This is a genomic window from Colwellia aquaemaris (assembly GCF_057548755.1).
On sequence record NZ_BAAJLV010000002.1, the window covers coordinates 346,028 to 461,370 of the forward strand.

Genomic DNA, 115,343 nt, shown 5'->3' on the forward strand with positions numbered 1-115,343 from the left:
TGCCAAAAATCAAGGTTATATATTGGACGCTGAAAAAGTTTCTTCGACTAAGCAAGCACTTGCGTATTATCAAATGCTGTTTGAAAAAGCATTAACGCATAAAGACGCAATTTGGCTGCCGCTTGATCGAGTGACATCTCAAGATAAAGTAACTTTACCTTTCATACTGGAAAAAGCTTGGGCACACGACATAGTGGTATTTTCTAGCAAGCCTTCGCATGCAAAGCGTGGCGCGTTATTTTCTATTTATCCTGATAATTTCGGTCTTGGCGGACAGTTATATGAGATGATTAAAAGTGCCGACGGTAAATCAAGTGCTAGGTCATTTTCTACGCTAATATCCATGCTGCTAGCGGTTAATTTACGGACTGCGGCTCATTTAGGGTTTAAATACTCTCAAGAGCAACAAGAAAATTTTCAGTTAACGTTTCCTGAGTAATAATTGATGAAATTTTTTCGCCGCATGCTTAATTCTAATACCAGTTTTAAACAACAGCTATTATTATTATTTTTTGCCAGTGTTGCCGGGTTAACTATGGTGACATCTGCCATAACGGCTTGGCAAACCAGTATTGAACTGAGGGAATCAACGTTAAAAGCAGGCTTACAAATTTCGGAAAATTTGGCTGACAGGGCCGTTTTAGCTTTGCTAACTGCCAGTGAAGAAAATGCCCGAGACGCCGTAGAAAATGCTCTTGGTTTTGAGTCTGTCGATAGTATTTCTGTATTTAAAGAAGACGGTACTATTTTGATACACAACTCAAAAGTTCAACAAAATGTGCCGCAACTAAATTTGACACCAGAGCTAACGTCATTGCAACTCTATCAAGAATCTGAATCAAGCTGGACATTTTTTGCTCCCGTAACTTATCTTGAGGAAGTTGATGATGCTGTAATAATAGAACCCGAACCGATGGAAAATGAAGCGTTAACCGTTGGTTATGTGCTAGTAGAATACAATAAAAAGGCGCTTCACACTATTCAACGCAATATTATTGTTAATAACTTGCTCATTGCTTTTGTTTTTGTATTACTACTTTCATTACTCATTTTGTGGATTGTGAACCGTTTAACAACTCCTTTGTTAAGGTTGTCGCAAACCATGGCACAAGCTAGGGATTCCGGGCATTATACTAATGCTAGTGTTTTTGGGCCGATAGAAGTTAGGCAAATGGCGAGTGTGTACAACGAAATGATGACAAAGTTAGGTGAGCAAAATTTAGCATTGGAAAAAAACCGTGATAATTTAGAAACTGAAGTTTCATTTCGTACTCAAGAGTTAGTTGTAGCGCGTGATGCTGCCTTAACTGCCAGCCGCCTAAAGTCAGAATTTTTAGCCAATATAAGTCACGAGCTGCGCACACCACTGCAAGCTATTATTGGCTACACCGATTTAGTTCGAGAGGATTTAGAGCTTGAATGCATGGATGCTCAAGCTGAAGACTTAAGTAAAAGCATTCGAAGTGCGCATGCTTTATTGGAATTGATAAACAATATTTTAGATTTGGCGAAAATTGAGTCTGGCAAAATGGATTTAAATTTAAAATCTGTTGATGTCAAACATTTAGTCGATGAGGCTATTGAAACTATTCAACCTATGGCAGATGCCAATGAAAATAAATTGCAAATTCGAAACCGTGTTACTCAAGCTACTATTAATTTAGATAGACAAAAAGTCATGCAAATCATGCTGAATCTCTTGAGTAATGCTTGTAAATTTACAGCAAAAGGGCTCATAACATTTAGTATTTATAATGATGATAGTAACCTTTATTTATGCATTGCTGACTCCGGTGTAGGAATTCCAAAAGACAAATTGCAGTTTATTTTTGATAAGTTTACTCAAATTGACGGTAGCCAAACACGTAAGTTTGAAGGTACCGGGTTGGGAATGGCGATAACTCAAAAGTTTTGCCAACTTATGCAGGGGGAGATGACAATTGACAGTGAGTTAAATGTTGGTACGACCGTTAAGGTGATAATTCCAATTACCCTGTAGCGGCTAATATTAGCTCGATATTTTTATTGAAAAAAACTAATGATTCACTACACTTAACAAAAATTATTTCAATTTTTTCGCAGTTAATAATAAACAAAGGTGGTTTACATGCAATTTGCCCGAAAGGTTCTCAATTCTTTAATTGTGTTAGCTTTGTCGAGCACCACCTATCAAACTTTCGCTTTTAATTATGAATATGATGAACTTGAAGAGTCATTAGCCGACTTTTACGGTGACGAAGAATTTATTTCATTAGCCACAGGTAGTAAAAAACTCATCAAAACAGCGCCTTCTGTTGCAACCGTTATTACTGCTGAAGATATTAGCAACATGGGGGCAAGAAACCTTTCCGAAGTTCTTGATACAGTACCAGGTTTGCACGTATCAAAAAGTGGTCAAAATATGGCGCCTGAGTTTTGGTTTCGAGGTATTTCAACCACATTTACTCCCCAAACTTTATTTATGGTAAATGGTACTTCAACAAAAAGTGTGGTTCGAGGTGACAATCATACCGTGTGGGGGGAATATCCAATCCATGCTATTGAACGTATTGAAGTCATTCGCGGCCCAGGCTCTGCCTTGTATGGCGCCGATGCTTTTTCTGGCGTTATTAACATAATTACTAAAAAGTTTGATAAAAACCGCAAAAATGAATTCGGCGCGAAAAGTGGTAGCTTTGATACCATGAACGCTTGGTTTAATGGTCAAGTAGAAATAGCCGATTGGAAAATTGCCGCTAATTTTGAGTTTTTAAGCAGCGACGGTTATCGTGGAAAAATAACCGCTGACGCACAAAGTGCGATTGATCAATTTACTGAAGAAGCAATCTCTCAAGCCCCTGGATATCTAAGTGTTGGATTTGATGCTCTAGATATTTGGCTAACGGCAGAAAATGAATTATTTAACATTGATTTAGGTTTTCAAGAACGAGGGGATGTTGGCTCTGGTCAGGGGCCCACGGAAGTCTTAGATTCCAATGGAAAGTTTGGTGGTTATAAGAAAATTGTTAACTTTATTGTCAAAGAATTTTCAATAGGTAAAGGGCTCTTTTTGGGGGGGAATTTAAGTTACTATGGTTCGAATCAAAAAATTGAGAATGATCTAATTCTCTTTCCAAAAGGTGCGTTTAATGGCGCTTTTCCGGATGGCTTAATTGGCAATCCCGGTTGGGAAGAGGAAACCACTCATGTTGAACTTAATGCTAAATATGTTGGCTTTGATAATACAGAACTTAGCGTGGGAACAGGTTATGAGCGGCAAAATCTATATCAAGTTACAGAGAGCAAGAATTTTTTTGCTGACTTTAGCCCTAGACCAAACGGCGTTGTAGATGTTTCTGATACAGATGAAGTGTTTATGCCGGAAGCGGATAGAGAAAGTTACTTCGTGTATATGCAAGGAGTAATGCAATTAGCACCCGATTGGGAATTAACTGCGGGGGCGCGCTTTGATGATTACACCGATATTGGCTCGACAACGAATCCAAGGTTTGCTCTAGTTTGGTCTACAAGCTTGAATTTAACGACTAAGTTTCTTTATGGGCGAGCATTTCGCGCACCATCGTTTGCCGAGCTATTAACCTTAAACAATCCTGTTGCGTTAGGAAACGCTGATTTATCGCCAGAGATTATTGATACCGTCGAGTTGGCATTTAACTACCGTTATTCACCTGAATTATCATTTGATTTCAATATTTATAAATATGAAATAGAAGACTTAATCACTTTTGTGCAAAATGGCAATACAGGTACGGCAACCGCGCAAAACCAAGGGCAAAGAACTGGACAAGGTTTTGAGGCAAGCACTGTGTATCATTACAGTGAGGATTTAACATTACACGGTAATATTGCATACGTGAAAGCCGAGGATGATATTGTGAATAGCAATGTTGGTGAACACCCTAGTTTGCAAGCGTACGTTCGCAGTGAATGGAATGTTACGGAGCGCTTTCAAATAACGAGTCAACTCAGTTATATTGCAAATCGGTCACGCGTACCTGGCGACCTGCGCGCAGAGTTGGATGACTATTTATTGTTTAATGTTATGGGTAAATATCAATTTCCAGTTAATGGTGTGGCATTAGCGCTTACTATTACCAATTTATTTAATGAAGATATTCGAGAACCTAGCTCGGCTAATGTAACTGCCGGTCAAATAAACATACCTTATGATTTACCCCAAGCTGAGCGTAGTGCTTACTTATCGATTAGCAAATCATTCTAGTATAAATTAAAAACTTCGAATAATTAAAAATATAGCTTCAAGACAAATAATATAAAGTGACTTGAAGCTATGATTTATGATTGCGCTTAAATTCGTTTATCTTGGATAACTAAATTTACGCTCAAGTTTATTCCCACTTCCTTTTTTTAACACCATGATATGAAATTCTATTGCAGCGAATGGGCAAGAAACTTCCTTCAGGGTTTTCTTTAGCCTCAATAAAGCAAGGAGGCATGCCAGCAATAAATGCAGGAGTCATTAAGAGATGGAATTCTTCAGATGTAAAACCTAAATCAGCACAAAGTGCGCAGTAAACGGCAGCAACATTCATGCTTAACCCTTTTGATTTTTCCATATATTTAGCAAGCTTTAGTGCTATCATTAAATGCTTACCTTCAGCAAGCCCTAGTTCTTGAGCAAAATTTAATACATGAGGAATACGCTCATCCGAGCTAGCTAAAGGTCTACCATAACCATAAATAACCTTATGCTCTTTGAGCTCATGTTCAACAAAGCTAGTAAAGGGGATTTTCTGCTCTAAAGCCTTTTTAGCTCGTTGAAAAAAATCGATACCAACTTTAAATGGCCTACCACCATAGATTTTTGCCTCGCATACTGTCATGCCAATACTCAAGGCAAGTGAAGCGGTACTTCTAGATGAGGCTGCTAACGCCGTGATATGGTTGGGCCAAATAGCTTTGTCGGGATAGCTGGTGCTTACCCAAATAAAGTTTAATAACTTTAATTCATTTTCAGTAAATTCTCGGCCAGTAATACCAAAAGCAAAAAGTTCTAGCCACTGGCTATCTTTAAGTTGGTGATGTAGGTCTTTGCCTCGATAGACAACCCGCTCTCCTAAAAAGCCTTTGCCCATTCGGGTGACTATAGTGTCTTCGTGTTTTAACTTGTTATTAATGCTCATAAATCAACTCCCTCAATTGTTGGCGTGCCTAAAGGACCCGGATCGTCCGTTAAAGTAGTGTTTTGGCCAAAAAATGGAAACTTCTTCCAACCTAAGCTTTCTTGCTCTAAAGCGTGAATCGCTGCTCCAGGTAAACGTAAAATGAGGTACAGCATTTCAGCTTTTTTGGCTGATAAACCTAGATCAAAGATGGCACTTGCAATTACTCCAGTCATAGCCAGTGGGTAATTAAACATTGCTTCAAATTCGGTCCTATTTTTCTGTAACCAATGTATGGCACCATTGGGGTGAAGTTCCGCGAGATAGTTTAGCGACTGCACTATGGTGGTAGGGCAGGTGTTGCCATTGGGATCAAAACCAGGGGCATGTTCATATTCAGGCCAGATATCGATGCGCTTATCTGCTTGATTTGGAGCGCTTAGAAAAGCTTTCCAAGCGTTCAGATCTAAGCCTAATTTGTGCCACTGATCAACGAGTGTAAAAACCTCTCTTGCACCGCCATATTGGCCCGCACCGACTCCTAATGCGGCAATAAGTGACGCCGCTGCTGTTGACCCTCCGACACCAGCGTTCATGGCAGCACGAATACTTTCATCACGCATGCCTGGGTTAGCAATAGTGATGGCAATTTTTTCTAATAACCTTGCTTGAGAACTGGTTGGGCGCTCGCCAGTAAAGAGTAAAAACCAGTATTCACTTAGGCTTGCTCTGGGTAAAACTTCGTTATAGATATTATAGCCATAGCAATAGCTATTTTTTGCTGCGAATGGGTTGTTTTGCTCAGGTTCTTCAAACCAAATACTGGATTGATAATTAGGCTTATTGACTTTGTTTGCTGAAGACATGGCTTATCCTCCTGGAGTTGCTGATTGATTTGCTAAACCTTTTACACGTTGCCCCATTGGTGGGATTTCACTTGCATCAATGTGTAAATCGATCATGGTAGGGGCCTGTTTATTGCCAAGGCGCTGCCAATTAATATTCATAAGCTCATCAATGGTTTTTATTTGAATTCCTTCAATTCCCATAGCTTCTGCCATTTTTGCGTAATTAATGGTTGGTAAGGCAAAACCGACTTGTTCCGCGCCTCCTAGCTTTTGGCCATGTTTGACCATGCCAAGTGCACTGTCATTGAATATTACGTAAATTACGGGTAGTTGATGCTGTAAAGCAACGGTAATTTCTTGTCCTGCCATTAAGTAACTACCGTCACCTGTAATGCACACACTCGGTTTACGGCTACCAATACAGTTACCAACCGCTGCACCTATTGCCCAGCCCATTGAGCCAAACCCCATTGCAATATGGTAATGACCTAATGTATTACTACTTTGATGGTAGTGAGTGAACCAAGCCCAAACATTACCGGCATCAAAATGTAAGCGGTAGTCTTGTGGAATATGCTTAGTGAACTCAGCAACAATCCGTTGAGGTTTTAGTGGCTCCGCATCGGAATAACAGCTTTGTGGTGAGTTCAAGGTAACTTGCGGGCCACAAATAGCTCTTTTATCTAAAAAGTGTTGCTTTGATGTTAGTGGTGAACCCCAGGTTTTTCCCCACTTAACTCCTTGTTTTATATTATCATTTAACTGTTTAAAGATGCCATTTAGATCACCGCAAACATGATGTCTCGCCATCGAGGTTCTGGAAAAATGTTCATGGTTCTCATCGATATGTACTAGTTTCTCGCTCAATAGTGTTTCATTCCAGCCATTCGTTCCTAATTCTGAAATTTGTGCACCTATTGCGATAATAGTATCGACAGAGCTATCTTGTAACGCTTTTTCTGCACTTTCGTGGCCAGCAAAACCGAACACACCATAATATTGAGGATGAAAACAATCAATCCAACGCTTTGCTGCTGGCCCTGTCGTAATAGCTGCATTGGTTAGCTCGGCAAATTCTACTATGGCATCAATAGCTTTACCGCAATCACGTCCTAAAAATAAGCTAATACGCTTGGCGTTACTGAGGATGTTAACTAGTTTTTCAATGGCAATATCGTCAATAAGGCTAACTTCGTTGACTAACTTATTGGGGTTTAAAGTTGGTAATTTAGCCGCTTGTTCCCTGAGGATGTCTGATGGGATGCTAATGTGTGCCGGACCACTAGGTACTCTAAACGCGGCCATAATGGCAGCGACAAGTTTAGTGTTAATTTGCTCGCCATGGGAAATTAAGGTGTTATAGCTGCAGCAATAGCGAAAAATACCTACAGTATCTATTGCTGTACAAGATGATTCTTGTAAGGCATTTTTACCAAATTTAGGTAAGGGGGTTTGCGCGGTAATTACCAATATTGGAATATTATCAGAGTAGGCAGAAGCAACACCAGTTAACAAGTTTGTGCTACCTGGCCCTGTTGTTGCACAACATACTCCAAGCTTTCCTGTTTCTCTGGCATACCCTTCTGCCATAAATGCGGCACCGGATTCATGCCTTGCTACAACAATTTTGGGGCCACCACTGGATTGGTTTCTAGCAATGGCGTTATATAGTGGTTCTATTGCGCCGCCCGGTACTCCAAAAATATAGTCAACCTTAAGTATTTTTAGATAGGCGATGATTACATCAGCGTTGTCCCAGCTGACATGGGTGGGTGTGCTATCAAGCAAATTGCTGTCAAGCGAAAATGACTGAGTCATAGTTTTTCCTCTCTTTTCACTAAGTTGGATAATCCAACGGGAGCTAGAGTTTAGGGAGAAAGTCAGTCAAATTGTATGATTTAAATTAACTCTTTGAATGGTGTTTTTGATTCATTTACAATTGCACAGTGCTCAATAGGAGTTGGCTTGCCTAAGTGATAACCTTGGGCATAATTTACGCCTATTTCTTGTAAAATTAATAAGGTTTCCTCGTTTTCTACAAATTCTGCGACTGTCTTTTTACCTAAAGCTGAGGCTACTTCGTAAATTGCTTTAACAAGCGCGAGATCTACAGTATTTGATGCTAAATCAACAACAAAAGAACCATCAATTTTTACCGATTGGGCGGGGATTTGTTTTAAATAGTCAAAGGTACTAAAACCAGTACCGAAGTCGTCAATTGAGAATTCGCAACCCAATTCACCGATTTGCGAGATTATTTTTTTAGTTTCACCTATGTTACTTAAACTGGCACTTTCAGTTAATTCAAAAATAATACGGTCAGCAGCAACATTATTGCTAGATAGCGCCTCTTGAATAATAGGTACAAGGCGTTCATCACTGAAACCTTGAGCAGATAAGTTAATCGCAATTTTATGAAGCTCTGGATGTGCGGCTAGGTACTTAATAGCCTTTGCAATAACTTGCCTATCAAGCAGTTTCATACCTCCTTCACGTTCTAAAGCTGGAATAAATTCACCTGGCGGTACTATTTTTCCATCTAACTCTAACCTAACCAGTGCCTCGTAGTAGGCTGTTTCTCGAGATGATATTTCAACAACAGGTTGAAAATACAAAACAAGGTTATCATCAGCAACTGCCTGATGTAATTTTCTAACCCACTCCAAACTCATTTGTAGTTCTTTGCTATGAATATCGTCTTGGTCGTAAATATGGGCCATATTTCGGCCTTGTTTCTTAGCGGCATATAAGGCTATATCTGCTTGCTTCATGTATTCTTCGGCATTTTCTTCAACACCGTTAATTTCTGATATACCTATAGAGCAATTGACTTTGAAGGTTTCACCTTCAATTTTACAATAATACTCATCTAGTAGTTTACAAATATTGTCGGCAAGTTTTAGCGCAATTGTTTGATTGGTGTTTGGCAGGAGAATGGCAAATTCGTCGCCGCCAATACGAGCAAAAAAGTCTGCTTTGCGCAGCCTATTACTAATAAGTTTAGCAATGTTTCTTAATACGCTATCGCCATGGTGGTGGCCAGCAGTATCGTTAATAACCTTAAAATGATCTAAGTCTAAATAAAGTAGTGCGTGCGGGCCAGTGCCTCGCATTGCTGTGGCTGAATATTGCCCCAATTCTACTTCAAAGTAATGACGATTATATAAACCTGTTAAGCCATCGTGCATCGCCAAATACTCTAAATCGCTCTGTGCTTTTTTACGTGAGGTTATATCGTCAATAGTGCCAGATATGCTATAGCTTTTTTGGTCGTTACATAAAGTTAACTCTAAGCGAGCTTCTACCCACAAATCTTCATTAACACTATTTTTCAATTTAAATTCACAATGTAGAGAATTGACTTGTCCGGTTAAAATAGGTTGTAACTGTTCTGCGCTATTAAAATTCGAAAACTCCGAAGGTTCGATGTAATCAGTTAAAGCCATTTGAATTGACTCATCGATAGCAAACCCTGTTAATTTTTCCCAAGCCTTGTTTAAAAAAGTTATTTTACCTAAAGTGTCGAGCTCGATTACGACGCTACCTAATTGATCAAGCAACAATTGGTGAGCATCAAGAATTTGTTTATATTCCGATTGACTTTGACGTAAAGACTCAACTTTATTAGCAAACTGTTGATTACTGATCATAAAGTCTTCACGGCGAGTTGCGGTTTCACAAACTCGGCGTAATTGCTCTGCGCGAAATGGTTTTGTTACAAAATCTGCAGCGCCGTTTAGCATAAGTTCTTCTGCTAACTCCATGGTATGGTTAGCGGTCATAATAACCACTGACTGGTCGGGTTTCTCCTGCATAATTTGTTCTAGCACTTGGTTGCCTGACAGCCCAGGTAACATAACGTCTAACAATACTAAGGAATAATTATTTTCTCGCCATAGCCTCAACCCTGCTTCGCCATCAGCGGCACTATCAATAGTGAAACGGCTTGACAGAATTCGGTTTACTAAATGTCGGGTGTCGGGGTTGTCTTCCACGACTAAAATGGAGCTTTTAGCCATATCTTCTAATGAGCTCATTTTGTTTTCATTAACGATATTAAGGAGTTTTTCGTGCTCTTTATATTGCACTAGTTTATTAATGCCAAATTCTCTGGCAGTGGTGCTGGCTATATGCTCACACCAAGTATTAGCGACAATGACAAAAGGTGTTTCTGCAGAGCATTTTAGAACGCCTGAACGGATCATACGTGCCAATCGCCAGCCGTCGAAGTCGTCTAAATGAATGTTACTAATGACAAAATCTATGGGTTCATGCTTTAGCACTTTAATGGCGTCTTTGACTTTTGAAGCGGCTACGATTTTATATGGTGTACCATCGGTTAACAGCTGCTTTAAAACCTGCAATTGTTCTAAGTCAGTGTTTAACAGTAATAATTGCTTCGATATTACGGGAGAAGTCATAGAGCCTCATCCATGAATGGCGGTAAAATAAATATCTTAAAAAATAATTATATATCATTATAGCAGGTATAAAAGCTAGTAAATGTCATTGATTGTAATCGAGAAATTTACAGGCTAATAATTCAGTGAATATTTATTGAACAGCTATTAAGGCTTAGTGTGATTCAAATTGACTAAAATGTAGGAAACATGTCGACATATTTTTTGCGAGTTGGTGCCATTTATTGTTAGTTGATATATTTAATTCAGCACGATGTGTATGATTTACAGTGAAAGTGAACTAGTAAAATAACAGGATGCTCTATGCAAAACGTAATAAAAATAAAAGTGGCGGTACAAAGGTAATAACATTAGCTGAAAGTTCTGAAATTACAGCGGAGGGCCTTTTTCTCTCCGGTACAAAGAGAGAAAAGTATTGAAAAATATCAGCAGTTTCTAGCGAGCGAACTCACTATGATTATTATTGTTGAACAAGATATTAGGATTTGTATAAGTGGCAAAGCGTTATTCGATAAAGTATAACATCCACATAGCAAGTTGTTGGCCTATACAGGCGATGAACATGGTTATCCTTTATTAGATAAAGATCCAAGTTTAGCAGAAAATATTGTTGATTGGTTTGCATTACAATTACAACAATAACCTTTCAATAGTATGAAATGTAAGCTTTTATTGGAAATGGCAGCTTATATTAAACACTAAATTAAGCTTAAACTTTCATTCTTTCCTTCCTCTATTCATAAATTATCGACATATTCGACTATAATTAAGCGAATAAAAATTGGTTGTAATTGCAGCATATTCGCATCTGAGTATAGGTTGAATACAGCAATATTTCTTCAATGAAAAGTTAATCAATATGCGTTAAGAATAGGGTCTACTTATGATGAAGTTAGGTGTGTTATGAGTGAAGTCAGGCAAAGTAATTCTGAACTGCGAGCAGAAATAATCCGATTACAAAGTGAGTTAGCAAATGAGAGGTCTCATAGCAGTAAACTTGCTGAATTAGTAAAAAATGATGAGAGGTTTGCGTTTTCAAGTGCCGAAGGCATTGGTGGGCTTTGGGATTGGGACTTAACAACAAATGAAGTTTACTATTCGCCCCGTTGGCAAAGCATGCTTGGCTATAGTGATAATGAGTTGGCTGGTACTTTAGATACTTGGAAAGCCCTAGTTCATCCTGAAGATAAAGATGTGACCTTAGCCGCAGTAAAACACTTTTTAGCAGGAGATAGTGAGTATTTCGAAATAGACTTACGAATGCAGCATAAAAATGGTGAATATATTTATGTAAGATCACGAGGGCTTTATGTAAAAAGTGATATCGACAACAAGCCAATACGCTTGATAGGTACTCACGTAGATATTTCTGAGCAGAAGAAAAATGAATTATTTGAAAAAAGGCATACAGCAATTTTAAAGATGATAGCTAAAGGTGAGCTAGCTGAGAATATTTACAATGAAATTGCGTTAATGTACGAAGAAAAATACCCAGGTATGCGTTGTTCACTGTTAGAACTTGATAACAATATACTATTACATGGCGGTGCCCCTAGTTTACCTCAAGCGTATTGCGATGCTGTTAACGGTCTTGTTAATGGCCCTAATGTTGGCTCTTGCGGTACATCAACGTACACAGGCAAAAGAGTTATCGTTGAAGATATAGCAACCGATAGTAAATGGAAAGACATCAAACAATTTGCCTTACCACATGGAATGCGAAGTTGTTGGTCTGAGCCAATTAAAAACTCGCAAGGTAAAGTATTAGGCGCTTTAGGTATGTATTATGATTTTCCTGCCCGACCAAATGCTCAACAATCAAGAGATTTACTGTCGGCGGCACAACTTGCTGGCATTATTATGGAACGAGAGCAAAATCAAAAACGCATTTTAGACTTAGCCTATGTTGATGAATTAACAGGGTTATCAAGCCGTATGTATTTCTTTTTAAGTTTACAGGAGTTGATTAAAACGTCGCGCCGTTATCAGCGTAGATTTAGTTTACTTTATTTAGATCTCGATAACTTTAAAACGATTAATGACTCATTTGGTCATGCTGCCGGCGATGCACTACTAAAAGAAGTGGCAGCAAGGTTAAACAGTACTCGCAGAGATGTTGGCTTTATAGCTCGCCTTAGTGGTGATGAGTTTTGTATTATTGTTAATAATTTAGGAGATGATTGTGATGGCGCCAATGTTGCCCAGCGTTGCTTAGCTGCAGTTTCGGCACCGCTACATTTATTTGGACGAAAATATACCCCGTCATGCAGTATTGGTATCGCCCATTATCCTGAAAATGGTGAAAATCATCAGGAGCTGGTGAAAGCAGCTGATACCGCGCTTTATGCTGCGAAGGAGTTAGGAAGAAATCGCTATGCTTTCTATAGTCAGCGCTTAACCGAGCTTGCCGAGTACCGATTGAAAGTTGAACAGTATTTAAGAGAAGCCATTGAAAATGAAGAGTTGTCGCTAGTTTACCAACCACAAGTTGATATCGTTTCAGGAAAAGTGACTGGCGTAGAGGCATTATGTCGTTGGTATCATCATGAGTTAGGGCAGGTATCGCCTGCAGAGTTTATCGCCACAGCTGAACGTATTGGAATGATAAAACCTTTAACAGAGTGGGTTTTGAAAACGGCTTGTCGACAAGCTGTAAATTGGATGACACTCGGTTATCCCGCTATTCGAATGGCTATCAACGTTTCACCAACACATTTTTTAGATGGTGATTTAGTGCCGCTCGTTGAAAAAACTATTGCTGAAACGTCAATCGCTCCTAATTCTTTGAAATTAGAAGTAACAGAGGGGGTAGTGCAAACTCATAGCGATAATGTATCGGTATTTAACAACTTAAATGCACTAGGCATAAAACTAGCAATTGATGACTTTGGTAAAGGCTATTCGTCTTTTTCATCTTTAAAACACATTAAAATTGATTGTATGAAAATAGATAAGTATTTTGTTGACGATATTTCATCTAATGATAAAACCTATCTTTTAATTCGTTCTATGGTTGAAATGGGCCACAGCTTAGGATTTGAAGTTATAGCCGAAGGTATAGAAACCTCAGAGCAATTTAGTATTGTAAAAGCGTTAGGCTGTGATGGCGCGCAAGGATATTTATTTAGCAAGCCTGTAGCGGCAAAAGGTATAGCTCAGTTGCTAAGTAAACAGCAATACCATTAAAACAATTTATTAAAAAATGAAGAGGTTTAGTTGTGCCTAAGCTGAACTCGGTTTAAGAGATAGCTAACAACATGAAGTATCGAAGAGGCTCCTATAGCTTGAGAGTATTTCTCAAATCATGGCAAATTTCGCGTCAATAGCAGGTCTTGACTCTGATTCCAACTTCGCCCTACCTTCTCCATCCATAGGGTCGTGTTGCAAGTAAAATCAACGCTGAATTAAATGAAAATAGCAGCTAGAGAAGTATTTATTAAGCCGAATTCAGATTAGCAATATAATTAGTGGTAAATAGATAAACCTAGCTCTTGGGCAAGGTTAGCTACTAGATTGGTGCCAACAACTGAATTACCGAATTTGTTTAATGGTGGGCTCCAGCTACAAATAACACCATAGTTTGGTACAACCGCTATAACACCGCCACCAACGCCACTTTTTGCAGGTAAACCAACAGAAAAGGCAAACTCACCTGACTGATCATACATACCGCTTGTTGATAATATAGCGTTAACTCTGTGAGCATCGCGAGGTGAACAAATCGCTTTGTTTGTTTTAGGATCAATTCCCTTGTTTGCCAAAAATAATAGGCTATTTGCTAATTGTTCACAGCTCATGGCAACAGAGCACTGAGTAAAATAATGACTCAATACATCCGATATTTCCGCTTCAATGTTGCCAAAGCTTTTCATTAAGTAGGCGAGAGCAGCATTGCGATTGCCATGGTTAAGTTCTGACTCATAAACATGCTTGTCAATGTATACACTCTCATCGTTAGCTAAAGTGCGCATAAAGCTCAGAAATGCCAATTTACTCGCCGAATAGTGGCTTGCTAACACGTCTGCAATCAAAAGAGCGCCAGCGTTAATCACCGGATTACGTGGAATACCTTTTTCCCATTCTAGCTGAATAATTGAATTAAAAGGCTGGCCAGAAGGCTCCATATTAACCCGTTGCCATAAATCATCACCCATACGATTCATAGCCATGACTAAACCAAATATTTTAGAAATGCTTTGAATAGAAAATGGTTGCTGGTAATCGCCAGCACCAGCAGTGCAACCTTCAATGGTTGCAACACAAACGCCCATCTGGTTGGGGCAAACGTCTGCTAGGGCAGGAATATAATCTGCTACTTCGCCTTGATTATTCAAACCTTGGTGTATTTTGATAATCTCTTCTAATTTAGTTTCTAAGTTAGCTATATTTCTAATCATGAGTTTTCGCAACTAGTACCGATTAAGCTTGCGCTGAACAGGCGTACATTATGCATAATAGTTACCTCATTGCTAGTCAGAAACGTATTCGATGTAAACTGCGAGCAAAAGAAAAATAATATTCAAGTATCTGATAATTGTAGTGGTGATAGTTATTTTGGGTTATTGAAGCGCTGGTGATAATTATTTGGCACTCACATTTTATAAAGTAAATCACTACCCTTGGTGACCATGGCAGTTAACTTGTAAGCAGTGATCATCAAGAACTTTAATTGTGGCAAATTTAATCGTGAATATAAGCGGAGTTTTTTTATTATTAAGGTTAATTTGTAGATGTTAGTTTCTTTTATTCAGTTAAAGTAAAGCTTGTGATATGAAGAGTGGTTGAAAATTACATTCATACTGATGAGTTCTATTATTTTGAAGTACTTAACATTTGAAAAATAATATCATTGCCATTGTAGTAATAAATCATCAGGTGGGTATGAACCTGATTTTGATCATGGACCAGCATTCTAAAAAATTGAAAGGGGCGGTCTAGCGTTGGCTAATAAAAATAGATAAGGCAAGAGAAAAGGAAACTCTTGAGAAAGTATTGAAGTTTAATTACTGGGCCTTCAGCGAGAATGAGATGGGTATAGACAGTAATGGTGGTGTTCATTTCTTACTGATTTTTTTACCTGTCCTTACAAAAACAGAAGTTGAAATTATTGAGTTTTGTTATAATGGCGATTTAGTACTTTTTTAATTAGCAGATTCGAAAAGTACACTTGATTAATTGAGATGATTTTGATGCCCAATATTTATATAACACACCGAAAAATGTTTAATGAAGAAGGTGTTATGCTTGGTTTTGGTGGTATAGAAAAATATATTGTAGATTTAGCTGCGTGTTTATCAAATGTTGGTTATCAGGTAGTTATTGTTCAACCCGATAAATGTGACTATCGGATAAGTTTGCAAAATTACAGCGTATTAGGTGTTAAAAATAGGCTACTTCGGGGTAATTTAAAGAAATATGCACTTTTTAATAAAGTAAAAAAAATTAGTAATCCGGAAGATATTGTGATCTTTGCATCAGATTCATATTCAGTCCCTTCAACTAATATCAGAACAATAAGTATTCAGCATGGTGTATCGTGGGATAAGCCACGCAAAAGTAAGTCAAGATTTATTCAGTTTTTTGATTCTGTTTTTCGTAGCATGAAGTACATTTCTTCAGCAGATAACTCTAAATCATTGATATGTGTAGATCACAATTTTGTAAATTGGTATCGAACCTGGTTTGATTTAAAGCAACGCAATATTCGTGTAATTTATAATTATTACGATACAAAAATAAATGCCACTGATTTTCATGATAAATGGCAAGAAACGAATGAAATTAAGATTATAATTGCACGACGGTTTGTATCGTATAGAGGGGTTGCTTCTGTAGTACCTGTGATTAAAAACTTGCTTATAGAATTTCCTAATTTAAGAGTTACATTTGCAGGGGATGGCGCTGATAAAGGATTAATTGATGAAGCCTTTAAATGTGACTGTAGAGTAAATATAATCCAATACCTACCTGTTGATAGCTATAAAGTCCATAAAAGTCATCATATTGCGATTGTGCCAACTTTAGGATCAGAAGGAACTTCTCTTGCCATGATAGAAGCAATGGCTGCAGGGTGTTGCATTATAACTACCAATGTCGGAGGCTTATCCAATGTGGTCATTGACAACCATAATGGACTTATTTTTATGCCAGGCGTTGAAGCGATGCAAAGGGCAATAGCTAAAGTACTAACTGACGTAGACTTAGCGAAAAAATTGGCTGCTAATGGTCTAGCAACAGTTTCAGATGCCTGTTCAAAGGATAGATGGCAGAAAGATTGGTTGTCGTTTATCGATGATATAAAACAGTAATTATGTGCGATTACGCTGTTAGGATGACTCTTCTATATGTGCTAATGCGGTGCATTTTATTTAAAATAAAAATGCACCGGTTAGGGTTATCAATCAGAATCTAAATGAAAAGTCATTTAATGCTGAGGCGGATTGCCATAGCTGTTTAACTTCTTATTGAACCTGCTAACCTCCAACCTATTTTGTGTGCTATACAGTAACCTAAATACTCTAAGCAACGGATCAAATCCTTTTTTACTCACCTAATTTGTTAAAAAAAACGAATGAAATGTAGATTAAGAAGTAAATGAATCAATTAAAACTAACTTACCCTAGGTGAAATTAGTGCCCTAGTTAGGGTTATTTAAAATGGTGTGTATTTCGTGCCTATTAACTTCTTGGTATCACAGGATTAAATCACGTATAGGGGGCAGAATAGGTGGGGTAGAGGGTTTTATTGGTGCTAGTGAAATCTACTACAGAATTCGACCAAACGACAAATACAAAAAAGCCCAGCTAATGCTGGGCCTATCTGATAAATGGTGCCGACTGCCGGAGTCGAACTGGCGACCTACTGATTACAAGTCAGTTGCTCTACCAACTGAGCTAAGTCGGCACACAAAACTGTGTGCGATAAATTTTACTATATAAAGTAAGTTTATCTTGGCACCGAATTACAAACGGTAATTGTAACTCTAAAATGGTGCCTCGACCCGGAATCGAACCAGGGACACGAGGATTTTCAATCCTCTGCTCTACCGACTGAGCTATCGAGGCACAATAACAATCTAATTGATTGTCCTGTACATTGTCTTCTTGGCTGTGCCCTGAAGACGGGGCGTATTAAACTGTTTTTCGTTTACCCCGTCAACCCTTTTTTTTAAATAAATGTTTGTTTGCCGTTTTTTTCTACGTATTGTTCTTTTATGGACCAATTATCGTGTTTTTTTCATTTTTTAATTGCGATCTAATATGCATTAAGCAGTATAAAGTGTGTAAGCGCCTATGATAATAAAACCTGTGCCGGCGATATAAGAAAGTATTTTTTCATCAATATAAGCAGATAAAAAGCTACCAACAAGCACACCAACCGCCGTTGCAACAATTAAAGCAGCTGATGCGGCGGTAAATACCAGCCATTTACTAACGTCTTTATCAGCAGCAAATAGCATGGTCGCTAACTGAGTTTTGTCACCAAGCTCAGCAATAAACACCGAAACAAAAATAGTAGCGAATATTTTCCAATTAATGGCCAATTCCACCTACTTATTCTCCGGCGTATATCCTTCAATTTCAGGTTCTTTACCTTCAAAAAGGTATGCAACCATGGCTGCTTCTAAAAAGGCGCGGTCATCTGGGTTCATCATATTCATTTTGTTTTCATTAATAAGCATGGTTTGCTTTTTCTGCCAATTACCAAATGCTTCTTTTGATATGTTATCAAATATTCGTTTACCCACTTCACCAGGGTAAAGTGGGAAGCCTAAGCCTTCGGCTTCTTTTTGTAAGTATTGACAAAAAACAGTACGACTCATAATTAATTCTCTTTATGCTGTTAAAAATTAAACGTTTAGCTTTTCTAAACGGGTAATTGTTGTAATTGTTTGATTAGTTTTTGCGTTGAGGCAGCAAGCCCAACTGACGCTTTCGTGGTTAAATTATACCACTGCAATGTATTATTTTCGCTGATTTCTTTTGCTGGCAAAATTTCACAATCAACCACTATAGGTTCAATATCTAGGTGAAAGTGACTAAAAGTATGGCGAAACTTGTCTAAATTAGTTGAGTTAATTTTTTTGAGATTAAGTTTTGTTAATAGATTGGTGAGCTGACTCGTTTCAGATATTTCGAGAAAACACCAAAGACCGCCCCAAATACCTGAAGGTGGGCGTTTTTCCATTAGCACTTGCTGGTTAACTCTGGGGATCACCATAATAGTGTGCTTTTCAGGGATCACTTTTTTCGGCTTTTTTTGTGGGTAGTTTGCTTGTTCCTCACCTAGATAAGCTAAACAGCCGGCATTAACTGGGCAAATTTCACAATTAGGCTTCGATCGCGTACAAACCATAGCGCCTAAGTCCATCATAGCTTGGTTGAAGCTAGCAACGCCTTTTTTAGGGGTTAAGGCTTCTGTAATTGGCCATAAGGTTTTTTCATAAATCGCTTGGCCAGCGTGTCCTTGCACCATGTAGCAGCGGGCGAGTACGCGTTTAACATTACCATCAAGAATTGCATGATGTTTATTCAATGACAAGCTTAACACTGCGCCGGCTGTTGAGCGGCCAATACCAGGTAAGGCGATAACTTGTTCAATGTCACCTGGGAAACGGCCTTGGTATTGGTCGCGTATTATTTTTGCCGATTTATGTAAGTTCCTCGCACGGGCGTAATACCCTAGGCCAGTCCAATGGTGCAGCACAGTATCTTCGTCTGCGTTGGCGAGGTCAGTAACCGTTGGGAAGCTTTCCATGAACCTTTGATAATAAGGAATAACCGTGGCAACTTGGGTTTGTTGCAACATTATTTCTGATATCCAAACACGGTATGGGGTTTTGTCTTGCTGCCAAGGCAAGTGTTTTCTACCTTGTAATTCAAACCAGTTTAAAACTTGGCGAGAAAATACTTGGGCCGATTTGGCTGATATTGTTGTTTTATTTGTCATAGCGGCGACAGTGTAGCGAATAAAACATATTTTTTCATTGCAAAAATTTCTATTGCCACTATGCTCTCGCCCAGAGTAAATATTCGTTATTAATAAAGCGCTAAACTTAAACTAGCCTTAAGGAATTAAACATGAAAGTAAATGCAAAGAATCGTAGTAACCGTTTACGTAAGAAGTTACGCGTTGATGAATACCAAGAATTAGGTTTTGATATTGCATGGCAACTAGCAGACGGTACCGATAGCGATGCAATTGACGCTTTTTTAACTAAGTTTTTTGACGAAGCTATTGAGCCAAATGGCTTAGGTTTTGGTGGTGAAGGTGACACTTTATGGCATGGTTTAGTATGCACACAAAAAATTGGCAAGTGTACTGAAGAACATCGCCAGTTAGTTGAAAAATGGTTAACTGATAACGGTGCTAAATCGGTAACTGTAAGCGCATTGTACGATGTTTGGTGGGCTGAGTAGTCTTACCAACAGGCTCAAGCTAGAGAGAAATGAACTAGCTTGAGTATCGTTTTTTGTTTTAGAAATGATATTTTATCAGTAAATTCAAATTTTTCTCGTCCACGCCCTCAATACCGAACTTATTCAGCCAATAAGCATATTCAAAACCAAGATATAATGAAGTTTTTAAATTAAGATGTTTTGCTACATCATATTTTAGTTGTGAGGTAAAATTCATACTGGAGTTAGTGCTACCGCTTGACGGCACATAATCAATAAAACCATCGTAGCTGAGTGCGCCAATTGGCACAGCCCAGTTAAGGGTAACTTGCTGACTATTTTTTACAGAGTCATTATTGCGATAGTAAATATTGACATTAAAAAAAGTAAAATGCGGGATGTTTAATTTAGTACCTAAACCAATTAAATAATGGGTGAAATTTTCACCGACCTCTGCGGTAGTCGCTATGTAAATGTTTTCAAAAGCAGCGTTTTTATATGAAGAGATCTGAAATCTTGGTGATATTTCTGCATAGGTTTCTTTGTCGCCATTGTCTGATTGTAAGCGGTCAATAAATAAAAAACTATCTCCCCAATTATAAGCAGCCGCATATTCAAAGGTAAAAACTGTGCGATTACTATCGCCTACTTGATAATTGTTACCGCGCAATAACGTGACACTTGCATCGGACCACAGTGTTTCTGCACGGCTTGTAAAGTTTGCAATAGTGGCCAATGATAATATAGCTATTGCTGATAGCTTCATACATTTTCCTTATTCTGTTTTAAATTGTGAGACGAGGCTTCTTAATTGCTGCTTTTGTAAATCAAGATCATTCATTACCAATGAAGTATTTTCAGACAAAGTTGATATTTCGCTCGCCATATCAGCAATTTTCGTGACATTTTGATTTAGCTCATTGATAACGCTTGATTGCTCTTGAGTTGCACTGGCTACTTGTACGTTCATAGAGGTGATTTCTTTTATTTCCGACACTACTTGTCCAAGTACCGTTTTTGCTTCATTGGTTTTACTTAAGCCTTCTGTTGCCAACTCGGTGTTTGCTTTCATTGCCGTTACTGTTTCATTTGCTTGCTCTTGCAGGCGTTGTATCACGTCATTAATTTCTTGTGTTGAACTTTGTGTACGCCCAGCTAACGTACGAACTTCATCGGCAACAACTGCAAAACCGCGGCCTTGTTCACCTGCGCGAGCCGCTTCAATAGCAGCATTTAATGCTAATAAGTTTGTTTGCTCCGAAATGCTACTGATTGTGTCGACAACAGAGCTAATGGTTTGAGTTTGCTCCGCTAACTTAGTAATTTTATCCTGCGTGATGCGGTTACTTTCTTGTAGTTTTGACATCACTGTACTTGAGTCATCAACTCTTTGATTTGAAATACTAACCTGCTCTTCAGAAAACTCAGTTTTTGTTGCCGTGTTGCCCGCTAATTCACTTACTTCTTGAATGCTATGGCTCATTTCGTTAGTCGCAGTTGCCACTGAGTCTGATTCAATTTGTTGGCTGTCGACTAAATGGTTAACGGTTAAGGCCATTTCTCTTAATTGCTCAAAAGAGGTTGTCATGATTTTTTCGGCGTATTTTATTTCCACCATTATGTCTCGGACTTTGCCGATAATTGCGTTAAAGCCTTTTGCTAATAGTCCAAGTTCATTGGTTCTAGTGTCATCTAGTCGTTGTGTGAGGTCTCCGCCTTGCCCTGCCATATCAAGTAGTCTGTCACCAATAAGCACGATAGGTTTGGTAATACGATTTGCTATTAATACCATTAAAAATATGAAGCCGACTACGATGACTAAATTTAGCAATGCTGTTTGGCTTAAGGCCTCGTGAATCTTAGATAAAGGCTCTGCTTTAGGTAGCATGGCAATAACTTTCCAATTTAGTTCAGGTAGGCCAACACTGGCAACATAATAATCATCATTATGGTAATTAACGACGTCAAAAATGTAGTTGGCACTGTTAGTGAGCAATTTATTTGCCGCTTGGCTAAAACCATCAAATTGCTGTAATTGTTTAGCACCAAGGCTTTTTAATTGTGGATGTATGATGACCTTGCCATGATAGTCGGTGACAAACACATAGCCATTTTCGCCAACTTTATTAGCTAAAATATCGGTGCTAATGTCATCAACGCTATAACCTAAACCCGCGATGGCTAAGTTTTGCCCTTGATATTGTACTTTGTAATTTATAAATGCGGTTAATTTGTTCGTGCCTTCTTCAAAATCAAATGCAATTTCAAATGGTTTTTCTTGTAGAAGAAACTGGAAAAACCACACGTCGTCTTGTTGATTAATGGTTTTTAATAAGCCTGATTGATTTAAGTAATTATTTGAAACATTAGAAACCCAAAAAACTGTTAAGGCATTATTTTGTTCTTGCATATGCTTTAGAAAGTTAATTGTTTGCTGCTGGCCACTTGCTGGCTCTCCAGTTAGTGCCCAATCAATTAAGTATTTGTTTTGTGTTATCGACTTTGATAATTCTAGAGGAGTACTTAGCTGCGATCTAATACGTGCTGCTATTTTGGAAAGCTGGTTTGGCAATAAATCTTGTTCAATATTTCTTTCAAATACACGACTGAATATATGGTTGTTTAAGACAATACTGACAATAGACAAGGTGATTAGTGAAGCGGTTATTACCATAATAAGTGCTTTTCTAATAGAAATATTACTTAGCCAGTTGTTCACAAGCACCTCTATTTAAACATATATATTTCTTATAGTTTTAGACTACAATCGAGAAATAGACAATTATCATCACTAACTTCTTTGTATTTGAGTTTATTCATTGAAACATGGATAATATGCGCCTTGATTTTTCTTGAAGAACGACTATGACTGAAAGACCCCACAAAACCATTGAACAAGCAGAGCAAGAAGGCAAGTACATTAGAAAAGTACGTAGCTTTGTTAAACGTGAAGGCCGTCTAACTAATGGACAAGCGAAAGCGCTTGAACAGTTTTGGGATACCATGGGTTTGAACCATGAAGATGGTATGATTAACCCTGCTACTTTGTTTGGTAATAGCAACCCGCTAGTACTAGAGATTGGTTTTGGTATGGGGAAGTCATTAGTTGAAATGGCGAAGAATGCACCTGAGCTAAACTTTATTGGTGTTGAAGTGCATCGACCAGGTGTTGGTGCTTGTATTGCGTTAGCGCAAGAGCAAGGTGTTACTAATTTAAAAGTTTATGAACACGATGCGATTGAAATATTAGCAGACTGTATTCCTGCGGAATGTTTAACAAGGGTTCAGTTATTCTTTCCTGATCCGTGGCATAAAAAGAAACATCATAAGCGTAGAATTGTTCAAGCAAGTTTTGTTGAAGCTATTCGTCAAAAGCTTAAAGTTGGCGGTGTTTTCCATATGGCGACCGACTGGGAAAATTACGCAGAATGTATGCTTGAAGATATGACCTCGGCACCTGGTTATAAAAATTTATCAGAAAATAACGATTACGTACCACGCCCAGAATCACGTCCATTAACTAAGTTTGAAAATCGTGGCCAAAACTTAGGCCATGGTGTTTGGGACTTGCAGTTTGAAAAATTAGCTTAAACTGTAGCTCGTAAATTTGTAAAAAAGAGAGCTTTAAGCTCTCTTTTTTTCACCGGCTGTTATTCTGTGGCTTGCATTTGAGCTAAGTGAATTATACTCATAGCTTCAGCCATATAGTTACAAAGCTTATCTATGTAACTTATCACGCTCAATGTGAAACAAATGCTGGCTGTTACGCAAATTTCCCGTTTCTTTTAACCATTGTTCTGTGATTATTTCTCGCATTAATGCTGCTTGTAAAATACGGCCTGTGGAAGCTGTCCAGTAGACAATAGTCGCTGCTTCGTGAGCTGAATTATTGGGCAGTTGTTCTGAGCGAGTTTCGGCCATCTCTTCAACAATGCTGTTAATAACCTTAGGCTTTAGCTCTTGCATTATTTGTTGTCTAAATTTGGTAAAATGTTTGGCTCGCATTAGTTGCCAAATTAGCCAAATCAAAAAGAGAGCTGCGATAATTACAATAAATTCCAAAATAATACTCTAACAAGTGCTACGTAATATTGCGCGTCATCATAGCAGCAATTATATTTTGACCAAATTATTTTTCGTCTTGGTAAGTTGTTATTTTTTACAGCTTCAATCCCTGAAATTCGTCATTTGTTGTTGCTAGTATCAAGGAAATGAGTGATGTTCGTTAAGTCAAAGTAAGTACTGACTATTATTTATTGTTGTCGCATTTTACGAGTGACAATGTTGCCTTGATACGCAACATTGTCACTTTTTTTATTTCACGTCTGAATAAGTCGTATTAACAAGCTTTTACTCAGTTATCTGCTCAATTAAACATTAAACTGAGCACCTTCGTGCATAAGTAATTTTGCTTTTAATGCTAAGCCGCCAGCATAACCGGTGAGTTTCCCATTGCTGCCAATAACGCGATGACAAGGCACAATTAAGGCGATTGGGTTTGCGCCATTGGCCGTGCCAACTGCGCGAACGGCTTTTTCATTGTGGATGCTTTTTGCTATCCAGCCGTAACTTTTAGTTTCACCGCAGGGAATTTCAGTGAGGGCTTGCCAAACTTGTTTTTGAAACTTAGTGCCATTTGGCGCTAGTGGTAAGTCAAAGGTTTTTCGTTCACCGTTAAAGTACTCAGACAATTGTTGGATAACGTTATTAAATTTTTTGCGATTTTCAACTAAGCCATCAATATTAATTGGCGACTTGCCAGCTTGAAATGCTAAAGCAGTTAATCCTTGCTCATTTGCTGTTAAAGCAATATCACCTAATGGTGATGGGTAAATACAGTAATACATTAACGATTTCTCCTTTATGCTGGCTTGCTACTTTCATTTGTTAGTTGTAACGAGTGCCATAAATAAATAGCGGCGTAGGCGCGCCAAGGTCGCCAACTTTGAGCCAATGTGAGTATGTCTTTATTTTTTGGTTTTATGTTATTAACAGTTAAGGCCTTGATGATCCCCAAGTCAGCACTTGGAAATGCGTCCGGATCGCTTAAACCGCGCATACCTATGTAGTTAACGGTCCATGGGCCAATACCTTTTAGTTGAGTTAACGCTTGTTCTAACTCTTCAATGGTTAATCCTTTGGCAAATATATCTTCATGAGCTTGAAAAAAGTTTACCCAAGTATGCAAAGTGGCAATACGGGAGCGGGTTAGGCCTATGTCTTGGTAGTCGACATCTTTTAAGGCGGTTATTTTGGGAAAGTATTTTCTCGTGTTTATATTTTGTGGTAATTCTATTTCACTAACCTCTTCACCATATTTTTCTGCAATTCGTTGGGCAAGCGTTGTTGCACCTTTTACTGAAATTTGTTGCCCTAAAATTGCTCTGATGGAAAACTCAAAAATATCCCAGCACCCTGGCAAGCGTAAGCCAGGGAAATGTTTTATTACCTGTGCTAATTTTGCATGACTTTTCAAATGTTGATGTATAAGTTGCATATCGGCGTCTAAATCAAACATGCGACGAACACGGGCAATAATTTGGTGTAAATAACTATAGTCGGTAAGTTTTACCGTTAAATTTAATGCATCTTTGCTGTTATGGTGCGTGACTTTTACCCAGCCACGGCAATCATCAAGTTCAATTGTACGAAAGTAATGCCCCTCGCCAATATCTTCAATGTTAGTCATTTTTCTTGAGCGGAAAAAACTTAGCATTAATGGCCAGTCAAATGGTGCTTTATATGGCAGTAAGATTGTTACTTGGCTGTCGGATGCGATAGTTTTATTTCCTCTAATTTCACTGGGTGTGCTTTGGTATGCTTTCTGTATAACTTCATTAAAACGCCGGATGCTGTTAAAGCCTGCTGCAAAGGCGACATTCGTGACCGTCAATGGAGTTGAAATTAATAATTTATGCGCGAGCAAGAGCCGTTGTTGATGAAAGAATTCGCTCGGGGGTAATCCGTAATATTGTACAAATAGCCGGCGAATTTGGCGCTCGCTGATGCCAAGCTGCTCCGCACATTTTTGTAAACTATAGTTATTTTCATAATATGCGTGCGTTATCTGTTTAATTTTTCTCGGCAATGGCATATTGGGTGCTAATTGCGGAAAGCAACGTTTGCAAGGGCGAAAGCCCGATTGTTGCGCTAATTCTGCACTTTCATAGTAAGTTACATTTTCGGGCTTTGGTGGCCGTGCTGGGCAAATAGGGCGGCAGAAAATTCCAGTGGTTATTACCGCAGTAAAAAATTTTCCATCAAAGCGAATATCACGGCTTAGTCGTGCATTCTCACAAATTTCAACACTGAGCATATTTGTTTATCACCTTGATAACTTAATTTTAGTCGATCATACGTTAGGCAATGTAAATGACTGGCGACAATCGGACAAGGCCAAAAATATAATTTCTGTGTGTTTAAGTTTGAGAACTACATTTACATATGTATACAGTATGCAATAATGTCGGTGATAATTGATTCCTATATATTATGAGAACACCATGCTAACGATAAATGCTGAAACTGTTAACCAAGCTCTTGTTTTTCCAACACTTGTTGACGCGCTTAAATCTTCTTTTGCTAGTGATATTTATGTCCCGCCTCGTTTGCATTTCGATATGGCAAACCCAAAGGCTAGTCGGGAAACAACCTTGCTTATGATGCCTGCGTGGCAAGCAGGTGAGGTTGCGGGTGTAAAAATTGTTACGGTTGCACCGGAAAATGGCGATAAAGGTTTACCATCAATACAAGGCTGTTATTTACTTATGGATGTTGATACTGGCGCTATGATGGCAATGATGGATGCACCAGCATTAACTGCGCGAAGAACAGCTGCTGCATCTGCACTCGCCTCTCGGTTTTTATCAAGAGAGAATAGTGAAACTTTGCTAATGGTTGGAACAGGAGCTTTATCAAGCAAGCTTATTGAAGCCCATGCGAGTGTTAGACCGATTAAAACGGTTTATGTTTGGGGGCGTAATATGGATAAAGCACGGGCAATTTGCCAGCAAGTTTCACATTTAAAGCTAAATTGCCAAGCAATAGATGATATAGAAACCTACATTGCAAATGCAGATATAGTTTCTTGTGCAACCTTAAGCAAGGAGCCATTAATTTTTGGCAAGTACTTAGTACCAGGGCAGCACTTAGATATGGTGGGTTCATATCGACCAGACATGCGAGAAATGGATGATGAATGTTTGACTAAATCACGACTGTTTGTTGACAACTTTGAAGGAGCACTGCGTGAAACGGGCGATATGGCAATTCCCTTAAAAGAAGGGGTGATCAATAAATCACAAGTGGAAGCGGATTTGTTTGCGCTATGCAAACAAGAGTTTTTAATGCAACGAGCCAATGACGATATCACGGTATTTAAGTCTGTAGGTCACGCCTTAGAAGACTTAACAGCAGCTAAATTGGTTACCGATTTTGTTAAATCTTCTTAAGTTGTCTAAATATATCAGGGGAAGAGAATTATGACGGAGTTTTATGCTCGTAGAGAAAAGTTAATGCAGCAACTCGATGGCGACAGCGTAGTTATTGTTGTTGGGAATTGTGCCAAAACGCGCAGCAAGAATATTAATTACCATTTTCGCCCTGATAATGATTTATATTATTTAACGGGCTTTAATGAGCCTAATGCCGTAGCACTACTTCGACCAAAACATGAAAATGAGTTTGTGCTATTCGTTCGTGAAAACGATGCCGCAGCGGAAACGAGTTTTGGCGCAAGAGCTGGCCTAAGTGGCGCCAAAGAGTATTATCAAGCCAATGAAGCATTTTGCATTAAAGATATTCACACTGAGCTGCCAAACTTATTGGAACAACGGAGTAAAGTTTACCTGCTTGATGAGCAAGAGTTTTATAGTGACTATACAAATGCTTGGCTGCATCATCAGCGCCGAAATACAGGGTTTGATATCCCTAAAGTTTATCGACAGTTATTACCGCTTCAACCTATTATACATAATGCACGTGTTATTAAATCGAATGATGAAATTGCTTTAATTCGACATGCTGTTCAGGCTTCCATTCATGGTCATAAAGCTATGATGCGACTTTGTAAACCTATGATGAATGAATTGCAATTGCAGGCAATTTTTGATCGAGAAATTGCCAATTTTGGTTGTCGAGCGGTAGCATATCCAAGCATTGTTGCCAGTGGTAACAATGGCTGCTGTCTACATTATGAAGAAAATAATAGTCTCTTAAATAATGGTGACTTAGTGCTAATTGATGCCGGGGCTGAGTACCAACAGTATTGCAGTGATATTACGAGAACCTGGCCTATAAATGGCAAATTTACTCAAGCCCAGCAACAAATTTATCAATTGGTGTTAGCGGCAATTGATGCCGCTATTATGAAGATTAAACCGGGTTTGGCTTGGAATGAAATTTATCAAACTTGTATGCAGGTGCTGGCAAAAGGGCTTATTGAACTTGGTATTCTTAGTGGCAGCTTTGAAGAGGTAATGAAAAACGAATGTTATCGACAATTTACCGTGCATAAAACTGGCCATTGGTTGGGTATGGATGTTCATGATGTTGGTAGCTATCACGATGAAAACAATAAATGGCGTTTTCTAGAAGAAAATATGGTGTTCACGATTGAACCTGGCCTTTACTTTCCGCTTGACTGTATGGATGTGGATGAAAAATGGCGTGGCATTGCAGTAAGAATTGAAGACGATATTCTGGTTACTGCTACCGGGTATGAAAATTTGTCCGCTGCCATACCGCGCACAGTGACTGAGATAGAATCCTATATGCAGTCACTTTGAGTGCAAAATAGTTATTTTGTAAATAAAGCTAACTGATATTTGACTTTCTTACTCACTTCGATGTAAATAGTGCTAGGATTAATGTAGTAGCTAAATATTGGTTATTTCGCAATTTGTAAGCGGGTTTCATGGATAAGATAATGTCGAATAAAGGCGCATTTAACAATAAGTTAAGCCGACGTGTGTTTGTTTACATTTTCTTATGTAGTGCATTTCTCTCCGTGTGCTCAACCATGATCCAACTATATGTTGATTTCCAAAGTGGTGTAACAACCTTAGATAAGCGATTTCATAGTATAGAATTAAGTTTCAATCAGTCTATTTCTACTAGTTTGTGGGACTTTAATGAGCCACTTGTTGAACAACAAATTGGTGGCATTCAACGTCTGCCTGATATACGCCATGTTAAAATTACCACCAGTTTTGGTAAAGTTTATGAAGTTGGTGACATTATTGAAAACCCACCCAAAGTTGAAACGTACCCAATAACTTTTGAAAATAATACAATTGGTACTATGGTGATAACCGCCGACTACCAAGATATTTATCAACACCTTTGGCAGCGAGCCGGCTTTATCGTTACTTCAGAGTTTATTAAAATATTCATGGTGGCATTTTGCACTTTGTTTATTGTTCATTGGTTGATCACAAAACACTTATACCGTATCACTGCCTATTCAAAGGCGTTAAGTGGCCAAAACCTAGATGAACCATTAGAGCTGCATAATAGAAATCAAGAAACCGATGAACTTGATGAATTGGTGAGTGCCATCAATGACATGCGCCTAACGTTGAAAAATGACATTATTCAATTAGAAGATGCGGAAAACGCCTTGATTAACTTAAATGGTGATTTAGAGATCAAAGTTTATGAGCGCACCGCAAAGCTAGCTGAAAGTAATCAACAATTGCAGCAATCTTTAAATGAATTAACTTTAGCAAAAGACCAATTAGTGCAATCTGAAAAAATGGCTTCCCTAGGGCAATTAGTTGCTGGTGTTGCGCATGAAGTAAATACCCCGTTAGGGATTTGTGTTACCTCAGTTAGTGCATTAAAAGAGAAAATTGCCGAATTAAACCATGCATTAATTGAAGAAAAACTTACTAAAAAGCAATTAACCTCGATATTAAATATGTTTGTAGAATACGAGCAGATAATAGAACGCAGTTTGAATAAAGCGGTAGAATTAATTCGTGGTTTTAAGTCTGTGGCGGTAGAGCAACATACTGATCCGAAAATTAATATTAATTTGGCACAACATGTTGATGATATTGTGAATACGGTTAAAACATTATTTAAACAAAAAAACTACACGATTACGACCCATGTTGACCCTGACTTTACCTTAGTAACTTACCCTAGTGCATGGAACCAAATTTTAACTAATTTTTTGACTAACTCCCACATTCATGGTTTTGAAGACAGGATTGATGGCGAAATCAGTATTGATTTTCAGGCTAATGAGGAAAACCTTATTCTTATCTATAAAGATAACGGTAAAGGCATAAAAAGTGATGTAAAAGACAAAATATTCGATCCCTTTGTTACGACTAAACGTGGTTTAGGTGGCTCTGGTTTAGGTATGAATATTGTTTATAACTTAGTAAATACAAAGCTTGGAGGGTCAATTACAATTGCAGATAGCGAACATGGCTGTTGCTTTGTGGTTAAAGTACCTTTGCTAGTAGATGAAGAGGTTAGGCCGGTAAAAAAAGGTACGCCTGACTTAAAGATCATACCTTAGTTTACCATTTCAGCAATTTACAACTTACGCTAGATTATTCATCGCCTAATAAGGTTAGTACCATATTGGTGTAATTCACTAAACCTATTACTTGTTGGTTCTCAATGACAGGTGCGGTGTTAATACCAAAGTTCTCAAATAATCTCGCGCAATATCGAACATCCATTTCTGGCGACACTGACAATAACGGTTTTGCCATGATTTCGTATAAATTTACCCGCTCAGGGGAGCGGTCTTTAGCAATAACCTGCTTGGCAATGTCAGACAATAATACTAAACCAAACTCGTCATTTTCATGACGCTTGTTAATAATTAACGCGCTTACATTGTGCTGCTTAGCTAACTTTATGCCTTCGGCAACGGTTACCATACCGTCAGTAAATTGGTAACTGTCGGTGGTCATAGCATCTTTTACTTGCACTAATTTATGACTCATATTTCTTCCTCAATTTTACCTTTTAAACGTTCAACTTGATGGGCAACGCCAACAGCATCTTGTATGTCTATTTGTATTGCTATACCTTTACCTGGCTCTTCATCAAATCCAGCCACAGTTGCAATGCGTTCTAATATTTTTCGGCATAAGTGCTCTTCAACCACAAACATTAATACGTCGCGCTGTGTTTCAAGTTGCATACCAAAAAAAGTACGCTGGCGCTTAATACCTTCGCCGCGAGCATTATTAATAATGGTTGCTCCTGTTGCACCCGCCATACGAGCTTCTTTCATTACCTTCTCGGTAACTGCATCTTCAACAAATGCAATGATCAATTTAAAATGCATTTTTGCTTCTCACTATTAGTTAGTTTCTTGTTCGAATTTGTGTTAATTGTGCATAAGCCATTACCGCAATTATTGGAAAAAGACTGGCAAATGCAATAAGCCCAAAACCATCTATTAACGGACTTCTCCCAGGTATGGTACTGGCAAGTCCTAAACCTAAAGCTGCAACTAGGGGGACCGTTACCGTTGAGGTCGTAACGCCGCCAGAATCATAAGCTAAAGGTACAATCATTTTCGGACAGAAAAATGTTTGTACTACCACCACAATATAGCCACAAATGATGTAGTAATGTATTGGGTGGCCTACGACGATGCGATAACTACCTAAGGCAATACCAATGGCTACACCTATTGCCACCGCTATACGCAAACTATTTGCCCTAATACCGCCACCGGAAACTTCTTCGGCTTTTAATGCAACGGCGATAAGTGAAGGCTCTGCAATTGTGGTACTAAACCCTATCGCAGCGGCAAAAACATATACCCAAGTATAGTTTTTCCAGCTCATGGCATCGCTTGCTAATGATTCTGGATTAATAAAAGCTGGCGCTGTTAACTGCTCTGCCATCATTTTTCCAAGCGGAAATAGTGCTTTTTCGAGCCCCAGCAAAAATAGTGCAAGGCCAAGTAAAACATAGAAAAAACCAAAGCCAACTTGTTTTACATGTGGAATTGGTTTTCGAATCACCAATAACTGAAACACTAAAATTATCGACAATATAGGTAACACATCTACTACGGTTGCTTTTAAGGTGTTAAAAAACTCAAGTAATAAATCCAATTTAGTGAGCTCCATTGCAAATAGTACAAGTTGAATAAATCATTAACTAAGCACCATGCCATACGCCATAACGAATATCATAGGTGTAAGCGAGGCAAACGCGATCAGGCCAAATCCGTCTATCATAGGGTTTCGCCCTTTAATTGATGATGCTAAACCAACACCTAAAGCCGTTACTAGAGGTACAGTAATGGTTGAAGTTGTAACGCCACCTGAATCATAAGCAATACCGATAATCCAAGTTGGCGCAAAGGCAGTCATGATCACGACAACAACATAGCCACCTAAAATAAGGTAGTGAATTGGCCACCCACGAATTATGCGTAAAACGCCAATAACAATGGCTAAACCAACAGCAAAGGCAACCGTGTATCTTAAGCCGTTGGCATATTCATTTTGTGCAATATCTGATGTTGCAATAATACCACCGCTAGCGGCAACTGTGGCTGCTTCTGCAGCTACTGCAATTAAGGAAGGCTCGGCAACCGTAGTACCAAAGCCTAAACAAAAGGCAAAGGTGAGCAACCAAACAATACTGCCTTTTTTGGCAAAGGCTTTGGCCATAGACTCACCAATAGGAAACAGCCCCATTTCTAAACCGTAGATAAAAAAGGTTAACCCTAAAACGACTAACCCTAAGCCAATAAAAATATTGCCGATATTTGGCATAGGTTGTTGCAAAACTGCAAATTGAAAAAATGCGATAACGAGAGCTATAGGCAAAAGGTCTTTACAACTACCCAAAAGCGCCTTGAAGAAAATGGTAAGCTGTTGGTTCATATCGCTAAAATCTACCGTGATAAAATTTTATTATACGAGCCTGATCTCAGTAACTTATTGATCTAAAACAAGCTCAACGTCCATTGTTAATTAATAGTAGCATAGCGTTAATTCCCGGCTAGTGCTTTTAGGTTTTTTCTTGTTAGATGTTGTAATTTCACGGGTATTATTACTTTAGATTCTCACTAAACAAAAAAGTAGGCCGTTGCCGTCCATAAAATGCCAGCAAATGACGCTGCTAATGTGGCTGGCACTAATTGTGATTTTACATGGTCCATTAAATCACAGCCTGTTGTCATAGAACTGAGAATCGTAGTATCTGAAATTGGCGAACATTGATCGCCAAAAACACTACCGTTAAGTACTGTGGCAAAACATAGCATCATAAATAATTCTGGGTTTGCTAGCGCTTGGCTTTGACATATGGCCCATGCGAGTGGCATGGCAAGTGGAAAAGCGATTGCATAAGTTCCCCAACTAGTGCCTGTCGAAAACGCTATGATCATAGTGATCAATTGTAAAATAACTGGAAGGCACCAAAACGGTAGTTGTTCACCAAGCAAAGAAACCAAAAACAAGCCTCCTCCGGTTTCTTTGCTAATGCTACCTATTATTACTGCTAACATTAAGATAACCGAGGCAAATACCACACCTTTTAATCCTTGTGTAAAGCCGTCAATGACATGATGTAATGACATGCCTTTAATGATGGCAATAATCGCTGATAACAATAACGCAGCGCCAAATGCCCAATTGATTTTTGGCGAGCCAAGTAACACAAAGCTGCCAATGGCAATAGCAGTTAAGGTAACTAATGGCAGAATAAACTCAATTACATGTGGAGAGTAGCCTTGTGGCACGTCTGATTTTTGCAACTCTTTAGCACTTAACGGCTTTGCCATTGGTGCATCTAGTTTACCTTCCTCTTCAGCACGCTTTTTTGCTAATCGAATTCGCTTACCGGCAAAGGTAGTAATATTTATACTCAGTAAAAACGTGCCTGTTACAGCAAAAATACTATAAAAACTAAACGGAATACTTTGAAAGAAAAATGCAATTCTATCGGCTTCTGTAGCTAAAAATGAAACGCCTGGAATAAATATTAGTGCTTGAACATATGCCGGCCAAGCGTTGAAGGCAAGAATAGAAGCAATAGGAGAAGCGGTTGAATCAACAATGTAGCTCATTTCTTCATGGCTGACTTTCGCTTTGTCTGCCAGTGGCCTGACGGTTGTGCCCACCAGAACTGTACTCATGGTGCCACCTTGAAAAAATAATACTCCAAGCAGCCAAGAGACTAACTTTGCTGACTTTCTACCTTTAACAAAATGTGTTGTCATAAAGTTGGCAAAAGCTTGGGCGGCACCGGTTTTAGACCAAATGCCAAGCAAGCCACCGAGTAGCCATAAATAAAGTAACAATAATGCTGCGGTACCTTCTTTTGCCAGGTTAGGAATAATGACCTTGTCGGTTAAGTCATAGCGACCTAGCATAATTGCACCAACGACAATGCCGCCTAATAAAGCCGTTAAAGGTTCACGAGTTAATAAACATAAAATAATGGTGATAAATGCAGGCAATAAAGACCAAGCACCAAAATGAAATGCTGGCTTTAATAGTTTTAATTGTTGATCCTCATCGCTGACCCATTGCTGGCTTATCGTAGGTGCACTGGCGATATTATTTAAATTTTGCTGATTTAGGGGTGAATTTTTATATTGGCTAATATTTTCAATGATGACTTTTTGGCCTTTATAAATATAGCTAGCGATGCCTTTATTATCTGTGCTCACGTCATAAACATAACTTTGTTCTATCCATTTAGGTGATACTGAAGATTTAATGTAAATAGCTGAAAATACAGCAAGAATAAAAAAGATAAAAGCTAGTTTATTGTGTTTGGTTGACATAAAAGCTACTTATGATTTTTGTTATTTGTGCGTTTAATAAAATTACGATAACAGAAATTTTGTCACTTACTAGTGTGATTTTATGATTAGGTGAATATTTGTTGTGTGTTTTCTTTTATTGAATTAGAAAAGGTGCTGCAGCCAACGACGGGGATAAGCCGAAAGCCACAGCGAAACTTAGTTTGAAATGTTGTTAGGGGGCTTTGTTTATTAATTCAATTTAAAAATTACCAACCTCTAGTTAAAGCGGCTGATGCAAAATGGAGAAATATCAATATCGGTTTGTTGTGCTGTCATCACCTGGCCAATAAGTTTTCCGGTTATAGCACCTAAGGTTAAGCCTAAATGTTGATGACCCAGGGCGAAATATACCGCGTTATGCTTGGGTGCTTGGCAAATAACTGGTAGTGAGTCAGGTAATGACGGGCGAAAGCCCATCCAACGTTGATTTTCGTCAGCGTTTTCACTTGAAAAAATCGGAATATCATTCAATAAATGTTTCGCATTTTCATACAAGGTATTTGCCCGTTTCATATTGGCAGGTGTGGATAAGCCAGCGAATTCGACTGTGCCAGCCAACCTTAAACCATGCGACATAGGGGTCATGATAAATTTTCGTTCAGCCGATGCTACCGGACGCGTTAAGTTTGTCGAGGTAAGATCTAAACTATAACCACGCTCTGCTTCTATTGGCAATTGATAACCGAGTTGATTTAAAAGCGGCTCTGACCATGCACCAGTGGCAACAACTACTTTATCAAACTTGGCGCTACTACTAACGCCATTAACGCCGTCTGTAACATAGCTTATTTCGACTGCATTATTTGTTGTTGATATAGAACTAACTTCGGCTTGAAGCATTTTACAGCCTAATTGAAATGCTTGCTGTGATAGCACTTGGCATATTTCTAACGGGTTGGCTGTATGTGCAACATCGGTAAAATATAGTGAATAGTGAATGCTAGAGCTTAGGTTAGGCTCCAATAACAAGGTTTGGGCTCTATCAAGTAGTTTAACCGCTATGCCAGCATTCTTATACAGGTTGAAAACTTTAACAACATCCTGTCGGTTACTACTTTCAAAAACTAATAAGCTGCCTTGGCAGGTTAATAAGTGCTCTGCTTTTGCTGCCCTTAATAAAGGCTTGTAGTACTCAATAGCGTGCTTATTAAGGCTTTTTAATGCTTGGTAATTTTTTGTACGTTTACTGGTAAGCATATTCGCCATAAATTTAAAAAACCAGGGCAGGGCTTTTGGAAAATAGCTTGGCGACAAAGCCATTGGCCCTAATGGGTTAAGCAATAGCTTTGGTAATTGCCATAATAAACTTACTTCAGCGAGTGGAAAAACTTGCTCGGTAGCAAAGTGGCCAGCATTGCGTTTTGAACAGCCTTCACCTATGCCAGCCTTATCGATTAAGGTTACTTGAAAGCCTAAAGATTGCAATTCAAGCGCGCAGTTAATACCAATAATGCCAGCGCCTAATACGGCAACTTTTTGCTGATGGTTGTTTTGTGCTGTTTGTTCACTGTTCATTTTTACATCTTCTATTAAAAAATCTTACCGGAGAATTTCAAAAGGAGCTAAGTAAGTGTTGCTACCTTAATATAAAACCTTGTGGAAAAATGTCGTCGTCACTGAGCATAAATTTATGACATCCTGTGATATAAGCGCGCCCAGATACCCTTGGAATAACCGCTTGTTTACCGTGAAAATTGCACTCTTCTTGAATGCTTACCGTCATTTTTCCGCCAACAATACTTTCAATAACAACATCAGTTTTTGCTGATAATCCTTCTTTTTCTTGTAATAGGGCAACACGGCCACTGACCCCAGTTCCTGTTGGCGAACGGTCAACTTCGCCGTCGGCAAATACGCAAACATGCCGTGAATGAGAACTTGGCAGATCTGTTTTATTTGAATAGAAAATTGTGCCGTACAAGAAGCTTAAGTCTTGCTCAGTTGGATGATTGATATTGTAGCTATTCATGACTGCTTGCTTAATGGCGCGGCCGACGTCGATCAATTGTTGTTGGTTTGCTGGCGTACATTCGATGTTTAACGTGTCAGCATTTACATAAGCATAGTATGCACCGCCAAAGGCAATATCGTATATAATCTCACCATAGCCAGCTATCACAACTTTTTGCTCTAAAGCTTCAACAAATGAGGCAACATTATCAAAACTAATGGCAAGCTTGTTATTGTTATCATACTCAGCATAAGCTTTGATCAGGCCTGCAGGCGAGTCGATAGCAATCGCTTGATTTTTGCTCGGCATGGCTAGGTTTTCACTTTCAATGGCAACTGAAACTGCGGCGATAATGCCATGACCACACATGCTGCTATAACCTTCGTTATGCATAAATAAAATGCCGAACTCCGCATCTTTACTGCAAGGCTCTGTAATTAAAGCACCATACATATCTGCATGCCCGCGCGGTTCAAACATCAGTAATTTTCTTAAATTATCTAAGTTTTCACGTAAATATTGGCGCTTTTTTAGTATGGTATTACCTTTAATTTCTGGGTAACCCTGCGTAATTATACGTAGAGGCTCTCCTTCGGTATGAGCATCTATTGTGCTAATTGTTTGATAATTTGAAAAATTATGTTTAGTAAACCGCATGTCATTTAACCTAGAAAATAAATTTTAACGCTTATGCTTGTATGAATGCAAATATTGTATACAATATGCTATGTCATTTCTAGCAATAGTTTTAAAAAGCTAAATACAACTAATGGATCGAAAACGAATAATGAATAATCTAAATTGGCAAAGTGTAAACCCAGCAGTAACAACACTGCACTTTGATGATATGTTAATCAACTTGCAAGCAAGACATGCTATGGTTGATAGCCTAATTAAAGAAAGGGTTGATGGGCGTATTAAATCGTATGATTAAAGGTACTTATTTTTGTCTTGATGCACATACTTGTGGCAATCCGGTACGCTTAGTTACTAGCGGACATCCAAATTTACGCGGCAACACCATGAGTGAAAAGCGCCAAGACTTTTTAGAAAATTATGACTGGATCCGACAAGGATTGATGTTTGAGCCCAGAGGGCATGACATGATGTCAGGGGCTTTTTTGTATCCACCTTGCTCTGACAATGCTGACGGTTCAATTTTGTTTATCGAAACATCTGGCTGCCTACCAATGTGCGGACATGGCACTATAGGTACGGTTACCGCAGCACTTGAAAATGGTTTGTTAACGCCGAAAGAGCAGGGCAAATTAGTGTTAGATGTGCCTGCCGGGCAAATTAATATTGATTATCAAACGCAGGGTGAAAAAGTTAGCGCTGTGCGTTTATATAATGTTGCTTCTTACTTGGCTCATCAAGATGTGGTTTTAGATATTCCTGGGTTAGGAAAATTAACCGTTGATGTTTCCTACGGTGGTAATTTTTATGTCATTGTTGAGCCACAAGAAAACTTTCCGGGTATTGATGAATGGAGTGCTAGTGATATTTTACGCTGGAGCCCAATTATACGTGAAATAGCCAGTAAAACATTAGTTTGTGTTCATCCAGAAGATGAAACCGTTTGTGGGGTTTCACACGTATTGTGGACTGGAAAAACACAAACCTCAGGCTCTGACGCGGCTAATGCTGTGTTCTATGGTGATAAAGCTATTGATAGGTCACCTTGTGGCACGGGAACGAGTGCGCGAATGGCGCAACTTTTTGCTAAAGGTCAGCTGCAGGTTGGAGATAGCTTTGTGCACGAAAGCTATATTGGTAGCCAATTTGTTGGCAAAGTTGAAAGTACTACAGAGTTACAGACCCCAACCGGCACCATTGTGGCAATCAAACCGAGTATTCAAGGTTGGGCACATGTTTTTGGTAAAAACTGCATAACAATAGACGACAGCGACCCTTATGCGATGGGGTTCGTTGTGACATAGCCATAAATGGCAATTTAAGCTCAAAAAGCTTTAAAACATATTAAACAATATTGAAGAGATTATTATGACAATTACAGGTAAAAATTTAATTGCAGGTCAATGGTCTGGTGAAACTGAAAATGGCTTTGTTGCTTTTAACGCCATTGAGAATGTTGCTATGACAACTACATTTGCCGATGCTAGTTCACAAGAAATTGAAGATGCAATTACTGCAGCGCATCAGGCATTTACCAGTTATAGCCAGTTACCAGCAAGCAGACGCGCTGCTTTTCTAAGAAGTATTGGTGAACAAATTGTTGAGTTAGGTGATGTACTTGTAGAAACCGCTTGTGCCGAAACCGGCTTACCGGCAATGCGTATTCAAGGCGAGCGTGGCAGAACCGTGGGGCAATTAAATTTATTTGCTGACTTACTAGATAGTGGTGAATATCAAGCCGTCATTGATTTAGCAGATGCAGAGCGTACGCCATTACCAAAACCTGACACTCGCCTCGGTTATTTACCTTTAGGTGTGGTAGGGGTATTTGCTGCGAGTAATTTTCCATTAGCATTTTCAACTGCTGGTGGTGACACCGCTTCAGCCCTCGCCGCCGGTTGTCCAGTTGTGATGAAAGCGCATGCTGCACACCCTGCAACGGCCGAGCTTATTGCGCAAGCTATTTTAAAAGCCATTGAATTATCTGAAATTGATGCAGGTGTTTTTTCATTAATCCAAGGTAAAAATTATGCAATTTCAAGCCAAATTGTAACTCACCCACTCGTTAAAGCGGTTGGTTTTACTGGTTCTGAGCGTGTTGGCATGATTTTGCAAGAACAAATTAATCAACGAGCTGAGCCTATTCCATTTTATGGCGAACTGGGCAGTATTAACCCACAGTTTATTTTAGCAAATAAATTAAATGATGAAGCACAAGAGATTGCGACCGGATTAGTGGCTTCTTTAATGATGGGGCAAGGCCAATTTTGTACAAGTCCGGGTGTTTGGTTTGTTCTTGAAGGTGAGCAATATAAGGTATTTGCTGATACTGCTGCGGCAGAAATTTCAAAAACACAAGCTGGTGTAATGTTAACGCCAGGCATTGCCAATTCATATAAACAAGCCGTCAACCAATGGCAAGATGTTGCCGGTGTAGAATTGCTAGCACAAGGCCAAGCTGGTGTTGAGCATTTTTGTCAAGCAGCCCTGTTTAGTACTGATTTAGCGACATTTTCTTCTAATGCATTATTACGTGAAGAAGTGTTTGGTTCTTCGGCGCTTATTGTAAAATGTGCTGATTTTAATGAGATGATGCAAGCGATTAGCTTATTAAAAGGAAACTTAACTGCCAGTATTCATGCCCTTGAAAGTGACCTTGAGCAAGCTAAACAAGTAGCTTTGTCGGTAGCTCATAAGGTTGGTCGCTTGATTTATAATCAAATGCCAACCGGCGTGGAAGTATGTGCATCAATGAACCATGGTGGCCCGTTCCCGGCATCAACAGAAATTAGAACAACCTCTGTTGGCAGTGAAGCAATAAAACGTTTTCAGCGTCCAATTTGTTATCAAAACATGCCGAATGCGTTATTGCCATCGTTATTGCAGAGTAAATAAAGTCTAAGTTTTTCAATACTTTTAGATGTGAAATGAAAAGAGTTATGAGCAATAACTCTTTTTTTTTGTGTTTAGTGTGCGAATCTCTATAATAGCGGTAACATTTTTAGGAAGCCTTGTATGAGTATAGTATATAAAACCAGAACTCAATTAGTTGTTGAAACCCTTAGAGAAAAGATTTTAAGTGGTGAGATTAAAGCTGGTCAGCCGTTACGACAAGCCGCCTTAGCAGATGAACTTAATGTTAGTCGTATTCCTGTTCGGGAAGCACTATTACAACTAGAAGCTGAAGGGTTAGTGGCGTTTGAACCACACAAAGGCGCGACTGCAACTGAGCTAAATGCTGATCAAGTTGATGAATTATTTGAGCTTCGAGCTATGTTAGAAGCTGATTTGTTAGCAAATTCTCTACCGCAAATTAGTGATGAAAAACTCGAAGAAGCAACCCAGTTATTAAGAAAGTTAGATAAAGCATTAGGTAAAGAAAATGCAGCGAATACTTGGAGTGAATTAAACTCTGATTATCACAATTGTTTATATTCCGGTGCTGACCGCCCGCAAACACAAGATTTAGTCGATACCTTAAATAAAAATGCTGATCGTTATATTCGTATGCATTTACTTTGGGCTGGTGGCATTTCTAAAGCTGAGTCCGAGCACAATGAAATATTAGCTTTATGTAAAGAGCGAAATGTTGAAAAAGCTGTGGCATTATTAAAACAGCATATTTTAGGCTCTCGCGATGAAATTAAAGCGTTTTTAAATGAACGTGAATCTATTATTAGTGGCTAATTAGAAAATAGCACTCATTTCTAGCGTACTAAAAAGTCGATATTTGCTTGAAATTTATGATGTAAATTTGAGCAGATATTGACTTTTTTGCTATAAATCTATAGTATTCCCGCGCCTTCACGCCCCGAAAGATAACGATTTTCGTTTACATTGCCTATCATTAAAACAATGTCGGGATAAAGCAAAAGTTTTTAAATACAAGCCTATTCATTAGTTTGCTTGTATTTTTGATGTTTAACTCAAAGTTGAGAAAATAATGTTTGAATTACACGCCAGCAAAGCGGCAAATTTAAAGAATGATGTGCTTTCGGGTCTAACCGTCGCATTAGCATTAGTACCTGAGGCGGTTGCATTTGCATTCGTTGCTGGTGTTGAACCTCTTGTCGGCTTATATGCAGCCTTTATGGTTGGACTTATCACCTCTATTTTCGGTGGTCGTCCAGGAATGATTTCCGGTGCTACAGGTGCTATGGCTGTTGTTATGGTAAGTTTGGTTGCTATTCATGGCGTTGAATATTTATTTGCCACTGTGGTGCTAACCGGGTTACTGCAAATACTGGCCGGACTGTTTAAGTTGGGTAAGTTTATTCGCTTAGTACCGCATCCGGTTATGCTCGGTTTTGTAAATGGCTTAGCGATTGTTATATTCCTTGCACAACTTGGCCAGTTTAAAGTGGTTAACGATGCTGGCGTTATGGAGTGGATGCAAGGCAATCAACTTTATACTATGGCGGGTCTCATTGTTTTAACCATGGCGATTATTCACTTTTTGCCTAAATTAACCAAAGCGGTACCTTCGTCACTTGTTGCTATTGTTGTGGTGACCATTTTAGTACAAAGTCTAGATTTAGAAGCGCGCACTGTTGTTGATTTTGTGCGCGATATGACTAATGACCCAGCGGCGTCAATTGCTGGCGGATTACCGCAATTTAGCATTCCGAGCGTGCCATTTAACTTCGAAACCTTGCAAATTATTTTACCGTTTGCATTAGTATTAGCAGCTATCGGCTTAATTGAGTCGTTACTGACACTTACTTTAATTGATGAATTAACGGGGACTCGTGGCCGTGGCAATAAAGAATGTATTGCTCAAGGTACAGCAAATACCGTAACTGGTTTCTTCGGTGGTATGGGCGGTTGCGCCATGATTGGCCAGTCGATGATCAATGTTAACTCAGGCGGACGTGGTCGCGCCTCGGGTATTACCGCAGCATTAGCATTACTAGGTTTTATTCTTTTTGCCTCAGGGTTGATAGAGCAAATACCATTAGCAGCTCTAGTTGGTGTTATGTTTATTGTCGTAATTGGTACATTTGAATGGTCGAGCTTTAGAATTTTAGGCAAGGTACCTAAGGCTGATGCTTTCGTTATTATTCTTGTATCTGGTGTGACGGTTGCGACAGATTTAGCGATAGCGGTAGTGGTTGGTGTTATAGTTTCTGCATTAGTATTTGCATGGGAGCATGCTAAACACGTTATTGTTCATCGCTCTATGAATGAAAATGGCTCGACAGTTTATGATGTTAGCGGGCCATTATTCTTTGGTTCAGTTTCAAGCTTTTTAGAGCAGTTTGATATGGATAATGACAGTGATGACGTTATTGTCGAGTTTAAAAACTCGCGTGTTGCCGATCACTCAGCCATTGAAGCGATTGATACTTTAGCAGAGCGTTATATAAACCGCGGCAAGCAAATGCATTTGAGACACTTAAGTAAAGAGTGCACTCAGTTATTAACTAAGGCTGGAAGTTTAGTGGAAATAAATGTGATTGAAGATCCTGACTATCACATTGCCACCGATAAACTAGCTTAATCTTTTTTAACCGTGTGATTGAGTTATACTTAATTACACGGTTAAATTTATATTGATGTTGGTTGTTATAAATCGATGCAGTTAGAATTTTTTGATGTTCCAAGTCCTTGTATTGGTATTTGTCAGTCTGATGATAAAGGCCAATGCTTGGGTTGCTTTCGTACTAGAGATGAGCGCTTAAATTGGACATCATTAGATTCAAACGCTCGACAAAAAGTTATTAAACGTTGCCAACAAAGAAAGAAACGGAAAAATGCGCCAGCCAAGGAAAAAGTTGTCATTATTGACACAAATAACGCACAGCAACAACCGTCATTGCTTGAGCCAACAGCTAAACGTAAATTAGATAATAGTAGCGATTTAGATTTTGGCGACTTCGAGTTGTAATTTTATACTCGCACCACTTACCGCAAATAATCGTTAATTCGACGCAATTTTTTATTCGACACCCTATAGATGCTTGTTGTTAACAAGATTTCATAATATTGTATATTGCTAATATTATGTTAACACTGATGCGCCGTTAGTTATTAATAGTAAAGCCCGCACTCAATAATAATAAAAACTCATATACTTCTGCGAAAAGCTTGGCGCTTTTTCAAGGGATATGAAGCACAAAAGGAATAATCTTATGCAAAAACTTCTACCATCTTTTGCGATGGCAGCAATTTCTGTCGCCTTAACTGGCTGTTTGCAGAGTGAGCAACAAGATGCAAAAGTTGAAATTAATAAAAACCCTTACCCAAGTACCTACAAAGCATTACCACAACAAACAACTCTGATTAAAAACGCGACAGTATTAACGGGGACTGGCGCGCGCTTAAATAGTACAGATGTATTAGTTGTTGATGGCAAAATTAGCCAAATTGGTGAAAACTTAACAGCAGTAGGTGCACAGGAAGTAGATGCGAAAGGTAAATGGGTAACACCGGGGATTATCGATGTTCACTCACATTTAGGAGTTTATCCTAGTCCGTCGGTTGAGTCGCACTCCGACGGTAACGAAATGACTTCTCCTAATACTTCAGAAGTTTGGGCTGAACATAGTGTTTGGCCGCAAGACCCTGGCTTTCAAGCTGCACGTGCAGGTGGTGTCACAACATTACAAATTCTTCCGGGCTCAGCGAATTTATTTGGTGGCCGTGGTGTTACGCTTCGTAACGTTCCAAGTGAAACCATGCAAGGCATGAAATATCCTAGCGCACCTTATGGTTTAAAAATGGCATGTGGTGAAAACCCTAAACGTGTTTACGGTAGCCGTAAGGTTTTGCCATCAACGCGTATGGGTAATATGGCCGGTTACCGTATGGCTTGGGCGGAAGCAACTGAATATAAACGAGCTTGGGAGAAGTATGAAGCCGACTATGCAGCCGGTAAAAATCCCGAGGCTCCAATACGTGATATTGAGCTAGATACCTTAAAAGGTGTATTAGACGGTGATATTTTAATTCATAACCATTGTTATAAAGCCGAAGAAATGGCCATGATGATTGACTTAGGTAAAGAGTTTAATTACCACTCTGGCACATTCCACCACGCAATTGAAGGTTATAAAATTGCCGACAAGCTAGCGGAAAATGGCAACTGTGCTGCAATGTGGCCAGACTGGTGGGGCTTTAAAATGGAAGCTTATGATATGGTTCATGAAAATGTAGCCATTGTTGATGCTGTGAAAAACTCATGTGCTATTGTTCATTCTGATTCTTCAAGTACTATTCAACGATTAAACCAAGAAGCGGGTAAAGTTATGTACCGTGCAAATGACAATGGTTTTGAAATTAAGCCAGAATTGGCCATTACTTGGATCACTGCCAATGCCGCTAAATCTTTAGGATTAGCTGATGAAACAGGTAGTTTAGAAGCCGGTAAAAAAGCAGATGTTGTTATTTGGAACCAAAATCCATTTAGTGTTTATGCCCAAGCTGAGCAAGTATTTATTGATGGCGCAAAAGTATACGATCGCCATGATGAAAAATACCAAGCGAAAAGCGACTTCCTACTAGGTCAAAGATAAGGTTAAAAACAATGAAGCATATTAAACTATTTAAATCATCGTTAGTTGCTTTGGCTCTAGCTACTAGTTCAAGCGCAAGTTTTGCTGAAAGTTTTGCCATTACCAATGCCACCGTACATACCGTAACGGAACAAGGTGTTTTGGAAAAAGCGACAGTCATCGTCGAAGACGGTAAGATTATTGCGATAAATCCTGACAGTGTTAGCGCTGATAACGTCATTGACGCAGAAGGGAAAATTTTAACGCCAGGCTTTATTGGCTCTATGAACCAAATGGGTTTAGTAGAAGTTGGCGCTGTCGCTAGAAGCCGTGACGCCGGAGATAAAAAGGCAGACATAACTTTTGATGCGAGTTTAGCGTTTAATCCGCGCTCTACCGTGATCCCATACAGTCGTAAAGGTGGCATTACCAGTAATGTTGTTGCCCCTCGTGGTGGCGAAGACATGTTTAAAGGACAAACCTTTGTTGCTGATTTATCGGGTGAATTTGATAGTGTACGCGTGAGTAACAACAATGTGATTATTGACTTAGGCGCTAAAAGCAAAGGCTCTAGAGCATTAGAGTTACAAAAGCTGCAAGTTAAATTAGAAGATGCCACTAAAAAACTAGCGAAAGCGAAAGAAAAGACCAAAAAAGAAAAGAAAGATGCCAAAGAGCCAAGCCGTGAAGCGAAAGTGATTAATGCACTACTTGCTGGTGATAAAGCCCTTGTGGCATATGCTGATAGAGCAACAGATCTATTGGTATTGTTAAAACTTAAAGAAACCTATGGTCTTGATTTAGTTTTAGTTGGCGCGGCGGATGCAATCTTAATTGCAGATAAAATAGCGGCGGCAAAAGTACCTGTGGTAATGGCAGCGTTAGATAATTTACCTGGTAGTTTTGACTCATTACACACATCGCTTGAAAATGCCGCTAAATTGACGGCTGTAGGTGTAAATGTCGCATTAACGGTCGATGGAGACACGCATAACCTGTATCAATTACGTTTTCATGCTGGTAATGCCATTGCTAACGGTTTATCACGCGAAGATGCACTTGCTGCGGTAACGGCTAATGTAGCTGATGCATTTAATTTGCAAAGTGGTCGTGTGGCGGTTGGTCAAGTTGCCGATTTAGTATTATGGAGTGCTGACCCATTTGAGTTAAGTTCTTCGGTGGCTAAAATTTGGATTAACGGTAAAGAGTATTCAACACAAAGCCGTCAAGACAAACTTAGACAGCGCTACACAACAGATAGCAACATGCCAAGAGCTTATTCAAAATAACTTAACAAGTTAACGAAAGCTTAATAAAAAACCACGCTGATGCGTGGTTTTTTATGTACGGGAAGTACTATATAAAGCGCATACAAGGGGGTAGGAGCTTATATGTACAGGGCGTACGGTCCGTTTTGAGCTCCAGGAAAAACTAACTAGCTAGGTCCAGTAAGCAATAACGTTGATGCAAGGATCTGTAGCCGCAAAATAGTTTTTACAATATCAAGTATAGAAATTATGTTTTGAAAGTGGCTTTGGATACTTTTGTACTTTCATCCCTTATGGCAATCACCTAAACTCAAACGTTCTTTTACGCAGTTAAGTTTAAATTGATGACATCAGAAACATTATTGAAAAACGACTATGGTCAAGCTGATTTATTTCAGTATTCGGATGATATACAAGTTATTAAATTTGACCACCAAAATAGCAAAGGTGAGGTTAGTTTGCATGGCGGTCAAGTATTGTCATGGCAGCCAAAAGGGCAGCAGCAAGTTTTCTGGTTAAGTGAAAATAGTCATTATTCGTCTTCAAGCGCAATTCGTGGTGGCATACCTTTGTGTTGGCCATGGTTTGGTGGTGATGTAAAGTCTGTTAGCGGCGAGATAGTTAAAGCGAGTAATCATGGTTTTGCACGGCAAAGTTTGTGGCATTTAGATGATATAAGTATCTCTGCCGAAAATGTTACTATTGTGCTTTCATTAGCGGGTCAGCAGTATTCTTCTTTTTGGCCTAGCGCTTTTAAACTAACGCAAAAACTAGTATTTGCCACAGAATTTCAGCAAACCTTAACTATGGCTAATTTATCTGAACATTCGGTTGAATATACGGGAGCACTGCACAGTTATTTTTGCGTCGGTGATCCAGAGCAAGTTACTGTGAACGAACTCGACTTATATCGCTATGATGATAAGTTAACAGGTAAGCAGCATCAGCTTTCAACGCTTGTTCACTGTATGGGGCCAATTGATAGAATTTACCATGACAATCAAAGTAAGACCATTATTGATAACAAGTGGCAAAGAACCATTACCATTGACAGTGTTAATTGCCAACAATGGGTGTTGTGGAACCCAGGGAGAGAGGCTGTAGCGTCAATGGCCGATATGCATCAAGGCAGTGAGCAAGAATTTGTTTGTTTAGAAGCGGCAAATACACAATGGCAAAAAATAGCTAGCCAAGAAAGTGTTAGTATTAGCCAACGTGTGAGTATTGAAGCGCTATAAACTTTGCTAAACCAAATTTAGCTTAATTAAAAATAACACTTTGGTTTCGACCATTGTGCTTTGCTTGATATAGGGCTTTATCTGCACAGGAAATATAGTCTTCGATGTTATTGTTTACTAGTGGCAAGGCACAAATACCAAAACTGACGGTGGTGGTGAAAGAACCGCTGGTACTGGATAATGGAAATGAAATTTCGGCAATTTGCTTTCTAACTCTTTCAATGATGAGCTGAGCTTGCTCTGCGGTGGTGTCAGGAAGTAGCATGACAAACTCTTCACCACCCCAACGACCAACAATATCAACTTGGCGCAATGTTAGGGCTAATTGCTCAGAAATAACGCGCAAAACATCATCACCGACAATATGACCATAGGTATCATTAATATTTTTAAAGTTATCAATGTCGGCCAGCACCACACAAAGGGAAGTGTTATTTTGTGCGATATCTTCAAAGCGCCAATGGATATGGCTACGATTAGGTAATTGCGTTAAATAATCAGTTTCTGAGTCTTTAATTAATTTCGATTTGAAATAACTAATAATATTTAATAAAACAATATAAAAGATAAATGAAATAATAAAGAAAATAACAAATCGCCCTATAAATATTTTCCAATACTCATTTTGCTGTGAGGCGGGCGGTGAAACAATAAACATGCGCCAGTTTAACTCTTGAATAGGCATTTGAGAAATCAACAAACCTTCTTCTGTGGTATACATGACTTCGTTAGTTAAATTTAAGTCTGAACTATTATTAGCTGTTAATGATTGAAACCAAGAAAAGTCACTTAAGCGTGTAATGGCATCTTTTCTATGGTGGCTCTGGGTTTGCATAATGGCACTTGAAGATAAAGTTACTATGTTGTTACTATCTACAAAATAAAGCTCGAAGCCAAAGCGGTCGCTATAGTCTTGAAATTTTTCCGCGAAGTAATTTAAGTCTATACCCACCCCAGTAAAACCTAAAAATTCCCCTTGTTGATTGACAATTCTATTGTCGAAATAAAGGTGAGGATCTTCAGCATTGCCGATATCGGTAAATTGGTCACCAGGTAATGATTTTAAACGATGAAACCATTCGGCAGCTGCACTGTTGAGCATGGTTTCTTTGGCATTAGAATCAACCATTAAATTATGCTTTTCAAGTGCGATAAACGATAGCATATTGTAAGACTTTGAAATTCTGTCTAAATAACTAATTAGGTATTCTTTATCTATGCTGGCTCTGTCTGCATAATCAACGATTAGTTGGTTATTGGCCATAAAGTTAGCAACACTTAAGGGGCGGAGGATTTCACTAGTCACCAATGAAAATAGTGGTGTAATAGCCGCATGTTGCTTTTCATTATGGCTATTGATTATTTCTTTAAATGTGAGAAATGACGTTAATATAATCGTTACTATGGTGACAAAAAAAGTTACCGCTATGTAGCGATCGAATTTATTTCCAAACTTCATTAAATCTTATTTGTACCAAGTATTCATGCTTATAATCTATTTATAGCGCGAATACTTGTGATAAGCCACGTCTTTATTATTAATTTTCTACGCTAGCTGCAAAACTTTATACTTTATGTGCTGTGTTGCTAATTCACACGCAAGTATTTTTTTAATAACGCATGTGTAAAGCTGGTTTTTAAGTAAAACCCACGAGGCAAGGTTTGAAATGGTTGGCCATGGCGGTTAAATGCTTGAGTTTTTGCTTGGCTATTTGCGGCTTTAGGGCGCAATTGCAGGACTTGGCCATGTTTGCCATGTATATTTTCGACATCGCCAAGCACTATCATGTCTGTTAGTTCTTGCCAATCAAGCGCCATTAATTGTTCTTCTTCTGGTGAAGGAGACCAAATAAATGCTGTACCAACAATACGGTCTTCTACTGGAATTTCACGTTCTGAAACCACAGGAACCCAAAGTACACGCGCTAACTTATGGCGAATATGACTGGTTTGCCATTGTGCGCCGACTAAGCCTGTAAGTGGTGCTACACAAACGAATGTCGTTTCGAGCGGTTTACCTTGAAAGTTAATGGGCAGAGATTTTAATTCAATCCCTAATTGTGGGAAGTCAGGCTCAGGTCGAGAACCTGCAGTTGCGCCTAATACTTGTTCTAATAATAGACCAACCCAGCCTTTTTCCCGCTTTAAATCTTTTGGAACAGCAACGTTTATTGACTTAGCAATTTCACCAAGTGTCATGCCGGCTAAGGTTTGGGCTCGTTCAAGCAGTTCAGCTTCATTTAAAGGGGGCGTTGTAGCTTTCAAGGTATATAGCCAGCGATCTGTAATGGCAATATTATCAACCGAATAGCTATCTTTGAGCAAGCCGAATTTTATGCCTTACTGAATATGGCAAGCTTTTGAGTTTGAAGGTAATTGGAAAAACTTAATTGAAATTAGTGACAATTTCCATTTGCCCAAATGCCTATAGTATGGAAGAATCAATACCATTATTAATGCTGTCAGGAGCTCCTTTGATAGATGCCGAAGGCTACAGAGCCAACGTCGGCATAGTAATAATCAATGATAGGGGACAAGTGTTTTGGGCACGTCGCTTTGGTCAGCATTCTTGGCAATATCCACAAGGTGGAGTTGACGAGGGTGAGTCTGCAGAGCAAACCATGTATCGGGAATTATACGAGGAAGTTGGTTTAAAACCTGAACATGTAAAAATTGTAGCAACGACTAAGCACTGGCTAAGATACAAATTACCGAAAAGATTAATCAGGCACGAAAGTAAACCCGTTTGTATTGGTCAAAAGCAGAAATGGTTTTTATTGAAACTAACGGCACCAGAATCCGCGATTAATTTATTACATTCAGATCACCCTGAATTTGATGATTGGCGTTGGGTTTCTTACTGGTATCCAGTTAGACAAGTTGTATCATTTAAGCGAGAAGTTTATCGCAAAGTAATGAAAGAGTTTGTATTAGCGGCAATGCCTAGTTATCGTCAAGATCGACGTCGACGTCGTGCTTAACAGAGTCCATCTAAGATTATTATTATGTAATGTATATAGCTCACTTCGGTGAGCTATTTAATTTTACCCCAGAGAATTTGGCAAAATGGTTATGTTCATGGATGACATAATACCTGCCAAATATATACTCGCTTTTACGTCTAACTTGCGATACTTCTAATAGATGTAAAGGTAAATGCAATAATTATAGGGATTATAATGCTTACTACTTTGCGCAAAATTGTACTTGAATTCAGTCAGGCCGCAGAACTCGAGCCGGCTTTGTTACGACTTGTCACGCAAGTTAAACAGGCATTATCAGCGCAATGCTGCTCAGTATATTTTGCCGATCACCAAAAGCAACATTTCCTATTGATGGCCTCTGACGGTTTAGCCGAAGATGCCTTTGGTCGCACTAGTATAGGTTTTACTGAAGGCCTCATTGGCCTAGTTGGGCAACGTGAAGAGCCGATTAATGTGGCTAATGCTCAGCAACATCCAGACTTTATTCATGCGCCAGAAGTTAAAGAAGAGCATTTTCAGGCTTTTTTAGGTACACCTATAATTCATCAGCGTAAAGTGCTTGGCATTTTAACTGTGCAACAAGAGCAAGCACGGTATTTCTCTGAAAATGAGGAAGCGTTTCTTGTCACCTTATCTGCCCAGTTGGCTAACGCAATGGCAAGTATAGAAGCACAAGGCTTGCTGGAGATTTATGATAACCACTTTTCTTTAGTCAAAACTCATAAGGGAATTGGTGGTGCTCCAGGTATTGCAATGGGCACAATGGTTATTGTGCATCCTATTGCTGACCTTACTACCGTAGCTGCCACTAAGGAGCCAAATAGCTCCGAGCAAGTTAATCGCTTTACTGAGTCAGTTTCAGTCACAGTTAAAGGTTTTACTGTGATGGGTAAAAAACTTAAAAATATTATTTCCGACAGTAGTTTAGATATTTTTGATGTTTATACACAATTACTAGAAAGTGAGCATTTTAAAAATGAAGTGATTGCCAAAATACAACAAGGTTGGCGAGCTGAAAGTGCTTTAAAGATAATTGTTGATAGCTATGTTGTGCAGTTTGAAGAACTAGAAGACGATTACCTAAGAGAGCGGGCAAGTGATATAAAAGATTTAGGAAATCGCTTATTACAAAACCTACAACGCCATGTTATTGCTCAGCAACAATTACCAGATAAGTTTTTATTAATAGCAGAAGATGTTACTGCATCTATGATTGCTGATCATCAACATCTAGGCTTGCAAGGAATTGTTTCAATAAGCGGCTCGAATAATTCACATGCTGCTATTCTTGCAAAGGCACTTAATATTCCAGCGGTGATGGGACTTGAATATTTGCCTATGCAGCAATTACATCAACAGTACGCCATTCTAGATGGTTATTCTTGCCAGTTGCATGTGGCACCTACTGACGCCTTAATTAATGAATATCAACATATTTTATTAGCGGAAAAACAATTACAGCAACAAGTTAGGCAAGTTGCTCACCTACCTGCCGTGACCATAGATGGCCATAATGTTAGCTTAATGGTTAATAGTGGTTTGTCTTCTGGCTTTGAATTTACACATAATGTGGGGGCAGACGGTGTCGGTTTGTATCGTACAGAAATTCCCTTTATGAATCGCAGTTGTTTCCCTTCTGAACTAGAGCAAACTGTCTTGTACCGTCAGGTTTTAGAGTCATTTAAAGGTCAGCAAGTAACCATGCGAACGCTTGATGTTGGTGGCGATAAATCACTGCCTTATTTTCCTATAACAGAAGCAAACCCATTTTTAGGCTGGCGGGGTATTCGCATAACGCTCGATCATCCGGAAATATTTTTGCTACAAATTCGCGCAATGATGAAAGCAAATCTTGGGCTGGAAAATTTAGCCATTATGTTACCTATGATTTCTAACTTAGGCGAAGTAGATGAAGCTATTCGTCTTATAAATCAGGCATATTATGAATTATCGGTGGAATTACCTACAAATAATGAGACGCAGTTAGTTAGGCCTAAAATTGGCGTTATGATTGAGGTACCGAGTATTATTTTTCAGCTTGAAGATTTAGCTAAAAAAGTGGATTTCTTCTCTGTTGGTAGTAACGATTTAACTCAATACTTACTTGCCGTTGATCGTAACAATAAACGTGTAGCGAGCTTATATGATTTTTACCATCCGGCTATTTTGCGGGCACTAAAATTTATTGCCGATAAAAGTAAGCAGCAAAATATACCGCTGAGTATATGTGGTGAATTGGCCAATGAACCTGTAGGTGCCTTGCTGCTGCTAGCAATGGGCTATGATAATTTAAGTATGGGGGCTCATAGTTTAGCAAAAGTTAAGTGGGCTATTCGTAGTGTTGAATATGTGCAGTTACAAAAAATATTATCTAGCGTGTTAAGCTTCACCTCCTCAGGACAAGTACATAACTATATGCACCAGCAATTAACTCAAATGGGCCTGGAAGATTTTGTACGAGTCATGCCGTAGCCATTGTGTTATTCTCGGTGGTATTATTTAAAGGCTTTATTTGGTTAATTAATGTCAATGTTTGTCAGCGTTTTCCTAGCATGTACCTTATTAGGAGCAGTTGTAGGATTTTTTGCGGGATTACTCGGTATTGGCGGCGGTTTGATTATAGTGCCCGTTTTGGTTTATTTATTACCTTTATTGGGTATTAGTCATGAAATTGCTTTACCAATGGCCTTAGCTACCTCACTCGCTTCCATTATTTTTACATCTTCTTCAGCCACGCGAGCACACCATAAAAATGGCAATATACCTTGGCCTATTGCTAAGCAGTTAATTTTTACTGTGGCTATTGGCGGTGTAGTAGGTGCAATAATTGCGGGTTCGTTGTCACTAGCTGCATTAACTAATTTATTTGCTAGCGCTGTATTCCTTTTAGCAATTTACATGTTTTTGTCGATTAAGATAGAGCGCAGCATTGCTTTACCAAATCATGGCATACTTGCCATTATCGGACTAGTTACCGGCATTATTGCAAGTTTAATGGGCATTGCTGGTGGTGCTATTTTAGTTCCGGTTTTGATGTACTGTTCATTGGCTATGCGCCAAGCAATCGGTGTTGCGACTGTTTGTGGTATTGTTGTTGCGCTTTTTGGTGCGCTTGGCTACATAATTATTGCTCCACAGCCATCCTTAATGCCATCTTGGAGCTTAGGTTATATCTATTTGCCAGCATTGCTCGGTATTATTTTAACCTCATCACTGTGTGCACCCATAGGAGTTAAAGTGGCAAGTTCATTACCTATCCCAATTCTTAAAAAAGGTTTTGCGCTATTTCTTATGTTAGTGGCAATTAAAATGATGTTGTAGTGTTAATAGTTTTTGCCACATCTGCAAATATTAGGCATAATTTCAGCCACTATTTATGGTGTTAAGAATAGCAATAAAACTACGTTTGCGATGGTCGGAAATATCAGACTTAAGCCTTGTAGTTAAGCCATATTATTATTTTATCAACGACTAAATTTATTGATTTTTAAAGGACAACCGAGTGAAAGCATATCTTGATTTAATGCGTCAGGTTCGTGATGAAGGCATTGAAAAGTCAGATCGAACAGGTACCGGAACTAAGAGTATATTTGGCCATCAAATGCGTTTTGATCTTGCCAAAGGCTTTCCATTAGTGACCACTAAAAAATGTCATTTAAAATCAATCATTCATGAGCTACTCTGGTTCATTAAGGGCGAATCAAATATTGCCTATTTAAAAGAAAATGGCGTTAAAATTTGGGATGATTGGGCAACCGAAGATGGTGAACTTGGCCCTGTATATGGTGTGCAGTGGCGTAATTGGCCTGCGCAAAATGGTGAAACTATTGATCAGCTTGCGCAGTTAATTGATGATTTAAAGAATAATCCCGACTCTCGTCGTCATATTATCACAGCTTGGAATCCGGCGCTTTTACCTGATACGTCAATTAGCCCTGACGCTAACGCCGCTGCTGGTAAGCAAGCACTCCCTCCGTGTCATACCTTATTTCAGTTTTATGTCCTTAACGGCAAATTAAGTTGTCAGTTATATCAGCGTAGTGCCGATATATTTTTAGGTGTGCCGTTTAATATTGCAAGCTATGCATTATTCACTATGATGATTGCTCAGGTTTGTGATTTGGAACTAGGTGACTTTGTTCATACCTTTGGTGACGCACATTTATATTTGAATCACTTAGAGCAAGTTGAAGAGCAACTTTCGCGAGAGCCTTTGCCATTGCCAACGATGGCAATTAATCCTAATGTTAAAAGTATTTTTGATTTTACTTTTGAGGATTTTGAATTACAAAATTATCAAGCGCATCCGCATATTAAGGCACCTATTTCGGTGTAATGCTGCGTTTTGTTGTCACTGGTAATTCAATAACAAAAAAGGAGCGTAAAGCTCCTTTTTTGTTATTTATAAATGCTGTTAGCCATGCATACGAAGAAATTTTGCTAGTAGGGCTTCTTCATCTTCAATTTTGTCTGGATCGGGTTTGATACAGTCGATAGGGCATACGGAAACACAAGTTGGCTTATCGTAATGGCCGACACACTCAGTACATTTATCAACATCAATTTCATAAACATTTTCTCCCATTGAAATTGCTTCATTTGGACATTCAGGATCGCACATGTCGCAGTTAATACAGCTGTTTTCAATGAGTAATGCCATAAATTATTTTTCCTGATTTTGCGCAAAAGGATGACGCGTAGTACCACCTTCAGTGAGGTAGCGCATAATAATGCCAAATGACAAATCAACGCTAGTGCCGAGCTCAATGGCAACCTTATGACCTGAGCCTTTGGCATCTTCAACCGGCTCACCTTTTAAATTTTGCATTTTAGTTAGCGTAAAGCTTTGATTTCCCGAAGGCGTCATCAGTTCAAGCTCATCACCTATTAAGAATTTATTTTTAACGTCAATTTCAATTAAGCCAGTCGCTTCGTTACGGCCAATAACTTCACCAACAAATTGTTGAGTGTCGCTTTTTGAGTATCCGTAATCATAGTTTTGCGTATCACCGTGACGATGGCGCTGTAAAAAGCCTTCGGTATAACCCCTATGTGCCAAATGTTCTAAATCGGTGTTTAACCGACCATCAAATGCTTTGCCGTTAACGGCATCTATCATTGCTTGGTTATAAATTTGTGCCGTTCGGGCGCAATAGTAAAATGACTTAGTACGGCCTTCAATTTTTAATGAGTGTACCCCCATTTTTACTAAACGCTCAACATGCTCTACCGCACGCAAGTCTTTTGAATTCATGATGTATGTGCCGTGCTCATCTTCAAAGGCTGGCATATATTCGCCTGGACGCCCTTGTTCTTGTAATAAAACGACATCTTCAAAAGGCTTTTGTTCTGGCACATATATTTCGGCCGGTTGTTTAGCGATAATATCACCGGTTTCGGTTTCTTGTGCAGGATGGCTATCGTATTTCCACCGACAAGAGTTTGTACAAGTGCCTTGGTTTGGGTCACGTTTATTAATATAACCAGATAGTAAACAACGGCCTGAATATGCCATGCACAATGCACCATGAACAAAAACTTCTAATTCAATTTCGGGGCAACGAAAACGAATTTCTTCTATTTCATCTAATGATAATTCGCGAGAGAGAATTACACGTTCTATGCCTTGCTGGTGCCAAAACTTAACGGTTGACCAGTTTACGGCATTAGCTTGCACAGAAAGGTGAATAGGCATGTCAGGAAAGTTCTCACGAACCATCATTATAAGCCCGGGATCAGACATGATAAGGGCATCAGGCCCCATTTCAATAACTGGCTTTATATCGCGCAGAAAAGTTTGTAGCTTACTATTATGCGGGGCGATGTTGTTTACCAAGTAAAACTTTTTGCCGAGTGCGTGTGCTTCGTCAATACCTATTTTTATGTTTTCTAAACTGAATTCGTTATTACGTACTCGAAGTGAATATCTTGGCTGACCTGCATAAACGGCATCGGCGCCATAGGCAAAGGCATAGCGCATGTTTTTTAGACTTCCAGCAGGGGACAATAATTCAGGTTTGAGCATAATAAAATTCAACATAATAAAAGCGGTCGCGCATTATAATGTAGTTTAGTTACTGTTATCAGGATTTGTTATGTAAGCTTGATCTTGATCAATGTATTAGCGATGGAAAACAACTTTGGTTATGTGCGTTAAGAAAATAGAAGGTGATCACTATAGCAATTATTTTTTACTTTTATTGTCGTAATTTCAATATATTGTGCTAGATTTATTTATGAATTAATACTAATAAAAAGGAAGATTTATGGGCGCAGAAAATGCACTTTACACTATACTTGTTGAAAAAATTAAACAAGATGCTCTAGTACTACCTACCTTACCTGAAATAGCGTTAAAAGTTCGAAAAGCTGCCGATGATCCAGAAATAAATCTTGGTAAAATGAGTGAAATTATAGCTCAAGACCCAGCATTATCTTTAGGCATGTTAAAAGTGGCGAATAGTGTTGTTTTTGGTCGTACCGTAAAGGTTGAAACTGTTGCGCAGTCAGTTACCCGTATTGGTTTAACGCAAATAAAAAGCATTGCAACGGCAATGGCGGTTGAGCAAATGTTTGTTTCGGATAGTCCAATAATTTCCGAGTATATGCAGAAGTCTTGGAACAAAACTGTGGATGTTGCTTCAGTCGCTATATCGTTAATGACTATTTATTTGCAAAAAAATAAGCATGCGGCGTTTTCACTAGACACTATAACATTAGCGGCATTGGTGCATAATATAGGTGTGTTGCCAATTTTAACTGAGGCTGAAAATCACCCTGAGGTATTTGCTAATCCAGCCTTTATTCAGCAAGCCATTATTAAGTTTTCTAATGAAATTGGTGCCGAAGTAACAAAGGCATGGGAGTTTCCAGAAGAGTTTACCGAACTAGTGTCTGCTTGGAATGATTTATCGGTACTTCCTAAGGAAGTGCATTATCTTGATTTTATCCGTGCAGGCGCGGTTTACCATGAAATTTTTAAAAGTGAATCAACTCGCGATATTTTATTAAAAAGTTATGTCACTAAGGAAATTCTGCCAGATGTTGACTATATGGCATCAGAAGAATTTGAAAGTCTGTTAAGTGATGCCAGAGCCATGTTTAACTAATGTATTTTATTGTTACTTAAGGCAAATTTTAACAATTTAAAAAGGCGCTAAAGCGCCTTTTTAAATTGTTAATGGTACTACTCTTCTAGGTAATCTGTTGCTTTCAATGCAAATTCAGCCAGTAAATGGTCAATAAAACGGTTAAGCTCGCCGGCCATCAAGGCAAAGTCTGCGTCAAGTTTTGCAATAACGTCATCACTATCGATATCATCATTTTGTTCTTGAATAACGTCGTAAAATTTAAGGCGTTTAATGGCTAAGTCATCACAAAGAATGAAAGATAATGATTCATCCCATTCAAGGGCGACTTTTACTACATATTTATCGGCATCAAGGTGGGCTTTAATTTCTTCACTGGTTAAATCTTGGTTTTTAACACGAACAACGGCACCATCATCACCTAGTGCGTTAAATTCAGCTTCCATACCAAGTTGGAAGTTAGCGCCTAAGTTATTTTCAATTAGCCAGTCGGTCATTACTTCATCTGGTGCTTTTTCTGGCGAAGGAGTAGTAACAGGTAATGTGCCAAGTGACTTACGTAATAACGCCAGAAAGTCTTCTGCTTTGCCACGGCTGCTGGTATTAACAACAATAATATTATGGGCAGCATTAATATAAGCGTGTGTATCACTAAAACGTGAAAATGCACGAGGTAACAATTCAAAAATAATATCTTCTTTAAATTGTTCTTTTTCTTTTTTGGTTGCGCCACGAGATTGCTCGGCTTCTAATTGCGCAACTTTTTGTTCGAGCATATCTTTAATAACAGGTGCCGGTAGAATTTTCTCTTCTTTACGAGCACATAGTAAAAAATTTCCATTAACGCCGTGAACAATGGTTTCGCCATGCTTGCCTAATGCATTTACCCAACCAAAATGAGATTGTTCAGTTGAAGCACATGGTGTAAATAGGTGTTCAGATAATTGTTTTTCTAAATCAGCTTCTGAACATTCAAATGGGCGAGTAAAGGCAAAAAAGTAAAGGTTTTTAAACCACATTAAGATAATCCTAGGCCCTAACAATGTGGGCGAATAATTGAAAAACGAGCGTTATGTTACCGTAATTTACCACCTTGCGCACGCCAATATTTTTTCAATTATTTAGGTTGTAAAATTTAACTCATACTACTAAATTCGATATCGTATCGTAAGCCTTCTCCAGGTGCTGAACTGGCTTTTACTCTACCGTTTAATGTGTCATTTACTAAGTCATAAACAATATGTGTGCCTAAGCCTGAGCCGTCTTGATTTTCAGATGTGGTATAAAACGCATCGAATAGGTGCTTAAGTTGTTCTTCATCTAGGCCATGGCCATCGTCTTGATACACTATATGAACGTGATCAGCTGCTTGCTTAACGGTAATATTAATGGTTCCTCGATTAATATTACTAAAGCCGTGAGCAATAGAATTAATAATTAAGTTAGTAAAAATTTGTGATATAGCACCTGCATGGCAATATACTTCTGAATTTTCCGGACAGTCAACTTTAATTGTATGGCTTGTTTTTTTCAATTTAGGGTGCAAAGAGTGAATAATTTCATCTAGGTATTTACCTATGTTGACCAAACGAATTTTGTCACTAATTTGGTCAACGGCAACTTGCTTATAACTGGTAACAAGTTCAGAAATTCTACTCAGGTTATTTAGTACTATATTTAAGCCTTGTTGTGAGTTTTTGGTGTAATCTGTTAATGTTCGTTTACTTAACTTATTTTGCTCAATATCTTCTTTAAGTGTTGTTAGTAGATCAGATAAATAGCTTGCAGAGGTAATACTAACACCAATAGGTGTGTTAATTTCATGTGAAACTTCTGCTGAAATGTTACCTAAAATTGCCATTTTTTCAGCGTCAAGCAGGCGTTCCTGTGCTTTATTTAATTCGATAATAGAGCTCTTTAACTCATGATTAGTATCAATTAGTGTTTTTTCGGTAACGCTTCTGCGATTATTTTCGGCTTGTAACTTACTTTGTTGTTCAAGTAATTCCCGTTGTTGCATTTCCATTTTTAGCATGGTGGTACTCAATGATGAGGTTTTTCGTGCTACTTCCTGTTCAAGCATTAAATTTTGTTCATCGAGTTTGCTATTAGTCGATATGATTTTACTTTGTGCTTGTGCTAACTGTTCCTTATAAAGCACCAGTTCATCAATTAAATTATTATAGGCATTTTGCAGTATATTTAACTCGTTATTTTCATAATTAATAACGTGTAACTTAGATGCTTCTGGGTCATCAATATCAAATTGATTGATCTGTTCGGTAAGTTCATTTAGTGGGTTGGTTAATAATTGTGAGAAGGCGATAGAAAACAATAAAACGAGTGCAGCAGTTTTAACCATGGCATTGCCGATTAGAAAATAAATGCCCACTTGAATACGGTTAAATATGACTTCATTACTGGAAAGTAATGTTACTGAGCCGACTTTTGTTGTACGGCCTGAGAATTCAAAAATTAATGGGAAAGAGTGGCCAAATAGCCCATCAGTGCTTGAACTGACATTAAAATATTCATTATCGGAACCCTCATCATTTAACGACTCTATATTAAGGGTCTCTTCATCAGCAACTAGGCCCAACTGGGCTATTATTTGTTCGTTTTCGTCGGTTATGGTTATACCTTTAATCATAGGAATAGCCACCAAACCATCGGCAATATCGATGGCTTGTTGTGTGTTTAACTCCCATACGGCTCTCGTTAAACTGCCACTAAAGGTTTTTTCAAGTGTTAAAAGTTCACTGGTTATATGGCTTTTGGTATTTATATACTCGGCACCGATTTGCACACAGGTAACAAGGAAGGTCAGAACAAAATAAAATGACAATACTCGGGCAAGTAATTTTCGTGACAGGCTTGTAGTTTTCATTAAATATTTCTTTTATTTCGTATTTCTTGATTTTAGCTTTTTTATCGCAGGTTAAAAGTTTTTTTTAAATATTGTGGCTATTATTACTCCATTGGCTAACGAAAGTTATTGAGTTTTCTCAGTATTTTTAAAGAATATGTCATTTGTTTGCATAAAAAATGCAATAAAACTATCATCAAATAGCCACAAAAAAATAAATTAAATTTAGCAAAAGTGTCATATTTATTTGTAAAATCATGCCCTGTGTCACAAAAGTGTCATAAATATTTGGCAAAATAGCCGCAATTAATTTCTAGACATACTTAAATCTTTTAAAGGTATCCACATGAAACATACGTACAATAAAATCGCTGTTGCATTATTGTCTTCTTTATCGTTATCGGCATTTGCAGCTGATGTTGACATTTATGGTAAGGCTAATCTTTCAGTACAGTCTTCAGACTTTGGTGAAGGCTCATTTACTGAAGTGACTAGCAATGCTTCGCGTATTGGCTTAAAGGGTACGCATGATTTAGGTGATGGCTTAACTGTTATTTATAAAGCTGAATTTGAAGTTGATTTAGATGGCGATGGTAAAAAGGGTTACGGCTCTAAAGAAAAAGATGTTGATACGTTTGAGGCTCGTAACCAATATGTTGGTCTAGCAGGTAGCTTTGGTGAAGTATTGTTAGGTAAAAACGATACTATGCTTAAGCAATCGCAAGGTAAAGTGGATTTATTCAGTGATTTAAACGGTGATATTAAAAACTTATGGAAAGGTGAAAATCGTATGGCGGATACGATTTCATATAAATCACCTAAGTTTAATGGTTTTCAACTAGGCGTTACTTATGTGACCGAAGATGAAGTTGATGGCGAAGACGGTACTTCAATTGCTGTATTTTACGGTGATAAGAAATTGAAAAAATCAAAAATCTTTGCCTCAGTTGCCGTTGATTCAGAAGTGAAAGGTTATGACATTACGCGTGCTACTGTTCAAGGTAAAGTAGGTGGTGTTGTTTTAGGCGCTATGGTACAAACGCAAGAGAAGATAGACGGTAGTGCTGAAATGGACGGTTTTATGGTTTCAGCGAAATACAAAATGGATAAAATTACTTTCAAAGGTCAGTACCAAGCTGCGAACTTTGACGGCGGTGATGATAAGTCAGGTATCACTGTTGGTGCTGACTACTCATTAGCGAAAAGCACTAAACTTTATACTTTCTACACTAGCTTCGATATGGACTCTGGTGAAGACCAAGACTATTTAGCTGCGGGTATTGAATACAAGTTTTAATGGCTAAGTTTGGCATTGAATAAATAATGAAACTTGAATAAAAGTCGCTTGTTGCGGCTTTTTTCTTGCCTATTTTAATAGCTTAGTCGATCATGACATTAATTTTATCCATGTCATGAAATTGTCACAATAATTTATCACAATGCTTAGTAGACGATTTTTTATTTAGGCATCAGGAAAGATACATGAATAGACAGATTTTAGTTGTTGAAGATGAAGCGCCGATCAGAGAAATGATCACATTTGTTTTAGAGCAAAACGGCTTTAACGCTATTGAAGCAGAAACCATTGAACAAGCACAGGCAAAAATTAAAGAACCTTACCCAGATTTAATTTTGCTTGATTGGATGTTACCAGGCGGCACAGGAGTGAAGCTCGCTAAATCACTAAAACAAAACGAATATACCCGTTCTATTCCGATTATTATGCTGACGGCGCGTGCTGATGAAGATGATAAAGTGAAAGGCTTTGACGCCGGCATTGATGATTATGTAACTAAACCATTTTCACCAAAAGAATTAATAGCCCGCATTAAAGCCGTAATTCGCCGGGTTGCACCAACAGCGCTTGAAGAAGCTATCGAGTTTCATGGTATCAAACTAGATCCAGTCGCGCACCGCGTGTCGATCAATGAAAAAAACCTTGACCTTGGCCCTACCGAATTTCGTTTGTTACATTTTTTCTTAACGCATACTGAACGTGTATATAGCCGCGAACAACTATTAGACAATGTGTGGGGCACCAATGTTTATGTAGAGGATAGAACAGTTGATGTGCATATTCGACGTTTACGTAAAGCTATTGCTGGCGAAGGTCATGAAGATTTTATTCAAACCGTACGTGGTTCAGGTTACCGATTTTCTGGTAAAACTAAAGACAGAGTATAATTTGTAAAATATGCCTTTTCGCTTATCTCAAAGAACAATTATAACCCGTATTATTGCTACATTATCGATGAGCGGTATTGTCGGTTACCTATTTGGCAATACCTTTTTGGCACTGAGTTTAGCTTCTTTAGCTTTACTGATTTGGAATTATAACCACCTGTTTAAACTAACAGATTGGCTATGGCAGGGAAAGTCGATTGCGCCGCCACAAGCTGAGGGTATATGGGGACGGATTTATGATGGTCTCTATCATAGAATTCGCAAACAACGCCAGAAGCAAAAACAGTTGAATGAGCGCATTCGTAAATTTAGAGATGGTGCTGAAGCCTTGCCTGATGCAGCTTTAGTGCTTTCAACTGAACTCACTATTTTATGGGGCAATAGAAAAGCATCTCAATTAATTGGCATTCGTTGGCCGGGAGATGTTGGCCAGCGTATTGACAATTTAATACGCTTCCCTGAGTTTGCCAAATATCTTGAAGGAGGCAACTTTGAAAGCCCTTGCGTTATCATTTCGCCAATAAACAGTGAGCAGCAACTGGAATTAAGGATGATGGCCTATGGCAGCGATCAAATATTATTGCTGGCGCGAGACATAAGTAAAATTCAACGGCTTGAGGAAATGCGGCGTGATTTTGTCGCTAATGTATCTCATGAGCTTAAAACGCCATTAACTGTGGTGCGCGGTTATGTTGAAATGGTACAAGCAAGTGAAGCTGCATTAGCCCCGCATTGGCAAAAAGCATTTTCTACCATAGAAACACAAGTTTCTCGAATGGACCGCTTGGTTGAGCAACTATTGGTATTGTCACGAGTAGAAAATAATGTTGAAGATGACAACCTTCAGCAAGTCAACTTGTCACGTTTAATATTAACAATTGTTGAAGATGTGCAATGGCTCAATCAAGAAAAGAATCATAATATTACAGACGATATTGCAGCAGATATTGTTATTGTTGGTAATGAGCATGAATTAAAAAGTGCATGTATGAACTTAATTTCAAATGCCATTGCCTATACGCCGGAAAATGGTGTTATTAATGTTAGCTTAGCGAATAATGGCAATAAAATACGTTTTAGTGTTAAAGACAATGGCCCAGGTATTAAGCCTGAACATGTGAATCGTTTAACGGAGCGCTTTTTTAGAGTTGATAAGTCGCGTTCAAGAAACACTGGCGGCTCAGGTCTAGGTTTAGCAATCGTTAAGCATGTTTTAAATCATCATAACGCCGAACTTGCCATAGAAAGTGAATGGAATAAGGGTAGCGAGTTTATTATTTATTTTACTTTTAAAAATGATAAAGATATAAATTTCAGTTAGGTATCTTAAAAAAAACGCAGAAAAACCTTTTTAGAAGCACCTGATTGAGGTGCTTTTTTGTTGTGAGAAAATAATGACGAAAATATGACTGTTGTAATATAAGTGTCACAAAGTTTACTTATTATTGTCATATTCGAATCATATAGTGTTCACAAATTAATTAAGATTCTCATCGGAGAGCAACATGAGTTTAAAACGTGTTTTAAGTGTTATTGGTTTAACAAGTTCTATGAGCTTTAGCGCCTTAGCAATAGATCAAAATTTACCAAGCTATAAAAAAGTGAGCGGAGTCTCAGGTAACTTATCTTCGGTAGGTTCTGACACTTTAGCGAATATGATGACATTTTGGGCAGAAGAGTTTAAGCGAACTTACCCAAATGTGAATGTGCAAATTCAAGCGGCAGGTTCTTCTACTGCGCCACCGGCATTAACTGAGGCAACATCTAATTTAGGGCCAATGAGTCGTAAAATGAAGTCTCGTGAAATTGAAGCATTTGAAAAGCGCTACGGCTATAAGCCTACGGCTGTTCGCGTTGCCATTGATGCCTTAGCTGTTTTTGTTCATAAAGATAATCCTATAAAAGGCTTACGTATCGACCAAGTTGATGCAATATTTTCAAATAACCGCAAATGTGGTGCAGATAAAGACGTAGACCGCTGGGGTGACTTAGGTTTAACTGGTGAGTGGACAGGTAAAGATGTGCAATTATATGGTCGTAACTCAGTATCAGGTACTTATGGCTATTTTAAAAAGAAAGCACTGTGTAAAGGTGATTTTAAAAATAACGTAAATGAACAGCCAGGCTCTGCATCGGTTGTGCAATCAATATCTGCCTCTTTAAATGGCATTGGTTATTCTGGTATAGGTTATAAAACATCAGGTGTTCGTGCCTTACCACTTGCCAAAAAAGGTAATAACTTTGTTGAAGCAACTATGGAAAACGCTGTTTCTAAAAAATACCCGCTTTCACGTTTCTTATATGTTTATGTAAACAAGCACCCGAATAAGCCACTAGCGCCTATGGATGCAGAGTTTTTGAAAATGGTGCTGTCAAAGTCTGGTCAAAAGATTGTTGAAAAAGATGGTTATATTCCATTACCGGCATCAGTTGTCGCCAAAGAATACAAAAAGTTAGGTTTGTCTTTATAAGTATTAACGACAAATAGCAGCAACTGATAAGCCCGTGTTTAGTCATAAACACGGGCTTTTACGTTCAGGATGTACGGTCAGTTTTTATGTTCCCGACAAAAACTAAGTACCTGCGTCCATGTTGGCAATAACGCGGGTGCACGCATAGAACCATGAGTTAGATATCTATCTTGATTTAATCTTTTTCGCAGAAAATAGGCCGCTTATCGATAGCTAATTTTAATGTCGACGTCGTGTTTAGCTAGGGTGCCTTGCTCATTAACTAATGCATTATCTATCAAAGGGCGATCTGACAGCCACTGCAAGTTAAAAACTAAGTTTAGTGTTTGTTTATCTAGCCTAATATCAGGTAGGCATTCGCTCGTAATTGTTCTTTGTTGACCAATGATTATACTCAAGCGCAATATCGTTAATAACTTTACTAATAGTTTTGGCTTTAAGGTGTGCCATTGTGTTTTACTGAGAGTAGCGATATTTTTTCGTTGGTTGCCCACTAGCCAGGCAAGTGCTTGTTGCTGTTCTTGGTTAAATCCAGCTAAATCAGCATGTTGTAAAATGTATTCGCCGTGCTTATGGTATGCTGTTGAACTAATGTCATAACCCACTTCATGAAGTTTAACCGCAGCAAGTAATAATTCTTGATAAATTATTTTGTTAAATTGCCACGCTTTACTTACTTCAATATAGATATGATTGGCGATAGTTTCGATTAACGTTAGCTGACTTAGGTCGATATTAAATCGAGTAATTAAGCTTCGAATTGTACGTTGACGAGTATTGTCATGGCCAATGCTTTGTAATTGCTCAAATAATACGCCTTCACGTAAGGCATATTTACAATAATCAATTGTTTTAATGTTTAAAGATTCCATTAAGGCAATAAGTATAGCAACACCCGAGCATATAACTTCTTGTCGGCTATTTTTTAGGCCATTGAGTTGTATCTCAGTGACATTGTTAAATGACAAGAGTTGTGCTTGTAGCTGATAAAGCTGAGACAGGTTAATTGCTTGTTTAATATGGTGTGTTTGATTAACAATATTATAGATAGCTTTAATAGTCCCAGAGGTGCCAACGGCTTCTTGCCAGCCATAATTTTTGTAACGTTTGCTTATACTACTAAGCTCTGCTTTGGCGTTGGTAATCGCGGCGTTAAATTGTTGTTTTTCTATATAATTAATATTAAAAAATTTCTTTGCGTAACTTACACAGCCAAACTCTAAACTTGCTAGTGTACGAATAGTTTTTTGCTGACCAATAATACATTCAGTACTGCCCCCGCCAATATCAATAACGAGTCGTTGTTTGGCCGAGGCACTATAAGCACTTACTCCTTGGTAAATTAACCTAGCTTCCTCATGGCCAGATATAACCTCAATATCAAATGGAAATACTTGTTTAGCCACTTTGAGGAATTCATCGGCATTTTTTGCTTGTCTGAGTGTGAAGGTTGCTACCGCCCTAAAATTACTCTCTGCCAGCTGGGATGTAGAGCTACATAGGCTAGATAATGTTGCAATACCACGCATAATTGCTTGATTATCCAGAAAGTTATCTTTATTTAAGCCACTGGCTAGCTTAACTTTGTACTTCTCGCTGTGTAAAATTTGTACATGCTCTGCAACTTGTCGTGCCAATACAAAATGAAAGCTATTTGAGCCAATATCAAGCGCAGCAAAGTAGGAAACGTTATTTGTTTGAACTACTGGCTTTGATTTGCTCATCATCTTATTTCGTCTCTATCGCTTTTAAGTAGTCATAAATAGCGGTTTGTGAACGAACTGCATGTTTTCTCCCTTGGTTAACATATTGATTATTTTGACTTTCATTTATAATTCTAGCTTTAGTATTATCAGATAGCTGTAAGTGGATTATATCTATAATGCGTGTTTTTAATGTTTGATCGTATATTGGACAGGCAACCTCAACGCGGTGATCTATGTTTCTTTCCATCCAATCACCGGAGGATATAAACACTAGAGGCTCATTTTGATTATTGAAAATCATGACTCTTGGGTGCTCTAAGTATAAGTCGACAATAGAGATAACATGTATGTTTTCACTTAAATTTGCTTGTCCTGGAACTAAAGAGCACATACCGCGGATCAGTAATTGAATTTCAACACCAGCATTACTTGCACTATAAAGTTTATTGATCAAGCCGATATCGACTAAGTTATTTAATTTTAACGTGATTTTGGCTTTTTCATGCTGCTGAGCAAATTGAATTTCATTATCGATAAGTTGGTAAAACCGACGTCTAGATGTTAGTGGTGACACTATTAAGTGATTGAAACGAAAGCGTTTGTAGCTATGAGAGATAAATGAAAAAACATTATCAACCTCTTGGCAAATTTCTCGATGCTTAGTAAATAAGGCAAAGTCGGTATATATCCTTGCGTTATTTTCATGAAAATTGCCAGTACCTATATGAGCGTAACGAACAATCTTTTCTTGTTCTAAGCGGGTGATTAAGCAGAGTTTGGAATGAATTTTTAAAGTTTCAATGCCAAATTCAACATTAATACCGGCGTCTTTCATTAATTTAGCCCACTCAATATTGGCTTGTTCGTCAAAACGGGCTCGTAATTCCACGACAACAGTCACTTTTTTACCATTTTTTACTGCTTCAATTAGGGCATTGATAATTCTTGAATTTTTAGCGACACGATAGATGTTGATCTTAATTTGTCGTACTAGAGGATCATAGGATGCTTGCCGGATGAATTCAGTAAAATGACGAAACTTATAATAAGGGTAGTATAAGAGAATATCTTGCTCGCTAATCGCAGCGAAAATAGAGGGTTTTGCTAAAAATACTTTTGAGTCTAATGCTTTAATTTCAGGGTTTTCTAAGTGCGTGGAGGCCAAGTTTGGAAATTGAATAAAATCTTTGAAATTTCGATACCTAACGCCCGGTACTAAGTTATTAAGCTCTTTAACCTTTAACGATTTTGATAAAAAATTGATCATATACTTTGGCATTTCTTGATCATAAACCAGTCGAACAAGATCAGCTTTAAGGCGTTGTTTTAAGCCTTTAGACATTTGGTCGAGTAGGCTTTCATCCAAGTCATCGGTTAAGTTGTATTCGGCGTCTCGGGTTAATTTAAATGAATATGCTTCAAGGTTGATGTAGTCAAATACGCCAGAAAAAAGCTTATTGATATATAGGTAAACCACATCATCAAGTAACACAATTGTTTGTTTGTTATTGATATTTTCAACAGGTAATTGAATGAACCTAGGCGTGTCATCACGTGGAATTTCAACTAAAGCGTATTGTTTGGAGTTTTCTTGTTTTAAGGCCACTAAGAAGTATATAGCATCATCATCAATACAGCTGGCGAGTTGGGTTTTTGAATGAATGATGATAGGAGTAATGTGACGGATAATACGGTTGTCGAAATACTGCTCTAACCAACTTAGTTGTACAGTGCTTAATGATTTTTCAAAGGCCATGTCTTCAGTGTTATTGAAGAGTAGCTGAATGCCTTCTTGTTGTAACTGCGCAAAGCACTGCGCAGAAATGCTTTCAAATTGCAGTGTTAGCGATTTTACTTTCTCTATTATTTTTTGGTGTAGTTCCCGCCGATGGGATTTGCTGCTTTCTTGTGCGCTTTCAAGAAGTGCTTGGCGGCGTATATTAGCGACACGAACTCGAAAAAACTCATCGAGATTTGCAGAATATATGCCTAAAAATCGAATGCGCTCTATAAGGGGAACTGTATTATCATTGGCTTCTTGCAAAACCCGTTCATTGAAAGATAGCCAGCTTAACTCTTTATCAAAAAACATAAGGGAACCGTTTATTTAATGCTGTTATTATTAAATAAAACAATGATATAAAAAGTAAGTTACCGTTTTATGTTAAACGGTAACTTACTATTGCTTGTTAACGCGATATATCAACCATTAAGTCATCAGCTAAGTTTTCTAAGGCGTCAATCATATTGTCGATATCTATACTGTTTACGGCGACAGAAGCTTTTGCCTTAAATAATTCGTGTCCTGCATGTGGAGCGGTTTCTTTGGTACTAACTAATTTTAATAAATTACCTTTATGCTGATGGATAACAGAAGAAATTTCTTGCACTATGCCTGCTCTATCGTTAGCGGTTAACTCAAGAATAAATTGAGTTTCAGGCTTGCTATCAACTTGATTTACTTGTTCTATCTGCATTTTAAAGCCAGCAAGTGTTGAAAGTTGCTCAGATAATGCTGCTAATTGTTGATTGGGACAGGCGATTTCTATCACGCCAGCAAAAACGCCAGACATATGATGTAAGCTAGATTTTTGCCAATTGCCTTGATGTTGATTGATAACATCGGAAAGTGTTTCAACGATACCTGGGCGATCTTGTGAGATAAATGAGATAATAAGATAATTCATAACATGTCCTTTGAGAAAATAGATAATTAAGTGCTTTAACCTGAAATACGAGATAACTGAGAAAGTTCTTTATGAAGTTGCTCATCATCACCTAAATTAAGTTCGACTAATCGACGTAATAGGCTAATGCTGTCGATGTCAATACCGTTACACTGCACACCAACTTCGTTGCCTTCTTGATGGACAACTGCGATGTTCATGGTAATCACTGCGTCACTATCGGCTAATTTAAAGGTCAGTAAGCCGAGTTGCCGAGTAAGAATGTGGCCACATGAATCAAAATAAATTAATGCGCCATTTAGGGAAATATCGTGGATTTTTACATCAAACTGATGCTCTTCCATTTCCAGCGTTGCTTTCATGGAAAAAAGAACTCGAGTAAATTGACGTCTATTTTGCATTGCGATTAAACTTAATTAGGTCATTTAATCAGCATAGCTTGATTTTAAAAAAAAGGCACCCTAATTAATATTAATAAGGTGCCTTTATTTTGTTATTTACTAAATAGTTAACGATTTAATTAACCGATTTTCTTGTACTTGATTCTATGTGGTTGAGTTGCCTCTGCCCCTAAGGTTTTTTTCAACCATTCTTCATATTCGGTGTAGTTACCTTCGAAGAAGTTTACTTGCCCTTCATCGCGGTAATCTAAAATATGTGTTGCGATACGATCAAGGAACCAACGGTCATGGGAAATAACCATGGCACAACCAGGGAACTCTAATAGCGCTTCTTCAAGTGCACGTAATGTTTCAACGTCTAGGTCATTGGTTGGTTCATCCAGAAGTAATAAGTTACCGCCTGTTTTCACCAGTTTTGCCAGGTGGACACGGTTACGTTCACCGCCAGATAAATCACCAATGAATTTTTGTTGATCGTTACCTTTAAAGTTGAAACGGCTACAGTAGGCACGACTTGGAATTTGGTAGCTGCCAATTTCTAAAATATCTAAATCTTCCGATATTTCCTGGTAAACCGTTTTGCTGTCGTCCATATCGTCGCGGAATTGGTCAACGCTGGCCAGTTTTACTGTGTCACCTAATTCAACACTGCCGCTGTTAGGTGTTTCAGCACCCGATAACATTTTAAATAATGTTGATTTACCTGCACCGTTGGCACCGATTATGCCGACAATAGCACCTTTAGGGACGCTAAAACTTAAGTTATCAATAAGTACACGATCACCAAACGACTTAGTTAAGTTATTAACTTCAAGTACTTTGTCACCTAAGCGCGGCCCAGGTGGAATGTATAATTCGTTAGTTTCATTTCGTTTTTGATGGTCTTGGTTATTTAGCTCTTCAAAGCGTGCCATACGGGCCTTACTTTTTGCTTGACGACCTTTCGGGTTGGAACGAACCCACTCTAACTCTTGCTTTATAGTTTTTTGTAAAGCATTTTCAGACTTTTGTTCTTGCGCTAAACGGGCATCTTTTTGCTCAAGCCATGAAGAGTAATTACCTTCCCAAGGAATACCGTGACCACGGTCAAGTTCAAGGATCCAACCAGCAACATTGTCTAAGAAGTATCTATCATGGGTAATAGCCACAACAGTGCCTGAATAGTCATGCAAGAAACGTTCTAACCAAGCAACAGATTCCGCATCTAAATGGTTGGTAGGTTCGTCAAGTAACAACATGTCAGGTTTTTGTAGTAACAATCGACATAGCGCGACACGACGACGTTCACCACCACTTAAAATGGCAATTTTTTGCTCCCATGCAGGTAAACGTAAGGCATCGGCCGCGCGTTCAAGTACGTTTTCGATATTGTGACCGTCTTGGCTGTTAATAATATCTTCTAACTGACCTTGCTCTTTTGCTAAAGCATCAAAGTCGGCATCTGGCTCTGCGTATTCAGCATATACTTGGTCTAAACGCGCCATGGCGTTTTTTACTTCAGATACTGCTTCTTCAACAATTTCACGTACGGTTTTTTCTTCATCAAGTACCGGCTCTTGTGGCAAGTAACCGATATTTGTTCCGGCAAGTGCTTTTGCTTCGCCTTCAAATTCAGTATCAACTCCCGCCATTATACGGAGCAATGTCGACTTACCAGCGCCATTTAAACCTAAAACACCAATTTTAGCGCCAGGGAAAAAAGATAAAGAAATGTCTTTTAAAATTGTGCGTTTAGGTGGAACTACCTTAGAAACGCGGTTCATTGAGAAAATAAACTTGTCAGGCAAAGCCATGTGGGAACCTTTTTGTTTTAAGAAAAATAATAATTGGCAATATTTTAGGTTAAATTTGGTCTGATAAGCAAACAGCTTTTAAAGCTAGCCGCTAAATTAGCCGTTAGTGAGTAAGCTTGCTATTAGCCAATAAAGTAATGTTACTTTTCCTAAAATCTTTACGGCTAATAGACTTGTTTTGCATGTTATTCAATAATGTAAACTTGGTTTCTACCGATAGATTTAGCTTTATATAAAGCAATATCAGAGCGAGAGTAGAGATCTTGAAAGCATGTGTCGGAAGATTTAATGATTGATACGCCGACACTGACTTTTATCTCCAATTGAACATTATTCCCTAGTACTATTGGGGTAGTGTCTAATAAGTCTCGTAATCTTTCTGCCGCTTTCAGACATTTGGTTTTGCTGGTATCTGGTAATAATATTGAGAATTCCTCGCCACCAATGCGAGCGAAAATGTCCTCTGAGCGAATGGTTGGCGTAATTAGTTGCGCCATTTTAACTAATACCTGATCACCAATAGGGTGACCGTACTGGTCATTGATTGCTTTAAAGTGATCCACGTCTATTGAAATTACTGCTAACGCTTGTTGATGCCTAAGCGCACGATTAAATTCACGTTTGGCGTTGTCAAAAAAATATCGGCGATTATACAGCCCGGTTAGCTCATCTGTATTGGCAAGTAACTTAAACTTCTCTTTTAATTGATATAATTCGGTAACGTCTGTGGAAAAACCGATTAAAGTTTTACTACCCTCTTTAAAGTCGCATGGCACTTTAATACTCAGGTAATGGTGGAGTTCATTGTCGGCACCAAGTGATGTTTCGTTAATAACAACTTTATCATTGTTTTCAAATACTAATTTATCGGTTTGCCAAAAGTGCTCAGCAAATTCTTGCGGTATAACATCTGTATCGCGTTTACCAATAATTTCATCAGCAGCTAAACCAAAGAGTTCTGCAACACGACTGTTCACATAGCGAAAGTGCCGATTATCATCTTTCATATATATGTAGGCATCAACATTATTAAGAATAACGTCAAGCAAGTGTTTTTGTTCTTTATTTTCAGCTTCTAATGTTTTCTGCTTGGTGATGTCGGTAGATATGCCACATAAGCCTATGACGTCTCCATTTTCATCAAACAAAGGCTTTTTAATGATTTTATAGGTATGAACTTTACCTGTTGATTTAACTAGGTTGTTTTCTTCAGACGCAACTATGGTCTTATCGTTTATAACTTTAAGATCGTTTTGACGTAATTCATCAGAAACGTCAAGATCAAAAAAGTGGCTATCATCTTTGCCAATAATATCCTCGATAGAAGTTTGAAATAATTCTGCTACATCGGAATTTACATAGACATACCTACCATTTAAGTCTTTGGTGAATACATATGCATTAATGTTATTTAACAGCTCAGACATTGTTTTAACTTGCAGTAACAATGCCGACACATCGTGGCTTTTTTTATTTTTCATGTTCACATCCAATCATTGTTACTTGCCATATTCACGATTACTTAAGTGTTGGTTAAGTTATTTACTGGCACCCATAACAATCACTGATAACTATAACGAAATAATAATTAATCACATTTCATTATAGTTTATTAATATCCGCGGATTAATTTATAAATGCAAATAATAATATTGTTTAGGTGCGTTAAGCTCTGAAAAAAATTATCGACTTAAGTAATGAGATTAATTGCTAGTGCCTTGAATTTAAGCCGTAATAATTTTAATTAAATGCGTAGCATTTGACAATGAACAGTATGTTTCTTAAATGGTAAGTTGCAGGTGACTAGGACGTGTAGATTTTTAGTATATGCTTTTGCACAGTCTATTTAGCTTATATAAGGCGGAGTCTTTGCTATGTGTTTTTTCTCGATTTTGTCTCTTAAGTTATTTTAATTTCTGTATCCATGCAGTCGCACATCAAAAGATGATTACGCGGTAAAAAGGCTAAATAAACCTCTTCCCTTGGATTCGTTTAAAGGCTATTTAGACCGGAAAGTTCAACATACTCTAGATAAAATTTAGTTATTGCTATTTCGGTATTACTCATTGAGATGATTTTTAATTGCGTGTGTCATTGCTTTTACATAGTCATTTAGTTCATAACCTGTAACTCTGCTTTGCAATTCAGTTATTAATGCGAAACAAGCTTGTGGACTTTGTTCTAATTCATTGAATATTTCGGGATTCTTTAGTTTTACTTCATTGGCTAATTTTAATGAGGCGAGTAATAATCGTTCCATATTCTTTCCATTTAATATCGCTAGGCTTTCGTCCTTTGCTAAGATAGTGCCAAATTTAGCTTTAAATGCAATAGTGCAGATTGTTTTTGCATTTTTTTATTCAGTTTGCAAATAGGTCATTGTGGTTGAAATTAGTAGCTTGCCAACAGATACTATAGGGAATTCTCGGCTAATAGTGAACATCATTTGCATAACTTAAAATTTACCTTAGATAATCAATTTACTGCTCAATTTTTGGCTGATGAGGTGGCTGACAACTATCCGCGACAAGTTAATAGCGCATATTCTTTCGTTCAGCCTAGAAAAACGAGTGCTCCTCAATTATTAGCTTATAGCGATAGTGTGGCAGAACAAATTGGCCTAACAACAGAGCAAGTGGTGTCTAAAGATTTTTTACATTTGGTTTCAGGCAATGGTGTGGTTGAGGGAATGAAGCCGTTTGCTATGTGCTATGGAGGGCATCAGTTTGGTCATTGGGCAGGGCAGTTAGGTGATGGTCGTGCTATAAATCTTGCGGAAATTAATACGGCTCAATATGGCCATAAAACCCTGCAATTAAAAGGCGCAGGACCAACACCTTATTCTCGCACTGCTGACGGCTTGGCAGTTTTGCGCTCTTCAATTCGTGAATTTCTTTGCTCTGAGGCCATGTTTCATTTAGGTATTGCTACGACTAGAGCGTTAAGTTTGTCACTTACTGGAGATAAAGTTGTTCGTGATATGTTTTATGACGGTAATGCCAAAGCGGAACTAGGCGCCGTTGTATGTCGAGTATCTTCATCATTTTTACGTTTTGGCAGTTTTCAATTACCCGCATCTCGAAAGGATAATACGCTACTTAAACAATTAGCAGATTATGCTATTGCTCGGGACTTTCCTCATTTAGGTACTCCCTGTAAAGAGGTATATTTACGTTGGTTTGAGGAAATATGCCAGCGAACTTGTCAGTTAATTATTGATTGGATGCGAGTTGGTTTTGTTCACGGTGTCATGAATACCGACAATATGTCGATTATTGGCGAAACTATAGATTATGGTCCTTATGGTTGGATTGATGACTTTGATTTGAATTGGACGCCCAATACTACAGATGCGCAAGGTAAACGCTATCGTTTTGGGGCGCAAGCGGAGATTGCGCAATGGAATTTATTTCAATTGGCAAATGCGATTTTTCCATTAATTTCTGACCCTGAGCCGTTGCAACAAGCACTTAATAAGTTTGCGAAAAACTACCATGTCGGTTGGCAGTCTATGATGGCAAAGAAGTTAGGGCTTGCCTATACATCTGAGCTGTTGACAGAAGAGCAGCTAGATCTGTTGGTAACACTTGAAGATGTTTTAATGCTAGTTGAAACAGACATGACCATTTTCTATCGCAAACTTGCGTCTTTGCCTGATCAATCATCAGAATGGTTAGCACATTTGCAACCTTGTTTTTACAATGAAGAGCAAGTTAATGATGACTACCAAAAGCAATTGAAACTATGGCTAAAAAATTATACTGAGCAGCGAAATAAAAATTCTCAATCACGGGAAGAAATTACCCGTGCAATGAATACGGTTAACCCTAAATTTGTTTTGCGAAACTATTTGGCTCAACAGGCGATTGAACTAGCTGAACAAGGTGACTATTCAATGATTGAGACGTTACAAAATCTGTTAAAAAAACCTTATGACGAACAACCTGAGTATGAGGTATTTGCGCAAAAAAGACCTAGCTGGGCAAAAAACAAAGCAGGTTGCTCTATGCTGTCATGTAGTTCGTAATCTTATTCTGCTTGTGTTTTTTTACGATATTGCACCGCTATCACTTTAATAATGTCACGCCATGTAATAATACCAACAGGTCGATTGTCTTCATCAACCACAGGTATGCAAGATATTTGATGGTCATAAAAAATTAGCACAGCTTCATTTAAGGTGATATCAGCACTGGCTTTAATAACATCTCTGCTCATTATTAAGTGCACTTTTTTATTGAGAATAAAACCATCTTGTGGTGTTTCTTTTCGTGTACCTATGGTTGGGCTAAGGTGTTGAAGCAAGTCACCATCGGTCATAACACCGGTTAATTTGCCGTTGTCAGTTATTAAAATGTGATGCATATCATGGTGTTCAAATAACCCTTTGGCGTCAGCTAAGGTGTCGTCCATGTCTAGCGTAATTAAATTACGACGCATAATTTGACTAACTGCCATTTTTCTATCCTTTACAATTATACAAACACAAAGCAAATCATATTATAACCATGAAATTTCAGCAATATTTAGCGCTTGATAACTTAAATGGGAGATAAATTTTGCTTGTCACAAAAGTGTCACATAACTGTCTTATAATTGCCGCAGTTGTAAAAATTATCATAGTTGAAGGTATTTTTAAGTGGCCATTGCTTCCAAGTCAGCAAACTACCGTAAAGTGAAGAACTCATTAGCAAGATGGGTAATTACACTAGGCGGTATTAGCGTATTGTTTACCTTAGTGTTGATTTTCATGTACTTACTGTACGTGATTAAACCTATATTTGAATCAGCAAAAGTTGAGCGCCATGCTCAGTTTGCTATTACTGAGTCTAGTAAAGTCTTATCAACTGGGGTTGATGAGTTAAAAGAAGTTGCTTATAGCATTACAGAGCAGGGCACTATTAACTTTTATCAATTAGTTGATAGTGCGCGTCATAAAGCCGGAACTAAAATTCATAGCCAGCAACTCGTTGCTGGCGGAGAGCATTTAAAGCAGCTTATTAATGTTGGTCAAGACCAAAAGTTATTGCTTGATAGTGCCGGTAACGTGCAGCTAATCGCACCAAAATTCACCTCTAATTTTGACAGTGGTGAGCGGGAAATTATTCCTACCGTGAACTACCCTCTGGGTGAAGAATATTTACCAGTTGATGAAAATAACGCCGCGTTAAAAAAATTATCATTTGCTATGGATGATGAAAAGGCAATATTTGTAGGCTTTACACAAGACAATCGCTTAGTTAAAACTAGTTTAATTGCCGAAGACGACTTTAGCTTCGACACTGAGTTTGAAGCTGAATATGAAGAAATTAATTATACTGCGACGCAGGTTGACGACATATTAGTAACACCTGATTTAGCCATGGTGTTTGTTCGTGAAGGTGACCAAGTTGCGGTTTACTCGCTTGATGAAGAAAGTGAACTAAAAGCGACAATTATTCCACAACTTGCACAAAGTAGAGCAACACCTAATCACATTACGTCAATGGCGCTATTGTCAGGAGGCAGCTCAATATTGTTAGGGGATGACAATGGTGAGGTAAGTCAGTGGTTTGAAGTGGCAACTGAGCAAGGGCGCGAGTTTAAACAAGTACGTAGCTATAAGGTTAGTGACAATGAACCGGTAACGGCAATTTACACAGAGCAATTTCGTAAAAGCTTTTACACCGAAACGCCATCTGGTGAAATGGGCATATTTTATACTACTAGTGAAGCTGATTTGTGGCGCGGACAACTACATGATGGCAATGCACAAGCATTCGCCATTGCACCCCGTGCAGACGGTCTAGTAATATTTTCAGAGCAAGAGTTATCAATATTTACCGTTGAAAACGAACATCCCGAAGTGACTTGGCGAGCATTATGGCAAGAAGTTTGGTACGAAGGTTATCCTGAGCCTGAGTATATTTGGCAGTCAACGTCTGGTTCGGATGACTTTGAAGCTAAATTTTCTTTAGTACCTATTTCATTCGGTACCATTAAAGCCGCAATGTATGCGATGATTTTTGCGGTACCCATTGCCTTAACTGCGGCAATTTATACTGCCTACTTTATGACGCCTGGACTACGTAAAAAAGTAAAGCCGACTATTGAAATCATGGAAGCATTACCAACGGTAATTCTTGGCTTTTTAGCAGGCCTTTGGTTAGCACCTATTATTGAAATTTATTTGCCAGCCATGTTCTTACTGCTGATATTTATTCCAACATCTGTATTTATTACGGCATATGCATGGCATAAGTTATCACGCGAATACAAAGCCAAAATACCAGAAACATGGGCGCCAATTATTTTAATTCCTGCTATTGCTTTGGCGGCATATGCTGCATTTGCTTTATCACCTGTGCTTGAAGTGCATATGTTTGGTGGTGATGTTCGACAGTTTATTACCAATGATTTAGGGATTAACTTTGACCAACGAAATGCACTTGTTGTTGGTATCGCTATGGGCTTTGCTGTTATTCCAACTATTTTCTCAATGGCAGAAGATGCAATCTTTAGTGTCCCGAAACATTTAACCAGCGGTTCGTTGGCATTAGGTGCAACACAATGGCAAACCTTAATTAAAGTTGTTCTATTAACGGCAAGCCCAGGTATTTTCTCTGCGGTGATGATGGGCTTAGGTCGCGCAGTTGGTGAAACCATGATTGTATTAATGGCAACAGGTAATACGCCGATACTTGATTGGAGTATTTTCCAAGGTATGAGAACGTTAGCGGCTAACATTGCGGTAGAAATGCCAGAATCAGAAGTGGGAAGTTCGCATTATCGAATTTTATTCCTCGCGGCATTTGTTTTATTTGTATTCACTTTTGTATTTAACACGCTTGCTGAGTTTGTACGTCAGCGTTTGCGTGAAAAGTATAGCTCGTTGTAAAGAAGGGACAGTAGCATGAATAATTGGTTTAAATCTGGCTCTCCTTGGGTTTGGTTGTCAGCAGGTGGCGTAAGTATCAGTCTAATTTCTGTGTTGGGCTTACTATGGCTAATTGCATCACGCGGCTTAAGTTATTTTTGGCCGTCGCAAATACATCAATTTGATATGGTTGATGAGTATGGCAAAAACATTACGGTTATTGGTGAAATTTATGACCGTGAAAGTATTCCAACATCTCAGTTAGCACACTTAAATCTTGATTTGGATCCCGCAAAAGATTCAATTGAACGCTTGTTGATTAAAACCGGCAACCGTGAACTTGTTAGCTTAGACTTTCGTTGGATATTGGTACCGCAAGTGAAAGAACAAACACAACCTGAAGATGTGGTTGTGATTGAACGTCGTACCAACGGCAACTTTTACGGTTTTGTTGAAGATATTATTCTTGACGGCAAGTCGGTTGGTATTGAAAAAATGCCAGAATTAGTTAACCGTGTTAGCGAATTTCAAGAACAAATTGAAGAGTTACAAAAAGTTGATATTGGTGCCATTAACTATCAAATTGAACGTACACGCTTAAAAGAACGTAAACATAAGTTAGATGAAACACTAACACCTGAATTGCAATTAGCATTCAAAAATAAAGTAGCGGGCTTACGTGCCGAGTATGACGTGCTTGAACAAGCATTGATGGGGCTGCGCGAGAAAATCTCACGCGATCAGATCGTTATGCGTGCAATGGACGGACAAAAAGTTACCATAAATTTTGAGAATGTACTGAAAATTAGCTTTAACAATAAGCTGAACGTATTTGGCAAAATTCAAATGTTTTTCGGTCAAATAGCCGCATTTATTGTTGATGACCCACGTGAAGCAAATACCGAAGGTGGCGTATTTCCAGCGATATTTGGTACTGTGTTGATGGTTTTGCTAATGACGGTAATTGTTTCGCCATTAGGTGTTGTTGCCGCAATTTACTTACATGAATACGCAGGTAACAATGCATTAACCAAGCTACTTCGCATTGCTGTGATTAACTTGGCGGGTGTACCGTCTATTGTTTACGGTGTTTTTGGTTTAGGTTTTTTTGTTTACATGGTTGGTGGCAGTTTAGACCAATTGTTTTATGCCGAAACCTTGCCTAGCCCAACTTTTGGTACGCCGGGTGTTATGTGGTCAGCAATAACCTTAGCTATTTTAACTTTACCGGTTGTTATTGTTTCCACGGAAGAAGGCTTATCACGCATTCCTTCGGCAATGCGCCATGGCAGCTTAGCCTTAGGAGCAACAAAAGCAGAAACCTTATGGCGTATTATTTTGCCGATTGCAAGCCCTGCAATTATGACCGGAATTATTTTAGCGATAGCGCGTGCTGCCGGTGAAGTTGCACCGCTAATGTTGGTTGGTGTGGTGAAAATGGCACCTAATTTACCCCTTGATGGTAACTTCCCGTTCTTACATTTAGACCGTAAGTTTATGCACTTAGGTTTCCATATTTATGATGTTGGTTTCCAAAGTCCGAATGTTGAAGCGGCTCGGCCATTAGTTTATGCCACGGCGTTATTGTTAGTGACTATTATTGTGGCACTGAATATGACGGCAGTATCTATACGTAACCGTCTGCGTGAGAAATATCGTATGTTAGAGCATTAATATTGCTACTTAATAAATAACGATTAATAACATTCGCATTGAGTGTTTAATGAAAACATTAAGCACAACGACAAAGATTAACGGCCTTCTTTGGCCAATGACAAAGTAAGATTTAAAGAGAACACTATGATTTCTGTTACCCCAAAAAATTTATCAGAACAAAATGTTAAACTCGATCTTAACAATCTTTCGCCAGAACAAGTGGCGTTAGAAATTAAGAACCTTGATTTATATTATGGTAACAAGCAGGCATTGCAGAATATTTCAATGTCGATTCCAAAAGGGCAGGTAACAGCATTTATCGGTCCAAGTGGTTGTGGTAAATCAACTTTATTGCGCTGCATTAATCGTATGAATGATTTAGTTGATAGTTGTAAAATTGAAGGGCAAATTAACCTTCACGGTGAAAACATTTATGACAAGCATACTGATGTAGCAGCGCTGCGCCGTAAAGTAGGCATGGTATTTCAACGCCCGAACCCATTTCCTAAATCAATTTACGAAAACGTTGTTTATGGTTTACGTATTACTGGCCAAAATGATCGTCGTGTTTTAGATGAAGCAGTTGAGAAGTCATTACGTAGTGCGGCACTTTGGAACGAAGTAAAAGATCGATTACATGAAAGTGCTTTAGGCCTTTCTGGTGGTCAACAACAACGATTAGTTATTGCTCGTGCTATTGCTATAGAGCCTGAAGTTTTATTACTTGATGAGCCAACATCGGCACTTGATCCAATTTCGACGTTAACAATTGAAGAATTAATTAACGATTTGAAAAAGCAGTTTACCGTGGTTATTGTTACGCATAACATGCAACAAGCAGCGCGAGTTTCTGACCAAACAGCCTTTATGTATATGGGCGACTTAATTGAATACAGTGACACTAACACTTTATTTACCACCCCAACGAAAAAGAAAACTGAAGATTATATTACTGGCCGTTACGGTTAATTTAACCGTTAACATTGACGATAGACAGAGGATTTTACCGTGGATAATTTAAATATTGGTCGTCATATTTCTGGCCAATTTAATGAAGATTTGGAACGTATTATTAACCATGTTATGCACATGGGTGGTTTAGTTGAAAAGCAACTAACTGACGCATTAACATCAGTATGTGATGCTGATGAAGAGCTGGCTAAGAAAGTATTAAACAACGATTACCAAATTAACAATGCTGAAGTGAGTATCGACGACGAATGCACACGCATAATTGCTAAGCGCCAACCCGCAGCGGGTGACTTACGTTTAGTGATGGCGATAGTTAAAACCATCACTGATTTAGAACGTATTGGTGATGAGGCAGGTAAAATTGCCAATGTAACTTTGGAAAGTTTATCAGGTAAGCATAAAGACTTATTGTCTAATTTAGATAATTTAGGGCGTCATGTTTTGGAATTTTTACAAGTGACTTTAGATGCATTTACGCGTATGGACTTTGATGCTGCCGTTGAAGCTCACAAAAGTGATGATAGAGTTGATCGTGAGTATGAAGCACTAATGCGCCAATTAATGACATATATGATGGAAGACCCTCGTTCTATACCACAGATAATGAGTGTTATTTGGTCTGCCCGTGCCTTAGAGCGTATTGGCGATCGTTGTCAAAATATTTGTGAATACATTATCTACTTTGTTAAAGGTAAAGTTGTACGTCACACCACACCTGAAGATCTAGAATCTCTTTCTTAATGTTTACTTCTTGAGCACTTTACGCTAATTGCTAAATAGCCTACTGTATAGCAATTAGCGTATATACTTTTAAGTGAAGTATTAATAACTAATCATTCTATAAACAGCGGCTATCTTGATATAAACCATTTGAATTAACTTTCAAATGGTTTAATATCCGCCGCGAATAACAATAAAGAGCATTAAGCTCCTGGAAACTAATTATGGCCAGAAATTCAATACTCGGTGTATTTGCAAAATCACCAATTAAACCATTAGAAAAACACATTCGAATGGTAACAAAGTGTTGTAATCAACTAGTCCCATTCTTCGCAGCCGTGACTGAGGAAGATTGGAGTACCGCAGGAAAAATTCGTACGAAAATATCTAAACAAGAACGTGACGCTGATGACTTAAAACGTCAAATTCGTTTAGAGCTACCAGGCGGTTTATTTATGCCGGTGGATCGTGCTGATTTATTGGAATTATTAACTCAACAAGACAAAATAGCGAATCGTGCAAAAGACATTGCTGGACGCATTTATGGTCGTAAGTTAATAATCCCTAATGCATTACAAGAGCAATTTATTGCTTATGTAGCACGCAGTGTTGATGCAGCTGAAAAAGCCGCTGATGCAATTAATGAATTGGATGACTTATTAGAAACTGGATTTCGTGGTCGTGAAGTAGAGCTGGTAAACAAAATGATCAGCCAACTTGACGCAATTGAAGATGATACAGATGGTATGCAAATTAAATTACGTAAAGATCTTTTAGGCATTGAAAAAGACCTAAATTGTGTTGACGTAATGTTTTTATATCAAATCATTGATTGGGTTGGCGAATTAGCCGATCTTGCAGAGCGTGTTGGTGCACGTTTAGAAATTCTTTTGGCTAGAAAATAGGGCCCCTTCATGGATATTTTACTCACTAATGGCTCTTTGTTAGTCATGATCGCTGCCGCCGTTGGCTTTTTTATGGCTTGGGGCATAGGTGCAAACGATGTTGCTAACGCAATGGGAACCTCAGTAGGCTCTAAAGCACTTACTATTAAACAAGCAATCATTATCGCAATGGTATTTGAGTTTGCTGGTGCTTATTTGGCCGGTGGCGAAGTTACTTCAACTATACGTAAAGGTATTATTGATCCTGGATATTTTGTTGATATTCCGGAATTACTCGTTTTTGGTATGATTTCAGCATTATTAGCTGCGGCAACTTGGTTATTAGTTGCATCTATTTTAGGCTGGCCTGTATCAACAACACACTCAATTGTTGGTGCCATTATTGGTTTCGCTGCTATTGGCGTAAGCCCAGATACAGTGGCATGGGGCAAAGTTGGTGGTATTGTTGGTAGTTGGATTATAACGCCATTGATTTCTGGTGTTATCGCCTTTGTTATTTTTAACAGCGCACAAAAACTGATTTTTGATACAGATAAGCCTTTAGAACAAGCAAAGCGCTATGTACCTTTTTATATGTTTTTGGCAGGCTTTGTATTGTCACTGGTAACTATCAAAAAAGGTTTAAAACACATAGGTTTAGACAGTGTTAACTTAGGCTTTTACGATTTTGCCCTTAAAGGTGCAGACGTATTCTATTTAGCCGCTATTGTTGCTGTAATTGTGGCAATTATTGGTAAGTACTTTATCAGCCGCCTTAAGTTTGATACCAAAGCAGACAAAACAACTCATTATGCAAACGTAGAAAAAGTATTTGCTGTATTAATGATTGTTACAGCGTGTTGTATGGCATTTGCTCATGGTTCAAACGACGTTGCAAACGCAATTGGTCCATTAGCGGCTGTTGTTAGTATTGTTGATAATGGTGGTGAAATTGCGAAGAAAGCAGCCTTAGTTTGGTGGATTTTACCATTAGGCGGTTTAGGTATTGTTGCCGGTCTTGCTTTATTCGGTCATCGTGTTATTGCAACTATCGGTAAAGGTATTACACACTTAACGCCAAGTCGTGGTTTTGCGGCTGAACTAGCAGCTGCATGTACTGTTGTTATTGCTTCTGGCGCAGGTTTACCTATTTCAACAACACAAACATTAGTAGGTGCCGTGTTAGGTGTAGGTATGGCTCGTGGTATAGCGGCAATTAACTTAGGTGTAGTACGTAATATTGTTGTCTCTTGGGTAATTACATTACCTGTTGGTGCTGGCCTTTCAATTATCTTCTTCTGGATAATGAAAGCGATATTTAGTTAATTATTTAACGTATTGTTTAAGTTTAATTACAGTTGAAAAAAGCCAGCGCAATTGCTGGCTTTTTTATTGTGTTAAGTTTGTGATACTTTTGCCAAAAACTTACAAAAATGGCTTGCGACGTTACTTAAATCACTATATTATGTCGCCTCTTTTGCAGCGAAAGCTTATTTAATCGTTGATTAAGACAGTGCCTTGATAGCTCAGTCGGTAGAGCAGAGGATTGAAAATCCTCGTGTCCCTGGTTCGATTCCGGGTCAAGGCACCATATTTTCCTTCGGGATCTGAAAGCCTTAACACTAATGTGTAAAGGCTTTTTTATTGCCTGAAATTTAGTCACTGTCGTGTATTAAACTACCAATAAATTTTAACGATAAAAAAGCCCGCTCAAGGGCGGGCTATTAGTAGGTTGGTTCGTAAATTAATTAACTTTTTTGTGCTTGTTTATTGGCGTTCTTTGTTGCTCGGCGTTCAGCAATGACTTGCTTTATCCCGCCACCAATATGTTCTTCTCCACGCGCTTTTGCTAAATTAATTTGCTTTTCACGCTCTTGAAAACGACTTTTTTGTTGCTCTGAATACTTGTCATAACAGCGAGGGCAACTAACACCTTGAATATAGTGCTCGCTGGTTTTATCTTCTTCAGTAATTGGGTATCGACATGCAAAACATTGGTCATATTGGCCACGCTCAAGGTTATGATTAACGGCAACTCGACCGTCGAATACAAAACATTCACCTTGCCACATAGTTTCTTGCTCTGGAACCTCTTCAAGGTACTTCAATACGCCGCCTTCAAGGTGGTAAACATCTTCGAAGCCTTGTTCTTTCAAATATGCGGTCGATTTCTCGCAACGTATGCCACCAGTACAAAACATGGCTACTTTTTTGTGTTTGTTTTTATCTAAGTTTTTTGCGACATATTCTGGGAATTCACGGAATGTTTCAGTATTCGGATTAACTGCATTTTCAAAGGTGCCAATTTCTACTTCGTAGTCATTACGTGTATCAATCAGTAAAACTTCAGGATCAGAGATTAAAGCATTCCAGTCTTTCGGCTTAACATAAGTGCCTACGGTTAGGTTAGGGTCTATTCCTTCAACGCCCATGGTCACTATTTCTTTTTTCAGTTTCACTTTAGTGCGTTGGAAAGGGTTTTCTTGATGGTAAGAGCATTTAAAAGATACGCCTGCTAATCGCTTATCGCTATTAAGAAATGCTAGTACATTGTCGATACCGGCCTTTGGGCCGGCAATAGTGCCATTAATTCCTTCAAGTGCTAATAATAGTGTGCCTTTAACGTTATTTTCTTCCATAACATTGAGTAACGTAGGTTTAATAGCTTCGAAGTTTTCTAAGCGAACAAATTTGTACAAAGCACAAACGGTAATATTATTCATAAATTGACCCATTGAGCGAGCCTGATAGTAAATCAGGAGCTGTAGATTGATAAATACTTACATTCAATAGCAAGCGGTAATGTGACTTATGTCAAAATAAATCGCGCGGAATTTTAACAAAAAATCGCCAAATAAAAAGTAATATCTCTTGTTTCTAGGGTAAATCTTTGAAAATTTAGTCTGATATTACGCTAAATGAATGTAAACATGATTCTGCAACAATTTGTTGACAGTCAATCGCTAAGTATATTTGCTGGGCATAGCCATATTACCTGTGCTTGATGTAATATTGCTGACATAAACTATGATATGCGTATTATAAAAACGTAATTTAATTCTTTTACTTTGGAGTTGTTTAGCAAATGCCTAACACTAATTTACTTAATGAAACTCACAATCCAGCACTTAATAGCTGGGTTGAGTCTGCAAATAATGAAAATTGTGATTTTCCTATTCAAAACTTGCCTTTTGCAAGTTTCAAGAGAAAATCAGACTCTGAGGAGTTTCGCGGTGGCGTGGCTATTGGTAACCAAATAGTCGATCTAAAAGCCTTACATGCGTTGAATGTTTTTGAGGGTGATGCACAAGCGGCATTAGCAGCCTGTACTAAAGAACAACTGAATGACTTTATGGCTATGGGCAAGCGCTATTGGAGCGCATTACGTAAAGCGTTATCGCAAGCATTAGCAAATGGCTCAGCATTAGAGGCAAAAATAAATTCGTGTTTAGTTGCGCAGGCCGATGCCGAATATGCTTTACCATGTCAAATCGGTGATTACACTGACTTTTATACGTCAATTCATCATGCAACATCAGTTGGTAAAAAATTCCGTCCAGATAATCCTTTATTACCAAACTATAAGTGGGTACCAATTGGTTACCATGGTCGTTCATCGTCAATTGAAATTTCTGGTAATGACTTTAAACGCCCTAAAGGCCAAACAAAAGCACCAACCGCAACAGAGCCTTCATTTGGTCCATGTAAACGCTTAGATTATGAATTGGAAGTGGGGATTTTTATTGGTAACGGCAACGAGTTAGGAGAGCCAATCAGTATTGATAATGCAAATGATCACGTTTTTGGCATTTGTTTATTTAATGATTGGTCAGCGCGTGATATCCAAGGTTGGGAATATCAGCCTTTAGGGCCATTTTTGTCGAAAAGTTTCGCTTCTACTATTTCGCCATGGATTGTAACGTCTGAGGCATTGGCTCCATATCAATCAAAGTGGACTCGTGATGAAGCAGATCCGCAACCTTTGCCGTATCTAGAGTCTAAAGACAACCGTGAATTCGGCTCACTTGACATGAACTTAGCAGTATCACTTGAAACAGAAAGTATGCGTAATGCTGCACAAGCGCCAGTGCAATTATCACAGTCTAATTTCAAAGATTCATACTGGACTGTGGCGCAAATGGTCGCACACCATACAGTTAATGGCTGTAATTTGCGAGCGGGAGATATGTTTGGTAGCGGCACTCAATCTGGGCCTAATCCGGAAGAAGCTGGTTCTATGCTGGAATTGTCAAATGCTGGCTCAGAGCCCATTGAGTTACCAAATGGTGAAACACGGACATTCTTAGAAGATGGTGACTGTGTCATTATGACAGGTTGGTGTAAAAAAGATGGTGCTGCTCGCATCGGCTTTGGTGAAGTAAGCGCAACAATTTTACCTGCGAGTTAATGCTACAAAATTAACCCTTTATTACTAGAAATTAAAGCTCCTTCAATAGGAGCTTTTTTGTTTCTGCTACCAAATTTTCAGTGTCTCAAATTTTCAAAGCAGCAATGTTTTAACAAGTTATTAACCTTGTTGATGGAAATTCAACCATATTATTTGTATGGCTATTGTTGAAATAAAAAAAGTTCAATTTATTTTTATTGATTAATTATTCAGCAATTAAATATTTTAATACGAAGTATTTCGCATGTTGCTTGTTTGAAACTTTCCCTATAAACCGCACGGGGTGTTGGTTACAGGTTGGTTACATTTGTTAATCTAACTATTCGTGTACTTCGTATATCTTTGCTATTTTTTTCAATTTAAATCTCTGGCACTACGCATATTGCAAATAACCTACTTGTAAAGAATTTTTAGCTGTTTTATAAATAATCAAGCCTTTTGCTTTATTCACGCTATTATTAATAATGTCAATGTGAATTGGTGAGTTAATTGGCTAAATAAAACTATATAAAAACATAATTATAAAAATACAAAATTATAAAAATACTTTTCAAATATTAGGAAGGAAATAACATGTCTACTAAATTTCGTACTGGTACGTTAGCCCTTGCCGTGGGCTTAGCACTAGGAACTGCTCCTAGTTTTGCTGCTGGTTTTGAAGAAGCAGCACAAACTGAAGACGTTGAACGTATTGCGGTTGTTGGTTCACGTTCTGCTCCTCGCTCTGTTGCTGAATCACCTGTACCAATTGATATTGTTGGTGGTGATGAACTAGGTAAAAATGCTTCAAGTGATATGTTAGATATGCTTCAAGCTGCAGTACCTTCATTTAACGTTCGTCAGCAACCTATTTCAGATGCGGCTTCATTTATTCGGCCAGTAAACTTGCGTGGTTTGTCATCAGATTCAACTCTAATACTTTTAAACGGTAAACGCCGTCATCGTGCATCGGTTATTGCGTTCCAAGGTGGTGGGGTGAATGATGGTGCGCAAGGTCCAGATATTTCTGTTATTCCTTCAGTAGCATTAAAACAGGTTGAAGTTTTGCGTGATGGTGCAGCTGCGCAATATGGCTCAGATGCGATTGCTGGCGTGATGAATTTCGTATTGAAAGATGATGCTGACGGCGGTTCTATGTCGGTACGCCACGGTGAATATTATGAAGGTGACGGAACTCAACTTGTTGTAGATGGTAACCTTGGTTTGCCTTTTACTGATGATGGTTTTGTTAATATGTCATTTCAATATAAAACTGCTGATGCAACAAGTCGAAGTGTGCAACGACCCGACGCACAAGGCTTGATTGATGCGGGCAATACATCGGTAAATACCCCTGCACAAGTTTGGGGTAATCCGGAAATTGATGATGATCTTACACTTTTTGCAAATGTTGGATTGGATTTAGGAAATGATAAAGAGTTTTACATGTTCGGTAACTACTCTGATCGAGTAGCAACAGGTGGGTATTACTATCGTAATCCGCAAAATCGGGGTGGTGTATTTACGGATGGCGACGGTAATTTGCTAGTGGGGGCTATGGATGGTAATGCAGCTGATTGTCCTAACATTGCTATAACGGCTGCTGATGTTAGAACTCAGCAAGACTATATTGATGGTGTAGAAAATAACGATAATTGTTGGGCATTTAATGAGTTATTCCCTGGTGGCTATACACCGCAGTTTACGGGCGATATTAATGATACATCATTAACAATGGGAACACGTGGCGAAATTAAAGGTGGCTTTTTAGATGAAGCCTTTTATGACATTAGTGGGTCTGTAGGTCGTAATAAATCGACTTATACACTAGCTAATACCGTTAATCCTTCAATGGGGGCTCTAAACGTTGACCAGACAGGTAATAGTTTTGAAGCAGGTTCATATATTCAGTTGGAAAAAGCATTTAATGCTGATTTAACACAAAGCGTTGATATGGGGTTAGAAGAGCCTGTTAATGTTGCAACTGGTTTTGAATGGCGTCAAGAAAGCTTTGAAATTATTTCTGGGGAACAAGCTTCTTGGGCTCAGGGCCCACTAGCAACACAAGGTTTTAGCGTAGGTTCGCATGGTTTTGCTGGTTTCTCACCAGAATCTCAAGGTATTAATAAGCGTCAAAGTATAGCTGCTTATCTTGATGTTGAAGCATATGTAACTGAAGGATTACTTTTAGGTGCTGCATTACGTTATGAAGATTTCTCTTCATTTGGTGATACAACTAATTATAAGTTGACTGCACAATATCAACTAACAGATGAATTATCTATTCGTGGTTCTCATAGCACAGGATTTAGAGCACCGACAGTGGGCCAAGCTAATGTTGTAAATACCCAAACATCTTTAGTAAATGGCGAATTAATTCAATCAGCGACATTCCCGCCAACACATGTTGTATCTGTTCAGAAAGGTGGTGTTGAGTTGCAACCTGAAGAATCAACTAGTTATGCAATTGGTCTTGTTTATCAATCTGGGGACTTCTTTATGACAATTGATGCATATAATATTGAAGTAACAGATCGTGTCGCACAAACTGATAAATTCTTCATAGATCAAGATGATGTTGATGCACTACAAGGTGATTACCCAAGCCCTGAATTATTATTGGGCGGCTCAATTACGTATTTTGCTAATAATTTTGACACGAAAACCCAAGGGGTAGATATTGTTGCTAACTATGGCATGGAACTGTTTGGTGGAGATACAAAATTAAGCCTAGCATATAACTACAATAAAACAGAAGTGGAAAACAGAAAGCCTACCATTGACCCTAAAACAGGTTTACCAGTTTTAGACGATAAAGGTGAATTAACTTTTGCTACATCTGGTTTTAAAGTACGTCGTTTAGAAGAGGGTATCCCTGAACATCGTGCAACTTTCACCGTTGCGCAAAGTTGGGAAAACATTAGTATGTTTGTACGTGCGAACTATTTTGGTGAATGGTTTGCGACACATGCTGATGAGCCTGATGAGTTTAGTTCTTACGGTTGGTCAGAAACAGTAGGTTCTTCGTATACAATAGACGCAGAAGTGAGTTACTTTGTAAATGATAGCTGGACTCTATCAGCTGGAGCGAACAACATCTTTGATGAAGAAGCGCAAGAGCTACAGAAAAATGGCGGTGCCTACTCAGTTGTAGGTGCTAAATACTACGAAAGTGGCCCATTTGATTACAACGGTGGTTTCTACTACGTTAAAGCAACTTATAACTTTTAATAGTAAAGTTACTTAGATTTAAAAAGCCATATCATTTGATATGGCTTTTTTTATTGTATGATTATAATGATGTTACGCAATGGCTTAGCGGCATAAAAACAGAAATTAAACTTACTGAATAGTTCTACTTTATTGCATGCTTAGTTATAAATAATTGCTTGAATACTTTTAGCTCGGCTAGCCTTTTCTCGGTAATTGCTTGTTTGATTGCTGACCCTTTTAGGCCTTGTTCAACAAAAGGCTTCGCGGTAACTTTACTTAATAGCTCAAATGCAGCAAATAAAAACTCTTTTTGTAAATAGTTACGATTTTCAAAGCCTAAACGACCAGTAAAATCTGCCTGACAACATAGCAGGAAGTCATCAAATTCCTCTGGTTTTCGCCAAACATCAAGCTGATTAAATAGCTTTAAAATTGTGTTTGCTTTTAACTCAAATGCTTTATGGCAATGCAAATGAAATTGGCAAACTTTAAGTGCTAAGCTTTTATGTATAGTAGGCACTCTTAAACGCTTACACAGCTCCTCTATTAAAGGCAAGCCTGCTGTTTCGTGTCCAGGGTGAGATGGTAATTTTTCATCTTTTGTTAATGACTTGCCAAGGTCGTGACAAACACTAGCAAAGCGAATAGTTGTTTTTTTCGATAGCAAAGAAGCTTGCTTAAGCACCATCATGGTATGAATACCAGAGCATATTTCCGGGTGCCAGCGTTCAGGGTTTGGAATTCCCCATAAATTATGTAAGTCAGGCCACAGTGATTTAAGTGCTTGGCACTCATATAGTACTTTAAAAAATATTTCTGGATTTTCGTCAGCTAAGCTTCGCTCCATTTCTTGCCACACACGTTCCCCCGATAAGCTTAATAGTTCGCCACTTTCGCTTAGCTTTGTCATTAGTGCTAATGTGTCAGGTGCAATGGTAAAACCATAGTTATGGAAACGAGCAGCAAAGCGGGCAACACGCAATACTCTCAGTGGGTCTTCGATAAAAGCCGTAGATACATGACGAAGCACTCTGTTTTCTATATCAGCTTGGCCTTGGTATGGGTCTATAATATTGCCATTCTCATCCATCGCCATGGCATTAATGGTTAGGTCTCGCCGTAATAAATCTTCTTCTAAAGTAACCTTGCTAGACGCATCGCATTCAAAGCCAGTGTAGCCCGAGCCAGACTTTCTTTCGGTACGTGCTAGGGCATATTCTTGTTTCGTTTCGGGATGTAGAAAAACAGGGAAGTCTTTACCTACTTGTGAAAATCCTAGCCGCAACATTTCTTCTACGGTTGAACCGACGACGACATAATCATTATCGACAACTTCTCGGTTTAATAATTTATCGCGTACGGCACCGCCAACTAAAAAGTAATTAAGAGATTGCATTGAATTTTGCATTAAGGAAAACAGACTCCTGAAATTGGATAATATCGAAAAATTTACAGCTAAAGCTTATCATAATTACTCTAGCTTTTTGACATATGATTAGGTTCAGGTTAATTTCATTGGGTCAATTCATTAGCTAAGACTTTCTATGTATACAAGTTATTTTGGTTTAGAGGACAAACCATTTTCTATTGCGCCTAATCCTGATTATTTATTTATGAGTGATCGTCATCGAGAGGCACTAAATCACTTAACCTATGGCTTAGGTGATACCGGAGGCTTTGTACTCTTAACTGGGGAAGTCGGCACAGGAAAAACAACCATTAGCCGTCGTTTAATGGAAAATTTGCCTGAGAATACGCAAGCGGCATTTATTCTTAATCCAACATTATCAAGCCAAGAATTATTAGCTACGATTTGTGATGAGTTGAAAATTCGTTACCGTAAAACTGGCGCAACATTAAAAACATTAACCGATAAAATTCAGCAGAAGTTACTTAAGAATCACAATGAAGATACCAATACTTTATTGATAATTGATGAGGCCCAGCATTTACAGCCCGAAGTGTTGGAGCAATTGCGATTGTTAACCAATCTTGAAACTAACACCAAAAAACTACTACAGGTCATACTTATTGGCCAACCTGAGTTGCAACAACTTTTACAACGGCGTGATCTTCGTCAGCTTGCGCAAAGGATCACAGCAAGGTACCACTTATTGCCTCTTAATCGTCAAGAGGTTGATCAATATCTTAAACATCGACTTTCTGTTGCAAAGTGTTTTCGCAATGTTTTTGATAAAAGTGCGGTAAATGCAATTCATAAAACCTGTAAAGGTATACCTCGTTTAATGAATTTGTTGGCTGAACGTGCACTGATGAATGCGTATAATAGTAATAATGCTGTTGTAAATCGAAAAATTGTTTTACAGGCGGCCCATGACGCTCTTGGCGATGAGTACCGGTTGACGCCTTGGTGGCAAAGTTCATTGTTTAAATACGGTAGTGTCGCGGCATTACTTACAATATTTTTATCTGCAGGCATTTGGTGGGGTGCTCAGTTTAAACAAGGAGCAAGCTTTGTAGATAAAACAGTTGTACCGCAAACCTCGCCAGCGCTAGATACTAAAGTTGATGAGCAGCTGGCAGCTGAAAAAAATAAAGGTGCAGAAAGTGTTAAGCAAGTCGATGAATCACAGTTTGTTGCTAATAACACAGAAAACATGGCGATTGAGGCCAGTGTCCAGCAGCTCGATAGTGCTAGCCAACCCGTAGCAATAACAAATACCAAGCAAAGTGATCAAATACAGGCGCTTGCAAAACAAGAAAACACTAGCATAGTTAACAAGAATAATACTGCTGAAGCAGCATATGCTGCCCAAAAGGCGAATGATGATTTTGTCGTTGAGGCCACAGATGGTGTTTCTGAGGAGCTATTAGCAAGTTTTCAGTCGGCTATTGAAGAAACCAAGCAACAATCTGTGCTAGAGGACAGTCTGCCTAGTTCGTCATCGTCAAATATTTCTCCTTTAACCCAAATGCCTACTTGGGTGCAAGACGGCGTGCCTTCACTGCAATTTGAAATGCACATTTATGCCAGTGACGGGCAAGGCTGGGTGCGTGTAAATGGCCGAGATCGCTACGAAGGTGATTATATCGGCCGAGAGTTACTATTAAATGAAATTTTACCGCAGAAAGTTATATTAAGCTTTCGAGGTGAAAAGTTCAGTATGGCAGCTTTGTCTTCTTGGAATTGATAATTTTAATTTTTAGTGGTCAGTATAGTATTCGCAATTAGTGAAGGTGTAGCTGTTATTTAATCGACAAAGGCCATTTTGAAAAAGCCGATTAAGTTAAGGTTAAATTCTTCTGGACGAACACAACATTCAATTTGGTCTTGGTATTTATTATTACTAAGATCTATCTCTTCAATGGCGATTGCTTGATTTAAGCGGGTATTGTAGAAAACTTTAACAAATGGATTTAACGGCTTATTGTTATTAAGTTGACTAATTAAGCCAAGCTTGCCACTGGTTAGTTTCACTAAAGTGCCTATCGGATATATACCAAGGCATAAAATAAATTGCTCAACTAATTCACTGTCGTAACCTTTATTTGCGTCTGAGCGAAGAATTTTAAATGCCTTAATTGGCGCCATACCTTTTTTATATACTCTGTCGGCTGTCATCGCATCGTAGCTATCGACTATGGCAATCATTCTTGCGAAAGTGTCGATTTGCTCGGCTGCTAATTTATTCGGGTAACCTTGGCCATCAATACGTTCGTGATGTTTTTGAACAACATTGCGCGCAATATCAGATATAGCCGTTTCTTGATTTAAGATATCAACGCCATAGTCGACGTGCTTTTTCATTTGCTCATATTCATCATCAGTAAACTTGCCTGGTTTGTGGAGAATATGATCGGGGACGTTTATTTTACCAATGTCGTGCATAAAAGCGCCGAGCGCCAGTTGTTCAATTATAGATTTTTCAACTTTTAAATGTTTAGCGAAAATACTCATCAAAATAGCGACATTTAATGAATGTTCGATTAAATATTCATCTTTAATTCGCAAGCGAGACAAACAGGATAAGGCGTCTTCATTTCTAAATACAGAGTCAACAATGGCATTTGTAGTATCGTTAACACTGTCCATATCGAGTTGTTTATCTTTTGAAATATCATCGAGCAGCTTTTTCTGTAATGTTTTTGCATTACTGTATAGCTTTTTCGCTTTAGTCATTTCAGCGCCAAATGACGCTTTTTTCCTAGCTAGTGTTTTGGTTTCTTCTTTTGGAACAAATATGTTGTTATTGGCTTCTGAGGTAGATGATTTAGTTTTTGATGGGTCGATTGTTACTTGCTTTATTCCTGCTTTTTTAAGCTTTTCAATAGTTTTATTATGTAAAATAAAGCCTTCAGATTTTACATTGAGATTTTTTTTGGGATTGACAATACTCACCACATACATTCCAACGGTTAATTTGGAAAGTGCTATTTTTGTGAGTTCTTCTGCCATTTCAATTCCTTATTACTATAGCTGCTGCAATATTGATATTATAGCGCTTAAAAATAAACTTGGACTAATTGAATAAGTATTTGAATTCTTGTTGTATCTCCTTATAGAAAGGACATAGCGTAGTAATAAAGGCCCAATAAAATAAAATGTTTAATTGGACCTTACTTTTAGTTATTGCCAAGCGGGCATGTTGGCTTCGTAACTTTTTATTTTATCAATTTTATTCAATGTCCAACCTATGCTGTCGACACCGTTTTCTAAACAATATTGATGAAAGTCGTCTAATGAAAATGGCAAGTTTCCATTGGCGGTTTTGACCTGATTGTTAAGTAAATCAATATCGTAGTGTTGAACATTATCCTGTGTTTGTTGAAATAACTTTTCAATGGTTTGCTCAGCAAGCTTGATAGGTAAAATACCTATGTTAATACAGTTTGCATAGAAAATGTCAGCGAAACTTGAAGCTATGATGACCTTAAATCCGTACTCTTGTAATGCCCACGGTGCATGCTCTCGGCTGGAGCCGCAACCAAAATTTTCTCGAGTTAACAAGATGCTTGCGCCTTGGTACTTTGAACTATTTAAAATAAATTCAGGGTTGTTTTCTTTTCCTGCAGCATCAAGATAGCGCCAGTCATGAAACAGATGCTGGCCAAATCCAGTACGAGTTGTTTTTTGCAAAAACTGTTTTGGAATAATTTGGTCGGTATCGACATTTGCTGCGTCTAAAGGAGCAACTAAACCTTTATGTTGTGTAAACTTTTCCATAATTAGGCGCCTTTTGTTTTTGATGATGTATTGGTTAAATCCACAAAGTGACCTGCTATTGCAGATGCTGCCGCCAATTCGGGGCTAACTAAGTGGGTACGACTGCCGCGGCCTTGACGACCTTCAAAGTTTCGATTACTTGTAGACGCACAACGATCACCTTCGGATAAAACGTCGTCATTCATGCCTAAGCACATAGAACAACCTGGAAGCCGCCATTCAAAACCAGCATCAATAAAAATTTGTGCTAAACCTTCAGCTTCAGCTTGCTCTTTAACACGATACGAGCCAGGCACTACGATAGCATCAACAGTTTTAGCAACTTTTTTTCCTTTGGCAATAGTTGCGGCGGCCCGTAAATCTTCAATACGCGAATTTGTACAAGAGCCAATAAATACTTTGTTAATACTAATGTCGGTAATTTTTGTGCCAGCGGTTAAGCCCATATATTTTAGTGCTGCGGCACAAGAGTCTTTTTCTACTGGGTCATCAAAATCTTCAGGTGAAGGAATTATGCTGTCAATTTGTGTCACTTGTCCCGGTGTTGTACCCCAAGTTACTTGGGTTTTGATTTCTTTAGCATCAAGGGTTAAGTAACTATCAAATACAGCGTCTGGGTCTGACTTTAGTTGTTGCCAATCGTTTACGGCTTGCTGCCAAACATCACCTTTAGGGGCATATTCTTTATCTTTTAAATAGTGAAATGTGGTAGCATCAGGCGCTATTAAGCCGGCTTTTGCACCAAACTCTATACTCATATTACAGATTGTCATGCGCTCTTCCATAGATAAACGCTCAATGGCTTCGCCGCAGTATTCAACCACGTAACCTGTAGCGCCGGCACTGCCGGTTTTTCCTATAATGGCTAAAATAATGTCTTTGGCACTAATGCCCGCAGCGACTTGACCATTAACTTCAATTTTCATGGTTTTAGCTTTGGTTTGGCGTAGTGTTTGTGTTGCAAATACATGTTCTACTTCTGAGGTGCCAATACCGAAGGCCAAGGCACCAAAAGCACCATGCGTTGCGGTATGGGAGTCTCCACATACAATCACCGTGCCGGGCAAAGTTAAACCAAGCTCTGGCCCCATTACGTGAACTATGCCTTGGTTTTTATGGCCCATGCCAAATAACTTTATACCAAATTCCTTACAGTTTTTTTCCAAGGTACGTAACTGGTTTGCTGCGCCTTCACCTGCGGCATTTATCTCGATAGAACGGGTTGAAATGTTATGATCCATGGTCGCTATCGTGCGCTCAGGATGACGAAGCTGGCGCTTGTGAAACCTTAAATTGGCAAACGCTTGTGGTGATGTCACTTCATGAATCAAATGTCGGTCAACAAAAATTAACGGAGTTTCACCAGCTTTCTCTTCAATGACATGTTGCTGCCATAATTTCTCATATAAGGTGCTAGCCATGATTACTTTGCTCCTTGTGAAGGTTGTTGTGCTGAAATAAATTGGCAAATAATATCGCCCATTTCATTAGTAGACTTGGCTTGATGACGGTCTGTTTCACTTAAAAGATCGCCGGTAAAGTGGCCGGCATTTAGTGCTGCTGCAACTGCATTTTCAATGGCGTTAGCTGCTTCTGCTTGGTTTAAACTGTGTCGTAGCATTAATGCAGCAGATAAAATTTGTGCGATTGGGTTAGCAATGCCTTTTCCTGCAATATCTGGCGCTGTACCGCCGGCGGGTTCATACATGCCAAAACCTGACTCATTTAAGCTTGCCGATGGCAATAAGCCCATTGAGCCAGTAATCATGGCGCAAATATCAGAAAGAATATCGCCAAATAAATTTGAACATAACATAACGTCAAATTGTTCCGGGTAACGCACCAACTGCATGGCTGCATTGTCAACATACATGTGCTCAAGCGTCACCGAGGGGTATTGTTTTGCCACTTCATTGACAACTTCTCGCCATAATTGTGACGAAGCTAATACATTGGCTTTATCAATAGAGATAACTTTGTTACGACGTTTTTGTGCTGCCTGGAAAGCTAAATGAGTAATACGGCTAATTTCTTTGCGAGAATAGATCATAGTATCAAAGGCGGCTTCATTTTCTTGCCCTAGATTTTGTCGTCCTTTTGGCTCGCCAAAGTAAATTCCGCCTGTTAACTCACGCATCACCAAAATATCAAAGCCTGCCTGAGAAATATCCGCTCTTAATGGCGATAAGTGCGACATTGCACTTTGCAGTTGGGCGGGGCGCATATTACAAAATAAGCCAAAATGCCCGCGTAGACCTAATAGTGAGGCACGCTCTGGTTGCTCTGTTGGTGGCAAGTCACTCCATTTTGGGCCGCCAACTGAGCCAAATAATATTGCATCAGCTTGCTCACAACCTTCAATCGTACTTTGTGGAAGGGCTTGGCCATGGTTATCTATTGCACAACCTCCCACATCATAATGGCTAGTGCTGATTTCAAAATTAAATTGCTCGGCTACCTTGGCTAAAACTTTCTCTGCTTGCGCCATAACTTCTGGCCCAATACCGTCTCCGGCTAATATTGCTACTCTCGACATTTTCTTCAACCTACTTACTCAATTGTTATAACGTTATTCTTATCGAAATGCTAGAAGCATTACGGTTGGTTACTAGTGGCAGCTTTGCTAAGCTCGCTGGCACGCTCTGTTTCGCGTTCTGTTTTTAATTCAGCTATGGTGATTGCGCGATGAATTGCGTTGAGTGCATTAACTAATGCGTTACCAGATGCTTTGATGACGTCGGTGTCTAAACCATAACCATGGAAATTTCTGCCTTGCCACGAAACCACAATATCAGCTTTACCTAAGCCATCTTCACCTTCACCTTTATTTGATATTTTGTAATCACTGACTTCAAATTCGATATCAACAGCTTTTTTAATTGCTCGATATAGCGCGTCAACAGGGCCATTACCTGTTGCAGAGATAATTTGATGTTCATCGCCGATAGCTAGTTTGATGCTCGATGTTGCGAACTCGCTACCACCACTTTGTACATTCAACGTTTGCAAATGGTAAAAGTCTTGTTGATCTTGTTGTTGAATATTAAATAATAATGCTTCTAGGTCATCATCGAATACTTGGCCTTTTTTATCTGCTAAGGCTAAAAAATCACTATAAAGTTGTTCAAGTTGATAGTCAGACTCTTGGTAACCTAAACTTTCCATTCTGTGTTTAATAACATGGCGACCACTACGAGATGTTAAATTTAGTTTTGTTTTGCTGATGCCGACACTTTCAGGGGTCATAATTTCGTAGGTATTGCTGGCTTTTAACATGCCATCTTGATGAATTCCTGATGAGTGACTAAACGCATTACCACCGACGATGGCTTTGTTTAGTTGCACTGGCATATTGCAAAGTTCGCTCACTAATTTAGATGTACGAGCGATTTCTTGATGGTTGATTTGCGTGTGAACACCAAGTAGCTCTTGACGAGTTTTCATGATCATTGCTACTTCTTCAAGCGAGCAATTGCCCGCGCGCTCGCCAATACCATTGATAGTACATTCAATTTGTCTAGCACCAGCTTGTACCGCCGACATTGAATTGGCAACAGCTAAGCCTAAGTCGTTGTGGCAATGAACTGAAATGATAGCTTGGTCAATATTGGGTACACGATTATATAAATTACTAATAATGCCACCAAATTCGTAAGGTAAGGTGTAGCCAACCGTATCAGGAATATTCACGGTAGTTGCGCCCGCTTTAATAGCTTGTTCAACCATGCGACATAAGTTATCTATTGGCGTTCGTCCAGCATCTTCACACGAAAATTCAACATCATCGGTAAATTTTCGCGCATACTTAACCGCATGCACTGCCATAGCTTCCACATCAGCGAAGTCTTTCTTCAATTTTTGCTGCACGTGAACATCAGAAGTTGAAATAAAGGTATGAATACGAAATTGTGCAGCAGGTTTTAATGCTTCAGCACAGGCTTTGATGTCGGCTTCTACCGCACGAGCTAGGGCACAAACACGTGAATTTTTTATTGTTCGTGCGATTTCTTGCACCGATTGAAAATCGCCAGGAGATGAAACTGGAAAGCCCACTTCCATAATATCAACACCTAAACGTTCTATAGCATGGGCTATTTGCAGCTTTTCACGAACTGATAAGCTAGCGTTTAATGCTTGTTCACCATCACGTAATGTGGTGTCAAAAATAATGACTTTGTTATTGTCTATGCCCATGTTTTATCCTAAATATTAATTAGTTCGAACTAAATTACGGGCATAAAAAAACCCGCGATTATTAGCGCGGGTTCAGAGTTTTATTTATTATCTATTTATTTTTCAAGCAATAAAACCTAGCCGCGCATGGATAATGCGAGGAGGAGGTTAATTCGAATAATGCGTGAAAAATTTGTCATTTTTTATTTTGTTTTATATGAGTGATTAAAATATTTAATAACTAGTGGGGTATTAGTATCCTAGTAGAGGAACCTTTGTCAATAGATTTTTGATAAATAAAATGTGATTCAAGCTCTTTTTCATCCAATTAAAAATGTATGACTTTGTTAATTTGGTGAATATTATAATTAATTGACGCTGTTTTGATGTTATTATTGTCAATAACAATAGCAACTAGCTTGCTATGTTTATCAATCGTTAGAAGCAAGGTTATAAAATGCGTACAATCTCAGCAATCATAATTAGTAAAAATGAAGAAGATAGAATTAGGCCCTGTTTTGAGTCTTTAAAGGGGTTTGCTGATGAAATTATACTATTTGACTCTGGAAGTACTGACAATACAGTTAAAATAGCCAAGGAGTATACTGATAAAGTATGGGTGACAGATGACTGGCCTGGCGATGGGTTTCAAAAGCACCGTGCGTTACAAAAGGCCACCTGTGATTGGGTGCTGATTATTGATGCTGATGAATATCTTGATGAAGAAATGAAAGCGGAAATTACCTGCCAACTATCAAACCCAAATTTAGAGGAGGTTGCTTTTAAATTACCTTGGGGAAATATTATTCTTGGAAAGTTAATGAAATATGGTCGTTCATCTAGGGCACCTAAAAGGCTTTTTAAACGAGAGGGAGCAGATATTACCAAAGTTGTTGTTCATGCTCATGTGGTAACTAAAGGTAAGGTTTCTACTTTGAAGAAAGGATTATTAATGCATAATTCTTTGAGGAACTTTGAGCATTTTATGAGTAAAACCCGCTTATATGCATGGGAAACAACGCTGAAGTATCGTAAGAATAGAAAGCCAAGTTTAGGTGTTTATTTTGCTGTAATTCGTTCTATTTGGACATTTTTTCTTATTTACATCATTCGTTTAGGTTTTCTAGATGGCAGTAGAGGGTTAATGATGGCAATGGTCTTCGCACAATCATCATTTAATAAATATGCAGGCTTATGGTATTTAGAGCAAGAAGATAAACTTTAGTTTTAAAATTTTAATTATGACAAAGAAAAAGTATTTATTTTTTATAAGTCAAAACTATAGTTTTGCGATCTTACGGCCATTACAACAAGCAATTAATGCTAGAGGTGATGAGGTTAGATGGTTTCTGTATGGAAGTGAAATTAATCACTCTTTTTTGAAGCCTCAAGAAATTAAAGTAACGTCGATTTCTGCTATTAAAAAGTATAATCCCGTTGCGGTTTTTGTACCAGGTAATACAGTGCCTAGTTTTATTCCAGGGTTAAAGGTTGCCGTTTTTCATGGCTTTAACTCTGGAAAGTTAAACAGAAAAGGTAAAGAAGATCATTTTAATATTCGAGGCTGTTTCGATCTTTATTGCACCCAAGGACCAAATACTACATTTAGGTTTCAAGAGCTTGCAGAAAAGCATCTTCATTTTTTAGTTAAAGAAACCGGATGGCCAGCATTAGATCCTTTGTTTAAGATTGCTGATAAAGCTATTAGTACCAAACCGACTATTTTGATGTGTTCTACATTTTCCCGTAATTTGACCTGTGCTCCAATTTTATTTAATAAAATTAAAGAATTAAGCCAAACAGGCAAGTGGAATTGGTTAGTGCAGTTTCACCCTAAGATGGAAAAGAGTATTGTCGAGCAATATAAGTCAATTCAAGGTGAACATTTAACATTTGTTGAGACAGACAATATCATTCCCTTATTGCAAAAAGCGGATGTAATGTTATGTGACACTTCTTCCGTATTGATTATGTTTTTATTACAAGGGAAACCTGTTGTCACTTTTAATAATATCGCCCCGAATGATTATCTAGTGAATATATCTGATCCTGAAAAGCTTGAAGGTTCATTAGCCTATGCATTGGAAAGACCTGATAAGTTATTGGAAAAAATTAATTTTTATATAGAACAAACTCATCCGAATCAAGATGGAAATGCCTCTGAACGAATCTTAGATATGGTTGAGTACATGCTTAATAGTGGCAGAAGAGCTAAGAACTCTAAACCGTTAAATGTAATTAGGGAATTAAAATTAAGGAAAGCTCTTGGTTATTGGAAGATATCTTAAAAGTTATGATGTAGAAATGGTTACAGATACCCTAATGGAATCTATTAATTGATTAATCATTATATGTATCTAGAATGAGAGTAGCTTAAAATTGCGCACCATGAAGATATACAAGTGTATCTCAACTAGCTTTTCTTATTCTAAGAATAAGACTTTAACTCCCATAATTGACATTAATTTAAAGAGATAACTATTGAGAAATAATATTTTATAAAAATATATTGCTCGTTACTATTACTTGATAAGCTTTTTTAAAATATCAATTATTTTTCAATAAGTTTAAAGGTTATATTCAACTTTTAAAAATAAATTTGCGTTATGTTTGTCATTGATTGGGTTTTCAAAAGTAGACTTACTAAGATCAATGCCTGCAGTATAACGCCAATTTTTATAACTATATTGAAGCTTTGATGAAACCATTAATATTTCTTCAGATACTTTGCTTAGCGGATTTCCAATAATAGGGTTTGTAGGTGCTTTATCATTATTATCCTTGTTTAACTGCAAATGGCGAACTTTGGTTGTAAGTTTAGTATTGGCATCTATTGATGCAATAAAACCTAAAACGACAGTAGTAGCATCATTATCATATAAATTTCCTAATGTTCTTTGGTTGTAACGCATTCCTGTTTGATAAGTAGAATGTTCGTAGAAACAATTACCTAGGTCGCTATTATCAGTGTCAGTACAATCAGCATAAGTATCTGTATATTCTAGATAGATTGAAGTAGGAGCGGAAAATAAGTTAACTTGAGTATCTATGCCCACTTGAATTTGCGGTTCTGTTAAAAAGTTCAAAGAATTGTTGTTGTCGCCATCTTCAGCAAAATATTGTCCATAAATTGCTACAGGAGTCTCGAAAATATTTAGAGAATAGCGTAAATCATAACCTGCTTGTTGATTACCAGGCTCATTTTCTTTGTTTACACCACAATCTAATCCACCAGCACCGCAGTTATCTTTACCAATTAATAAATCAAAAAATGTACTAAAACTGTTTGGTCTTCCTTTTCCTCCCCACTGGGCTAAGCGAGTTATGCCGACCTCTAGATTTTCTATTGGTTTGAAATTAAGCCTAAAGCCCCATAAAAGAGTATCTTCTATGATTCGGTTGTCATCCATAACCCCCATAAAAGAGGTTACTGTCCATGGAATTTGGATATCTGTAAATGGAACCTCGACAGGAATTGCGGATCTTCTTGATATCGCTAATGCAGGAATTGGTCTTGCGTTATTTGTTAAGCTTAAATTACTGTCCCACCCTGGCCCCCACCATCTATCCTGTTTACCGATAGATAATGCCCAGTTTCCAACGAACCCGGCAATATAACTACCATCTAATCGGCTTTTTTTATTATCTCTCGGGTCAAATGTGTAGCTTGACGATATTGAAGCGGCAAAATTATTGGTCATAAAGCTAGTTTGAAATCTGAGGTTATTTTTATCTCTAAAGTCCTCACCAAAGCTTGTAAAACGTTTGTCTTTGTTCGCTGCGTTAAACTCTAACTTTTTTTGGTTTTTTTTGGCAAGTCTGAATTGATAACTAACATAATCGAATGCTTGTTTTTCAGAGCTATTTAAGGTCAGGTAATCAATATTCTTTAGATCTCTTCCTATATCTATCCACATTAAAGGAAATGTTGTCACTGGTGTTTTAATATAGCCTGCGTCAGCAAGCTTTTGAATACCAGTACGTAAGTAGATATTTGACGTATCTATCCATGGTTCAGCCGATGAATAAAAACTAACAAGAATAATTGCGAAAAGTAAATTTTTTGATTTCAATTAAGGTGACTCTGCTTCGTTACAATTTATTTGGTACTAATTTAAAGACGGGTTAACCCCAACTTTCCATACTGCTCTTTTTTCTAGAAAATAGGCGAGGAACAATAAGTCCTAACAGCAGCCCAATGCCGAGAACTATAGCGCCATTAAAGAACCATTGCTTTTTAATGTCAGTATCTTGACTCTTTAATTGCGATTTAGTTTCAGTTAATTCCATATTTAATGCTGCAATATTGTTTTGCAAATCACTTCGCTCGGCTTTAAGCGCTTCAATTTGGCTGCGAGCTCCCTCAAGCTGAGTTGCTACAGCATCTGTTTGAGCTTGAAAACTGGCTAATTTTTCGTTTAAATCTGCAATTACATAACGCATACCAGGTTTCGTTGTAACGTGTTTACTTTCAACCCACCCAGTTTTGTTTTTATCTGTTATAACTTGGCTATATTCATTATTACTTTCACCGGTTAATTGAATTTTATCACCAGAATTTATTGTACCAAGAATACGGTAATTTTTTCCCGCGCCAGAGTGCATATATATAAATAAATTTTCGGAAATATAGCCATCAGAAGTATTACTTTCGGCCGAATCGGCACTAGATAAAAAAGACAGGGAGCAAACGAGTGCAAAGGAAAATTGTTTTATGTTCATCATTAAGTAACCAATAGCGCCATTTAAACAGTGAATGGCAAAGATAGTAGGACTTTGCTGTAATGATAGCAAGTGATGATTGCCTAGAATGCGGAGATTTTTGATATAAAATATTTATCCTGTAATATTAGCGTAAATATTTCTCACTAATGGTTTAAAATAAAGCCTTAGCGATTGTAAGTCTGATTGATTAATAGTATTGGAATGATATGACCACGGAAATAGAGCTTAAATATTTAGTTGTAGCTGAAGTAACGGCAGAACAAATCAGCCAAGTATTTAGACAAAAAAATATTGAGTTTACTTTTAAAGAAAAACAACTGACTAATAGTTATTTTGATACCGCAGATCTAAACTTGCGAAAATTTGATATGGGCTTACGAGTTCGTTGTGATAATGGCTGTAACGAACAAACAATTAAAACGGCAGGGCAAGTTGTTGGTGGCTTACATAGCAGACCAGAATATAATATCGATATTGAAGGTAAATTTCCTATATTGTCAATGTTTCCTCATGAGATTTGGCACCCTCAGCAATCTGTCGCAGAGTTGCAAAATGCACTAATCTCCATCTTTAGTACTAATTTCAACCGTAATATTTGGTTAATAACAGACGAAAACGATAATCAAATAGAGCTTGCTCTGGATTTAGGCGTGATAGCAAGTGGGGGGGAAAGTGAGAGTATTTGTGAAATTGAAATTGAGTTGGTTACCGGCTCGACAGAGGTGTTGTTTGATTTAGCGCAGATTTTATTTGATGAGTTTCCTATGCGCCCCGGAATTAAAAGTAAAGCTGCACGAGGTTACGCATTGTGGCGCAATATTACGCAAGAAGAAACCAATATACCTGCATTGTTTATATGTGATTCCCGTACCGACTCAATCGAAAGTGCATTTAATTTAGGCTTAAATAGAGGCTTAACAGACTTACAACAAAATACCGCTGACTATTTAGCTAGCCAATCATTAATTGACTTAGCAAAAATTAAAGCAAGCCTGGCGGTTATTCGTCATGGATTTTGGTTATTTGAAGCACAATTAACAACAGCAGAATTAAGTATAAGAAACGAATTGAGTTATTTTGTTCATTTACTTGCTTGGGTCGATAATGCGATAAACTTACAAGAATTAACTAATAAAACTGGTAATTATCGGAAGAAACTTGATTATAGCGAGCAGCTTATTGAGCAGCTTAAAATAGCTAAACGACGTTTCCCTAATCATGATGATATTAGCCAATTATTGCATTCAAGTCGTTTTAATCAGTTGCAACTCGATATTTTAAAATTGTATTTGATGCGCGCAGAATCAGCCACTGCAGGCAATGTCGAGTCTCGTAGTGAGTTAGTTCAGTTTGCACGAGAAAGAATTCAGTTTAGTTTAAGTGAAATTAGCGATGAGATGAAAAGCGCAGTTAGTTTTAATTGTGAGCAATACATAGCGCAAAGTAAATTACTTTATCGAAGCCTATTAACCGGTACATGGCTTTCAGGGGTGTTTAATCACGAGCTACGGGATAGGTTTCGTCGACCTTGGCTAGACTTACAACAAGGGATCAGTGAATTACAATCTTTGTGGATTATTCAGCAGCAGCTAGAAAAACTCTCACAACCACCGAAGAAGCTAGTGCTATGGCAAAGAAGTAAAGTTGATGGTTTGTTAACGGCTTTAGATAATACTAAAGCAATGGCGACTGCCATGCCACCCTATTGGCATGAGCCGCTATAAGTGAGCTATCAACACTGCTGTAAGTTAGAGTTGTTAGTGAATTTCAGCAATGGCATCAAGTATTTCCTTCTGTTTTTCAGTGTTTTGCTATGCTTTTTGGTAACAAGTAGTATTGCAACAGAGTATAAATTGCCAAGTCAAGACTCGCGGCTAATTGGCAAGCTTGAATATCACAAGGTGGTAAAAGGTGATTATTTTCAAAAAATTGCTGAAAAATATAATGTAGGTTTTCTGGCGTTAATGGCTGCAAATCCCAATGTAGATCCATTCTTACCTTCAGTTGGCCATACGTTAACTATCCCAAATGAAATGTTATTGCCGTATGGTAAGCGAGAAGGGATTATCATTAATTTATCGGAACTGCGTTTATACTATTTTCCACCTAATGCTGAGAGTGTTCATGTTTTTCCTGTTGGTATCGGTCGCCAAGGTTTAGCAACACCTAAAACAGTCAGTTATGTTAGTGAAAAAAGGCAAAACCCTGTTTGGCGTCCTACTCAAGAAATGAAAGCACGATATTTTGCCAAGCATGGTAAGCATTTAGCCGACGAGGTTCCCGCAGGGTTAAATAACCCGTTTGGAAAATATGCCTTAAGGCTTGGCACAAGCGTTTATTTATTGCATGGTTCAAATCAACGATTTGGTATTGGTATGAGAGCGAGTTCTGGTTGTATACGCTTATATGATGACGATATTAAGTGGCTATTTGAGCATGTTGCAATTGGTACCCCAGTACGAATTGTCGATCAAAGTATTAAAATGTCATATGAACCAACGAAAAAACTAATAGAAGTGCACAGTCCGTTAACTGCTGATGGTGGTAAGTCAAAGCAAGCTATTACTAAGGCGGTAACAAGCTTTGTTGGCAGTAGTGTTGATAATAAAAAAATTTTACTAGAGCAAGTTAGCCAGGCAACAGGGCTAGTCAACGAACTAGTAAGTTACTAATAACACCGATAACACTACCTAGAACGAACAGCGATACCGGTGAGTTTAGTATGGTAATTTGCAAGCTATATTAAGCCTTTATTTTTTAAAGCTTGCTACCATGTTATCAATACGTTCGTTGGCTTTATCAACGGCCATATTGGTCTCAGCTAAAGCTTTGTTTGTCATTTCTTGTGCTGCGCCAAGCTCAGTAACTTCTGACGACATTGCTTGTGTTTGTGATGATAAACTATTTACCTGTTCGGTTAAGTTATCTACTTTTTGGTTAAGACGGGCAATATTCTCCTCTAATGCAGCGTTATTAGCACAACCTGAAATGCTAATAAGTAATGCAGTTACCGTTATAAGTTTTAATTGCATAATAATAATCCCTGTGTTTATTTATTGTTCTATTTCTAGTATGACACAAAAAACGCGAGCCAGTACTAGTCGCAATTTTTTAACTTGGTTAACATAGTTAAAAGAGATAGTTTTAAAGTTGTAGCATCAAGAGAACTCATTGAAATTCTAACTGCAAAGTTAGCTTTGTTAACCTAGGCCTTTAAAATTATATGATGGTAGCTATTTATTGTTTTTGCTATCAATTAAACTTTCAATTTGGTGTTCAAGTTTGCTGAGCTTTTTTGCTATTTGACTATTCTGTTCAATTATTTCAGCATTTTGTTTTCTTAATTCTCGGTTTTTAATGTTGGTATCGGCAAAACCAAATATTTTATTGACAAAAACCGCACCAATACCACCTAAAATACCAACACCAAGGATAAACATAATAAAAACAGATATTCTGCCAACCAAAGTGATTGGATAGACATCACCAAAGCCTATGGTTGTTGATGACATCACCATAAGCCAAATAGCATCACTAAAACTTTGAACAGGTGAGGTTTCTAAATCTACTTCAGCGAGATAAGTGACATAACCTAATGACAAATTCAAGCTAAGAAATAAAGCAAAAGAAACAATGCCGATAAAGCCGTAATTGTAATTTTTTACTCCGAATTCATCAATACGGTACAAATTACTTTTTTCCATGGCTTTTTGAACAACAATCATGATTTTTCTCTTGGCTCTTTATTTATAATGGCTCTAGTAAATACTATGTTAGTGATGGAATTTATGTTTCGTTCACATAGTTGATTAAATCTTCCATTAACTTCTTCTTTATTTCAAGTTGTTGATCTGAAGTTAAGTCATATTTTTCGGCAAGTAGTTCATAATCACTTGGTGACAGACTTACCGTTAACCTTGGCCGTTTCGGGCGTTTATTTGTCGGCAAACCTAAAATATCACGAATTTGCTCAGAAGGGCTAATGCCAGCCTCAAGTGCTTGCTTTCTTATTGACAGTTGAATTTTTTCATCCATATCAAAAGCAACCTGAACGGCTTTAACTGCTTTCACGGATGATTGCCATTTTTCAGGTAATTTACGAGACACAATTAACTTCCTGGGTACATATCAGCAATATCAGTTGTTGCTTTAAATAAGGTTAAAAATACTTCGGTATCACCATCTTGCCACACTTCAATATCAATACCTTTGTCTTGATCTTCATTATACAAGACATATAGCTCAAATTGCTCGCCACTCTCGTTGCCTTCGTATGGCGATAATTTATCTTTGCGGTGATCTTTACGATGGAAAAATCCCACTTGTGCAAAAACGCTTTGGCGATAAATTTCATCGCTCCAGCCCGACGTATTACTATTATCGGCTTGACGCTCTAATTGTGCTTGGCCTGGCTCGTCAAAAATTGTTGAGAATTGCTCTAGATCAAACAAGCTTTCAACATCTTGGTGCTGAATTTTGAGTGAGAATTTTAAATAGGTTTTATCATCTTCGTCTAAGGTTAAATAAAACTGTATGTCATTATTACCTTGCAGTACCCATTCGGTTTGAGTGTTGTGTTCAAATTCGTAGCTATTAACTGCACTAACTTGAAACTCTTGTGCTCTAAGTGCTTCAGGAAGTCCAAAGCTGTCAGACATAACAATAATGTCGCCTTGGGTAAGATCTTTAACATTGCTTAGTTTTCGCTCTTGAACAGGCTTTTTGAACATTCTTTTTAAAAAACTCAAAGGCTTCTCCTACACATCACCCTTATGTCAGGTGTTTTGAAATTGATAATCACTTCAACGAAAAAACCGCTTAACATCAAAGATGAAAAGCGGTGTGAAGGCTCAATTAATTATTTTTGCTTAGCTTTTAAACGCTCTAATACTGAGTTTGCGTTGTTATCGCTAGCACCAATACCGGCTTCTTTTAATTTTGCTTCTAACGAGCTATCTGAATTTTCCGATTCTAATACTTCGGCAGCTTTCATTTGGTCATCAAACTTTTGCTGTTTAGCTTTAATGCGCTCTAACGAGTCTTTAGCATTTAATAACTTAGAGTTACTTGAAGAGAAGTTATCTGTAATTGCAGACGTTGCTTTTTGTACGCTTTCTGTGGTTTTAACCATAGATAATTGACGTTTGTATTCGGCTACTTGGCGTTCACTCTTTTTCACTAATTCTTTTAGGCGCTCAGCATTACCTTGAAAGCTGTCTAACGCTTGCTGCTGGGTGGCTAATTCACTTTCTAATGCAGAAATTTTTTCAGCAACAGCCAGTGCTAATGCATCATCACCTTTCTCTAAAGCCTGCACTGCATAGCCTTCATGCTCGGTAATTTCGCGCTTTATGCGGTCAACTTCACGACTTGATGACATTTGTTGTGCCATTACACCGGTAAGGTCACGTTTCGCTTTAGTTAAGTGGTTTTCAGCATCACGAATTTCTTGTTCGAAGATACGTGTTGCATTTGAATCGACAATGGCTTCACCAACTTCAGTTGCGCCACCACGGATAGCGGTCATAATTTTCTTAAAAATACTCATAATAATACTCCTACAGTGGCTGCTTAAACTAAGTAATCACTCATATCGTCAATAATTTCTAGCGCATTGTTACTTAAAACTGCTAGCTCATGTTCTATGTCGTTAAATGTAGAGCTAATAGCTAACGCTCCAAAAATGACATATTTATCACCAATTTTTGAAAATGATGATAATGGCATGGGAATGTTCATTTCTAACATACTGACATGCATTTCATTTAACTTATCTGATTTCACTTCATCTTGACCCCAAAGATAGGTAATACATAAAATTTGGTCGTCAGTAACAGAAACAAAAACGGGTAACTCTTCACGGCCAAGTACCGTAATTTGTAGTACATCAACTTCACCTGCAATTGGTTGGCAATCAAAAACCATCCCGGTATGTGATTCATCTGCCAAAGTGTTCAGGTAATCAGCTATCTTATGAATATTCATGTTTTTCCTCATGTTTAAATAAGTAGCGTAAAAAACAAGTAACAATGTTTTTTACTTGACGACATAATATGTCGTGTAGGGTTAATTTAGCATTAAGACATAATATGTCAAGTGCTTATTTTCATTTTTCTCATCATAACTCAGATAATTTTATTGTAAATGAGCATTGTTTAAGCCTTGCTGATCTTGCCAAGCCTGCTGATGTAATTGATAAATGGCATGGCTTCCTAAATAATTAATAGGCACGTTCGCTTGGTTTTTATAAAAGTCGCGGGAGAAATCAAACGCGTTTATTACCATAGCGAGTGTCAACCAGTGATGAGGCACGGGTAATTCGCTGAGTTTTTTTAACCTAGTTAAAGGCGCCGCGCCATTTTTACTGGCAATAGTCCAGCCCCATTCGCCAAAGCTAGGTACGTTGTCATGATACTGCTGAACAGAGGAAAGTCCTGCAGCCTTAACGGTTTTACCTATGGCAATAAAAGCATCTTTAGCGTGATATGGACTTGCTGATTGAATACCTATTAACCCGTCACCGGCAAGTAACTGTTTTAATCTGGCATAAAAATTTACAGAATAAAGTTTGTTCAGATCTGGGTGGCTTGGATCGGGTAAATCAACAATGATCGCATCATAATTTCTATTATTTTGTAGTAGCTTATCAATGGCAAGAAACGCGTCTGCAGAAATAATTTCTACGCGATTATCTTGTAAGCTTGCCTCAGTCAACGTGCTAATACTAGTTGCCAATGGCGATGGTAATTGCTCTGCAGGCGATTTAAATAAATTTATTAACTCACTATCTAAATCAACTAATGTGACTTTTTTAGGCTGCCATTTCAGTACATCACGTAGCGCTAAACCATCACCGCCGCCAATAATTAAAACGTTCTCTTGTCGGGCTGAGCCAGCTAAAACTGGGCTAACCAAGTAACTGTGGTAGATAAACTCGTCTGAAGAGGAAAACTGTAGGCGGCCATTAAGGTAAAAATTAATAACTTTGTTTTCCATGGCGCCGATATTGCGCTCGGTAAAGGTCAATTGTTGGTAGCGAGTTTTGTCACTATAAACCACTTTATCTAGGTAAAGTAGATTACTCATTTGGCTAAGCCATGAATTACCATATTGATAGATAGCCATTATCAGTAGCAATAAAACAAGGTGAGTGGATATCAGTGTTTTTCGCCAGTTCAACTTTTGCCAATAATAAATAACAAAAATACTACCCGCTATTAGGTTAAGTGCTGCGGTCAGCGCGCTGGCTTTGCTGATGTCTATGGTCAGTAAAAAGATAACCCAAATGGCTGCGCCAATACCGGCACCAACATAGTCTGCACCGTAAATAGTCCCTAAATTATGCTTCAAGTGTTTTTGATGAATTTCTTCTCGAATTCTTGCAATTAACGGAATTTCCATACCAATGAAAAAACCTAAAATAAGGCCGAAAAAATAAGGACTATTAAAGGCAATAAAACTAAGTTGCTTAAATAGGCCACCACGAGGGTATGCATCTGGTGGCAAATTAAACATTTGCCCTAATATATCTGGAAAAGTTTGGGTTAGGGCAATCAAGCCACCAATAATTAAAATTGAGCTACTGCCAAGAAAGGCAATCACCAACTCTAGCCAAACAAAGCCATTGAAGGCACATTGTATTTTTCGTGCTGCAAATGCGCCTAGCCCCATGGCCACTATCATTAAACCTATCATGGCATAGATAGTACTTTCCATAATACCGAGTACACGCCCAGCATAATGAGAAAGTAGGTATTCGTAAATGAGCCCGCAGCCAGCTAATACGGCCATAGTTAGAATAAGGAGAACATCATCAAACAGACGACTTCTATTACTCATTATATTTATTCCTGATTATCATTCATTGAGGATATTTGAAACTAGGCGAAGGCTAAATTGCTAAAAAGTATTCAACTACCCACATAGGTTTTGAATACTTTATTAGCGACATTTTAATTTTGTTGTAGCAAGCCTGAATTTGTTAAGACATTAACGCAGTTAATATTAAGGCAATAGAAATGCTAATCGCCATTTCAACACAGGCAACACCAATATTATGTTGTTGGTCTACTTCTTCAACAAGATTAATGCCCATTAGCACTAAACGTTTTGCAATTGAGGTTAGCAATGCAACAAGTAATGTCATTACAAAACCAAAGACTAACCAGCCAACCAGGTTGACCATTAGGGTTTCAGGGCTATAAGTTAAGAAATGGCTTGCTGCGGTTACAGCTAAAGCAGTACTAATTACTTGGCCAGCATAACGAATTGCTAAGGCAATTTGCCCATCGGCAAAAGCACTTTGCATACTGCCATTTTGGTTATTAGCCGCATATTGGCGCTCTTTAATACGTGTGACTAACACTAACATAGCTTGGGAAACAATAAAGCCTGCGGCAATGGCGGTGAAGGTATTGATATCTAAACCGTACACCCATAACAGTACCGCGCGAATAATAATCGCGGTGGCAATTGCACCAGAGGCGTCAACAATACCGACAGTAATATTTCGTGCTTTAATTTGCGCATTTTTGTCGATTTGATTTAAGGCAAATCTATCATGAAATATTCGGCCTACTTTAATTAAGATTAAGCCAAATATGCCATAACTTGCCATACCAATAGCTTCCATTAGGTAACTGTCGGCATTTTCACCAGTGATGGCACCCGTTAATACAATACCTAATGCTGCTACGCTACCAGCAACACTAATACCAAAAGCAAAGTTGTCTTCTTTTGCTAATTCATCGGTTGAGTTAACTTGTGCTGATAAACCGCTGATGAAGCGCATTGCACCGAGTAGAACAATGGCGATGGCGATATCAATCGCTAAGAAAATTAATAGTTCTTGGTTTAAACCCGTTATTTCAATAAATGTATTCATATTAATTCCTACTTGCCACGTCGAAAGCTACGTGAGGTGGTACTTTTACTATTTCTAAAGCTGGCATTTTTTGTACTTTTACTTGATTTGGCATAAGTACTTTTATTCGTTGTTTTGCTAGCAAAGCGATTGGCACTGGTTTGTGCATTTTTACTTTGGCTTGAAATACTCGACGCTCCGGTTCTATTTTTACTGTATGCGCTGGTATATTTTTGCCCGCGACTTTGAAATGATTTACGTGTGCGATTATCAATATCTGTTTGTTTACGCAATTGGCTTGGTGAACTATAACGTTTTCGGCCATAGTCATTGTAGTAACTATAATTACGGCTGCGCCCCCAGTCACTGTAATAAGTGCGGCGAGAGCCAAACAGGTCACCCATCATTGAATACATGCCATACCACGCCCAAAAAGACATGCCATTAGAACCTGTTGTCCAACTGCCATAAGCCGGGTTACCTATAAGCTGCTCTCCTGTGCCAAAGTCTTGTGCTTTATTTGCTGCCAGACTTTGTGCTTTAGACATAGCATTAACTCGAGGTAATGTACCGTCTGACATATCAGCTAGTACATTTAGCGGATCACTTAAGGCATCGGAATATAAAACAGGATCTGCCGCTTGGTATAAGTTTAAAAGTTCGTCATAGATGGCTTGAGAGCTTTCAAACATTTGCGGCTGATTTTTTACGGTATTAAGGCGGTCAACAAGCGCACGATACATAGGGCCTTGCGTACCTGTATCTTTAATAAATTCATCAATTAATGGCTTATAGTCGGGTTTATCGGCAATTAATCTTTGCGCATACTGCTTGATTAAGTTTGCGTTACGTACTTGCCCATCAGCCAGTGCCTGCGCAAGCATGTCAATACGCTGCTCTGTTATTGGGGTTTGCTGTACTATTTGCTCTTTTACTGGATCTCCACAAGCGGAAAGTAGTAAAACTAGCACAATGATAAGTGATTTTATTGGCTGCATTTCTGCCATAGTGTCCTCAAAAATGCTATGGTTATCATTTATTAATATCACTTATGACATATTATGTCTATTGTTTTAGACGTATCCGTGAAATTAATTTATTAGTCATGACGTACTGCTGAATCAGCAATGTAGCTTTTATCGAGGTCACTGTGTCAAATTCTCATTGTTCTTTAACTCACCCGCTAATCAAAAGCCAACAAGCAAAAAGTTGGCAACAGTTCTCTCAACAGTACCCTGAAGCAAGTACTAGCCTAAGTGGTGAACGACTAGTTTACTTTCAACAAGCATTAGCGCTAAGCGATTTTATTCTACGCAGTGCATTGCAAGCACCAGAACTTGTCATAGAACTTTTTAAAAGTGAACAATTATTTACCCAGTGCACCCCTGATTATGAACAGTTACTGGCAATAAAATTAAGTGATTGTACAAGCGAAGAGCAGTTACACAAAAGCTTGCGACAATTTCGTTTAGTACAAATGGTGCATATTGCAGTAGGAGATTTTTTGCTCGATGTTAGTTTGGACGAGTCACTCAAACGTTTATCATCACTTGCTGATAATTTAATCCTCGCTGCTAAGAACTGGTTAAGCAAACTTTGCCAAGACAAATGGGGTGTACCAGTTAATGCTGCGGGTGAAGAGCAGCAACTTTTAATTTATGGCATGGGGAAGCTTGGCGGTCAGGAGCTAAATTTCTCTTCTGACATTGATCTTATTTTTGTTTACCCAGAAACCGGTGAAACTCAAGGTGTAAGACGCACCCTTGATAACCAAATGTTCTTTACTCGTCTCGGGCAAAAGCTAATTACGGCACTACATCAAAAAACGGCAGACGGATTTGTTTATCGTGTTGATATGCGTTTAAGGCCGTTTGGTGAAAGTGGTCCCTTGGTTTTATCATTTAATGCCATGGAAAATTATTACCAAGATCAAGGGCGTGACTGGGAACGCTATGCCATGCTAAAGGCGCGATTAGTTGGGCAAGGTAAGTACCATGGCCAACTTACAAAAATGCTTCGACCTTTTGTTTATCGCCGCTATATAGATTTTAGTGTTATTGATAGTCTACGCCGTATGAAAGCAATGATCGCTCAAGAAGTTAGGCGTAAACAGCTCAACAATAATATAAAACTTGGTGCTGGTGGTATTCGTGAAATTGAGTTTATTGTGCAGGTTTTTCAAATGATCCGCGGCGGTCGAGTTTTAGAGTTGCAGCACCGAAATCTACTGACGGTATTACCGTTATTGGTAAAGCATGGAGAAATTAGCCAGTCGAGTGCCGCAGTATTGACCAACAGCTATCGCTTCTTACGGCGAGTGGAAAACATTATTCAAGCATTAGGCGAT

General features: G+C 38.3%; 95 protein-coding genes and 3 tRNA genes (2 of these 98 running past the window's edge). 44 read left to right on the forward strand and 54 right to left on the reverse strand.

The genetic code is table 11. The features are described from left to right. The 3 genes from AC27HL_RS07870 to AC27HL_RS07880 all read left to right on the forward strand — a co-directional run. Nucleotides 1–439, forward strand: the end of a protein-coding gene (locus AC27HL_RS07870) for a hypothetical protein (RefSeq protein WP_487080413.1). Its footprint begins 494 nt before the window's first position; 439 of the gene's 933 nt are visible here — the last part of the coding sequence; the start codon falls outside the window, past its left edge; the stop codon is at nucleotides 437–439. A gap of 6 nt (nucleotides 440–445) precedes the next feature. Beyond that, nucleotides 446–1,999 carry a sensor histidine kinase gene (locus AC27HL_RS07875; RefSeq protein WP_487080415.1) on the forward strand — a complete coding sequence of 518 codons (1,554 nt, stop codon included), beginning with the start codon at nucleotides 446–448 and terminating at the stop codon, nucleotides 1,997–1,999. Nucleotides 2,000–2,107: 108 nt separating this feature from the next. Beyond that, nucleotides 2,108–4,222 carry a TonB-dependent receptor plug domain-containing protein gene (locus AC27HL_RS07880; protein WP_487080417.1) on the forward strand — a complete coding sequence of 705 codons (2,115 nt, stop codon included), beginning with the start codon at nucleotides 2,108–2,110 and terminating at the stop codon, nucleotides 4,220–4,222. A gap of 127 nt (nucleotides 4,223–4,349) precedes the next feature. Here the strand turns inward: AC27HL_RS07880 and AC27HL_RS07885 are convergent, their stop codons facing one another. The 4 genes from AC27HL_RS07885 to AC27HL_RS07900 all read right to left on the reverse strand — a co-directional run bounded on the left by AC27HL_RS07885 (nucleotide 4,350) and on the right by AC27HL_RS07900 (nucleotide 10,392). Next, the gene (locus AC27HL_RS07885) at nucleotides 4,350–5,144 is read right to left on the reverse strand and encodes a citrate/2-methylcitrate synthase (RefSeq protein ID WP_487080419.1); all 795 of its coding nucleotides are present in this window, start codon (nucleotides 5,142–5,144) and stop codon (nucleotides 4,350–4,352) included. After that, nucleotides 5,141–5,989 (reverse strand): citrate synthase family protein, encoded by an 849-nt coding sequence (locus AC27HL_RS07890; RefSeq protein ID WP_487080421.1) that lies wholly within the window; start codon nucleotides 5,987–5,989, stop codon nucleotides 5,141–5,143. Before AC27HL_RS07890 ends, AC27HL_RS07885 begins: the two co-directional genes overlap by 4 nt. 3 nt (nucleotides 5,990–5,992) lie before the next feature. After that, complete coding sequence (locus AC27HL_RS07895) at nucleotides 5,993–7,789, reverse strand: thiamine pyrophosphate-binding protein (RefSeq protein WP_487080423.1); 1,797 nt, start codon at nucleotides 7,787–7,789, stop codon at nucleotides 5,993–5,995. Nucleotides 7,790–7,869: 80 nt separating this feature from the next. After that, complete coding sequence (locus AC27HL_RS07900) at nucleotides 7,870–10,392, reverse strand: EAL domain-containing response regulator (protein ID WP_487080425.1); 2,523 nt, start codon at nucleotides 10,390–10,392, stop codon at nucleotides 7,870–7,872. A gap of 903 nt (nucleotides 10,393–11,295) precedes the next feature. Between AC27HL_RS07900 and AC27HL_RS07905 the strand changes: the two genes are divergently transcribed. Beyond that, the gene (locus tag AC27HL_RS07905) at nucleotides 11,296–13,578 is read left to right on the forward strand and encodes a bifunctional diguanylate cyclase/phosphodiesterase (protein WP_487080427.1); all 2,283 of its coding nucleotides are present in this window, start codon (nucleotides 11,296–11,298) and stop codon (nucleotides 13,576–13,578) included. A 278-nt stretch (nucleotides 13,579–13,856) separates the two neighbouring features. Here the strand turns inward: AC27HL_RS07905 and glsB are convergent, their stop codons facing one another. Then, on the reverse strand, nucleotides 13,857–14,789 hold the full coding sequence (glsB, locus tag AC27HL_RS07910) for a glutaminase B (protein WP_487080428.1): 933 nt from the start codon (nucleotides 14,787–14,789) through the stop codon (nucleotides 13,857–13,859). Nucleotides 14,790–15,611: 822 nt separating this feature from the next. On the opposite strand from glsB, the gene AC27HL_RS07915 reads away from it, so the two are divergent. Next, nucleotides 15,612–16,700: a glycosyltransferase family 4 protein gene (locus AC27HL_RS07915; RefSeq protein ID WP_487080429.1), complete on the forward strand. Its 1,089-nt coding sequence runs from the start codon at nucleotides 15,612–15,614 to the stop codon at nucleotides 16,698–16,700. 519 nt (nucleotides 16,701–17,219) lie between these two features. On the opposite strand, the gene AC27HL_RS07920 is transcribed toward AC27HL_RS07915, so the two are convergent. From AC27HL_RS07920 to mutY, 5 genes are all read right to left on the reverse strand, one after another. After that, nucleotides 17,220–17,295 (reverse strand) — tRNA-Thr (locus tag AC27HL_RS07920). An 85-nt stretch (nucleotides 17,296–17,380) separates the two neighbouring features. Further along, a tRNA-Phe gene (locus AC27HL_RS07925) sits at nucleotides 17,381–17,456 on the reverse strand. Between the two features lie 200 nt (nucleotides 17,457–17,656). Next, nucleotides 17,657–17,941, reverse strand: a complete 285-nt coding sequence (locus AC27HL_RS07930) for a TMEM165/GDT1 family protein (RefSeq protein WP_487080431.1) — start codon at nucleotides 17,939–17,941, stop codon at nucleotides 17,657–17,659. Next, nucleotides 17,942–18,214, reverse strand: a complete 273-nt coding sequence (locus AC27HL_RS07935; RefSeq protein WP_487080433.1) for an oxidative damage protection protein — start codon at nucleotides 18,212–18,214, stop codon at nucleotides 17,942–17,944. Nucleotides 18,215–18,258: 44 nt separating this feature from the next. After that, entirely contained in the window at nucleotides 18,259–19,341 is a 1,083-nt protein-coding gene (gene mutY / locus AC27HL_RS07940; protein WP_487080435.1) for an A/G-specific adenine glycosylase, read from the reverse strand. Between the two features lie 131 nt (nucleotides 19,342–19,472). On the opposite strand from mutY, the gene AC27HL_RS07945 reads away from it, so the two are divergent. After that, the gene (locus tag AC27HL_RS07945; protein ID WP_487080437.1) at nucleotides 19,473–19,811 is read left to right on the forward strand and encodes a YggL family protein; all 339 of its coding nucleotides are present in this window, start codon (nucleotides 19,473–19,475) and stop codon (nucleotides 19,809–19,811) included. A gap of 58 nt (nucleotides 19,812–19,869) precedes the next feature. On the opposite strand, the gene AC27HL_RS07950 is transcribed toward AC27HL_RS07945, so the two are convergent. Further along, nucleotides 19,870–20,556 carry a nucleoside-binding protein gene (locus AC27HL_RS07950; protein ID WP_487080439.1) on the reverse strand — a complete coding sequence of 229 codons (687 nt, stop codon included), beginning with the start codon at nucleotides 20,554–20,556 and terminating at the stop codon, nucleotides 19,870–19,872. Nucleotides 20,557–20,565: 9 nt separating this feature from the next. After that, nucleotides 20,566–22,509, reverse strand: coding sequence for a methyl-accepting chemotaxis protein (locus AC27HL_RS07955; RefSeq protein WP_487080440.1), 1,944 nt, complete (start codon nucleotides 22,507–22,509; stop codon nucleotides 20,566–20,568). Nucleotides 22,510–22,655: 146 nt separating this feature from the next. Between AC27HL_RS07955 and trmB the strand changes: the two genes are divergently transcribed. Continuing rightward, the gene (trmB, locus tag AC27HL_RS07960; RefSeq protein ID WP_487080441.1) at nucleotides 22,656–23,381 is read left to right on the forward strand and encodes a tRNA (guanosine(46)-N7)-methyltransferase TrmB; all 726 of its coding nucleotides are present in this window, start codon (nucleotides 22,656–22,658) and stop codon (nucleotides 23,379–23,381) included. Nucleotides 23,382–23,507: 126 nt separating this feature from the next. On the opposite strand, the gene AC27HL_RS07965 is transcribed toward trmB, so the two are convergent. From AC27HL_RS07965 to AC27HL_RS07975, 3 genes are all read right to left on the reverse strand, one after another. Continuing rightward, nucleotides 23,508–23,795: a hypothetical protein gene (locus tag AC27HL_RS07965; protein ID WP_487080442.1), complete on the reverse strand. Its 288-nt coding sequence runs from the start codon at nucleotides 23,793–23,795 to the stop codon at nucleotides 23,508–23,510. Between the two features lie 365 nt (nucleotides 23,796–24,160). Continuing rightward, nucleotides 24,161–24,637 (reverse strand): methylated-DNA--[protein]-cysteine S-methyltransferase, encoded by a 477-nt coding sequence (locus AC27HL_RS07970; RefSeq protein ID WP_487080443.1) that lies wholly within the window; start codon nucleotides 24,635–24,637, stop codon nucleotides 24,161–24,163. A 14-nt stretch (nucleotides 24,638–24,651) separates the two neighbouring features. Next, the gene (locus AC27HL_RS07975; RefSeq protein ID WP_487080444.1) at nucleotides 24,652–26,106 is read right to left on the reverse strand and encodes a DNA-3-methyladenine glycosylase 2 family protein; all 1,455 of its coding nucleotides are present in this window, start codon (nucleotides 26,104–26,106) and stop codon (nucleotides 24,652–24,654) included. 187 nt (nucleotides 26,107–26,293) lie between these two features. On the opposite strand from AC27HL_RS07975, the gene lhpI reads away from it, so the two are divergent. The 3 genes from lhpI (at nucleotide 26,294) to AC27HL_RS07990 (ending at nucleotide 30,321) form a co-directional block, all read left to right on the forward strand. Then, complete coding sequence (gene lhpI / locus AC27HL_RS07980) at nucleotides 26,294–27,241, forward strand: bifunctional Delta(1)-pyrroline-2-carboxylate/Delta(1)-piperideine-2-carboxylate reductase (protein ID WP_487080445.1); 948 nt, start codon at nucleotides 26,294–26,296, stop codon at nucleotides 27,239–27,241. Between the two features lie 30 nt (nucleotides 27,242–27,271). Beyond that, nucleotides 27,272–28,576, forward strand: coding sequence for an aminopeptidase P N-terminal domain-containing protein (locus tag AC27HL_RS07985; RefSeq protein ID WP_487080446.1), 1,305 nt, complete (start codon nucleotides 27,272–27,274; stop codon nucleotides 28,574–28,576). A gap of 140 nt (nucleotides 28,577–28,716) precedes the next feature. Continuing rightward, nucleotides 28,717–30,321, forward strand: a complete 1,605-nt coding sequence (locus AC27HL_RS07990) for an ATP-binding protein (RefSeq protein ID WP_487080447.1) — start codon at nucleotides 28,717–28,719, stop codon at nucleotides 30,319–30,321. Between the two features lie 34 nt (nucleotides 30,322–30,355). Here the strand turns inward: AC27HL_RS07990 and AC27HL_RS07995 are convergent, their stop codons facing one another. The 7 genes from AC27HL_RS07995 to AC27HL_RS08025 form a co-directional block, all read right to left on the reverse strand. Beyond that, a complete protein-coding gene (locus AC27HL_RS07995) occupies nucleotides 30,356–30,757 on the reverse strand; it encodes a CBS domain-containing protein (protein WP_487080448.1) in 402 nt (133 codons plus the stop codon). After that, the gene (locus AC27HL_RS08000) at nucleotides 30,754–31,104 is read right to left on the reverse strand and encodes a P-II family nitrogen regulator (protein ID WP_487080449.1); all 351 of its coding nucleotides are present in this window, start codon (nucleotides 31,102–31,104) and stop codon (nucleotides 30,754–30,756) included. The genes AC27HL_RS07995 and AC27HL_RS08000 overlap by 4 nt, the downstream gene beginning before the upstream one ends. Nucleotides 31,105–31,123: 19 nt before the next feature. After that, nucleotides 31,124–31,885, reverse strand: coding sequence for a DUF1538 domain-containing protein (locus AC27HL_RS08005; RefSeq protein ID WP_487080450.1), 762 nt, complete (start codon nucleotides 31,883–31,885; stop codon nucleotides 31,124–31,126). Between the two features lie 42 nt (nucleotides 31,886–31,927). Beyond that, entirely contained in the window at nucleotides 31,928–32,665 is a 738-nt protein-coding gene (locus tag AC27HL_RS08010; RefSeq protein WP_487080451.1) for a DUF1538 family protein, read from the reverse strand. 185 nt (nucleotides 32,666–32,850) lie between these two features. Next, the gene (locus AC27HL_RS08015) at nucleotides 32,851–34,575 is read right to left on the reverse strand and encodes a Na+/H+ antiporter NhaC family protein (RefSeq protein ID WP_487080452.1); all 1,725 of its coding nucleotides are present in this window, start codon (nucleotides 34,573–34,575) and stop codon (nucleotides 32,851–32,853) included. A gap of 237 nt (nucleotides 34,576–34,812) precedes the next feature. After that, a complete protein-coding gene (locus AC27HL_RS08020; RefSeq protein WP_487080453.1) occupies nucleotides 34,813–36,111 on the reverse strand; it encodes an NAD(P)/FAD-dependent oxidoreductase in 1,299 nt (432 codons plus the stop codon). A 61-nt stretch (nucleotides 36,112–36,172) separates the two neighbouring features. Further along, nucleotides 36,173–37,204: a proline racemase family protein gene (locus AC27HL_RS08025; protein ID WP_487080454.1), complete on the reverse strand. Its 1,032-nt coding sequence runs from the start codon at nucleotides 37,202–37,204 to the stop codon at nucleotides 36,173–36,175. Between the two features lie 130 nt (nucleotides 37,205–37,334). Here AC27HL_RS08025 and AC27HL_RS08030 point away from each other — a divergent pair, with 130 nt between their 5' ends. From AC27HL_RS08030 to AC27HL_RS08070, 9 genes are all read left to right on the forward strand, one after another. Next, complete coding sequence (locus AC27HL_RS08030) at nucleotides 37,335–37,481, forward strand: hypothetical protein (RefSeq protein WP_487080455.1); 147 nt, start codon at nucleotides 37,335–37,337, stop codon at nucleotides 37,479–37,481. Then, entirely contained in the window at nucleotides 37,474–38,487 is a 1,014-nt protein-coding gene (locus AC27HL_RS08035; protein ID WP_487080753.1) for a 4-hydroxyproline epimerase, read from the forward strand. Before AC27HL_RS08030 ends, AC27HL_RS08035 begins: the two co-directional genes overlap by 8 nt. 64 nt (nucleotides 38,488–38,551) lie before the next feature. Next, complete coding sequence (locus AC27HL_RS08040; RefSeq protein ID WP_487080456.1) at nucleotides 38,552–40,078, forward strand: aldehyde dehydrogenase (NADP(+)); 1,527 nt, start codon at nucleotides 38,552–38,554, stop codon at nucleotides 40,076–40,078. Nucleotides 40,079–40,198: 120 nt separating this feature from the next. After that, on the forward strand, nucleotides 40,199–40,870 hold the full coding sequence (locus AC27HL_RS08045) for a GntR family transcriptional regulator (protein ID WP_487080457.1): 672 nt from the start codon (nucleotides 40,199–40,201) through the stop codon (nucleotides 40,868–40,870). Nucleotides 40,871–41,126: 256 nt separating this feature from the next. Then, nucleotides 41,127–42,683 (forward strand): SulP family inorganic anion transporter, encoded by a 1,557-nt coding sequence (locus tag AC27HL_RS08050; protein ID WP_487080458.1) that lies wholly within the window; start codon nucleotides 41,127–41,129, stop codon nucleotides 42,681–42,683. A gap of 75 nt (nucleotides 42,684–42,758) precedes the next feature. Then, nucleotides 42,759–43,070 carry a DUF1289 domain-containing protein gene (locus AC27HL_RS08055; RefSeq protein WP_487080459.1) on the forward strand — a complete coding sequence of 104 codons (312 nt, stop codon included), beginning with the start codon at nucleotides 42,759–42,761 and terminating at the stop codon, nucleotides 43,068–43,070. A gap of 244 nt (nucleotides 43,071–43,314) precedes the next feature. Continuing rightward, on the forward strand, nucleotides 43,315–44,697 hold the full coding sequence (locus tag AC27HL_RS08060) for an amidohydrolase (protein WP_487080460.1): 1,383 nt from the start codon (nucleotides 43,315–43,317) through the stop codon (nucleotides 44,695–44,697). Nucleotides 44,698–44,708: 11 nt separating this feature from the next. Further along, the gene (locus AC27HL_RS08065) at nucleotides 44,709–45,965 is read left to right on the forward strand and encodes an amidohydrolase family protein (protein WP_487080461.1); all 1,257 of its coding nucleotides are present in this window, start codon (nucleotides 44,709–44,711) and stop codon (nucleotides 45,963–45,965) included. A gap of 323 nt (nucleotides 45,966–46,288) precedes the next feature. Further along, nucleotides 46,289–47,182, forward strand: a complete 894-nt coding sequence (locus tag AC27HL_RS08070; protein ID WP_487080462.1) for a D-hexose-6-phosphate mutarotase — start codon at nucleotides 46,289–46,291, stop codon at nucleotides 47,180–47,182. 22 nt (nucleotides 47,183–47,204) lie between these two features. On the opposite strand, the gene AC27HL_RS08075 is transcribed toward AC27HL_RS08070, so the two are convergent. Together AC27HL_RS08075 and mutH are read right to left on the reverse strand one after the other, a co-directional pair. Then, nucleotides 47,205–48,641, reverse strand: a complete 1,437-nt coding sequence (locus AC27HL_RS08075; RefSeq protein ID WP_487080463.1) for a sensor domain-containing diguanylate cyclase — start codon at nucleotides 48,639–48,641, stop codon at nucleotides 47,205–47,207. 128 nt (nucleotides 48,642–48,769) lie between these two features. Further along, nucleotides 48,770–49,447: a DNA mismatch repair endonuclease MutH gene (gene mutH, locus AC27HL_RS08080; RefSeq protein ID WP_487080754.1), complete on the reverse strand. Its 678-nt coding sequence runs from the start codon at nucleotides 49,445–49,447 to the stop codon at nucleotides 48,770–48,772. Between the two features lie 209 nt (nucleotides 49,448–49,656). Here mutH and rppH point away from each other — a divergent pair, with 209 nt between their 5' ends. From rppH to AC27HL_RS08100, 4 genes are all read left to right on the forward strand, one after another. Continuing rightward, a complete protein-coding gene (gene rppH, locus AC27HL_RS08085; protein ID WP_487080755.1) occupies nucleotides 49,657–50,163 on the forward strand; it encodes an RNA pyrophosphohydrolase in 507 nt (168 codons plus the stop codon). Nucleotides 50,164–50,361: 198 nt separating this feature from the next. Further along, nucleotides 50,362–52,638: a phosphoenolpyruvate--protein phosphotransferase gene (gene ptsP, locus AC27HL_RS08090; protein WP_487080464.1), complete on the forward strand. Its 2,277-nt coding sequence runs from the start codon at nucleotides 50,362–50,364 to the stop codon at nucleotides 52,636–52,638. A 51-nt stretch (nucleotides 52,639–52,689) separates the two neighbouring features. Beyond that, complete coding sequence (locus AC27HL_RS08095) at nucleotides 52,690–53,487, forward strand: sulfite exporter TauE/SafE family protein (protein ID WP_487080465.1); 798 nt, start codon at nucleotides 52,690–52,692, stop codon at nucleotides 53,485–53,487. A gap of 181 nt (nucleotides 53,488–53,668) precedes the next feature. Further along, the gene (locus AC27HL_RS08100; RefSeq protein WP_487080466.1) at nucleotides 53,669–54,502 is read left to right on the forward strand and encodes a thymidylate synthase; all 834 of its coding nucleotides are present in this window, start codon (nucleotides 53,669–53,671) and stop codon (nucleotides 54,500–54,502) included. A 78-nt stretch (nucleotides 54,503–54,580) separates the two neighbouring features. Here the strand turns inward: AC27HL_RS08100 and AC27HL_RS08105 are convergent, their stop codons facing one another. Together AC27HL_RS08105 and trhP are read right to left on the reverse strand one after the other, a co-directional pair. Further along, nucleotides 54,581–54,826, reverse strand: a complete 246-nt coding sequence (locus tag AC27HL_RS08105) for a YfhL family 4Fe-4S dicluster ferredoxin (protein ID WP_487080467.1) — start codon at nucleotides 54,824–54,826, stop codon at nucleotides 54,581–54,583. A gap of 3 nt (nucleotides 54,827–54,829) precedes the next feature. Continuing rightward, the gene (gene trhP, locus AC27HL_RS08110; protein ID WP_487080468.1) at nucleotides 54,830–56,191 is read right to left on the reverse strand and encodes a prephenate-dependent tRNA uridine(34) hydroxylase TrhP; all 1,362 of its coding nucleotides are present in this window, start codon (nucleotides 56,189–56,191) and stop codon (nucleotides 54,830–54,832) included. A gap of 241 nt (nucleotides 56,192–56,432) precedes the next feature. Here trhP and AC27HL_RS08115 point away from each other — a divergent pair, with 241 nt between their 5' ends. Beyond that, nucleotides 56,433–57,275: an HDOD domain-containing protein gene (locus tag AC27HL_RS08115; protein ID WP_487080469.1), complete on the forward strand. Its 843-nt coding sequence runs from the start codon at nucleotides 56,433–56,435 to the stop codon at nucleotides 57,273–57,275. A gap of 77 nt (nucleotides 57,276–57,352) precedes the next feature. On the opposite strand, the gene rdgC is transcribed toward AC27HL_RS08115, so the two are convergent. Then, the gene (rdgC, locus tag AC27HL_RS08120; RefSeq protein ID WP_487080470.1) at nucleotides 57,353–58,273 is read right to left on the reverse strand and encodes a recombination-associated protein RdgC; all 921 of its coding nucleotides are present in this window, start codon (nucleotides 58,271–58,273) and stop codon (nucleotides 57,353–57,355) included. A gap of 116 nt (nucleotides 58,274–58,389) precedes the next feature. Further along, a complete protein-coding gene (locus tag AC27HL_RS08125; protein WP_487080471.1) occupies nucleotides 58,390–60,141 on the reverse strand; it encodes a sensor histidine kinase in 1,752 nt (583 codons plus the stop codon). A gap of 325 nt (nucleotides 60,142–60,466) precedes the next feature. Here AC27HL_RS08125 and AC27HL_RS08130 point away from each other — a divergent pair, with 325 nt between their 5' ends. The 4 genes from AC27HL_RS08130 to AC27HL_RS08145 all read left to right on the forward strand — a co-directional run bounded on the left by AC27HL_RS08130 (nucleotide 60,467) and on the right by AC27HL_RS08145 (nucleotide 64,775). Further along, nucleotides 60,467–61,417, forward strand: a complete 951-nt coding sequence (locus AC27HL_RS08130; RefSeq protein WP_487080472.1) for a porin — start codon at nucleotides 60,467–60,469, stop codon at nucleotides 61,415–61,417. A gap of 185 nt (nucleotides 61,418–61,602) precedes the next feature. Continuing rightward, a complete protein-coding gene (gene phoB, locus AC27HL_RS08135; protein WP_487080473.1) occupies nucleotides 61,603–62,304 on the forward strand; it encodes a phosphate regulon transcriptional regulator PhoB in 702 nt (233 codons plus the stop codon). 10 nt (nucleotides 62,305–62,314) lie between these two features. Then, nucleotides 62,315–63,625 (forward strand): phosphate regulon sensor histidine kinase PhoR, encoded by a 1,311-nt coding sequence (gene phoR / locus AC27HL_RS08140; protein ID WP_487080474.1) that lies wholly within the window; start codon nucleotides 62,315–62,317, stop codon nucleotides 63,623–63,625. Between the two features lie 184 nt (nucleotides 63,626–63,809). Beyond that, nucleotides 63,810–64,775 carry a PstS family phosphate ABC transporter substrate-binding protein gene (locus tag AC27HL_RS08145; RefSeq protein WP_487080475.1) on the forward strand — a complete coding sequence of 322 codons (966 nt, stop codon included), beginning with the start codon at nucleotides 63,810–63,812 and terminating at the stop codon, nucleotides 64,773–64,775. A gap of 203 nt (nucleotides 64,776–64,978) precedes the next feature. Here AC27HL_RS08145 and AC27HL_RS08150 read toward each other — a convergent pair whose 3' ends face one another. The 7 genes from AC27HL_RS08150 to AC27HL_RS08180 form a co-directional block, all read right to left on the reverse strand. Beyond that, nucleotides 64,979–66,502 (reverse strand): Ppx/GppA phosphatase family protein, encoded by a 1,524-nt coding sequence (locus AC27HL_RS08150; protein WP_487080476.1) that lies wholly within the window; start codon nucleotides 66,500–66,502, stop codon nucleotides 64,979–64,981. Between the two features lies 1 nt (nucleotide 66,503). Continuing rightward, nucleotides 66,504–68,573, reverse strand: coding sequence for a polyphosphate kinase 1 (gene ppk1 / locus AC27HL_RS08155; RefSeq protein WP_487080477.1), 2,070 nt, complete (start codon nucleotides 68,571–68,573; stop codon nucleotides 66,504–66,506). 97 nt (nucleotides 68,574–68,670) lie between these two features. Beyond that, entirely contained in the window at nucleotides 68,671–69,168 is a 498-nt protein-coding gene (locus tag AC27HL_RS08160) for a glycine cleavage system transcriptional repressor (protein WP_487080478.1), read from the reverse strand. A 35-nt stretch (nucleotides 69,169–69,203) separates the two neighbouring features. Beyond that, the gene (locus AC27HL_RS08165; protein ID WP_487080479.1) at nucleotides 69,204–69,569 is read right to left on the reverse strand and encodes a PilZ domain-containing protein; all 366 of its coding nucleotides are present in this window, start codon (nucleotides 69,567–69,569) and stop codon (nucleotides 69,204–69,206) included. A gap of 119 nt (nucleotides 69,570–69,688) precedes the next feature. After that, a complete protein-coding gene (ettA, locus tag AC27HL_RS08170) occupies nucleotides 69,689–71,362 on the reverse strand; it encodes an energy-dependent translational throttle protein EttA (RefSeq protein ID WP_487080480.1) in 1,674 nt (557 codons plus the stop codon). 185 nt (nucleotides 71,363–71,547) lie between these two features. Further along, nucleotides 71,548–72,843, reverse strand: a complete 1,296-nt coding sequence (locus AC27HL_RS08175; protein WP_487080481.1) for a sensor domain-containing diguanylate cyclase — start codon at nucleotides 72,841–72,843, stop codon at nucleotides 71,548–71,550. A gap of 578 nt (nucleotides 72,844–73,421) precedes the next feature. After that, on the reverse strand, nucleotides 73,422–73,622 hold the full coding sequence (locus tag AC27HL_RS08180; protein WP_487080482.1) for a hypothetical protein: 201 nt from the start codon (nucleotides 73,620–73,622) through the stop codon (nucleotides 73,422–73,424). Nucleotides 73,623–73,808: 186 nt separating this feature from the next. Between AC27HL_RS08180 and AC27HL_RS08185 the strand changes: the two genes are divergently transcribed. After that, a complete protein-coding gene (locus tag AC27HL_RS08185; RefSeq protein ID WP_487080483.1) occupies nucleotides 73,809–75,389 on the forward strand; it encodes a protein adenylyltransferase SelO in 1,581 nt (526 codons plus the stop codon). A 2-nt stretch (nucleotides 75,390–75,391) separates the two neighbouring features. Here AC27HL_RS08185 and AC27HL_RS08190 read toward each other — a convergent pair whose 3' ends face one another. Continuing rightward, a complete protein-coding gene (locus AC27HL_RS08190; RefSeq protein ID WP_487080484.1) occupies nucleotides 75,392–75,820 on the reverse strand; it encodes a CBS domain-containing protein in 429 nt (142 codons plus the stop codon). 292 nt (nucleotides 75,821–76,112) lie between these two features. Between AC27HL_RS08190 and AC27HL_RS08195 the strand changes: the two genes are divergently transcribed. The 7 genes from AC27HL_RS08195 (at nucleotide 76,113) to AC27HL_RS08225 (ending at nucleotide 84,041) form a co-directional block, all read left to right on the forward strand. Then, on the forward strand, nucleotides 76,113–78,239 hold the full coding sequence (locus AC27HL_RS08195; RefSeq protein ID WP_487080756.1) for a phosphate ABC transporter permease: 2,127 nt from the start codon (nucleotides 76,113–76,115) through the stop codon (nucleotides 78,237–78,239). Between the two features lie 15 nt (nucleotides 78,240–78,254). Then, nucleotides 78,255–79,892, forward strand: a complete 1,638-nt coding sequence (pstA, locus tag AC27HL_RS08200; RefSeq protein WP_487080485.1) for a phosphate ABC transporter permease PstA — start codon at nucleotides 78,255–78,257, stop codon at nucleotides 79,890–79,892. Nucleotides 79,893–80,018: 126 nt separating this feature from the next. Continuing rightward, entirely contained in the window at nucleotides 80,019–80,843 is an 825-nt protein-coding gene (pstB, locus tag AC27HL_RS08205) for a phosphate ABC transporter ATP-binding protein PstB (RefSeq protein ID WP_487080486.1), read from the forward strand. A 39-nt stretch (nucleotides 80,844–80,882) separates the two neighbouring features. Then, on the forward strand, nucleotides 80,883–81,587 hold the full coding sequence (gene phoU / locus AC27HL_RS08210; RefSeq protein WP_487080487.1) for a phosphate signaling complex protein PhoU: 705 nt from the start codon (nucleotides 80,883–80,885) through the stop codon (nucleotides 81,585–81,587). A gap of 203 nt (nucleotides 81,588–81,790) precedes the next feature. Beyond that, nucleotides 81,791–82,471 (forward strand): TIGR00153 family protein, encoded by a 681-nt coding sequence (locus AC27HL_RS08215; protein WP_487080488.1) that lies wholly within the window; start codon nucleotides 81,791–81,793, stop codon nucleotides 82,469–82,471. Nucleotides 82,472–82,480: 9 nt separating this feature from the next. Beyond that, nucleotides 82,481–83,776 (forward strand): inorganic phosphate transporter, encoded by a 1,296-nt coding sequence (locus AC27HL_RS08220; protein WP_487080489.1) that lies wholly within the window; start codon nucleotides 82,481–82,483, stop codon nucleotides 83,774–83,776. 189 nt (nucleotides 83,777–83,965) lie between these two features. Continuing rightward, a tRNA-Phe gene (locus AC27HL_RS08225) sits at nucleotides 83,966–84,041 on the forward strand. A 157-nt stretch (nucleotides 84,042–84,198) separates the two neighbouring features. On the opposite strand, the gene trhO is transcribed toward AC27HL_RS08225, so the two are convergent. Beyond that, complete coding sequence (gene trhO / locus AC27HL_RS08230) at nucleotides 84,199–85,173, reverse strand: oxygen-dependent tRNA uridine(34) hydroxylase TrhO (protein ID WP_487080490.1); 975 nt, start codon at nucleotides 85,171–85,173, stop codon at nucleotides 84,199–84,201. Between the two features lie 362 nt (nucleotides 85,174–85,535). Here trhO and fahA point away from each other — a divergent pair, with 362 nt between their 5' ends. Beyond that, nucleotides 85,536–86,858: a fumarylacetoacetase gene (fahA, locus tag AC27HL_RS08235; protein WP_487080491.1), complete on the forward strand. Its 1,323-nt coding sequence runs from the start codon at nucleotides 85,536–85,538 to the stop codon at nucleotides 86,856–86,858. A 573-nt stretch (nucleotides 86,859–87,431) separates the two neighbouring features. Further along, the gene (locus AC27HL_RS08240) at nucleotides 87,432–90,068 is read left to right on the forward strand and encodes a TonB-dependent receptor plug domain-containing protein (RefSeq protein WP_487080492.1); all 2,637 of its coding nucleotides are present in this window, start codon (nucleotides 87,432–87,434) and stop codon (nucleotides 90,066–90,068) included. Nucleotides 90,069–90,192: 124 nt separating this feature from the next. On the opposite strand, the gene AC27HL_RS08245 is transcribed toward AC27HL_RS08240, so the two are convergent. Beyond that, nucleotides 90,193–91,458 carry a multifunctional CCA addition/repair protein gene (locus AC27HL_RS08245; protein ID WP_487080493.1) on the reverse strand — a complete coding sequence of 422 codons (1,266 nt, stop codon included), beginning with the start codon at nucleotides 91,456–91,458 and terminating at the stop codon, nucleotides 90,193–90,195. 136 nt (nucleotides 91,459–91,594) lie between these two features. Here AC27HL_RS08245 and AC27HL_RS08250 point away from each other — a divergent pair, with 136 nt between their 5' ends. Then, nucleotides 91,595–93,202: an AAA family ATPase gene (locus AC27HL_RS08250; protein ID WP_487080494.1), complete on the forward strand. Its 1,608-nt coding sequence runs from the start codon at nucleotides 91,595–91,597 to the stop codon at nucleotides 93,200–93,202. A 59-nt stretch (nucleotides 93,203–93,261) separates the two neighbouring features. On the opposite strand, the gene AC27HL_RS08255 is transcribed toward AC27HL_RS08250, so the two are convergent. The 5 genes from AC27HL_RS08255 to leuA all read right to left on the reverse strand — a co-directional run bounded on the left by AC27HL_RS08255 (nucleotide 93,262) and on the right by leuA (nucleotide 99,429). Further along, the gene (locus tag AC27HL_RS08255) at nucleotides 93,262–94,467 is read right to left on the reverse strand and encodes a cyclic di-GMP phosphodiesterase (protein WP_487080495.1); all 1,206 of its coding nucleotides are present in this window, start codon (nucleotides 94,465–94,467) and stop codon (nucleotides 93,262–93,264) included. Nucleotides 94,468–94,638: 171 nt separating this feature from the next. Beyond that, complete coding sequence (gene leuD, locus AC27HL_RS08260; protein ID WP_487080496.1) at nucleotides 94,639–95,235, reverse strand: 3-isopropylmalate dehydratase small subunit; 597 nt, start codon at nucleotides 95,233–95,235, stop codon at nucleotides 94,639–94,641. Nucleotides 95,236–95,237: 2 nt separating this feature from the next. After that, nucleotides 95,238–96,656, reverse strand: coding sequence for a 3-isopropylmalate dehydratase large subunit (gene leuC / locus AC27HL_RS08265; RefSeq protein ID WP_487080497.1), 1,419 nt, complete (start codon nucleotides 96,654–96,656; stop codon nucleotides 95,238–95,240). Between the two features lie 2 nt (nucleotides 96,657–96,658). Further along, complete coding sequence (gene leuB, locus AC27HL_RS08270; RefSeq protein ID WP_487080498.1) at nucleotides 96,659–97,771, reverse strand: 3-isopropylmalate dehydrogenase; 1,113 nt, start codon at nucleotides 97,769–97,771, stop codon at nucleotides 96,659–96,661. A gap of 59 nt (nucleotides 97,772–97,830) precedes the next feature. Next, nucleotides 97,831–99,429 (reverse strand): 2-isopropylmalate synthase, encoded by a 1,599-nt coding sequence (leuA, locus tag AC27HL_RS08275; RefSeq protein ID WP_487080499.1) that lies wholly within the window; start codon nucleotides 99,427–99,429, stop codon nucleotides 97,831–97,833. Nucleotides 99,430–99,865: 436 nt separating this feature from the next. Between leuA and AC27HL_RS08280 the strand changes: the two genes are divergently transcribed. Both AC27HL_RS08280 and AC27HL_RS08285 read left to right on the forward strand, forming a co-directional pair. After that, on the forward strand, nucleotides 99,866–100,633 hold the full coding sequence (locus AC27HL_RS08280; RefSeq protein ID WP_487080500.1) for a glycosyltransferase family 2 protein: 768 nt from the start codon (nucleotides 99,866–99,868) through the stop codon (nucleotides 100,631–100,633). Between the two features lie 16 nt (nucleotides 100,634–100,649). Further along, on the forward strand, nucleotides 100,650–101,696 hold the full coding sequence (locus AC27HL_RS08285; RefSeq protein ID WP_487080501.1) for a CDP-glycerol glycerophosphotransferase family protein: 1,047 nt from the start codon (nucleotides 100,650–100,652) through the stop codon (nucleotides 101,694–101,696). A 279-nt stretch (nucleotides 101,697–101,975) separates the two neighbouring features. Here the strand turns inward: AC27HL_RS08285 and AC27HL_RS08290 are convergent, their stop codons facing one another. Together AC27HL_RS08290 and AC27HL_RS08295 are read right to left on the reverse strand one after the other, a co-directional pair. Continuing rightward, nucleotides 101,976–103,481: a capsule assembly Wzi family protein gene (locus AC27HL_RS08290; protein WP_487080502.1), complete on the reverse strand. Its 1,506-nt coding sequence runs from the start codon at nucleotides 103,479–103,481 to the stop codon at nucleotides 101,976–101,978. A 52-nt stretch (nucleotides 103,482–103,533) separates the two neighbouring features. Beyond that, nucleotides 103,534–104,133 (reverse strand): TIGR04211 family SH3 domain-containing protein, encoded by a 600-nt coding sequence (locus AC27HL_RS08295; RefSeq protein ID WP_487080503.1) that lies wholly within the window; start codon nucleotides 104,131–104,133, stop codon nucleotides 103,534–103,536. A 206-nt stretch (nucleotides 104,134–104,339) separates the two neighbouring features. On the opposite strand from AC27HL_RS08295, the gene AC27HL_RS08300 reads away from it, so the two are divergent. Next, nucleotides 104,340–105,857, forward strand: a complete 1,518-nt coding sequence (locus tag AC27HL_RS08300) for a CYTH and CHAD domain-containing protein (protein ID WP_487080504.1) — start codon at nucleotides 104,340–104,342, stop codon at nucleotides 105,855–105,857. 96 nt (nucleotides 105,858–105,953) lie between these two features. After that, nucleotides 105,954–106,805, forward strand: coding sequence for a L,D-transpeptidase family protein (locus tag AC27HL_RS08305; RefSeq protein WP_487080505.1), 852 nt, complete (start codon nucleotides 105,954–105,956; stop codon nucleotides 106,803–106,805). Nucleotides 106,806–106,883: 78 nt separating this feature from the next. Here AC27HL_RS08305 and AC27HL_RS08310 read toward each other — a convergent pair whose 3' ends face one another. The 9 genes from AC27HL_RS08310 to AC27HL_RS08350 form a co-directional block, all read right to left on the reverse strand. Next, nucleotides 106,884–107,165 (reverse strand): LPP leucine zipper domain-containing protein, encoded by a 282-nt coding sequence (locus AC27HL_RS08310; protein ID WP_487080506.1) that lies wholly within the window; start codon nucleotides 107,163–107,165, stop codon nucleotides 106,884–106,886. A 201-nt stretch (nucleotides 107,166–107,366) separates the two neighbouring features. After that, nucleotides 107,367–107,858 (reverse strand): potassium channel family protein, encoded by a 492-nt coding sequence (locus tag AC27HL_RS08315; protein ID WP_487080507.1) that lies wholly within the window; start codon nucleotides 107,856–107,858, stop codon nucleotides 107,367–107,369. A 61-nt stretch (nucleotides 107,859–107,919) separates the two neighbouring features. Further along, nucleotides 107,920–108,240 (reverse strand): hypothetical protein, encoded by a 321-nt coding sequence (locus tag AC27HL_RS08320; RefSeq protein WP_487080508.1) that lies wholly within the window; start codon nucleotides 108,238–108,240, stop codon nucleotides 107,920–107,922. A 2-nt stretch (nucleotides 108,241–108,242) separates the two neighbouring features. Then, nucleotides 108,243–108,881: a hypothetical protein gene (locus AC27HL_RS08325; protein ID WP_487080509.1), complete on the reverse strand. Its 639-nt coding sequence runs from the start codon at nucleotides 108,879–108,881 to the stop codon at nucleotides 108,243–108,245. Between the two features lie 110 nt (nucleotides 108,882–108,991). Beyond that, nucleotides 108,992–109,681 (reverse strand): PspA/IM30 family protein, encoded by a 690-nt coding sequence (locus AC27HL_RS08330; RefSeq protein ID WP_487080510.1) that lies wholly within the window; start codon nucleotides 109,679–109,681, stop codon nucleotides 108,992–108,994. Between the two features lie 23 nt (nucleotides 109,682–109,704). Beyond that, nucleotides 109,705–110,118 (reverse strand): YjfI family protein, encoded by a 414-nt coding sequence (locus AC27HL_RS08335; protein WP_487080511.1) that lies wholly within the window; start codon nucleotides 110,116–110,118, stop codon nucleotides 109,705–109,707. 150 nt (nucleotides 110,119–110,268) lie between these two features. Continuing rightward, the gene (locus AC27HL_RS08340; protein WP_487080512.1) at nucleotides 110,269–111,972 is read right to left on the reverse strand and encodes a polyamine aminopropyltransferase; all 1,704 of its coding nucleotides are present in this window, start codon (nucleotides 111,970–111,972) and stop codon (nucleotides 110,269–110,271) included. Between the two features lie 142 nt (nucleotides 111,973–112,114). Beyond that, a complete protein-coding gene (locus tag AC27HL_RS08345) occupies nucleotides 112,115–113,017 on the reverse strand; it encodes a DUF350 domain-containing protein (RefSeq protein ID WP_487080513.1) in 903 nt (300 codons plus the stop codon). An 8-nt stretch (nucleotides 113,018–113,025) separates the two neighbouring features. Next, nucleotides 113,026–114,003 (reverse strand): hypothetical protein, encoded by a 978-nt coding sequence (locus tag AC27HL_RS08350; RefSeq protein WP_487080514.1) that lies wholly within the window; start codon nucleotides 114,001–114,003, stop codon nucleotides 113,026–113,028. A gap of 143 nt (nucleotides 114,004–114,146) precedes the next feature. Between AC27HL_RS08350 and glnE the strand changes: the two genes are divergently transcribed. Continuing rightward, nucleotides 114,147–115,343, forward strand: the 5' portion of a protein-coding gene (gene glnE, locus AC27HL_RS08355; protein ID WP_487080515.1) for a bifunctional [glutamate--ammonia ligase]-adenylyl-L-tyrosine phosphorylase/[glutamate--ammonia-ligase] adenylyltransferase. It continues 1,701 nt past the right edge of the window; only the first 1,197 of its 2,898 coding nucleotides appear in the window; its start codon is at nucleotides 114,147–114,149; the stop codon falls past the right edge of the window.

Excerpts from the sequence above, each read along its gene's own strand:
- lhpI (WP_487080445.1), top strand. The coding sequence starts at position 26,294 with ATGCTAACGATAAATGCTGAAACTGTTAACCAAGCTCTTGTTTTTCCA.
- AC27HL_RS08070 (WP_487080462.1), top strand. The coding sequence starts at position 46,289 with ATGACATCAGAAACATTATTGAAAAACGACTATGGTCAAGCTGATTTA.
- ppk1 (WP_487080477.1), bottom strand. The coding sequence starts at position 68,573 with ATGTTTTTTGATAAAGAGTTAAGCTGGCTATCTTTCAATGAACGGGTT.
- trhO (WP_487080490.1), bottom strand. The coding sequence starts at position 85,173 with ATGAATAATATTACCGTTTGTGCTTTGTACAAATTTGTTCGCTTAGAA.
- phoR (WP_487080474.1), top strand. The coding sequence starts at position 62,315 with ATGCCTTTTCGCTTATCTCAAAGAACAATTATAACCCGTATTATTGCT.
- AC27HL_RS08250 (WP_487080494.1), top strand. The coding sequence starts at position 91,595 with ATGTATACAAGTTATTTTGGTTTAGAGGACAAACCATTTTCTATTGCG.
- leuB (WP_487080498.1), bottom strand. The coding sequence starts at position 97,771 with ATGTCGAGAGTAGCAATATTAGCCGGAGACGGTATTGGGCCAGAAGTT.
- AC27HL_RS08255 (WP_487080495.1), bottom strand. The coding sequence starts at position 94,467 with ATGGCAGAAGAACTCACAAAAATAGCACTTTCCAAATTAACCGTTGGA.
- AC27HL_RS07880 (WP_487080417.1), top strand. The coding sequence starts at position 2,108 with ATGCAATTTGCCCGAAAGGTTCTCAATTCTTTAATTGTGTTAGCTTTG.
- AC27HL_RS07890 (WP_487080421.1), bottom strand. The coding sequence starts at position 5,989 with ATGTCTTCAGCAAACAAAGTCAATAAGCCTAATTATCAATCCAGTATT.
- leuD (WP_487080496.1), bottom strand. The coding sequence starts at position 95,235 with ATGGAAAAGTTTACACAACATAAAGGTTTAGTTGCTCCTTTAGACGCA.
- AC27HL_RS08095 (WP_487080465.1), top strand. The coding sequence starts at position 52,690 with ATGTCAATGTTTGTCAGCGTTTTCCTAGCATGTACCTTATTAGGAGCA.
- AC27HL_RS08045 (WP_487080457.1), top strand. The coding sequence starts at position 40,199 with ATGAGTATAGTATATAAAACCAGAACTCAATTAGTTGTTGAAACCCTT.
- AC27HL_RS07985 (WP_487080446.1), top strand. The coding sequence starts at position 27,272 with ATGACGGAGTTTTATGCTCGTAGAGAAAAGTTAATGCAGCAACTCGAT.
- AC27HL_RS08340 (WP_487080512.1), bottom strand. The coding sequence starts at position 111,972 with ATGAGTAATAGAAGTCGTCTGTTTGATGATGTTCTCCTTATTCTAACT.
- AC27HL_RS08035 (WP_487080753.1), top strand. The coding sequence starts at position 37,474 with ATGATTAAAGGTACTTATTTTTGTCTTGATGCACATACTTGTGGCAAT.
- glsB (WP_487080428.1), bottom strand. The coding sequence starts at position 14,789 with ATGATTAGAAATATAGCTAACTTAGAAACTAAATTAGAAGAGATTATC.
- phoB (WP_487080473.1), top strand. The coding sequence starts at position 61,603 with ATGAATAGACAGATTTTAGTTGTTGAAGATGAAGCGCCGATCAGAGAA.
- AC27HL_RS08175 (WP_487080481.1), bottom strand. The coding sequence starts at position 72,843 with ATGAAAAATAAAAAAAGCCACGATGTGTCGGCATTGTTACTGCAAGTT.
- AC27HL_RS08000 (WP_487080449.1), bottom strand. The coding sequence starts at position 31,104 with ATGCATTTTAAATTGATCATTGCATTTGTTGAAGATGCAGTTACCGAG.
- ettA (WP_487080480.1), bottom strand. The coding sequence starts at position 71,362 with ATGGCTTTGCCTGACAAGTTTATTTTCTCAATGAACCGCGTTTCTAAG.
- AC27HL_RS08015 (WP_487080452.1), bottom strand. The coding sequence starts at position 34,575 with ATGTCAACCAAACACAATAAACTAGCTTTTATCTTTTTTATTCTTGCT.
- AC27HL_RS07970 (WP_487080443.1), bottom strand. The coding sequence starts at position 24,637 with ATGTATTACTGTATTTACCCATCACCATTAGGTGATATTGCTTTAACA.
- AC27HL_RS07875 (WP_487080415.1), top strand. The coding sequence starts at position 446 with ATGAAATTTTTTCGCCGCATGCTTAATTCTAATACCAGTTTTAAACAA.
- AC27HL_RS08160 (WP_487080478.1), bottom strand. The coding sequence starts at position 69,168 with ATGAATTATCTTATTATCTCATTTATCTCACAAGATCGCCCAGGTATC.
- AC27HL_RS08055 (WP_487080459.1), top strand. The coding sequence starts at position 42,759 with ATGCAGTTAGAATTTTTTGATGTTCCAAGTCCTTGTATTGGTATTTGT.
- AC27HL_RS08300 (WP_487080504.1), top strand. The coding sequence starts at position 104,340 with ATGACCACGGAAATAGAGCTTAAATATTTAGTTGTAGCTGAAGTAACG.
- leuC (WP_487080497.1), bottom strand. The coding sequence starts at position 96,656 with ATGGCTAGCACCTTATATGAGAAATTATGGCAGCAACATGTCATTGAA.
- AC27HL_RS08310 (WP_487080506.1), bottom strand. The coding sequence starts at position 107,165 with ATGCAATTAAAACTTATAACGGTAACTGCATTACTTATTAGCATTTCA.
- AC27HL_RS08330 (WP_487080510.1), bottom strand. The coding sequence starts at position 109,681 with ATGAGTATTTTTAAGAAAATTATGACCGCTATCCGTGGTGGCGCAACT.
- AC27HL_RS08115 (WP_487080469.1), top strand. The coding sequence starts at position 56,433 with ATGGGCGCAGAAAATGCACTTTACACTATACTTGTTGAAAAAATTAAA.
- AC27HL_RS08020 (WP_487080453.1), bottom strand. The coding sequence starts at position 36,111 with ATGAACAGTGAACAAACAGCACAAAACAACCATCAGCAAAAAGTTGCC.
- AC27HL_RS07885 (WP_487080419.1), bottom strand. The coding sequence starts at position 5,144 with ATGAGCATTAATAACAAGTTAAAACACGAAGACACTATAGTCACCCGA.
- AC27HL_RS07945 (WP_487080437.1), top strand. The coding sequence starts at position 19,473 with ATGAAAGTAAATGCAAAGAATCGTAGTAACCGTTTACGTAAGAAGTTA.
- AC27HL_RS08030 (WP_487080455.1), top strand. The coding sequence starts at position 37,335 with ATGAATAATCTAAATTGGCAAAGTGTAAACCCAGCAGTAACAACACTG.
- AC27HL_RS07915 (WP_487080429.1), top strand. The coding sequence starts at position 15,612 with ATGTTTAATGAAGAAGGTGTTATGCTTGGTTTTGGTGGTATAGAAAAA.
- AC27HL_RS07995 (WP_487080448.1), bottom strand. The coding sequence starts at position 30,757 with ATGAGTCATAAATTAGTGCAAGTAAAAGATGCTATGACCACCGACAGT.
- AC27HL_RS07905 (WP_487080427.1), top strand. The coding sequence starts at position 11,296 with ATGAGTGAAGTCAGGCAAAGTAATTCTGAACTGCGAGCAGAAATAATC.
- AC27HL_RS08350 (WP_487080514.1), bottom strand. The coding sequence starts at position 114,003 with ATGGCAGAAATGCAGCCAATAAAATCACTTATCATTGTGCTAGTTTTA.
- AC27HL_RS08125 (WP_487080471.1), bottom strand. The coding sequence starts at position 60,141 with ATGAAAACTACAAGCCTGTCACGAAAATTACTTGCCCGAGTATTGTCA.
- AC27HL_RS08345 (WP_487080513.1), bottom strand. The coding sequence starts at position 113,017 with ATGAATACATTTATTGAAATAACGGGTTTAAACCAAGAACTATTAATT.
- pstB (WP_487080486.1), top strand. The coding sequence starts at position 80,019 with ATGATTTCTGTTACCCCAAAAAATTTATCAGAACAAAATGTTAAACTC.
- AC27HL_RS08240 (WP_487080492.1), top strand. The coding sequence starts at position 87,432 with ATGTCTACTAAATTTCGTACTGGTACGTTAGCCCTTGCCGTGGGCTTA.
- AC27HL_RS07895 (WP_487080423.1), bottom strand. The coding sequence starts at position 7,789 with ATGACTCAGTCATTTTCGCTTGACAGCAATTTGCTTGATAGCACACCC.
- AC27HL_RS07965 (WP_487080442.1), bottom strand. The coding sequence starts at position 23,795 with ATGCGAGCCAAACATTTTACCAAATTTAGACAACAAATAATGCAAGAG.
- AC27HL_RS08335 (WP_487080511.1), bottom strand. The coding sequence starts at position 110,118 with ATGAATATTCATAAGATAGCTGATTACCTGAACACTTTGGCAGATGAA.
- AC27HL_RS08285 (WP_487080501.1), top strand. The coding sequence starts at position 100,650 with ATGACAAAGAAAAAGTATTTATTTTTTATAAGTCAAAACTATAGTTTT.
- AC27HL_RS08145 (WP_487080475.1), top strand. The coding sequence starts at position 63,810 with ATGAGTTTAAAACGTGTTTTAAGTGTTATTGGTTTAACAAGTTCTATG.
- AC27HL_RS08060 (WP_487080460.1), top strand. The coding sequence starts at position 43,315 with ATGCAAAAACTTCTACCATCTTTTGCGATGGCAGCAATTTCTGTCGCC.
- fahA (WP_487080491.1), top strand. The coding sequence starts at position 85,536 with ATGCCTAACACTAATTTACTTAATGAAACTCACAATCCAGCACTTAAT.
- AC27HL_RS08065 (WP_487080461.1), top strand. The coding sequence starts at position 44,709 with ATGAAGCATATTAAACTATTTAAATCATCGTTAGTTGCTTTGGCTCTA.
- AC27HL_RS08245 (WP_487080493.1), bottom strand. The coding sequence starts at position 91,458 with ATGCAAAATTCAATGCAATCTCTTAATTACTTTTTAGTTGGCGGTGCC.
- trhP (WP_487080468.1), bottom strand. The coding sequence starts at position 56,191 with ATGCTCAAACCTGAATTATTGTCCCCTGCTGGAAGTCTAAAAAACATG.
- AC27HL_RS08105 (WP_487080467.1), bottom strand. The coding sequence starts at position 54,826 with ATGGCATTACTCATTGAAAACAGCTGTATTAACTGCGACATGTGCGAT.
- AC27HL_RS08010 (WP_487080451.1), bottom strand. The coding sequence starts at position 32,665 with ATGAACCAACAGCTTACCATTTTCTTCAAGGCGCTTTTGGGTAGTTGT.
- leuA (WP_487080499.1), bottom strand. The coding sequence starts at position 99,429 with ATGGGCATAGACAATAACAAAGTCATTATTTTTGACACCACATTACGT.
- mutY (WP_487080435.1), bottom strand. The coding sequence starts at position 19,341 with ATGACAAATAAAACAACAATATCAGCCAAATCGGCCCAAGTATTTTCT.
- trmB (WP_487080441.1), top strand. The coding sequence starts at position 22,656 with ATGACTGAAAGACCCCACAAAACCATTGAACAAGCAGAGCAAGAAGGC.
- AC27HL_RS08280 (WP_487080500.1), top strand. The coding sequence starts at position 99,866 with ATGCGTACAATCTCAGCAATCATAATTAGTAAAAATGAAGAAGATAGA.
- AC27HL_RS08315 (WP_487080507.1), bottom strand. The coding sequence starts at position 107,858 with ATGATTGTTGTTCAAAAAGCCATGGAAAAAAGTAATTTGTACCGTATT.
- AC27HL_RS08050 (WP_487080458.1), top strand. The coding sequence starts at position 41,127 with ATGTTTGAATTACACGCCAGCAAAGCGGCAAATTTAAAGAATGATGTG.
- AC27HL_RS08215 (WP_487080488.1), top strand. The coding sequence starts at position 81,791 with ATGGCCAGAAATTCAATACTCGGTGTATTTGCAAAATCACCAATTAAA.
- AC27HL_RS07935 (WP_487080433.1), bottom strand. The coding sequence starts at position 18,214 with ATGAGTCGTACTGTTTTTTGTCAATACTTACAAAAAGAAGCCGAAGGC.
- AC27HL_RS08295 (WP_487080503.1), bottom strand. The coding sequence starts at position 104,133 with ATGATGAACATAAAACAATTTTCCTTTGCACTCGTTTGCTCCCTGTCT.
- AC27HL_RS07990 (WP_487080447.1), top strand. The coding sequence starts at position 28,717 with ATGTCGAATAAAGGCGCATTTAACAATAAGTTAAGCCGACGTGTGTTT.
- AC27HL_RS08190 (WP_487080484.1), bottom strand. The coding sequence starts at position 75,820 with ATGGCAGTTAGTCAAATTATGCGTCGTAATTTAATTACGCTAGACATG.
- AC27HL_RS08130 (WP_487080472.1), top strand. The coding sequence starts at position 60,467 with ATGAAACATACGTACAATAAAATCGCTGTTGCATTATTGTCTTCTTTA.
- AC27HL_RS08025 (WP_487080454.1), bottom strand. The coding sequence starts at position 37,204 with ATGCGGTTTACTAAACATAATTTTTCAAATTATCAAACAATTAGCACA.
- AC27HL_RS08220 (WP_487080489.1), top strand. The coding sequence starts at position 82,481 with ATGGATATTTTACTCACTAATGGCTCTTTGTTAGTCATGATCGCTGCC.
- pstA (WP_487080485.1), top strand. The coding sequence starts at position 78,255 with ATGAATAATTGGTTTAAATCTGGCTCTCCTTGGGTTTGGTTGTCAGCA.
- rdgC (WP_487080470.1), bottom strand. The coding sequence starts at position 58,273 with ATGTGGTTTAAAAACCTTTACTTTTTTGCCTTTACTCGCCCATTTGAA.
- AC27HL_RS08150 (WP_487080476.1), bottom strand. The coding sequence starts at position 66,502 with ATGATGAGCAAATCAAAGCCAGTAGTTCAAACAAATAACGTTTCCTAC.
- AC27HL_RS08075 (WP_487080463.1), bottom strand. The coding sequence starts at position 48,641 with ATGAAGTTTGGAAATAAATTCGATCGCTACATAGCGGTAACTTTTTTT.
- AC27HL_RS07975 (WP_487080444.1), bottom strand. The coding sequence starts at position 26,106 with ATGCTCAGTGTTGAAATTTGTGAGAATGCACGACTAAGCCGTGATATT.
- AC27HL_RS07900 (WP_487080425.1), bottom strand. The coding sequence starts at position 10,392 with ATGACTTCTCCCGTAATATCGAAGCAATTATTACTGTTAAACACTGAC.
- ptsP (WP_487080464.1), top strand. The coding sequence starts at position 50,362 with ATGCTTACTACTTTGCGCAAAATTGTACTTGAATTCAGTCAGGCCGCA.
- AC27HL_RS08180 (WP_487080482.1), bottom strand. The coding sequence starts at position 73,622 with ATGGAACGATTATTACTCGCCTCATTAAAATTAGCCAATGAAGTAAAA.
- AC27HL_RS08040 (WP_487080456.1), top strand. The coding sequence starts at position 38,552 with ATGACAATTACAGGTAAAAATTTAATTGCAGGTCAATGGTCTGGTGAA.
- AC27HL_RS07950 (WP_487080439.1), bottom strand. The coding sequence starts at position 20,556 with ATGAAGCTATCAGCAATAGCTATATTATCATTGGCCACTATTGCAAAC.
- AC27HL_RS08195 (WP_487080756.1), top strand. The coding sequence starts at position 76,113 with ATGTACTTACTGTACGTGATTAAACCTATATTTGAATCAGCAAAAGTT.
- AC27HL_RS08165 (WP_487080479.1), bottom strand. The coding sequence starts at position 69,569 with ATGCAAAATAGACGTCAATTTACTCGAGTTCTTTTTTCCATGAAAGCA.